The following is a 115343-nucleotide window of genomic DNA, read 5'->3' as shown; positions in this document are numbered from 1 at the left end:
TGCTCTGACAGCAGCTTCGATGGAGCGTGCAAAGTTTGGTGAATCCATGGTTTTGGCAATATTCATAGAGCCTAAATTGCAGCTGATATCTTTACCAATTTCTTGGTAACTTAAATCCTCTTCATACAGGCTAGGGTGATTAACTTGCAGAATTTCTGAGCACAGGTTGCTCATATTAATTCGCCCTGAAATAGGATTGGCTCTATTGGCGGTATCTTCAAATAAAATATATGGGTAGCCCGATTCAAATTGAATTTCAGCTAAAGTTTGGAAAAATTCCCGGGCATTAATTTTGTATTTTTTTATTGCCTTGTTATTCACCATTTCAGCGTATTTTTCAGAGACGCTAATTTCAGACATGGGAACGCCATAAACACGTTGTACATCGTAAGGTGAGAATAAGTACATATCTTCGTTATTTTTGGCTAACTGAAAAGTAATGTCTGGGATCACCACGCCAAGGGATAAGGTTTTTATGCGTATTTTCTCATCTGCATTTTCCCGTTTTGTATCGAGAAAACGCATAATATCAGGGTGATGTGCATGCAAATACACGGCTCCAGCACCTTGACGAGCGCCCAATTGATTCGCGTAGGAAAAGGCGTCTTCCAACATTTTCATCACAGGAACTACACCAGAAGATTGGTTTTCAATCAATTTTATTGGGGCGCCTTGTTCGCGTAAGTTGGTCATCATAAAGGCAACTCCACCACCCCGTTTGGATAGCTGGAGTGCGGAATTAACAGAACGCCCGATGGACTCCATATTGTCTTCTATACGCAATAGAAAACAGGATATTAATTCGCCTCGCTGCTTTTTCCCACAATTGAGAAATGTTGGCGTAGCGGGTTGGAAACGGCCTGTAATAATTTCATCGACATACAATTTAGCCAGTGATTCTGAGCCTTGTGCTAAAGTTAATGCCACCATGCAAACTCGGTCTTCATAGCGTTCTAAATAGCGCTTTCCATCAAAAGTTTTCAGCGTATAGCTGGTGTAGTATTTGAATGCGCCAAGAAAGGTTTGGAAACGAAATTTATGTGCATAGGCTTGCTGAAACAGTGACTTAATAAAGTCAAAACGGTATTGCTGCAATATATCGTTTTCGTAGTAATTTTCTTGAACAAGAAAATCTAATTTTTCTTTTAAATCATGGAAAAATACAGTGTTTTGATTAACATGATGACGGAAATAATGGTGTGCAGCTTCTTTATCTTTATCAAACTGAATATGACCTTCGCTGTTATATAAATTCAGCATGGCATTCAGGGCATGGTAATCAACTTCAGTATTATTTTGTATTGTATCCATCATGAAAAGCTCTCGTTGTGGGCATGTTGCCAGAACGTTTGTAGGCCATCTTTAACCGACTGAACATCTTTTGCAGTACCTAAGAGTTCAAAGCGGTAGAGGTAAGGCACACGGCATTTTTGTGCGACGATATCCCCCGCAATTGCGTAAGCATCGCCAAAGTTGGTATTCCCCGCAGCAATAACACCACGAATGAATAAACGGTTTTCTTCGATATTTAAAAACTGAATCACTTCTTTTGGCACCGCGCCTTTTGTGCCACCGCCACCGTAGGTTGGAAGCAGTAGAACATAAGGTTTTGTGGCAATAGGGCTCATTTCTTGTGGCCCTATTGGGAGGCGCGTTGCAGGCAAGCCCAATTTTTCAACAAACCGATGGCAATTGCCTGAGCGGCTTGAAAAATAGATGAGTGATTCCGTTTTCATGGGATTTCCTATGCGGCAAGAAGGCTTATCATATCAGGGCGAAAACCAGCCCAATGTTTGTCACCCGCAACAACAACTGGCACCTGTTGGTAACCTAATTTTTTAACTAATTCAAGTGCTTGAGTGTCTTTTGTTAAGTCAATTATCTGGTAAGCGATTTGCTTGCGGTCTAAGGCTTGATAGGTGGCATTACATTGAACGCAGTTGGGCTTACTATAAATGGTAATCTTATTCATCATATTCACCTTTTAAATTTCTAAGAGCATCTTGGCATGTGATACTTAAAGACTATATATAGATTGAAAATTTATCAACCACACAATATATAGTGAATAGTGAATATTGAATGATAATTATTCTAATTATCTGCTAGGTTGTTATTTATATTGAAAATAAAAAAAATGGGGCATTCGATGATTCCGTTTGCCACACTAAGAAAAAATAGCATTGCAATGTAGAAATAATTTACTCTATAACTGTATATACAATCAGGTAAATGAATCCTTTTAAGGAGATACTATGTACCATCAATATTTAGCGACACCAGATAAATTTCCTAAGCCGTGGGTCCATATTACGGCGGATGACGAAGGGATCACGAGCCTCTACTTTGTTGATGAAAAAACAGAAAAAGAGAGTAAAAATGAGCATTCCAAACTGTGTGCTAAAGAATTAAAAGAATATTTTAACCACAAAAGAAAAACGTTTACGGTGGCGTTAAACCCCCATGGCACAGAGTTCCAAAAGAAAGTATGGAAGCATCTATGTGGGATCCCTTATGGTGAGCGTTGGAGTTATAAGGATTTAGCGTTGAAGCTAGGTTCTGCCAATTATTGCCGTGCGGTGGGAATGGCAAATTCACGTAATCCCATTTCATTAATCGTGCCCTGTCATCGTGTGCTAGGCCATGATGGTAAGCTAGTGGGATACACGGGGGGATTAGATATTAAAGATTGGCTGCTATTGCATGAGAAGTAAAATCTAAATAATTCGCTATAGGTGACACTATTAGTTGCATTAATTGCTATTGATAAGAATAATTGGCGAAAGTAGAGCGGAAATAACCAATAAATAATATATTTTTATCATTTTAGTTGGTTTTCGTGATCTAGGTTGTAGACAAGTAACTCAGAGATCTGATGTACTGAGCTTGATACAGATGGTGTGTCTATTTTATTTTAAAGGTAATAATTTGATGTCTAAAGTTAAAGGTAACGTTAAGTGGTTCAACGAATCTAAAGGTTTTGGTTTTATCACTCCAGAAGATGGCAGCAAAGATGTTTTTGTTCACTTTTCTGCGATTGCTAGCGAGGGTTTCAAAACCTTAGCGGAAGGCCAGAAAGTTGAATTTGAAATCACTGAAGGTGCTAAAGGCCCATCTGCTGTTAACGTTGTCTCTCTGTAATTTAAACAATTAACAATCAGAAACGAACAGCTGTAAACTCGCTCTAGTTAACTGGAGCGAGTTTTTTTATGGAAAAAATTGAGGAATGATTGGTAATAAAAAACCTGACTCGGTTTCCCAAATCAGGTCTCTAGGTGACTAAATGAATACTTATTTCACTTCTTCGCCTTTAGCTTGCAAGTCAGCATGATAAGAGGAGCGTACAAAAGGCCCACAAGCTGCGTGGGTAAAGCCCATAGCCATCGCTTCTTCTTTCATCTCATCGAACTCTGCAGGGCTTACGTAGCGTTTTACAGGTAAATGGTGACGGCTTGGCTGTAAGTATTGCCCAAGTGTCAGCATAGTTACACCATGGCGACGTAAATCCCGCATAACCTCAATGATTTCAGCATTAGTCTCACCAAGGCCAACCATTAAACCTGATTTTGTTGGGATATCAGGATGAGCTTCTTTGAATTTTTCGAGTAATTTCAGTGACCATTCATAATTTGCACCAGGGCGAACTTGGCGATAAACACGTGGCACGTTTTCAAGGTTGTGGTTAAACACGTCAGGTGGTGTTGCCGTTAAGATTTCTAATGCACGATCCATACGACCACGGAAATCGGGGACTAGGGTTTCGATTTTAATCGATGGGCTTTTCTCGCGAATAGCACTGATACAATCCGCAAAATGTTGTGCGCCACCATCACGTAGATCGTCGCGGTCAACAGAGGTGATCACCACATAACGCAATGCCATGTCTTTGATCGTTTGCGCTAATTTTTCAGGCTCATTTGCATCGGGAGCGTTAGGACGGCCGTGGGCAACATCACAGAATGGACAGCGTCTGGTACAAATAGCCCCTAAGATCATAAAGGTAGCTGTACCATGATTAAAGCATTCAGATAGATTTGGGCAGGAGGCTTCTTCACATACGGAGTGAAGGCCATTTTTGCGCATCGCTGCTTTGATACCTTGTATACGTGTTGAGTCAGCGGGAAGCCGAATTTTCATCCAGTCAGGTTTGCGTAGAATTTCTTCGCGTTCAGTCACCACATTTTTGACAGGGATCAGCGCCATTTTGTCGGCGTCACGATATTTAATTCCGCGTTCTATCTGAATTGGTTTACTCATAATATGACGGTTCCAGTTATCTTTTATGCTGATGGATAAGTTCTAATTCTAAACAAAATACAGGGAGCGCCGTAACTCACCCATTAAAAAATTTTTTAAAAATGTTAAAAAATTATAGCATTATTATTGAACAATATGAAATCCCAGTGTGTCACAGAATTGGCTAATTAGCACAGGCTGAACATCAGATAATGACACTTTGGGGGCGAGATCACAGACTTGAGTCATTCTCAACTCACTGTAACCACACGGGTTTATACGGTTAAACGGCTCAAGATCCATATCAATATTTAATGCTAACCCGTGGAATGAGCAACCTTGGCGAATACGTAATCCAAGAGAGCAAATTTTTTCCCCATTAACATAAACACCAGGGGCATCAGGGCGAGGGTAAGCTTCAATATTAAAATGGGCTAGGGTATTTACCACTGTGTTTTCCAGTGCGGTGACGAGTTCACGCACGCCAATTTTATTACGCTTTAAATCAAGCATGACATACATGACTTGCTGGCCAGGGCCATGATAGGTGACTTGGCCGCCTCTATCGCTTTGAATAACAGGGATATCTCCAGGAGCTAAAACATGTTCAGCTTTCCCTGCTTGCCCCTGAGTGAAAACACGCGGGTGCTCAACAAGCCAAATTTCATCAAGGGTTTTTGCGGTGCGACACTCAGTAAATTGGTGCATGGCATCAGAAACCGTTTGATAAGGTGCATGGCCAAGTTGGCGAATGATGATGCTTCTGTCTGACAAAATTTTGTGTCCAACGGTTCAAATGAGGGCAGTATAACTCCGCAAAAAGTATATCTCCAGTTTGCTTTGTTATTAATTTGTTATTTATCTACCCCATAAAACAAAAAAGCCGAACAGCAGTCACACTATTCGGCTTTTCAGTTAAGCGTTCATTAAAGAACAACTTTCACTAATTCTAATGCACCTAATTCACTATACAAGGTTTCAACTTGTTCAATATGGGTGGCATTAATGGTAATCGACACTGAGTGATAATTACCTTTGCTGCTTGGTTTGACGTCAGGGGCATAATCACCCGGTGCGTGGCGTTGAACCACTTCAATCACTTGATCAACCAGTTCAGGCTGTGCCAAGCCCATTACTTTGTAAGTTAATGGACATGGGAACTCAAGCAGTTCACCTAATTTCGTTTTCATGGGCACTCCTAATTTTTTAAAATTGTGTCGCTGGTTGAAAAAGATTGGCTGGTATCAAACCAGCCAATGAGTTGTCTTCATCCAACAAACATATTGATACTTACTATATGGGGATGACTTATTTTCGTTTCAAGGGTTAGCCGAACCAGCGATGGAATAACAGTTTAATATAGTCGATTAAGCGACTGAAAAAACCACCTTCTTCAACATCTTTCAGCACCGCTAATGGGTGTTGCTCGATAGTTTTGCCATCTAGTTGGAAGCTAATTGTTCCCACTTGCTGGCCCTTTGTTAATGGGGCCTGCAGCTCTGTAGTGGATAATTCATAGCTGGCTTTTAAGTCTTTTAAACGACCACGCGGTATGGTCAGGTAGAGGTCTTCGACAACACCCAGTTTGACCTCGTTTTCATCGCCAAACCAGACGGGGGCACTGGCAAAATCGACCCCTGCTTGCAATGGTTTTACTGTTTCATAGAAACGGAAGCCATAAGTTAATAATTTTTTACTTTCTGCATCACGACCTTTGCTACTTTTGCCGCCCATAACGACAGAAATTAAACGCATGTCACCTTCAGTTGCTGAGGCAACTAGGTTGTACCCTGCAGCATTCGTGTGACCTGTTTTGATCCCATCAACTGCGAGGCTCTTATCCCATAACAAGCCATTACGGTTTGTTTGGCGGATATTATTGAAGGTAAACTCTTTTTCTTTGTAGATAGCATATTCTTCAGGGACGTCACGTACGAGTGCTTGGCCAATCAGAGCCATATCTCGTGCTGAACTATACTGTCCATCGGCATCCAAACCATGAACCGTTTGGAAATGGGTATTTTTCAAGCCCAGCTTATTCACATAGCCATTCATTAGCTGAACGAAATTGGTCTGATCACCCGCGATATGATCCGCCATCGCGACACAGGCATCGTTACCTGATTGCAGGTTAATACCGCGAGTTAACTGAGAAACACTGACGCGATCACCTGGTTTTAAAAACATCAGTGAGGAGCCTTTAAAGACAGGATTTCCAGTTGCCCATGCATCTTCACCTACCGTGACCATGTCATTTGCACCAATTTTACCTGATTTAATCGCTTGACCAATCACGTAGCTCGTCATCATTTTGGTTAAACTAGCAGGATCACGGCGCTGATCTGCATTACTTTCAGCGAGGACTTTTCCTGAATTATAATCAATCAGAATATAAGCTTCTGCATCAATTGGTGGTGCCGCAGGAATTGAGGTATTTGGAAAAGTTTCATTAGCAGTTGCAATATTGGCAGTCAAAAGCAGCAGTGCAGAACCCAGCACTGTGTGACGCACAATACGTGATGGAGCGACATTATTCATGGTTGTACCATTACATCCGAAATTCGGTTAACACAAGGAGGCGCAGTGTAGCAAAAGAGAGTATGAACAAAAAAGCCCCTTTTACATTGCGCCAATCATTTTATTGCATTTTATCTTTTTCATATGTGAAGTGGTGTTATCTCTTTCCTCTTCACATATTTGAAGCCTTAAGGTGCGACAACCATCGAAGCTTGGTTGCGTTCGGACTGCAAACGTCCTTGAACCTCAACAGCTTGCTGCCTTGTAGTAAATGGCCCTAATTGTACGCGGTAAATTCCATTGTAAGGTTGGAGACGACCAGGCACATTAAACTGGGTTTTTAATTCATTTAGCATCGATTGTGCATTGGTTTGGCTGCTAATTGCCCCTGCTTGAACTAGAAAGCCGCGTTCAGGTACCGCTTCCTCACTCGCAGCTTGAGGCGCAGGTGTAGGCGTTGGTGTTTGCAGGCTCATGTCAGGCATGGTGGGCTGCATTGGCTCTTTAGGTTGTTGAACAGGTAGTGTATTTTCTGGCGTTGGTAAATTTTCCATTACAGGTGTGCCCATTGGGCCTGAACCTAATTGTGGACGTCCTGGCAGGGCATAGCTCTGTTTGACAAAGTTGGAGCCAACGGTACCAGCACCAGATAAACTGCCATCTTGTGCAACTGAAATGGCATCAATTTTGATTTTTGTTGTCGGCATTAAATTTAAGCGATCTGCCGTTGCGCGGGAAACTGCAATACTTTTACCAGGGACGTAAGGGCCACGGTCATTAACACGAACGACCATCATACGGCCATTCATCATATTGGTAATGCGAACATAGCTTGGGATTGGTAATGTAGGATGTGCAGCCGTTAATTCAACGGGGTTTACGCGCTCACCAATTGCAGTCATATTGCCAGTTGATTCAGCACCGTAAATTGATGCATAACCCACTTGTGAAAACTGAGCTGGATCGCGAACAATTTGATATTGTTGCCCATTACGGGAATAGTCGGTATTTGCCGTCGGATGATATGGCTCATAATGAGGCTCTGCGCCTAATACATCTTGTGTTGGCACATTAGTGGGCACTTTCGGTGCCTGCTTAACGTCTTCTGTCACACAGCCACTGAGTAGCGCGGCAGTGATGCCAAGCATTATCCATTGTAAACGCATACTAAGCCTCATTTTATAAACTTTTGGATAGAAATTTTCGGTGTGTATGTATCGACATGATAATACCGAACCCAGCCATTAATACAATTAAGGCAGACCCCCCATAACTCACCAAGGGGAGGGGAACGCCAACAACGGGTAATATACCACTTACCATGCCGATATTAACAAATACATAAACAAAAAGGATTAAGATCAAACCGCCAACCATCACTCGGCCAAACGTATTCTGTGCACTCGCGGCGATATACAGCCCACGAATAATCAGCAGTATATAGAGCCCTAAAAGAATAAGAACACCAACCAAACCCAATTCTTCTGCGAGTACAGCAAAAATAAAGTCGGTATGCCTTTCGGGTAAGAACTCCAGTTGAGATTGCGTTCCATGTAACCAACCTTTGCCCATGAGCCCACCAGAGCCAATGGCGATTTTAGATTGAATGATATGGTAGCCAGCGCCTAACGGGTCTGTTTCAGGATCGAGTAGCATCATCACTCGAGCTCTTTGATAACCATGCATCAAGAAGAACCATAACAGCGGAATAAAGGCGGCAAGTGCGATGCCTGCAACGGCGATAAGCCGCCAGCTCATCCCTGCAAGAAAGAGAACAAACAGCCCTGAAGCCGCGACTAAAATAGAGGTTCCAAGATCAGGTTGTGCGGCAACGAGTAGTGTTGGAACAAAAATCAGTACTAAGGCAATCAGCGTATTTTTAAATGAAGGTGGGCATGAATCACGGTTCATATAGCGCGCTACCATCAGAGGAACGGCTATTTTGGCGATTTCAGATGGCTGAAAACGAACAAAGCCTAAATCTAACCAACGTTGAGCCCCTTTACTTATTTGCCCGAACACATCTACAAAAATCAGTAAAATTACGCAAAAAATAAATAAGTGCGGCGCCCAACTTTCATACATCCGAGGTGGAATTTGTGCCATTACAATCATGACAATAAAACCTGTGGCGATTTGCCCAAGTTTTCTTTCCATCATTTCAGGGTCTTGCCCACTAGCGCTCCACATGATAAACGCACTGTAAGCAAGTAATGCAATAATGATCAATAACATAGGTACATCTATGTGCAGACGCGTTGATAATGAATTTTTTCTCTTATCGTCAGTCATAATCTTTATTGCTCATAAAAAAGGTTCTTAAAACACGCATTAGCGATCTTCCCCCACACCAGCTGCTGATGAGACAACTTCAGTTCGGTTATCGCCAAGCAGGACATGGTCAAATATTTGGCGAACAATATCACCAACTGCTGGACCTGCACCGCCGTTTTCTAAAATAATCGCGACAGCAATTGTTGGCTTATCATAAGGTGCATAAGCAATCATTAATTTGTGGTCACGTAAATGTTCTGCCAATTTACTCGCATTATAGGTTTCATAGCTGAAAACCTGTGCTGTTCCTGATTTGGCAGCCACTTTATAGGGGGTACCAATAAAGCTGCGTCGACCCGTACCGTTCGGCGCATTTGCGACACCATACATACCGTGTTTAGCCAGTTCCCAATATCCCGAATGAATGTCGCCAATTTGCTTGGTTTCCTTATCTTCATAAGGCACCATTGCGTTACCTAGTTTCGTGCCATACAGCAGGTGAGGGGTTTTGACTTGGCCATCATTGATTAACGTCATCAATGCTTTAGACATTTGGATTGGCGTTGCTGTCCAGTAGCCTTGTCCTATTCCAACAGGAATTGTATCCCCTTGATACCAGGGTTTTTTATAACGCTTTTGTTTCCATTCTCGGGTTGGCATGATGCCTGAACGTTCTTCCGCAAGGTCAATGCCTGTATATTCTCCGAAACCAAAACGTGTCATCCACGCAGAGAGACGGTCTATCCCCATATCATAAGCGACTTGATAGAAGAAAGTATCCGCTGATTCAACAATAGATTTAACGACATTTAATTTACCGTGCCCCCAACGTTTCCAGTCACGGTAACGTTTTTCTGAGCCAGGAAGTTGCCACCAACCAGGGTCAAAAATGGTGGTATTCGGTGTGATCACTTTTTCGCTTAGGGCAGCAACCGAAATAAATGGTTTTACCGTTGATGCAGGAGGATAGAGCCCCTGAGTGGTGCGGTTAATAAGCGGTCTATCTGGGTTATTTAGCAACGCCTGATAATCTTTGTTCGAGATACCATTAACAAACAAGTTTGAGTCATAACTTGGGTTTGATACCAAAGCCAGTATTTCTCCATTGCGAGGGTCGGTTACGACGACAGCGGCACGGCTGGTGGTTAATAGTTTTTCGATATAAATTTGCAGCTCTAGGTCGATAGTGAGATAAATATCACGCCCTGCTTGAGGTGGTTGCTCGTGTAATTGGCGGATCACGCGACCGCGGCTATTGACCTCGACCTCTTCATAGCCTGTTTTACCGTGCAAGATATCTTCATAAAAGCGTTCAATGCCTAATTTTCCAATATCGTGGCTTGCAGCATAATTTGGCAATACACCTTCTTTATCCAAGCGTTCTACGTCTTTATCGTTAATTTTTGCGACATAGCCAATCACGTGAGTTAATGCGGATCCATAAGGGTAAGAACGGCGCTGGTAGCTTTTGACTTCTAAACCAGGAAAGCGGTATTGATTAACTGCAAAGCGCGCTACTTGTACTTCATTAAGTTGAGTTTTCAGTGCAATAGAGGTAAAACGGCGCGAACGTTTACGCTCTTTTTCAAAGTTGGTGATATCTTCATCGGTTAAATCGACGACATTGCGTAATTTTTCCAGCGTTTCTTTTAAATCATCGACTTTTTCAGGGATGATTTCTAGCTGATAGAATGTGCTGTTAAGCGCAAGTTGTGTTCCACGTCGGTCATAAATAATCCCGCGGCTTGGCGCAATAGGGACTAATTTGATTCGGTTATCATTTGAACGAGTTTGATAATCTTCATGACGAACAATTTGCAGATGATACAAATTGGTGACAAGAATGGCAGTCAAAATAACAATCACGCCAAAGGCAATAAGCGCTCGGCGAATAAATAAGACAGATTCAGCGGTATGGTCGCGAAAAGGGGTGCGTTGTGTTTTCATCCCATTGCCATTTTGAACATATTCAAACCTGACTATTCCCGGTGGTAAGGGTGGTTAGTCGTAATACTCCATGCCCGATAAAGACTTTCGGCAACAAGGACTCGAACTAAAGGGTGCGGTAGCGTAAGTGGTGACAATGACCAACTTTGCTCCGCTGCTTCTTTGCAAGCAGGGGCAAGGCCTTCGGGGCCACCAATCAACAAGCTGACATTTCGACCATCTTGTTTCCATTTATCAAGTTGGACAGCAAGTTTGGGCGTGTCCCAGCGGTCACCTGGAATATCCAGTGTGACAATTCGATTACCTTTCCCTACTGCGGCAAGCATTAACTCGCCTTCTTTTTCCAAAATACGCTTGATATCAGCATTTTTTCCACGTTTTCCTGCTGGAATTTCCGTTAGTTCAAACGGCATATCTTTAGGAAATCGGTGGAGATAATCCATAAAGCCGGTCTGAACCCAGTCCGGCATTTTTGTTCCAACGGCGATGAGCTGTAATTTCAACCTCAGCTCCAGAGTTTTTCTAATTCATACATACGGCGACTTTCATCTTGCATGATGTGAACGATGGCATCGCCAAGATCAACAACAATCCAATCAGAAATTCCTTGCCCTTCAACACCTAACGGCATTAACCCGTTTTTACGGCAAGCATCAATCAACCTGTCAGCAACGGACATTAAATGGCGGCTTGAGGTTCCTGTACAAATGATCATCTGATCGGTAATACTTGATTTCCCTTGAACATCGATAGTGATGATATCTTCGGCTTTCGCATCATCGAGACTTTCGATAATAAATTTTTGGAGTTCAGTTCCTTGCAAAAGGTTCACCTTTTATTCAAACAAACAGAATATGATGTTAAATACTGTTTGTAGTTTATAGACAAATAGTTTGCTGCCAATAAACGAATTAGACTCATTTTCAGCAGAGTCATTTTACCCTAGATTTTAAGAAAAATCGGCTAAATTCTTTTTTATTCATTTTGAAGTGAAATTTATAGGGATATCTGCTCATTTGGGCAAGAAGTTTGTGTTAACTTTACAAAATAACAAAAGAAATTTTACCCTAACAAATATTTTAGAATGGGATGAACAGAGTGCAAATAATTAAGCCCCAAGTTTTTATTTTTGAAGGGATTAATCACCTCCCGATAGAAATACAGGATGACATCGCTCCTATTGTGGAATCCATAACTAATCTATCGAGTGTTTCTTGTACAGTGGGGGCGCTGGGAGTGGTCTGTTCATTATCGAATCTATCCGAATTAGTCGGGTTATTTCCTGCGAATATACCTATTTTAACGGGAGATAAATTGCAAGATATAGACTATTGGGATGCTTTTTTAACGCAATTGTATACCTTGCAACGGCTTGAATATTTGCAACAGCGGTTAACTCATCATGAAATAATTCAATTTCATAGTCGTCATAAATATTTGATTATGGCGTACTCCCCTGTGGGGTATCAATTAACAGGCCGCCTAGTGGCGACTATTCGTAAAGGCAGTAATTTGACGTTATTTTTTAATCAATATAAAGCGTGCTTAATGGAAATATTTGCAACCGTAGCGCCTAAAAATATTCAAGTAAATGCACTTAGCCATATGCAAGGCTATTTTAAACATAAAGCAACGCAAGACGAGAAAAAACGATTGTTGTGGTTAATCAATGATTATCGAGAAGGTCATTTGCCCATTAATCGGCCATTAATGATGATGCAGCAATTGTTACAGCAATATCCCGATGACTATCTTAAGGAACAATATTTCTTTGCGCCATACCCTAACTGTAATGTATTAAGAGAAAGGCCTTATCGTTGGTAAAGACCTTGTTGGTGAATATACTGTAAAACAGCTTCAGGAATTAAATCACGGCAGCTATCACCTGCAATTAATTTTTGGCGTATCTCTGTAGCGGAAATATTAATAAGAGGTGTATCCCCTAAAAAAATATAACCGTGGGGTGTACTGCGCAATTTTTCAGGCTGGGCTGTTTTATGTTGTGAAAGCCACGCTTGCATTTTCGGGTCAGTAAATTGTGTTGCATACCCTGGGCGTGAACAAACCAATAAATGGCAGTTATCTAATATTTTATCCCACCCGTACCAGGTATTAATGGAAAGCAACGAGTCTTGCCCAATAATAAACGCTAAAGGTTGCGTCGAGCCCCTTTCTTGGCGTAACTCTGTCAGTGTTTCAATGGTATAAGATGGCGAATTTTTTTCGAGTTCCCGTGTATCAATAGTAAATAACGGATTACCTTGAATGGCTAATTTTACCATTTCTAATCGTTGGGATGGGCTTGCTTCAGGCTGCGGGCGATGAGGCGGAACGTGGTTTGGTAGCAAAAGAACCTTTTGTAACCCAACTTGCTTTGCGAGTGCTTGAACAGGGCGCAAATGACCATAGTGGATTGGGTCGAATGTTCCGCCAAATAAGGCTTGCAGACCCGTATTCTTTTTTTGAAAAGCGCGCTGATTAACCATGAATAAAATTCTCTGCAAATGATTTGCCACATAGCAACATAGACAGGGATTGAAGATCGGGCCATGCAGAATGGCTAAAGTCTTGTTTAATGTGAATTTCTGCTTGAGTTAATAACATGAGTGCAGATTGTAATTGATGCAAACTTAAACGCTGCAAGGCTTCAGTCATCACGCCACGGCGGTTCTGCCAGACCTTGTGTTGGTCAAATAAGATTTTTAAAGATGTAGTCGCTGATTGGCGTTTTAAGGTGATCAACAGCATTAGTTCTCGTTGGATTGAGCGCAATAAAATAACAGGCTCAACATCTTCATGTTGAAGTTGCTCAAGAATATGCCATGAGCGGCGAGATTTCCCCGCTAATAGGGCATCAACCCAATGAAAAGGGGTGAAATGTGCGGAATCATTCACCGCGCTTTCAACTCGTGGGTAGGTCAATTTGCCATCGGGGTAGAGTAATGAAAGTCGTTCAAGAGCTTGAGCTAACCCCAATAAATTCCCTTCATAACAATAGCAAAGCAATTGGTTCGCTTCAGCTTCGAGGGATAACCGCATATTGTATGCGCGCTTAGACACCCATTGAGGCAAGCGTTGGTATTCAGGCGTTAAACAGCTTACATAAACCGCATCTTGGCTAATAGCTTTAAACCAAGCACTGTTTTCTTGGGCTTTGGTTAACTTATGCCCACGCAGCACCAACAGTAAATCGGCGTGCAATAACTGAGAAAGCTGGTTTAATTTTTCCGCCATTGCCGCATTTGGGCCATTTTCGGGAAGCAGTAAAGTGAGTGTTTGACGGCTGGCGAATAAGCTCAGTGCTTGACACAAGCTAAAAATTTCATCCCAATCCGTGTTTTGCTCAAGGGCGAAAGTAAAATGCTCTTCGAACCCCTGCTCAATAGCAGCTTTACGAATCGCATCCTGACTTTCTTGAAGAAGAAGGGGCTCATTGCCCCAAATTAAATAGCGGCCTCTTAGAGACTCTTGTAACGAAGAGGCCAACTGTTCAGGGTAAATACGCGTCATTATGGTTGCGTGTTAGCTTCAGCGGCTTGAGTTTTTGCTTTTTCAAGTTCAGCTGAGTGAACCAACAGTAACTTGCGAACGATATTGCGTGCCGCCTGCTCTTGCATTTCTTGCTTAACAATCTCTTTTTCCGCATCTTTTGCAAGTGCTTCTAATGGGTTGTCAAAGAAAGTACGTTCTACACGGCTTTGCAGCGGGTATATTGCACCATCTGGCATTAAAACCTGTGCATTCATCGTGAACGTTAATTGTTTCTCAGCAGCTTTACCATCTTGATAAATCGATACTGTTTCAGTGTTTTCACTGGAACTTGTGATTTTCAAAATAGGGACGCTCGCGTTGCCTGTTTCGAGGATCGTCACGTTATTGAGTCGCAATTGTTCCCGAAGGGCACGTGTCAGGTAGCCGTATGGATCGTTCGAACTCAGTTGCAATGTTTTCAATTCTTCAGGAATTTGCGTTGTTCCTTGTAAACGAAAACCGCAACCTGCGGTAACGAGTACCGCAAGACTCAAAAATAAAGTTATTAGATAACGCACCTGGCCTCCTTATCAGCCAACAGCCTAATATCAACCTACAACAAGGTTAAGCAATTTGCCTGGAACATAGATTACTTTGCGTATACTTACCTCTTCAAGATATTTCGACACGCTAGGCTCTTGTTGTGCCATTTCTAAGACAAATTCTTGTGTCGCATCGGCTGGAACGGTAATACGACCACGAACCTTACCATTGACTTGAACGACAACCAACTTAGTGTCATCAATCATGGCTTTTTCATCAGCAACAGGCCATTGTGCGAAATCGATGTCTGTTTGATGGCCCAAAGCTTTCCACATTTCAAAGCAAGCATGTGGAATAATGGGTGACAGCATCAGTGTAATGGCTTCGAGAGACTCTTGGACTAATGCGCGGTCTTGTTCGGTTTCTTGTGGAGCACGAACTAATTTGTTCAAGAACTCCATGATCGCGGCAATTGCGGTGTTAAATGCATAACGGCGACTAAAATCATCAGAGACCTTAGCGATTGTTTTGTGTAGGTCACGGCGTAAGTCTTTTTGCTCTGTTGTTAATGCGCTGATATCTAAAGGAGACGTTGCGCCTTTTTGAGAATGTTCATGCACTAAACGCCAAACACGGCGAACGAAGCGGTTGGCACCTTCAACGCTAGACTCTTGCCATTCAAGGGTTAGCTCAGGCGGTGCTGCGAACATCATGAATAAACGAACCGTATCTGCGCCGTATTTTTCGACCATTAATTGTGGGTCAATACCGTTATTTTTAGACTTAGACATTTTGCTCATACCAGTATAAACCAGTTCATGGCCTTCGTTGTCTACAGCTTTAGTAATACGGTTTTTGTCATCACGCTCAACAATAGCATCAGCAGGGGAAACCCAAACACGTTGTCCATCGCTTCCTGTATAATAGAATGCATCAGCAAGTACCATGCCTTGGCACAGCAGACGTTTTGCAGGTTCATCGGAGTTGACCAGCCCTGCATCACGCATCAATTTGTGGAAGAAACGGAAATACATTAAGTGCATGATGGCGTGTTCGATACCGCCGATATATTGGTCTACAGGTAACCAGTAGTTAGCTGCAGCTGGGTCTAACATACCGTCATCATATTGAGGGCAAGTATAACGTGCGTAGTACCAAGAAGATTCCATAAAGGTATCGAAGGTATCTGTTTCACGTAGTGCAGGTTGACCATTAATGGTCATTTTCGCCCACTCAGGATCTGCTTTAATCGGGCTGGTAATGCCGTTCATTACAACATCTTCAGGCAAAATCACAGGCAGTTGATCTTCTGGAACAGGAACGACAGTGCCGTCTTCCAATGTTGCCATTGGGATTGGCGCGCCCCAGTAACGTTGACGTGAAACACCCCAGTCACGTAAGCGATAGTTGACTTTTCGTTGGCCTGCACCCAGTGCAACAAGTTTGTCTGAAATCGCATTGAAACCAGCCTGATGGTCTAACCCACTGAATTCACCTGAATTAATCAGTGAGTTTTTCTCCGTCATGGCTTCTTGGGATAAATCAGGCTCGTTGCCTTCTGCATCAGCAATGACGGCTTTAATTGGCAGATTGTATTTATGAGCAAACTCCCAGTCACGTTGGTCGTGAGCAGGAACAGCCATAACTGCGCCAGTACCGTATTCCATTAATACAAAGTTTGCGACCCAAATTGGCAGTTTTTCTTGAGTCAATGGATGTACAACGAATAAGCCTGTTGCCATCCCTTTTTTATCCATCGTTGCCATGTCCGCTTCTGCGGTTTTGGTGTTACGGCATTCATCAATAAATTGCGCTAATTCAGGATTATTCGTAGCGGCTTCTTTTGCTAAAGGGTGACCTGCGGCAACGGCAACATAAGTCGCACCCATAAAAGTGTCAGGGCGAGTGGTATAAACCGTTAAGGTTTCATCGCGATCAGCAACATTAAAGGTGATCTCAGTGCCCTCGGAGCGACCGATCCAGTTGCGTTGCATCGTTTTAACTTGTTCAGGCCAATCTTCCAGTTTGTTCAGATCGTTGAGCAACTCTTCTGCGTAGTCAGTAATCTTGATGAACCATTGTGGGATTTCTTTGCGTTCAACTGGGGTATCACAACGCCAGCAGCACCCATCAATGACTTGCTCATTAGCCAGAACGGTTAAGTCATGTGGACACCAGTTGACCGCTGAGGTTTTTTTATACACTAAACCCTTTTCATACAGCTTAGTGAAGAACCATTGTTCCCAACGGTAATATTCAGGGGTACAAGTCGTAACTTCGCGATCCCAATCGTAACCGAAGCCGAGCATTTTAAGCTGGCTTTTCATGTAATCAATGTTGGCATAAGTCCATGGCGCAGGAGCCGTGTTATTTTTAACCGCAGCACCTTCAGCAGGTAGGCCAAACGCATCCCAACCAATTGGTTGGAGAACGTTTTTCCCCAACAAACGTTGGTAACGAGAGATAACGTCACCCATGGTGTAGTTACGTACGTGGCCCATGTGTAGTCGACCAGAAGGGTAAGGTAGCATGGACAGGCAGTAGTATTTTTCTTTGCTGTTGTCTTCAGTCACTTTGAAAGTTGCTTTTTCATCCCAGTGACGCTGTACTTTAGGCTCTATATCTTCTGGACGATATTGTTCTTGCATGGCACCGATAATCCTATGGTGAATAAATGCTACATTTGTAGCGTGAATGTCTTTCTTAATTAAGATCCGCATAGCATAGCGGATCCTCACCGAAAACAACAATAGTTGATTAGCTGAACCTACGGGGGAAGCTGGATATTGCTTTTCGGGGAACGGAGTCAGAATATTTTACTCTGATAACCAAACAACTTAACTAAAAAGTCAGGCAAATGGTAGTGGTTTCTTGAACTATTTCAAATTCAGTAAGTTGTTATTGAATTTTATCCGTGGATAATCGCAATTTAGCGTGAGAATAGATGTTAAATTGTGATTTGAAGAGGAGGGAGCCATATGGCTCCCTGTAAAAAATTAATGCAGAATTTTCGCTAAGAAATCTTTGGCGCGCTCGGATTGTGGGTTAGCAAAGAACTCTTCTTTTTTACTATCCTCAACAATCTTACCTTCATCCATAAAAATCACTCGGTTGGCCACTTTTTTGGCAAAGCCCATTTCGTGCGTGACCACCATCATGGTCATGCCTTCATTGGCGAGTTCCACCATGACATCCAGAACTTCGTTGATCATTTCTGGGTCAAGTGCTGATGTGGGTTCATCGAACAGCATTGCGATTGGGTCCATGCAAAGTGCACGGGCAATGGCTACACGTTGCTGTTGACCACCTGAAAGCTGAGCTGGGAACTTATTTGCATGATTTGCTAAACCAACTCGTTCTAAGAGCTTAAGTCCTTTTGCTTCAGCTTCCTTTTTATCGCGATTTAACACTTTGACTTGCGCCAGTGTTAAGTTTTCAATAATGGATAAATGTGGAAATAATTCAAAATGTTGGAATACCATTCCCACTTTAGAACGCAGTTTTGCAAGGTCTGTTTTTTTGCTATTGACTTGAATATCATTCACAAAAATCTCACCCTGCTGAATAGGTTCTAAGCCATTCACTGTTTTTATTAATGTGGATTTACCCGAGCCAGATGGCCCACATACGACGACAACTTCACCTTTTTTAACTTCAGTTGTGCAGTCTGTGAGCACCTGAAATTGGCCATACCATTTGGATACATTTTTCAGGGTAATCATGAAACAGTCCTTTTCTTAAGATAATTCACTAACATTGAAGCGCCAAAACTGATAATAAAGTACACCAGACCTGCAAACAGTACCATCTCTACCTGCGTGCCATCTCGCTCACCAATATTTGTGGCGGTACGGAAGAAGTCGGTTAAGCTCAGGACATACACAAGGGATGAGTCCTGGAATAACACAATACCTTGCGTTAATAACAGTGGTACCATCGCTTTAAACGCTTGCGGTAACACGACGAGTCTCATGGTTTGCATTTGTGTCATGCCTAGCGCTAACGCAGCAGAGGCTTGTCCACGGGAAATGCTTTGAATACCCGCACGAATGATTTCGGAGTAATAAGCCGCTTCAAAAAGAGAGAAGGCTATCATTGCTGAAATCAAACGAATATCATTTTTTGGTGATAAGCCTAGAACATTTTGTAATAAGCTTGGAACGATTAAATAGAACCATAACAAGACCATAACGAGTGGAATCGAACGGAACGTATTCACGTACAATGCAGCAAACCAGCTAATTGGCTTGAAAGTTGATAAACGCATTACCGCCAATACGGTTCCCCATACAATCCCGACCACAATAGCGGTTAATGTGATTTTAGCCGTTACAATAAAGCCATCAATTAAGAAGGGCATGCTTGGGGCAATTGAGCTCCAATCAAAATCATAAATCATTTTATCGCCCTCCTAATGTGCCAGGTAAGCGAACTTTGCGCTCTAATAGCGTCATCAAAATCATAATGACGACGTTAATACCTACATAAGCTAGTGTAATTGCGGTGAATGATTCCCATGCGTGGGCAGAGTAATCCAATAGTTTGCCCGCTTGCGCCGCCATATCCACTAACCCGATGGTGGAGGCAATGGCGGAGTTTTTTACCAAGTTCAACATTTCTGAGGTCATTGGTGGCAAGATCACGCGATAGGCATTTGGCAATAATACGTAGCGATAGGTTTGTGGCAAGGTTAAGCCCATCGCTAACGCTGCGCTTTTTTGCCCTCTAGGCAGTGATTGTATTGCGGCGCGTACCTGTTCGGTCATACGTGCTGCGGTAAATAATCCTAGGCATAACATTGAAGAAATAAAAAATTGGTAGTTAGGATCTAACTCCATTTTAAACCAATCACCAATTGAGCGCGGAAGCAGCTCAGGGATCACTAAATACCACGTAAAGAATTGCACGATGAGCGGCACGTTACGGAATAATTCCACATAAGCGGTACCTAAAAAGGCTAAAAAACGGTTAGGGACTGTACGTAAAATACCGAAGAATGAACCGACTAAGAATGCGATAATCCATGCGCAAATAGAAAGTGTGACAGTGACTTCTAGGCCAGATATTAACCACCCTAAATAGGTGGTATTCCCAAACGGGGCTTCCTGAAGGAAAATTCCCCAATTCCAATTAATTGACATAATTTTGACTTCCTGTGGGCAATTAGATTGTCCCGAATACTGTGAAGAGTGAGCAAGGCGGGGAACGACCGCCTTGCAACCCTTACTTCCAGTAACACCCTGTTTGTCTTTTTTATTAGTTTAGTGCTTTGTCATTTGGCGCTTTAAACAGTGCTTTCATTTCATCGGACAACGTAAACTTCAGATTCAGATTTTTTGGTGGGATAGGTTGGTTAAACCAACGATCAAAGGATTTTTCAGCTTTGCCTGAGGTTTGTGCAGTTGCGATAGTTTCGTCAACCAGTGCTTTGAATTGCGGGTCGTCTTTACGCAACATACAGCCATAGGCTTCTTCAGTTTGTGGCTTACCAACGATTTCCCAAATTTCAGGTTTTTTCGCTTTCGCACGTTCACCCGCTAGCAGTGCGTCATCCATCATAAAGGCAACGGCACGACCAGATTCTAAAGTACGGAATGAATCACCATGGTCTTTGGCGCTGATAATGCGCATTTTCATGTTTTTTTCGTCATTTAATTGATTTAACAGGATTTCAGACGTTGTACCAGAGGTTACAACAACGTTTTTCCCTGCCAAGTCCGCAAAATCTTTGACGCCAGAATCGTTCTTAGTCAGTAAGCGTGTACCTACCACGAAAATTGTGTTGGAGAACGCTGCTTGTTTTTGTCTTTCTACATTATTGGTGGTTGAGCCACACTCAAAGTCAAAGGTGCCATTTTGTAACAATGGGATACGGTTTTGCGACGTAATTGGGATTAATTTCACTTGCAGATCTGGCATGTTTAGTTTTTTCTTCACTGCATCAACGATTTCGTTTGAGTAATCCTGTGAATAACCAACGACTTTCTGGCTATTGTCATAGTAGGAAAACGGTACAGAAGATTCACGGTGACCAACAACAATGACACCGTTATCTTTGATTTTTTTCAGAGTCCCGTTTAGCTCGTCTGCTTGAACTGCGCAGGTCGCACCTAAAATCATCATTGATAATACAAGCTTACTTATACGCATATTACAGCTCCTTTAGAACATCGGTGTAAACCCGCCATATTTCAAAGGTGACCTATCATGGAACGAGGTTACGCTTGAATGACGTTAGTTTTGTTGTGTTATGTTTGCTGATGTGTCGAGGATTTCGATAACGCCACGATCATCGGCTGTATGTTTTATTATTGTTAAAAAGTAATTAAATTTGTTAATTAATGAAAATGGATTGTTTCAATTTCGGGAGCTATCTCGCATATTATTTGGTGCATTCTTGAATCAGCGCACTAATATGGTGAATAGCGACTAAAAATTGTTTAAAACTGATAATCGCGCACTGTTAGGGTGCAAACTATCGCCACTTTCATTCCTGTATAAGATGTAGCAATTTCTGTGCCGAGTTTTAGATGTAGGTAAGTTTTTGTTTATCGAAAAGGGAAATGTATTTGTAAAGTTAGATGATGCTACTTGTACGGAATGTTTTGCTGTGTAAGATGTAACCTCCATTTAACTTATAGATGGCATAGCGGTTTTAGTCAAAGTTCGATTTCTATCGTTATTATTGCTAAAGTTGTTTAATTGGTGTTATTTCAGGAAGATATACCGAGAAACGCATGAACAGGCATTTAAAATTAGGTAAAGGATTAGTGATATTCGCCTGTCTGATGGTATTGATTTGTATGAATCAGCGCGCCGTCGGAGAGCGTCTATTTGCCAATTTTTTTGTGCCGAACGTTTTAGTTCACGCACAAAGTCATGCTGGGTCTAACCTTACCTATACCGATAAATCTCAATTAGAACAAAGTGATAGCAGTACACATCTTTCTAGTTGTGAGCTTAGTGCTAAATCATTAATCACTTTGCTACCTGCTGTTATCGAACCTTTCTTCTTTATGTTTCTTGCTTTAGCTGCATTAATGGTATTTTGCACTAATCTATTTATATCTAGAGCAAACAATGAAGAAAAACATGCCCCTCCTAGAGTCAGACGGCACTTACAGTTTTGTAATCTTCGGAATTAGCGCACAACGAATTTCAATTCGTTGGTGTAATTTATTCTGGAGGAAACAATGCGTTTTTTAATTAATTCATTTTTGATTTTATTTGCTCTATTTTCGAGCAGCTTACAGGCTGCGGATACGGGGTGGCTGCAACCTGCAAAAACAGGGTGGATGAATGATAACACCCCAATGCATGCACAAGTGCGTTTGCTGAGTTCGACTCAACAGGACGATGGCAAAATTGATATTTTGCTGGATGTGAAACTCGATGATGGTTGGAAGACCTATTGGCGCTCACCGGGAGAAGGGGGCGTCGCACCTGAAATTGTTTGGTCAACACCCGTCGATACAATAGATTGGCAATGGCCCGCGCCTGGGCGTTTTGATGTGGCAGGGGTGTCAACTCAAGGCTATATGGGCGATATTATTTTCCCCATTACAGTCTCTAGCAAAGACAAACTCGATAAATTAACAGGTGTTTTAACGTTATCGACCTGTAGCAATGTCTGTATTTTAACAGATTATCCTTTTGAGCTTGATTTAACTGAGCCAGCCCCCGCTGATTTTACGTGGGCTTTTAACCAAGCCAAAGGGGCCGTGCCACCAACGAGTGGTTTGGTTGAGCAAGCAAAAGCGGGTTTCGCCAATGAAAAATTGGTTATTGAGCTGCAAAAAAATTCAGGTAGTGCATGGATTAAACCAAATATTTTCACTGATGTAGTCGATGGCGCTGTTTTAGGAGTGCCAGTGATTAAAACATCAGGGAATAACCTTACCGCAATCATTGATGTGAGTGATGATTGGGGGGAGGAATCACCAAACTTAACAGGGAAAACCGTATCATTTGTGGTCACCGATGGTGACATTTCCCAGCAAATTAGCAGTGAAGTGACGCCATTTACTGGCACAATTAGCCCAAATGAAGCAGGAAGTGCAATTTCGTTGTGGCAAGTGGTCTTGTTCGCTGTTGTTGGCGGATTAATTCTTAATTTGATGCCATGCGTTCTTCCTGTGCTTGCAATGAAACTCGGCTCCGTATTAATGGTGCCACAGGGTGAACAAAAAACCATTCGTCGCCAATTTTTACTTTCCTCCTCTGGGATCTTAGTTTCTTTCTGGTTACTCGCTCTGTTGATGACACTGTTACGTGTTGGCCAGCAAGCGGTTGGTTGGGGAATTCAATTCCAAAACCCGTGGTTTATTGGTTTTATGGTTCTAGTTACCGCATTGTTTACAGCAAATTTATTCGGTTTATTCGAAATTAACCTCGGCAGTAAAGCGAATACACGTCTTGCGACAGCAGGGGGACAGGGGAATAGTGGGCATTTCTGGCAAGGCGTATTTGCAACGTTATTAGCTACTCCGTGTTCTGCACCATTTTTGGGCACCGCGGTGGCCTTTGCACTCGCCGCGCCAATGAGTGAGTTATGGTTAATTTTCACTGCATTAGGTATTGGGATGAGTTTACCTTGGTTACTGATTTCCGCTTTCCCTGCTATTGCAAAATTACTTCCGAAACCTGGCACATGGATGCTGAAATTACGCGCGGTGCTTGGTTTGATGATGCTAGTGTCTAGCCTTTGGTTAATTAGCTTATTAATTCCCCATTTTGGTGCAACTTACTCCACCGCGATTGCCATGACATTCTTAGTCTTGCTGGTGGTCTTTATTGCTATCAAAAAAGGGATAAAAGCGGCTATTTTCCCCTTAGTGTTATTTACATTGTTTGCGGGCACTTTTATTTGGATGACCCAAGGGCAGCAGGCAGGAAGTCGCTCATTAGTCAAAGATACAGTGAATTGGCAACCTTTAACTGAGCAGGCAATTACCGACGCCCTAGCGCAAAACAAGCGCGTTTTTATTGATGTAACGGCAGAGTGGTGTGTTACCTGCAAGGCAAATAAATACAATGTACTATTAAGAGATGATATTCAGCAGCTATTAGGTGAGCCGGATGTTGTCGCATTACGTGGAGATTGGACTAAACCGTCTCCTGAAATTACTGCATTCTTGCAAAAACGTGGGCAAGTCGCAGTTCCTTTTAATCAGATTTATGGCCCTAACTTGGCCGACGGCGAGGTGCTGTCAACAATACTTGACCGTGAATCGTTAATCTCAGTTATGAATCAGGCCAAAGGAGCCACAAAATGAAAAAAACAATTTTAGCTGTTCTCTTTTCATCTCTCATGATGGGAGCAACAGCCCAAGCCGCCCCATTAACGGCAGACCAAGAAGCGCAAGTGCGTAAATTGGTTCGTGATACGTTAGTTGAAAACCCAGAAATTTTGGAAGAAGCTATTGTCGCACTGCAAGCGAAGCAAGGTGAAAAGCAACAAGCGCAAATGAAAGAAACGCTAAAAGCCGAGCAAAATGCCTTATTTAACGACCCAACAAGCCCGCGCATAGGTAAAAAAGATGCCAAGTTGGTGTTAGTTAACTTTACCGATTTTAACTGCCCATATTGCAAACGTTTTGACCCACAACTGATGGATATCGTGAAAAAATATCCTGATGACGTTGCAGTGGTGATCAAGTATTTACCATTTAAAGGCCAAACATCGTTAGATTCAGCACAATTAACCATGACACTCTGGCAAGAAGACCCGAAAGCATTTGAAGCACTGCATCATAAATTTATGCAAAAGCAAGGCATGCTGTCAGATGCAAATATCAAAGATGCGCTCAAAGCAACGGGTAACGATAAGCTTAAAGCGAGTGAGAAAAGCCGTGAAGGCATTCGTACAAATATGATGTTAGCAGAAAAACTTGGGGTGAACGGAACGCCAGCGACGCTGGTGGGCGATGAGATGATCCCAGGGGCTATTGATGCACAGCAGTTTGAAGAGGTGGTGAAGGAGCAGTTGGCTAAGCTTAAATAGTTCTCCTCGTCATAGTTCGCGCTGTGGCGGCTATCCTCGTCATACTTCGTGCTGTGGCGGTGTTGGCTTCGTTCGGTTACGTGGGTCACATACTTATGTATGCTCCCCACGATAACCTCACTTGCCGCCTAGCCACAACACGAATTATTTAGATGATAGAGACTAAGCCCTAGAAATAATATTTATTTAGAAGAGCATTAATTTCGATTAAATGCTTCGGTTTCCTATACATTAAATTTGAGCTATTTGAAAACTAAGTGGTTAATAACCTTATGAATAGACTGAAAAAGTGGTCTAAAGAAATTATTGTTTTGGCGATTATTTTATTTGTTGCCTTTACGGTGATGGACTTGTGGCGCAAACCACAAACGCTTGCCCCTGTGCTATTGGAACAACACACTTTGGCCAATGGTGAAACGGTTTCGTTGGCAGAATTAAGCAAAGAAAAACCCATATTGGTTTATTTCTGGGCAACATGGTGTGGGGTATGCAACTTAACATCGCCAACGGTATCCGATTTAAGCCAATCAGGCATGCCAATTATCTCGGTTGCCATACGTTCGGGTGAAACACCGCGTTTAATCAAGGGAATGGAAAGCAAGGACTTAACCTTTCCTGTGATCAACGACATTAGCGGGCAGCTTTCCAATGCAGTGGGGGTTAGTGCAACACCAACATTTATGGTGATTGATAACGGTGAATTAGTCAGTTTTACTTCGGGCTGGACCAGTTCTTATGGCTTAAAAATGCGCATGTGGTTGGCCTCATTCTAGTATTTTTATTGTCCCCTTTAGGTTGAAAAAAGGGGATTTTTCTGCCTATAAGTTTAATTTATTGTTGTGGTAAACTCATTTAGAGATATAAATAATAAAATAGGTAAATGGGATGGTTATGTTTAAAAAAGTGGTTGGGTTATTGCTGGGGGCGGTATTAATCGCGGGATGTTCCCCCGATGCAGAAGAGAAAAAGCCCGTTGAACAAACATCAGGAACGACCGCAAGTTCAGAATCAAAACAACGTTATGATGAAATCAAAGCCAATTCAACGGAAGAGAAAATTAATGCGTTTAATGCCAAAGGAGACGATGACCCGACCTTATTACGAGAGGTTTTCTTGACTGAAATGGCAAAAGCATTGCCGATGTTGATTGATGACGTCACATTATTGACGGAAGTCACGGCTAACCAAAATGGCATGTTATTTTACCAGTACACCATCAAGGGGATCCCTGATAATGTTCTGGAAGGAAAGAACTGGCAGCAAAATATGCGTGAAATCTTAGATAAAAACTATTGCGGTAAAGATGTTGGCATGAAAATGCTGCATGAAATGTTCCCTGAAGGGATCACACACAATTACCATAAATCAGATAAATTGGTTTTCACCTACATTGTGACGCCAGCTATTTGTCACTAATCTCCTTTATAGTGCCTGATAAACATTTTTATCAGGCACATCAATACTTAAAACTCTAAATTGCGAATAAAACGGTAATCGGCTGATTGGGGCTTTAAACGGTATAAATTAGCGGGTCGGCCGCGCTCATGGCGCTTTTTCTCTGTATCAATCAATAAATCTGCTTGTTCTAGGCGACGTCTAAAAGACTTATTTTGCAACGGCTTACCAATCAAGACTTCATGCACATGTTGCAATTCTGCTAAGGTGAATTCATCGGGAAGGGCAAATCCTGGCACAATGGAATACAGTGATTTTTGTGTTAAGCGTGCTCTGGCTTGTTGGTAAAGTTCTAGATGATCAAAAGCGAGAGAAAGGTGCTCAATCTCATCAATCGCCACCCATTTGACGGAGTCCACCGTTTCAATATGCGCGTCGCAGGCTTGGTAAGCGATCAATGCGGTATAACACACTGTTACAGACCAACCGCGTGGATCGCGTTGGTGGTTGCCGACGGTACAAAGTTGCTCAATATAAGGGGGGATCACGCCTGTTTTTTCTTTTAGTTTACGTAAAATCGTATCTTCTAAGGTTTGATCATTTTGTTCATCAACAAACCCACCAGGCAAGCCCCATTTTCCTTTTTCGGGAAAATTAGCCCTCTCAACCAGTAATACCTTCAACGTATTTTCATGGTAAGTAAATAAAACGGCATCGACAGTGAGTAAAGGTGATAAGTAATTTTTCCTGTCATAGCTAGCAAGAAACTCTTTCTCATTCATATTGTTACCATTCAAATCTAAAGATGATGTTTAAGGTTAAATCATACACGTAAAAACAGTTATTGTCATTATGACAATTAATGCTTGACTTGTTTATGTCTATAGGACAATAATTAATTAAGGTCATAAAGACAATAATGAGGGTTTCACTATGATGAACTTTAAATATTTCAAAGCAGACTCATCCACTTTTGTTATTCAATCAGTGAATGGAAAGGTGCGTAAGCAGGGTAAAGGGATCAGTTTTTGGTATAACGCAGATAAAACATCGATAGCCGCTTTGCCACTCAATGCTCAAGAGGCGCCGTTTATTTTTAATCTGCAAACGGCTGATTTTCAAAGCTTACGAGTACAGGGGCAAATTTCATTTCAAGTCAAAGAGCCTGAAAAAACGGCCGATGTATTAAATTTTAACTTAACTAAAGATGGGAAGGGCTATTCATCCGAAGACCCATTAAAGATGAGCGACAGGGTAGTTCGAGCAGCACAAACTGTGATCCAAGCAAAAATCCAAAGTACATCTCTACGTGATGCACTATTAATTAGCCGTTCATTAGTCACGTTGGTTTCTCAGCAGTTAGCTGAGCAGTCGGTTATCAATTCATTAGGGATAGACATTCTTGAGGTCTCTATTGCAGCGATTACGCCATCGCCAGAAACCTTGAAAGCACTTGAAGCGCAGGCGAGGGAGTCTATTTTAAAAGAGGCGGATGATGCTATTTACGCAAGGCGCAAATTCTCCGTTGAACAAGAACGCACTATCAAGGAAGCTGAACTAGAAACCGATCTTTCTGTTCAAGCAAAGGAGCAGCAAATCGAAGAGGCTCGGTTAGACAATGAACGTAAATTATTACGTGAGCGGGCTGAAAGTGAACAAGAGGAACTGACCGCACAAGTGAATGCCGAAGAGAAACGCCAAGAATTGGTGGCACTTAGTGTCGGGAACCAACGCATTCAATCCGATGCGGATGCTTATGCCATTGAATCAAAAATGAAAGCTTATAGCCAATTACCCGTGGAGAACTTAAAAGCGTTAGCGCTTGCCAAAATGGGCCCTGAGCAGTTGATGGCAATGGCGTTTGAATCACTGGCTCAAAATGCAGGAAAAATAGGTGAGCTCAATATCTCCCCTGATTTATTCGGTCAATTAATGAAAAAGGGGGCTAAATAATGAAAGGAATTGATGATGCACGTTTTGTTTTGGTTATGCGTAAGACACGCTTACAAGAGCTAATTGAGCGTTTTAATACATGGCCGCAAGCGAAATTCTATTTAGAACATAACCATGTTGAAGTTGATGATTATTTACTTGAGCATGATTTATACCAGCGGCAATTAGTTCAAGCAGAATCAGTACTGAAATCACTAGGTCGATTTCAATTATTAGAAAGAAAATTATTGCCCAGTTACCAATTTTCCAAACAGGATATTGTGGTGGTGATAGGACAAGATGGCTTGGTCGCGAATACGTTAAAATACTTACAAGGGCAGCCTGTGATTGCCATCAATCCAGATCCAAAACGGTGGGATGGTAAGTTATTACCTTTTGAAATAGGTCAGTTAAAGGAGGTCGTGACTCAAACATTAAAAGGGAAAATGGCGCACAAGTCGGTCACTTTTGCTGAGGCGATAACGAACGATGGGCAGTCTTTATTGGCGGTAAATGACTTATTTATTGGCCCGAAAAGCCATACATCAGCGCGGTATCTCCTTAACTGGCAAGGTGAACAAGAGTTTCAGTCGTCGTCAGGGATCATTATTTCGACTGGGCTAGGGTCAACAGGGTGGTTTCAATCTATTTTAGCGGGGGCTCAGGCTATAACAGGCACGAAAAACCATCCACTTGCGAGTGGATTTGCATGGGGAGATAGCAAGTTACAGTTTAGCGTGAGAGAGCCATTCTTAAGTAAAACAACGGGCATAAAGTGGGTGTTTGGAACGATAGAACCTAATAGCCCGTTAGCATTGGAGTCTTTAATGCCTGATAACGGCGTGATTTTTTCAGATGGGATTGAAGAGGATTTTTTGCAATTTAATGCAGGATGCATTGTAACGGTGGGAATTGCTGATATACAGGGGCAACTCATTGCTTAGTTTGATATCACCAGCCTCAATAGATACCTGTCGACTATTGAGGCTGGTTAATAACTCAGTGCTTACGACGTCGGTTCATCGCAAAACCAAGCACACCAAAGATCATGACGGCTCCCCACATTGGGTAGTTGCTCCAGCGTGCATAAGGGGTTAACCCTGTTGTTGGTGTCACTTCTGTAGCCAGTGTGGCAGTTTTGAATTGTGGAAGCATATCTTGAATAGAGCCATCCGCACTGATCACTGCTGTGATACCGTTATTGGTTGAGCGTAACAGTGGACGACCTAACTCCAAGGAACGCATCCGCGCCATTTGGAAGTGCTGCCAAGGGCCTATGGATTTTCCAAACCATGCATCATTTGATACGGTAAGTAAGTAGTCGCTATCTGGTTTAAAGTTATCCCTGACCTGCGTACCTAAAATAATCTCATAACAAATAGCTGCGGTCAGATGAATATTGCCAACGGCTAATTGAGCTTGCTCGTAATCACCACGGCTAAAACCCGACATTGGCAAATTAAAGAATGGAGCGATAGGGCGTAGCAAATCTTCTAAAGGTACATATTCACCAAATGGTACTAAATGGTGTTTGTTATAGCGGTTTTTAGACGGGTATAAATACGGTTTTTTATCCCCTAATACAATGATTGTATTATAGAAAGTATATTCACCATCCATTGGCCTTGCATCCACAATCCCTGTAATTAACTGAGTATTCGACTCCGCTAATAATTGGTCGAGAGATTTAAGCCAGGTCTGGTTATCTAGCTCAACGGAAGGCACTGCTGATTCAGGCCAAATAATCAAAGAGGCTTTACCGATATACGGACGAGATAGCTCCATGTAGGTATCTTTGGTTTTTTGTAAAAAGCTGGCTTCCCACTTCATTGATTGAGGAATATTGCCTTGAACCAGTGCCACTTCCATTTTTTTGCCATCAAGAGGGGTGAACCACTGTACATTTTTGGCAATTAATGGGGCAAAAATCAAAACAGCTGCAACTGTGAGCGCAACAAAGCTGCGACGTAAGATAGCGAGTACTAACAGACCACTGATGCTAAATAATAGCAATGTAATCATTTCCACCCCAAACACAGGGGCGAGTGCTTTCATCGGCCCATCAATTTGGCTATAACCAAATTGTAGCCATGGGAAGCCTGTTAACACCCAACCACGCAGAAACTCAGTGACTTGCCAGAGGGCGGGGGCGGCAAAAACCAAACGCCAAATATTAGCTTTAGGTGCAAATTTAGCCAATAATCCGCCAAATAGCCCCGTATACAGCGAAAGGTAAGCGGCTAATAAAATAACAATAAAGACGTTGACTGGGCCTGGCATTCCGCCGAAATCAGCAATACTGACGTAAACCCAATTGACGCCACTGCCAAATAGGCCAAAGCCCCATGCAAAACCTATTGCAAAAGATTGTTTTGTATTACGTTCTAGAGTGAGTAGCTGGAGAAATAAAATTGAGAGTAGCGCGGCAGGCCAGATGTCAAAAGGCGAAAAAGCCAGTGTTCCACTGGCTCCGAATAATAAAGCCAGCAGTAACCGCAACCACTGGCTTTGATATATAGATGTTGAGTTCATTAAGTCTGTTCTTCTTCCAAAGTAGGAACTGGCGCATCGTCTGGAATTTTCACGTGAAGCAGAAGAATTCGACGACTGTCTGCCATGGCAACTTTAAACTGATAATTATCTATTGTGATTGTTTCACCGCGGGAAGGCAAATGACCAAAGGCCTGCATGACTAACCCACCAACAGTATCTACTTCATCATCACTAAAATGGGTATTGAACGCGTCATTGAAATCTTCAATCTGCGTTAGTGCGCGGACAGAATAAGAATGACGACTCAATTGGCGAATATCGACATCATCTTGATCGTCATATTCGTCTTCAATTTCACCCACAATCAACTCTAAAATATCTTCAATGGTCACAAGACCAGAAACACCACCAAATTCATCGATAACGATAGCCATATGGTAGCGTTGGGAACGGAACTCTTTGAGTAATCGGTCTACTCGTTTACTTTCAGGGACAACAACCGCTTGGCGCAAGACTTTGTCGATACTAAAAGGCTCGGCATCCGTACGCATAAATGGCAGTAAATCTTTTGCCATCAACAGCCCTTCAATGTGGTCTTTGTCTTCGCTGATAACAGGGAAGCGTGAGTGAGCAGAGTCAATAATGACATCCAAGCACTCATCAAGCGTTTGGTTACGTTTTAAGGTAACAATTTGGGAACGCGGGATCATAATGTCGCGCACGCGCTGATCCGCGATATCCATAACCCCTTCAAGCATTTCACGGGTATCAGGATCGATTAAATCGTTTTGTTCAGAGTCGCGAATTAACTCGACTAAATCATCACGATTTTTAGGTTCACCATGGAAAAGGTGATTTAACAGTGCAAAGAACCCTTTCTTAGGGCCAGGGTTATCGCTACTCGAAGAGTTATCGTCGCTCATGGCGGTTAATTTTTTTTTCCTCAAAAAATACTCGTCATACTTCGAACCGCAGCGTTGTTGGCTGCACTTGGCTACCCGAATCACATACTTGTGTATGCTCATCGGGATAGCCTCGCTGGCCGCCTAGCGGCAATCTAGCTGGTTTGTGCTATCTCGTAAAACAAAAAAGTTAGCACGTAAAGTATTTAGAGTGTTGGTTAGTTAGTTAATAAAAATAGCTTACTTCATTCTTTTTTAGCATAAAACCGACGGTTTATCTGCAAAATTACCGTCAGTTTTTTGTAAAATAATGCTTTCTTCGTAAAAGATGCCTAAAAAATTATAGTTAGGTCACTCTTTTTCTGCAAGATAGGGGTCTTCATAACCTAACTCAGCCAAGATTTCGGTTTCTAAGCCTTCCATTTCTTCAGCTTCATCATCTTCAATATGGTCATAACCTAACAGATGCAAGCAGCCGTGAACCACCATATGTGCCCAATGTTCTTCGGCACTTTTTTGTTGTTCAATAGCTTCTTGTTCAACCACTTGGCGACAAATAATTAAATCGCCGAGCAGAGGAAGCTCAATTTCAGGTGGCGCTTCAAAAGGAAAAGATAACACATTAGTGGGTTTATCTTTTCCACGATAAGTGAGGTTGAGATGGTGACTTTCCGCTTCATCGACAATACGGATAGTGACTTCGCTTTCTGCTTGGAACTTTGGTAACACAGCGGCTAACCAGCGCTCGAATAGTGCTTCAGAAGGTAAACCCTCAGGGTTTTCACACGCAACTTGTAAATCGAGAATGATGTCACTCATTTATTGGTTTTCCTGCTTTTCCAGCTCTTTTTGCTGTTCTTTTTCTTCACGTAATTGTTGACGACGCTTGTTATCTTGTTCTTCCCACGCTTCGTAGGCCATAACAACCTTAGCAACGACAGGGTGGCGAACTACGTCTTCACTGTGGAAGAAATTAAAGCTTAAATCATCCACACCAGAGAGCACTTCAATGGCATGGCGTAGACCTGATTTACTGCCGCGCGGTAAGTCGACTTGGGTGATATCACCAGTCACAACCGCTTTGGAGTTAAACCCAATCCGCGTCAAAAACATTTTCATCTGCTCAATGGTAGTGTTTTGACTTTCATCTAAAATAATAAACGCATCATTTAAAGTACGACCACGCATGTATGCCAGCGGGGCAACTTCAATCACATTGCGCTCAATCAGTTTTTCAACCTTTTCAAAACCTAACATCTCAAATAGCGCATCATAAAGCGGACGTAAATATGGGTCGACTTTTTGACTTAAATCCCCAGGTAAGAAGCCTAGTTTTTCACCTGCTTCAACGGCAGGGCGCGTAAGCAAAATGCGGCGAACTTCTTGGCGTTCTAAGGCATCAACTGCAGCAGCTACCGCTAAATAGGTTTTACCCGTCCCCGCAGGGCCAATACCGAAGGTAATATCATGGTCCAAAATATTGGCAATATATTGCGCTTGGTTTGGTGTGCGAGGTTTTATCACGCCACGTTTGGTTTTGATATTCACCGCTTTGCCGTAGTCTGGAACGCTTTCGGCGGATTGTTCTAAAACGCGGCTATCCAAAATGGCTAAGTGAATATTTTCAGGGTCGATATCAGGAATAACACCGCGCACAGGCGCGGTATCGACATACAGTTGACGCAAAATTTTGCTCGCCGCTTGTACATTAAGCGGCTTACCCGATAACTTAAAGCGGTTATCACGGCGGTTAATTTCGATAGCAAGGCGGCGTTCTAGCTGCTTGATATTATCGTCAAATGGCCCGCAGAGGCTCATTAAACGTTGATTATCTGCGGGTTCTAGAAAGATTTCTTGTGTTGCGATTTGCAAATTTTTTGTCTCGGTCACTGAATATCCTATGGTTGTGGCTTAGGGCTGGAAGCTACCAACGCCTAGCTCATCTTCTTTACGGGTGCGTGCAATAACAGATTCTGGTGATTCGTGAACGCGAAGGCCCATTTGATTTTCTGTACGAATGACTTTACCGCGTAATGAGTTGGTATAGACGTCTACAATCTCAACATCCACAAACTTACCGATCATATCTGGCGTGCCTTCAAAGTTTACAACACGGTTATTTTCAGTACGCCCAGAAAGCTCCATAACATTTTTACGGGATGTTCCTTCAACTAAGATACGTTGAACGGTACCCACCATTTGGCGGCTGAAGCTCAATGCTTGCTGATTAATGCGTTGCTGTAATAAGTATAGACGTTGTTTTTTCTCTTCTTCAGTGACATCGTCAGGGAGATCTGCTGCTGGCGTGCCAGGACGCGCGGAATAGACAAAGCTGTAGCTCATGTCAAAATTCACGTCAGCAATCAGTTTCATCGTTCTTTCGAAGTCATCAGTCGTTTCACCAGGGAAACCAACAATAAAGTCAGAGCTGATAAGAATACCAGGACGCGCTTCACGCAGTTTGCGAATAATGGCTTTGTATTCCAGTGCAGTATGAGCACGTTTCATCATGGTGAGAACGCGGTCAGAACCACTTTGCACAGGTAGGTGTAAGAAACTGACTAATTCAGGCGTATCACGGTAAACTTCGATGATATCGTCAGTAAATTCAATTGGGTGGCTAGTGGTAAAGCGAACACGGTCGATACCGTCAATAGCCGCGACTAAACGCAGTAATTCTGCAAATGAGCAAATTTCACCATCAAAGGTTTCACCGCGGTAAGCGTTAACGTTCTGACCTAATAAGTTGACTTCACGTACACCTTGCGCAGCTAACTGTGCAATTTCAAATAAGATATCGTCACAAGGGCGGCTAACTTCTTCACCACGGGTATAAGGTACTACGCAGAAAGTACAGTATTTATTGCAGCCTTCCATAATAGAAACGAATGCCGTTGGGCCTTCAGCACGTGGCTCCGGCAAACGGTCAAACTTCTCAATTTCAGGGAAACTGATGTCAATAACTGGGCTGCGTGTGCCTTGCACTTGGTTGATCATTTCAGGCAGGCGGTGCAATGTCTGAGGGCCAAAGACAATATCAACACTCGGCGCACGTTGGCGGATAAAATCCCCTTCTTGGGATGCAACACAGCCACCGACACCAATAATGATGTCAGGGTTTTTATCTTTAAAAAACTTCCAACGACCAAGCTGATGGAAGACTTTTTCTTGGGCTTTTTCCCGAATTGAGCAGGTATTGAGCAGGAGTAAATCTGCTTCTTCAGCAACTTCAGTTAGTTGATAACCGTGGGTACTTTCTAATAAAGAGACCATTTTGGATGAGTCATACTCATTCATTTGGCAGCCCCACGTTTTAATGTATAACTTTTTATTCGTCGACATGTCGTATATCCGGTGTTTTCGAAGCGGCTAGTGTAATGGACCCCGAAACGCGTTGTAAATCCAAAGTCCTACCCTCTTTTGGGAACTCGTTTGCATTTTGATTAAAGACATCATTGTATGATGGGATAAATGCAAAGATAGCGAGAAATAATATCACTTCACGAAATTTAAGGGCAGGCAATTTGCCTATTGTTTTAAAAATTAGGACGTATTGTATTCATTTGGGGCTTCAGTGACTAGGGGGTGTTTATCTTTGATGGTCAATTTTTATTCGAATTAAAGCCATTTTAGGCAAGGCGAGAGCCTCTCAACGCAGCATCAAATGAGTGAAACGCGCTTTAATCGAACCCGCAGGGCAGCGTTTAAGTACAATAGTTAACGCAAGTAATCGTCAGTCAGCTTGATTAACACGTTTATTCAATGTGTTAATTATTTTTTGACATTTTTTAGCGGTAAAAATCAGCAGAAAAGATAAACAGCCCCTAGAGTTCAAGTGGAGATATTGTCTGCGAGGGCTATAAATTTTCGGTACAATACGGTAATCAATTCATAAATAGTGGCCAATGTGATGAATAAACAAATCGAATCTTATGATGTTGTCGTGGTAGGCGCGGGAATGACAGGCGCAGCGGCGGCATTGGGTTTTGCCCAAGAAGGGATGAAGGTGGCTTTGCTTGAAAAGGCACAACCTGCACCATTTGAGCCACACAGTATCCCAGACGTTCGCATTTCGGCAATTAGCCGCGCCTCAGTCGAATTATTAAAGCAACTCGGTGCATGGCAGCATGTAGAAGCTATGCGCAGTGTGCCTTATCGGCAATTAGAAACATGGGAAGAACCCGACAGCAATGTAGTGTTTGATGCCCAAAGCCTTGGTTTGCCAGAGCTAGGTTTTATGGTTGAAAACCGAGTCTTGCAGCTTGCTTTATGGCAAGAGTGCCAGCAATACAGTAATTTAGAGCTTGTTTGCCCCGCAAAGCTGGTGAATTTATACCAGCCCAAAAACCAAAAAGCGTGGCGATTAGAACTTGATGATAACCGTCTATTAGAAGCAAAATTAGTTGTGGGTGCAGATGGCGCAAATTCCCAAGTGCGTAAAATGGCAGGGATTGGCAGCCGCGGTTGGCAATATCGCCAAGCGTGTATGTTGATTACTGTTCAAACAGAACAACCTCAGCAAGACAAAACGTGGCAGCAATTTTTCCCATCAGGTCCGAGGGCATTTTTACCGTTATACGATAACTGGGCCTCATTGGTCTGGTATGACAGCCCAGCAAAGATCAGGCGTTTACAAAGTATGTCCATGGAACAACTCACAGGTGCGGTTTCGGAAGCGTTCCCTGAGCGTTTGGGCAAGGTGACCGCAATTGCATCAGGGGCTTTCCCCTTAACACGTCACCATGCTAACCGTTATGTTATTGATGGTTTAGCATTGATTGGCGATGCAGCGCACACCATCAACCCGTTAGCTGGGCAGGGGGTTAATTTAGGTTACCGTGATGTAGAGAGCTTGCTGAATGTGGTGAGTTACGCACGTGAATATTTGCAACCTTGGTATTCTGTTGATGTCTTAAAGCGCTATCAGCGTCGCCGTTTGCCTGATAATTTGGTCATGCAAGCAGGAATGGATGTGTTCTATATGGCGTTTAGCGAGAATCTTCCAGGTTTAAAAATGTTGAGAAATCTGGGGTTAATGGCGGCTCAAAGAGCTGGGGAAGCAAAAAAACTTGCCCTGAAATATGCATTAGGGCTGTGAATGATAAGTGCTTTAATGTTCAGAGAAATATCTCACTCTAAACACCCTCATATTTTAGGGTGAGATAATGATTGAATAATAAATAAGGTTATTTTATTTTTTGGATATCAAAAAAAGCTTTTGATTTTATTAAGTATTCTTCTCCTTCGGAAATAACAAAAGTCTCTTGAGATGTAATTACAGTGCTCTTATAACCTGCAGAGGATTTTATTTTGATGGTTTGATTTTTTTTATGTGCATCAGGAATGTATATTTCAGGAGACCAATGACCGTCTTTTAGAAATATAACAATATTATCATATAAGTCGAATGTATTATTGAGCATGTCTTGAGTGATAATTTCTGTATTCTCAAATGATATTTCGTGATATTCAATATTAGTTTCGAGATCGATAATTTTATTACGAAGTGAATTAATATTATCCCAAGTCTCAGGGCTGTAGTTTTTCTCGAGCCCATAATATTCTTGTGGTCTATAGGTCGCATCACCACTTGGTATATCATTATGATATTTTTTATTCATTAATGAATTTGCTTCTGCTAATAAACGAGGCTTGTCCTCATCATCATTGTTTTCCAGTTTTTTTGCGAGAACAGATAGTGTGGGTAAATGGATTGTATGGTTATATTCAGGTAGTTGAGTGTTATGATAGAAGTTCCATGCTTCAAAGATAAGTTTATCATCGCTGACTTTTAATAAATAACCCGTGCCAGATGTGGTGACACCGTTTTCACTTTTAGTAAGGCTAGGGATCTCAATGAGTGTTCCAAAAGGCCGCTGAATGAACTCAATTGTCCCAAAGCCATTGTGAATGTGTCCGCTCAGTAAAATAATTTGGGGATAATCTAAAAAAATCTGTTTTAATTCTTCATCTTGGTTCCCGAAACCACCAAATAAGCCTGCTCGCCAATGTGTTGAGTTAAAGGCTTGATGAGTGAGGACAAAAATAGGTTTATCCGCTACTGCGCCCTCAGGTAATTTTTCTTTTAACCATGCGAGCGAATTAGCGTTCAGCTCCATTTCATCCTTTAGGCCAACGTCAGTGTTTAAACATAAAAAGTGATAGTCTCCAATCCATGCATCTATGCACATCGTACCTTCGTAGCGTGAGACGTGACAATTATCAAGATAGTCGTGATATATCTCAATAAGGTCTGGATCCAATGAACCATCAGAAGCAGCTCCAGTTCTAACATCATGGTTTCCAAGCATGAGTAATAGATTTTGATGGTATTTCGTTGGGAAATTATTCTGGAAGGTTTGCAATGCCTCTTTTCTCTTGACGTGATAGTCACCAATATCTCCTGCCATGAGCAGGGCAGTCGCCCCACAGTTTGCAATATTAATGATTGATTGTCCTAAGACTGTTTTATCTTCAGCGGAATTTTGATGGATGTCACTAATAATACCTATAATCATAGAATATATCCTTTATCTAATTTATACGTATTACTTATTAACTTTTTATTTAAAATAACTCAATTTCACCTTTTATTAGTTTTAAATAATATAAATTTAAATTGTGATTTATCAGGCTTTAATCTTGCATATTGTTTTAAAAAAGTTTTAAAAGTGAGCAATAAAAAAACCTCTCAATCATGAGAGGCTTTTGTTGGATAGATATTAAGTTTTATCAGAAGAAATGTTCAATCCTATTTAGGATTCCCAAGATCAACCGCGATTTTTTCTTTGGTATCAATGCTGTCATCTTCAGTAATCACTGAATCTAACGTTTCATTTTTTGCTGAGAATGCATGAGCCAGTTTTTCGGTATCTAGCTCTTTTTCCCAACGTGCAACCACGATACATGCGCAGGCATTACCGACTAAGTTGGTTAATGCTCGGCACTCTGACATAAAGCGGTCAATACCAAGAATTAAGGCCATACCCGCAACTGGAATACTGGGGACAACCATCAGTGTTGCGGCTAAGGTAATGAAGCCTGCACCTGTTACACCCGCCGCACCTTTTGAGCTGATCATGGCAACGAGCAACAAGGAGATTTGTTCCCAAATCGTGAGCTCGATATTGGTAGCTTGCGCGATAAACAGTGCCGCCATGGTCATATAGATGTTGGTACCGTCAAGGTTGAATGAATAACCAGTTGGGATCACTAAGCCCACAACGGATTTTTCACAGCCTGCGTGCTCCATTTTTCTCATTAAGCTTGGCAGTGCTGCTTCAGAAGAAGAGGTACCTAAAACTAACCAAAGTTCGTCTTTGATGTATTTAATCAGCTCAATGATTGAGAAACCGTTATATTTTGCAACAGCCCCTAATACCAGTAATACAAAGAGTAAAGAGGTGATGTAGAACGTCATTATCAGCATCATTAAGTTGCCGATAGATGAGATCCCATATTTCCCAATGGTAAATGCCATTGCACCGAATGCCCCGATTGGTGCGAGTTTCATTAGCATCGCAACCATTTTGAACACGGGTTCAGAGAAGTTTTGCAGTAACTTAACAATTGGCTCCCCGTGCTTGCCTGTTGCTGCTAATGCTAATCCGAAAATAACGGCAATAAACAGAACCTGAAGAATGTTGCCGTTTACCAGAGGGCTAATCACGGTATCAGGAATGATGTTCATCAAGAAGCCAACAATTGATGACTCGTGTGCTTTGGCGACGTAACCTGCTACTTTTGTGCTATCGAGGGTTGCTGGGTCAATATTTAAGCCATCACCTGGGCGAATGACGTTCGCCACGATGAGACCAATAATGAGCGCAACAGTTGAGAAGGTAATGAAATAAAGCATTGCTTTACCTGCAACGCTACCCACAGCCTTCATGTTTGACATACCTGAGATACCTGTTACCACTGTTAAGAAGATAACTGGCGCGATGATCATTTTAACGATTTTGATGAATGCATCACCAAGCGGTTTTAATGACTCTCCAATGTCTGGGAAAAAGTGGCCTAGCGCAATACCTAAGGCGATGGCTACGATGACCTGAACATATAAGATTTTATATATTGGTTGCTTTATCATGTTTCGCATAAATTTTCTCTGTAAAAATGTTGCGTTTTGGCAATTTATAATTATTAGGTTTAAAACTTTTATTTGAGTTTTTGAGAACTAATTAATGGAACGGAAGATGGGAGTGAGTTTTCCAGTAACTTATTTGTCACCAATCATACCTAACTACAATTCGAGCGCAGGTTACCACTTTCAACAGTTAAATAGAAATGATTAAAGTCACAGATTTAATAGAAAAGTTATGCAAAAGTAAATTTTATGGGCGAAATGTTGCTTAGTTAACATTTAAAACGATTAAGCTACTGGCTAATTAGTATACACGAGATTTAATAAAGTAAAAAACATGAAAAAAGAGTGCGATTCTACTGAAAAAGTGCATAAAAATGCAAATGTTGATACGAAAAATTGGTTTTCAGTAAGAAAAATGGATTTATTATCTAATCTTTTAAATATGATTTAATTTATTAATAAAAATGATAATGAAAATAAGAGAAGTGAAAAGAGATTGTATTAGAAAGATAAGGAAGAAAAAGAAGGAATGGCTGGGGTACCAGGATTCGAACCTGGGGATGCCAGGATCAAAACCTGGTGCCTTACCGCTTGGCGATACCCCAACAACAAAAGAAATGGTAGCTACGACGGGATTCGAACCTGTGACCCCAACATTATGAGTGTTGTGCTCTAACCAACTGAGCTACATAGCCATTGTTTATTTCTTTAAGATGATTTTTTGCAACAAGAGGGGATAGTAGATGGCTGGGGTACCAGGATTCGAACCTGGGAATGCCAGGATCAAAACCTGGTGCCTTACCGCTTGGCGATACCCCATCCGGGAAATTCTACTACTGAATGTTTTAAGATGGCTGGGGTACCAGGATTCGAACCTGGGAATGCCAGGATCAAAACCTGGTGCCTTACCGCTTGGCGATACCCCAATCTTAAATTCAATACTACCGAGAAGGAAAATGGTGCGGGAGACAAGACTTGAACTTGCACACCTTGCGGCGCCAGAACCTAAATCTGGTGCGTCTACCAATTTCGCCACTCCCGCAAATAAATGGTGGCTATGACGGGATTCGAACCTGTGACCCCAACATTATGAGTGTTGTGCTCTAACCAGCTGAGCTACATAGCCATCTTTTTTTTGCTTAACCTTCATCGGCGTTGCGGGGCGCATTATGCTAATTACAGACCCTACAGTCAACAGCTTTTTGCACTATTTTTCAGAAAATGCGTCTGTTTGTTTGTTGAATAATCATTTTGTCGATAAAGCCAGCAAAAAACAACCCTTAATTTGAAAAAAATCCGTTTTTGACTGCTAGTCTGTTCAAAAAATAGTAGAGAGAAATAAAGGTGTTTTTCGACATTTGATTGTCAATGAAAATGAAATTATTTGATAAAATACAAATAGATTTTAAATTGAACAATAGCAGGGTGAAGGGCTAGGGTATTTTTTGATAGAGGGTCTCTCAAAACCAAAAAGCAGGTTTTAACCTGCTTTTATTCGTTCATTGAGTTAATTATCAAATAATTTTTGCAGTAATTCACCATTAAGCATGGCGCGTTTGGTTAAGGCAAATGCGCCAATGGCTGAATTATGAACTAATTGGGAGGTGACAATCGGTAAGTTCTCACGAAAGCCTTTGAGGGCTTGAGTATCAATGCAGCTTTGAATCGCAGGAAGTAAAATTTGCTCGGCCTCAGTAATATCCCCTGCAATAACCACTTTTTCTGGGTTGAACAAGTTAATAGTAATCGCGACTGCCTTACCAATTTGCCGACCAACGTGCTGAATGACCTCGGTGGCCAGTGGGTCATTTTTATTTGCAGCTTGGCAAATAGAGGAAATCGTGCAAGTTTCTGCGGTAAGGGTGCTGGAGTAGCCTTGTTCTAAACGTTGTTTAACGCGCGCTTCAATCGCTTGGTTGGAGGCAATGGTTTCTAAGCAGCCAAAATTACCACAGTGGCATAGTTCACCAAGAGGGTCGACTTGGATGTGGCCAATTTCCCCTAAATTACCACGATGGTTGAGCAATATTTCTTTATTGATCACAAGGCCTGCTCCAGCGCCTCTGTGAATACGCACTAATAAAGAGTCTTCGCAATCCCGGGTAGCGCCAAAATAACTCTCAGCAAGCGCAAGGCTGCGAATATCGTGCCCAACATAACATGTGATATTAAAATGGGCTTGTAGGTTATCTATTAGGTGCCAGTTATCCACTTTGATATGGGGCATATAGAAAATAATGCCCCGATTTGGATTGACTAAACCAGGAAGAATAATTGAAATGGCAATCAACTCTTTGATACGACGATGATTTTGTTCGATAAAATCTTCGAGGGCGGCAATCAATTTTTGCTCGACCGCTTCTTGAGTAGGCTCAGAGATAGGGTAGTGCCCATCCACAATCATTTTTCCGCCTAAGTCGTACAAGGCGATAGTGGCATCATAACGGCCTAAACGGACACCAATGGTGTGGAAGTTTTTGTGTTCAGAAACAATTGAGATAGCACGACGGCCCCCAGTGGAGGCCTGCTGGTCAACTTCTTTAATTAAACCGCGTTCGAGTAGCTGGCGAGTGATCTTCGTGACACTGGCTGGGGCAAGTTGGCTTTGCTCCGCTATTTGAATTCTTGATATCGGACCTTGTTGGTCTATCAAGCTATAGACGACAGCACTATTGAGTTGTTTGACGAGGTCAATATTACCAATTTGCTTTAGCGAGTGGCTTTGATTCATTAGCTAGTTACTCATTTTGTAGACTTCCTTTCCGTTTACGTAAGTCGCGAGAATAGTGAAGTCGTGGTTAAATGCGGTCAAATTCGCAATTTTACCCGGAGCAATCGACCCTAAAGTTTCATCAACTCCGATGGCTCTTGCTGGATAGAGCGTTGCCATTCTAAGTGTTTCATCCAATGCGATACCGACATGTTCTACGCTGTTTCTGACTGCTTCAATCATCGTCAGTGACGAACCGCTGAGTGTGCCATTTTCATCAACACATAATCCATCACGGTAGTATATGGTTTTACCTGCGAAGATAAAATGATCCATTTCACCAGTTTGAGGATCAATACCTGCTGGTGCTGTTGCATCTGTCACTAAAATTAATTTATCACCTTTGAGGTGTTTGCTGTTACGAATATTCGCCCACTGAACGTGTAAGCCATCAGCAATAATACCCGCATACACTTCAGGCGTATCATAAATGGCACCGACTAAACCTGGGCCACGGCCAGAAATATAAGGCATAGCATTAAACAGGTGTGTAGAGAAACGGATACCCGCTTTAAAACCGAGTTTCGCTTCTTCGTACGTGGCATTTGAATGCCCCGCAGAAATCACAATGCCAGCCTCTTTTAATTGGCGAATATAATCGAGGTCGACCATTTCTGGCGCCAATGTAACTTTTGTGATGGCATCAGCATGAGACGCTAAATAATCAATCATTTGTGCTGAAGGCTGGCGAATAAATTCAGGGTTATGTGTCCCTTTTTTGATCACATTAATATATGGGCCTTCTAAATGTAGGCCAAGGGCTTGGTTTTTGTGATCTTTTAAATAATCGGTCATGACGTTAATGCCATGTTTCATTAGATCATCAGAGCAAGTAATTAACGTCGGTAGGTAGCTAGTACAACCTGTGCGTTCATTGGCTTTTTGCATGATATCTAAATTTTTCAATGTGACATTTTCTTTATTGTCATTGAATTGAACACCACCGCAGCCGTTAACTTGCAGATCAATAAAACCAGCAGAGAGAATTGCGCCTTGCAAATCGTGTTGTGGGATATTTGCAGGTATTTCAGAGACAGGGCAAACCTCTTTGATGATTTCACCATCAATGATGACAGCATGGTTATCCAGTCTTTCATGACCTGTATAAATAATGCAATGGGTTAGTGCATACATGGTTTTAAACTCCTGACCTCTGGAAAAATGGGTCACCGACTAGCCGTCGCCAGTCGGGTGATTGATAAATATAATCTTAGTTAAACGTCTCAATAATTTCAGATTCTAGCTGTTTGAAATATTTGAGTGTTTTGACTTTCAATTCGAGTGTTGCAGGCTCATCACAGACAATCAGCGCTTTCGGGTGCATTTGTACACAGCTAACCGTCCACATATGGTTGATGGAACCTTCTACTGCAGCGTGAACTGCATTCGCTTTATTCGCACCTGTTGCCAAGACCATTAACTCTTCTGCATCCATTAATGTGGCAACCCCCACCGTTAACGCAAATTTTGGCACTTGGTTGATATCGTTATCAAAGAAGCGTGAGTTTGCTTGGCGTGTTTCTGGGGTTAACGTTTTGATTCGGGTACGAGAACTCAGTGATGAACCTGGTTCATTGAATGCAATATGGCCATCATTCCCTACGCCACCCATGAACAAATTGATTTTGCCATAAGATTTAATTTTATCTTCATAACGTTGGCATTCCGCATCAACATCTGGGGCATTACCATTGAGCAGGTTGATATTTTCAGCTTGGATATCAATATGGTTGAAGAAATTATCATGCATAAACGTATGGTAGCTTTGTGGATGATTAGCAGGAATGCCAATATATTCATCCATATTAAATGTCACCACATGTTTAAAGCTCACTTTACCTGCTTGATACAAAGCAATCAGCGCTTTATAGGTTGCGAGTGGTGTGCCACCTGTTGGTAAGCCGAGAACGAAAGGGCGTTCAGCGGTTGGGTTGAATGCGTTGATTTTATCGGCGATATACTGTGCGGACCAAGTGCCGACATCATGCGCATTGTTTAATGGGATTAGCCTCATGTTTCAATTACCTCTAATAAGTCTGTGAAATCTTTCATATATATGTGTATCCCTGATGTTATACATTAGATATAGGAATACTCGTTATACTACAAATTTATTACGCGTTGGTGTTGGTATACAGTGCCGTTTTAACGGCTGCACCTGCATTTTAAACGCGCTGAGAATATACAGGTTAATGACGTAAATAAGTTATTTTTAATCATAAAATAAGTTTTCAATAATAGCTACTAATTTAGTCAGATCATGAACGCTTTCGTTGACATTTATCACAAATCGCACCTATTTATTTTGCATCGCGAAACAATTAATTTAGACTATGAAATTGATACTCTCAATAACCTAAATTATGATTTAGGTGTGTGAACAAGAAGATCCCGTAAATGGGGCAAAAATAGGGCGATAAAGGGGGAGTTTGTGAATATTCTTAGCTACTTACAGCGGATTGGTAGGGCACTAATGGTGCCAGTTGCTGTACTACCAGCCGCAGCAATCCTAATGGGGATTGGCTATTGGATTGACCCAGATGGTTGGGGCGCTAATAGTGCAATCGCGGCGTTACTGATTAAATCTGGTGCGGCAATTATTGATAATATGTCCGTGCTATTTGCAATTGGTGTTGCATATGGGATGTCGAAAGATAAGGATGGTGCTGCGGCACTGACTGGTTTTGTCGGCTTCTTAGTGGTGACAACACTGTGTTCTCCTGCATCTTATTCCATGATTATGAATGTTCCTCTGGAAACTGTCCCAGCGGCATTCGGTAAAATTAATAACCAGTTCGTGGGTATTTTAGTTGGGGTACTGTCTGCTGAATTATACAACCGCTACAGTGGTGTTGAGCTGCCAAAAGCGTTGTCATTCTTTAGTGGTCGTCGCCTTGTACCGATTTTAACCTCATTCCTAATGATCATCTTAGCCTTCGTTCTGATGTACGTCTGGCCAGTGGTGTATAACGGTTTAGTGTCTTTCGGTGAAAGCATTAAAGATTTAGGTTCTGTCGGTGCGGGTATTTACGCATTCTTTAACCGTCTGTTAATTCCTGTTGGCTTACACCATGCCCTGAACTCGGTGTTTTGGTTTGATGTTGCGGGTATTAACGATATTCCAAACTTCCTTGGCGGAGCTAAATCTATTGAAGCAGGTCTGGCAACGGTAGGTATTACAGGTCGTTACCAAGCTGGTTTCTTCCCAATTATGATGTTTGGTCTGCCAGGTGCGGCACTCGCTATTTACCACTGTGCACGCCCTGAAAATAAAGCCAAAGTAGCTGGTATCATGATTGCGGGTGCATTTGCGGCATTCTTTACAGGTATCACTGAACCGCTTGAATTCTCATTTATGTTCGTGGCACCAATCCTGTACGTTATTCACGCACTGTTGACCGGTATTTCTGTGTATATCGCGGCGACAATGGAGTGGATTTCAGGTTTCGGCTTCAGTGCCGGCTTAGTGGATATGCTGTTGCAATCGCGTAACCCATTAGCCGTTCAATGGTACATGTTGATTGTTCAAGGCTTAGTCTTCTTCTGTATTTACTACGTGATCTTCCGCTTCATGATCCGCAAATTCAACCTGTTAACTCCAGGCCGTGAAGAAAGCGCGGGTGATGAAACCATCGATGGTTACGATGAAAGCCTCAGCCCTGTCAATACCACGGATAGCGATATCCAAAAAGAAGCACGTCAGTACGTCTCTGCGGTAGGCGGTAGCGATAATATCGTGAATATCGATGCGTGTATCACACGTTTACGTTTAACGGTAAAAGACACTGCGATTGTTAACGATGCGATGACTAAACGTCTTGGTGCTTCAGGTGTTATTCGCTTGAATAAACAAAACGTGCAAGTGATTGTAGGAACGCGCGCTGAGTTGGTTGCTAAAGCAATGACGGAAGTGATTGCGAAAGGGCCGATTGCTGGTACTGCGCCTGTTGCCGCAGCGGAAGAGAAAAAATCAACGGAGCCTGCGAAAGCAAAAGGCAATGCGATTTTATCCCTCGTTGCGCCAGTCAGTGGGCAAGTGTATTCCCTTGATGATGTACCCGATGAAGCGTTCTCTAGCCGCATTGTGGGCGATGGTATTGCCATCAAACCAACCAGCAGCGAAGTGTTAGCTCCAGCATCAGGTACTGTGGTGAAAATTTTCGAAACTAACCATGCATTCTGCCTTGAAACTGAAAATGGCGTAGAGCTCATCGTTCATATGGGTATCGATACCGTTGCGTTGAAAGGTGAAGGTTGCGCGCGTTTAGTGGAAGAAGGTACTGAAGTCACTGCGGGTACACCAATCCTGAAATTAGACTTAGATTTCCTTGAAGCCAATGCTAAATCGATGATCAGCCCAGTTATCATCAGTAATATCGATGATTTCGCAGGTGTCGAGATTTTAGTTGACGGTGAAGTGAAAGCAGGCGAAACCATTATTTATAATGTACTGAAATAATTCAGTTTAATATTATAAATGGGTAAAAGGGTGGCTTAGGCCACCCTTTTTTATTTGGGCAAATAAGGAAAAGATAGTCATATAGGGTATAACAAATAATGATAATCACTATCAATTGAGTTTAGTGCATAGAGAAAATATAATTAATTGTTAGCCTTGTGGGGGGATACGCGAACTATTAAAATCAAAGCGTCTAAAAGTAGTATAAAAAAGTATCTATAAGGAGAACAATATGGGATTAAAAATTCATCTGGTTTGATAAAAAATAGAATAATATGTTGGTGAAGAGTATTCCCTTGACTTAGGGAATGAAGATAGCATTATAGAAGAAACTATTAACCCTGAAGAAAACATTATTAGTAATGGTTGTTTTGATATGGTTTCTGATTGGGTCTATAATCTTCAAAATCATAAAATTGAATTTAGTGAATATGATTACCAAGTTTTATTCGTTTATCGAGATGAATGGTAATTATTTATTTTTATAAATTATTTTTAATTAAATTAAATTAAATTAAATTAAATTAAATTAAATTAAATTTTCTTTCTTTTATACAGATTAATATTTTTCCATAAAGATGAATGAACTATTTAAAATAGTAATGGAAATAAGTAATCAGTAATAAATAATTTATTATTTTAAACAAAGGTAAAAGATTGTGGCAATGTTAGGGGTTTATTCAAAGTAATAACATAAGGAATATGTAATATGACTGAGTTAGTGAAGCACCTACAGATTCATAAGCTAGAAGATATGAATATATACCAAAGCTTAAGCGAAAGTCATAACCCAATGCAGATAGGGCCACCCAGTATAACTATTCATGTAGCACCTAAAGGAAGTCTAATTTACAATGATCTAGGAGAGGATACAGGCAGTACATCTCAATGGGGGCATACCTATATAAGTATTAGAGGAATTAACCCAGTGACACATGATTATGAACAAATTAGCATGGGGCTTAGCCCTGGGGAAGATTGGGGGACATCAAAAGATAATTTGTCTTTTAATGATCATGTTCGCTATAAAAATGCCTCCTCATTGACGATTACATCAAATAATCTACAGTTTTTTAATCATTTTAATAACCTATTTACGGCTATGCATGATTATAAAACAGGAAAAACTCAACCGTCAAACTATAATCCTTTTAGTCTAACAGGGGAAAAAACTTGCGGTAAATTTGTTCAATCAGAGTTAGATAAAGCAGGAATGCAAGGTATTAATATCCCTTATTGGCCTGATGATGCTTATGAGAATTTAGGTAATTTAGCTGATGACTACAAAACGCCGTTGATAATTGACCTATATGGTGATGGTGTACAAACCTTAGTTGATAATCTTGGTATTAGGTTCGATTTTAAAGGGAATGAAACTCAGTCACAGACTGGTTGGGTGCATCCAGACGATGGACTGTTGATATGGGATAAAAATCAAGATGGTATAATTAATTCTGGTAACGAACTTTTTGGTAACAATAGCTTGTTATTTAACAATACAATAGCTTGTTATTTAACAATACATTAGCGAAAGACGGCTTTTCTGCCTTATCTGAATTGGACAGTAATACTGATGGTATTATTAATTCAAGTGATAAGTTATGGTTGGAGTTAAAGATATGGCAAGATAAAAATTCAGATGCCATTAGTCAATTCAATGAATTAACAAGCTTAAGTGATATGGGTATTAACACAATTGAATTGAATACAAAAGAGCTAAATTCTTATGATGAAAATGGCAATTTTCATAAATTAATAGCTAAGGTATGTTGGAATAATAATAAGAAAACTGAAATTGTTGATGTGTTGTTTCACCAGCGAGTTACTGAACCTAATTTACAACAAAACTTTAATCAACTTATTAATAATATAGTGAGTTTTTCGCTTCCTTATAATTATGATGGTATCTCTTTAGTAGCAGGTGCAATAACAAGCTACCCTTATATAGCTTTACTCTCTACCAATGATTTGGGGTGATTTTGTGAGATTGATTTTATGGTTTATCGTTATAGGGGCATTTGTGATGTGTACCCAAACTTGGGGGGGAAATATAAATGCCCCTTTAATTCCAACTGTGAGGGATAGACTATATACCATTAGTTATAATGAAACAGAACTACGTTATGATCCAGAGTTATCTAAACGGATTCCTTACCCTAAAAATCAGCAACAAGTGATTGAGTTATACCATCGGGCATTAAAAACAAACAATGAAGATGATAACTATGTCTTGTTTTCTTTTTTCAGAATTAGTTGCACTGATTTTAATCACCTACATGATGCGAAAAGTGCAAAAGAAGAGTGTGTACTTGCAAATTATTTTTTGAAGAGAGTATTAGAAATTAATCCTAACAATGGGTTAGCTTTGTTATTTACAGGGGTAAATTATCAGCATGGTAATAGAGGTTCGGAAAAAAATATGTCAGAAGCGATTGTATATTACGAACGAGCTTACCACCTTTACGGCAATAAGATTATTGTGGCAGGGAAAAATCTCTCGACAATCTATTTACATGGACTTGGCGGGATCCCTCAGGATTTTAATAAAGCTAAGTACTACTTAGAAATGGTAGCAAGAGACAATCCAAAAGGGCAAGATGCATATTATCTAAAGAATTTTGATACTTATGTTGAACTACTCAAAATATCCAATGAGGGTGATAAATGTAAACAACAGAATCTTAATAGTCGCGTCTGGATAAAAAAATGTAATGATAAAGTAGAAAATCAAATCGAGGCATATTTAAAAAAATATAGAGGAAGTCAGAAAGAAAAAGATGCAATTGGTTAACTTATGTGAGTTTTATTATTCTGATGAAGGCAACCATAAGTAACACGTTAAAAGAATACATTTGTTAATACATTTGGCGAAATCTCAAAGCAGGTTGTCGAATCTGCATAAGCAAGGTGGCTTCCTCATCGATAAGATATTTTCTCAATGACTGATGAGGAATTTTCTGTGGAACTGCTTCTTTGCTTATTTGGGTTTATTTCGGGGATCACAACTGCGTTATTTGGTTTTGGCGGTGGGTTTATCACGGTTCCACTGTTGTATGCGTTAATTACCTTAGTGTGGGGGCCGCAAAGTGATGCAAGCGCAGTGGCGATGCAAGTTGCAGTGGCAACCTCCACTTGCGTGATGATTTTTTCATCAACCCTATCAAGTCGTGCTCATTATTTAAAAGGCAACTTAAGCTGGCCAATTATTAAGCCGTTTATTATTCCGATTTCAATTGGCGGAATACTGGGGGCTATTGTTGCGTTATCGGTAGATAGCGCGTTGATCCGCTGGATATTTATTGGCTATTTAATTATCACGATTTTGGATTGTTTTATTCGCCCTGGTTTTATGCAAACAGGATCGGAAGGCATCAAAGCTTCTCGAGGGGGCATTTTTGCGGATACCCCGATTGGCGTGGTGATTGGTGCCGTTGCGGCATTCTTAGGGGTGGGCGGCAGTGTGATGACTGTTCCATTAATGCGACGCCGTGGTGCGAGTATGATCCAAGCGGCGGCTTTTGCTAACCCATTAACGCTACCGATGGCAATCACAGGGACATTAACTTACTTTTATTTTGCAATTGATAAGCACGTTGACCTTGGGGCGGGTTTCCTTGGCATGATTTACCTCAAAGGTGCGTTGATTCTGATTGCTGCTTCGTGGTTGGGGATCCGGTTTGCTTCATTATTAATGCCTTATCTTAGCGATAAGCGCCATGCACAAAGCTATCCATTACTGCTGTTAGTGGTGTTAACCGTGATGTTATTGGCCTAGAAAGGGCGGGCAAGCAAAGTTCAATAGGCCTATTTTTTGTTGTGAGAACCTCTTTGGTATAGCTTTTATCGGCTAAGTACAATCAAACGGTTGTTTCCTGACGGATTATGGTAGAATATATCTGGTTACTAACCGCTTTTAGCGCGCTTTTGGCATTGAGGAATGATGACAATGAATGAGGCAGATGCTCGCCCAACAAATTTTATCCGTCAGATCATAGATGAAGATCTGGCGAGCGGAAAACACACGTCGGTCCATACCCGTTTTCCACCAGAACCGAATGGCTATTTACACATCGGCCACGCGAAATCAATCTGCTTGAACTTTGGCATTGCAAAGGACTATCAGGGACAGTGCAACTTACGTTTTGACGACACCAACCCTGTTAAAGAAGACGTCGAATACGTTAACTCAATCCAAGAAGACGTCAAATGGTTAGGTTTCGAGTGGACGGGCAATGTTCGCTACTCTTCTGACTATTTTGATACTTTATATCAATACGCTATTGAGCTAATTAAAAAAGGCTTAGCTTACGTTGATGAGCTAAGTGCAGACGAAATTCGTGAATACCGCGGCACATTAAAAGAGCCTGGTAAAAATAGCCCATACCGTGAGCGCTTAATCGAAGACAATCTCGCATTATTTGAAAAAATGCGTGATGGCGGCTTTGAAGAAGGTAAAGCATGCTTACGTGCGAAAATCGACATGGCATCACCATTTATGGTTATGCGTGATCCGGTTTTATATCGTATTAAGTTTGCAGAACATCACCAGTCTGGCAATAAGTGGTGCATTTACCCAATGTATGACTTCACGCATTGTATTTCCGATGCGCTAGAAGGGATCACGCACTCTTTATGTACATTAGAATTCCAAGACAACCGTCGTTTATATGACTGGGTGTTGGATAACATCACGATTGATTGCCATCCGCGTCAGTACGAGTTTTCTCGTCTGAATTTGGAATACACGGTGATGTCTAAGCGTAAGCTGAACCAATTAGTGACAGAAAAACACGTGAACGGCTGGGATGACCCACGTATGTTAACCATTTCAGGTTTACGTCGTCGTGGCTATACCGCTGCGTCAATCCGTGAGTTTTGCCAACGTATTGGTGTGACTAAGCAAGATAATAACGTTGAAATGGCGTCACTAGAGTCGTGTATTCGTGATGATCTGAACGTGTCAGCACCTCGTGCTATGGCGGTGATTGACCCTGTGCGTGTGGTGATTGAAAACATGCCAGCGGGCGAAGAAATTTTAACGGCACCAAATCATCCAAATAACCCTGAAATGGGTACGCGTAAAGTGCCTTTTAGCAATGAAATTTATATTGACCGTGCGGATTTCCGTGAAGAAGCCAATCGTCAATTTAAACGTTTAGTGTTAGGCAAAGAAGTACGCTTACGTAATGCGTATATCATCAAAGCAGAGCGTGTGGAAAAAGATGCTGATGGCAACATCACAACCATTTTCTGTACGTATGATGCAGGCACATTAAATAAAGACCCAGCCGATGGCCGTAAAGTGAAAGGCGTTATTCACTGGGTGAGCGTACAGCACGCACTACCAGCGGAAATTCGCCTATATGACCGTCTGTTTACTGTGCCAAACCCAGGTGCGGAAGATGATTTCTTATCGGTTATCAACCCAGAATCGCTGGTTATTCGTCAAGGCTTTGTTGAGCCGAGCCTGAAAGATGCGGTTGCAGAAAAAGCGTATCAGTTTGAGCGTGAAGGGTATTTCTGTGCAGATAATAAGTTAAGCAGCGCAGATCATTTAGTGTTTAATAGGACAGTGGGATTACGAGATACTTGGGCAAAAATCGAAAACGCTTAATTTGATGTCCCCGTCATACTTTGCACCACAGGGGTGTTGGCTTCATTAAGTTACCCGAGTCACATACTTATGTATGCTCACGGGATAACTTAATTTGCAGCCTACCTGTGGCACAAATTATTTAGGGGACGTGCGGAGTGAAGTATCTCTCGTGACCCGTGCTATTAAGGTCAAATAGAGAAAGACAAAAAAGCCGACATGTTAAATAATGTTGGCTTTTTTATGTTAGTTTACAGACCTACAGACCTACAGACCTACAGACCTACAGACCTATTCGGATTTGCTATCCACTTTTTCTTTTAATAAATCATGTAAATATTGATTGGCGGAGAGCACATTACCTTGGGCGTCTTTAACTTGGTATATCTCGCCTGTAATAGATGATTTTGAAGCCACATTATCAATAAACTGCTCAGTGGTATTTAGGCGTTTTTCTGTTTTACGTAATTTTAAACGTAAATGGGATTCTGCATCGGCCGCGTTGTGTTCTGTGCCGTTGCGGGTAAATGTTAAGTTTTGTTGTTTGCCAAGCTCTGTGAGTAAAGACTCAGTGCGCACTTTTTCTTCTGGGCTCAACGCGAGGGCTTGAGTAGTCACAAAAATACCTAAAAAAAGGACTAAGGCAGATGAAAAACGGTTTGATAGTTGGGTCGTTAATGTTTGCACGAATTTCTCTCCATAGAAAATAATGGGGAAATTATAGCCAGCCAAGGGTTTTAAACTAGCGGAAAGATTCTGATAATTGGGTGTAAAATGACTTACGGCATAAACCGATAGCCAATGCCTGTTTCCGTTAATAAATGAATAGGGCGAGCCGGGTCATTTTCCAGTTTTTGCCGTAAATGCCCCATATAAATCCGCAAGTAATGGTTATGCTCAATATAACTTGGCCCCCACACTTGCAATAATAAATGTCGTTGAGTCAATACCTTACCGCTATTGGCAACTAACTCGCTAAGTAAACGAAACTCGATAGGTGTTAGGTGTAATTCTTCGTTTTGCTTAGTGACAACGCGATTAATAAAATCGACAGTGACATCCCCAAATTGAAATTGTGAGCTTTCTTGACCCACTTTACCAAATCGGCGTAGTGCTACACGAACTCTCGCTAGTAACTCGCTGATACCAAAAGGTTTTGTCAAATAATCATCCGCGCCCGCATCAAGAGCCGCAACTTTTTGTGATTCTTCTTCACGAGCAGACAAAACAATAATGGGAATGCTGCTCCATTTTCGTAAATCACGAATTAAATCAAGGCCATCACCGTCAGGCAGTCCGAGGTCTAAAATCAGTAAATCCGGTTGCCTTGTACCTGCTTCAATCAAACCCCGTTGGCAATTCTCAGCTTCGAAAACTTTCCAGCCTTCCCCCTCCAACGCAAGTCGGACAAAGCGGCGGATTTCTTTTTCATCTTCAATAATCAGAATTTTATGGCTGCTCACAATAAGTTAGTGTCTCCTAAACTTCAGCTTCAATATCAGGGAGTTGCTTTAAAGGTAAAACAAAGTGGAAGCTGGCTCCACCTTTATTATTGTTTTGCGCCCAAATTTCTCCTTCATGTAATTGAATAATAGCACGACAGATAGCAAGCCCAAGGCCAACGCCAGGAATTGCGGATTCTTTTTGAGCTCGGGAGAATTTATCAAAAATTGTTTTTTCTTGCCCATCGGGAATTGCGTTACTGGCATCCCAGATTTCAATATGAATTTTCTGTCCTTCGACTCGAGCATTGATACCTATCGGGGTATCCTCATGGCTATATTTGACAGCATTTTCCAATAAATTAATTAATACCCGTTCAATTAACATGGCATCGCAATATAACAGTAAATCAGCGGGAATGTTAATTTCCAATGGGTGGCTGTGTAGCGTGTAATCTAATGTTCTAACGGCGCTACTGGTTATTTCTTGCAAAGATTCCCACTCAAGGTTGGGTCGAATGCTGCCTGATTGCAAACGTGCCATGTCGAGTAAATTATTCACTAAACGCGAAGTGCTAAGAACTTGTTGGCGCATTTGGTTGACTTGAGCTGTTAGCGGAGAATTTTCTGCTGATAAATTCAGCATCAAGATTTCTGTTTGCCCAAATAAGACGGTTAGGGGCGTTTTTAAATCGTGGGAAAGTGCCGCAAGTAATGAATTACGTAGCTGTTCACGTTCAATATCTAATTTAGCAGATTCGGCTTGTTTTGTCAGCTGTAAGCGTGAAAGAGCGCTGGCGATCAACCCAGTAAAGGTCTGTAACATACGTTGTTGTTCTGGGATCATCAACTGGCGTAAGTTTCGGGGTTCGATGGCTAATACTGCGAGGGTTTGGTCTGCTGTAGTGATCGGTTGTAATTGATAAGGTACACTCGGCAGAGTATCTGTCCCCGCCCCTGCGGGTTGGCACTTATCAAAACTCCATTTTGCGATGGCTTTGTCAATCTGAATGGGGGTGTGCCCATCACATAACAGTGGGTGTAAATCACCATTCTCATCGGGTACTAATAGACAGCTTTTGGCTTGAAAGGCATTATTAAGAAAGTGATAGCCTGTTTTACCAATATCCTCAGTATTGAGTGCTTGCCCTAGTTCTTTTGTCATTTCGTATAAATGACGAGTTCGTTGTTCTCGATAGCGGGCGATTCTCGCTTGGTAGCGCATGCCCGCCGTTAAGTTCCCCACCACAACCCCAACAATCAGCATCACCGTAAAGGTTACTAAGTACTGCATATCCATGATGGCAAGGGAAAAATGAGGTTGGACAAAAAACAGGTCGAAACTAATAACGTTGATGAGTGCAGCAAAGACTGAAGGGCGGCGTCCGTAAAATAGAGCAATCAGTACGACGCCTAATAAATAGAGTGTAACGAGGTTTGCTTTGTCTAACGCGAGTAAAAACGTTCTCGAAAATAAAGTGATAGCGGCGCACATCACAATCGCCATCAAATAACCATTTAAATCGGAACGCCACTTTTCAGAAAACGGCTTTCTTTCAGGTTCTTTATCCCAATCACTTTTTTCTTCGAGGGCGACAATCACTAAATCGAGATCGGGCCCTAATTTTCCTAAGCGGTCGGCAAAGCCAGAGCGGAAATTGAGTTTGGGCCATTTGCGGTGTTTATCGCGGCGTCCAATCAATATCTTGCCTAAATTATGTTCCCGAGCATAACGGAGTATGGCTTTTTCTTCTGAAGAGTCGGATAGGGTAGCAGTTTCTGCCCCTAAATCTTGGGCAAGGCGCAGCGCTTTGAGTACGGCGCGACGTTGAGATTCTGGGAGCTGGTGGAGGGTGGGGGTCTCGACATAAACCGCATGCCACACGCTGCCAAATTTTGCAGCAAGTCGCGCCGCGGCACGTACCAGTTTTTCGTTACCCATATTGTGGCCAATGCACAATAAAAGCCCGTCACGGGTGTGCCAGACGGGGGCCTCCCCTTTGCCATCACGAAACTCTCGCATTTGGTCGTCGACACGGTCGGCGGTACGTCGTAAAGCCAGCTCACGCAGTGCGATTAAATTTCCTTTACGGAAAAAATGCTCAATGGCGCGTTCAGCTTGCCCTGGAATATACACTTTGCCTTCTTTCAGGCGTTGGCGTAAATCGTCAGGGGGCAAGTCGACTAACACCACTTCATTAGCGGCATCAAAAATATGGTCAGGAACCGTTTCGCGAACACGAATACCCGTAATGCTCCCCACAATATCATTCAAGCTTTCAATGTGTTGAACGTTAATGGTGGTGAGCACATCGATGCCTGCATCTAATAACTCTTCAACATCTTGCCAGCGTTTTGGGTGGCGGCTGCCTGTTGGGTTACTAAATGCCAACTCATCCATGAGTATAATGGCAGGGTGTCTCGCAATTGCAGCATCAATATCAAACGCATTTAAACGGCGACCGCGGTGCTGCAATTTTCTGTGTGGTAACACAGAAAGCCCATCCAATAAGGCGGCAGTTTCTTCCCGTTCATGGGTTTCTACTACACCGATAAGGACATCTAACCCTTGTGAGCGTAGGCGTTGAGCCTCTTGTAGCATGGCGTAGGTTTTTCCAACGCCAGCACAGGCGCCGAAAAATATTTTTAATTTACCTCGGCCATCTTCATTGGCTTTTACCAATAAGTCATCAGGGTTTGGGCGAGCGGGTTCCTGATTTTTCATAACTCACCTTATTTAACGTTGGCTATTTATTTGCTGCATGTATTCATCTAGTGCCAAATTCAGTTGTAGCACATTTACAACGGGTTCGCCTAAAAAGGGCAGCAAGGCCGTTTCTGTTTGCGCTGTAATTAATGATTTTACGACCTCTAATGAAACCTGCCTGTTTTTCGCAATGCGTGGGGCTTGGTAAATGGCCGCGTCAACCGAAATATTAGGGTCAAGCCCACTAGCAGAGGCAGTTAATAAGTCCACAGGGATCGCATTTCCAGCTTCAGGATTCTGTGCACGCAGCAGTTTACTACGTTCAGCCATCGTTTGTTGTAACAAGGGATTACTCACCGCAAAGTTACTTCCCCCAGATGCTAACGGATTGTATGGATTTTCCGCGGTGGCGGAAGGGCGACCATGAAAATACCCCTCATTTTGTATATTTTGCCCAATCAGTTTGGAACCGACAATATGCTCATCTTGTGTGACTAAAGAGCCTTTTGCTTGCCATGGGAAAAAGACATTGGCAAGACCTGTGACCAGTAGAGGGTAGGCTATTCCAGTTAAGAGGGTTAGCACCAATAACATGATAATAGACGAACGGATCATGCTCATAATCAAATCCTTAAATACCAAATAAGCTAATAAACATATCGATCAATTTGATCCCCACAAAAGGCACCAACAAGCCACCTAAACCATATAAGCCTAAGTTTCGTTGCAAAAGTGATTGGGAGCTCATTGGGCGATAATTCACGCCTTTAAGTGCCAATGGGATCAAAAAGACAATAATCAGTGCGTTGAAGATTACCGCAGAAAGCAAGGCAGAAGCTGGTGAGTGCAACTGCATGACATTTAATGCGTTCAGTTGTGGCCATGTCACCGCAAAGGCGGCAGGGATGATGGCAAAGTATTTGGCAATATCATTTGCAATACTGAAGGTGGTCAATGAACCGCGAGTCATTAGCATTTGTTTACCAATGTGCACGACTTCAATAAGTTTGGTTGGGTTTGAGTCTAAATCCACCATGTTCCCAGCTTCTTTCGCGGCTTGGGTGCCTGAATTCATGGCAACAGCAACGTCAGCTTGGGCGAGTGCAGGCGCATCGTTTGTCCCGTCACCGGTCATGGCGACCAGCCTTCCTTCTGATTGGTATTGACGGATCAAGGCAAGCTTAGCTTCGGGGGTTGCCTCAGCAAGGAAATCATCGACACCCGCTTCTGCTGCGATGGCAGCGGCAGTTAAGTGGTTATCCCCCGTAATCATCACGGTTTTGATCCCCATGCTGCGCATTTGGGCAAAGCGTTCTTTCATCCCACCTTTGACGATATCTTTGAGCGCAACGACGCCTAAAACAGTTTGGTCATCAACGACAACTAATGGTGTTCCTCCTAAATGGGCGACTTTCTCCACCAATTTATCGGCTTCTTCGGGAAATTTTTGATGATTAGCTTCAACATATCGACGAATAGCATCAGCAGAACCTTTGCGGATCATGCGTTCACCGACGTTAACACCACTCATACGGGTCATTGCGGAAAATGGCACGAAAGTAGCATTCATTCCGTGAATATCTCTTTCACGTAAATTGAATTTCTGTTTGGCGAGAACCACAATACTGCGCCCTTCAGGGGTTTCATCGGCAAGAGAAGAGAGCTGAGCCGCATCAGCCAATTGCTCTTCGGTAACACCCGTTAAAGGTAAAAACTCAGAAGCTTGGCGGTTTCCTAGCGTGATGGTGCCTGTCTTATCGAGCAATAAAACATCAACATCCCCCGCGGCTTCAACAGCTCGCCCGCTGGTGGCGATAACATTCGCACCTAACATGCGGCTCATACCTGCCACACCAATAGAAGAAAGCAGGCCACCAATGGTCGTTGGGATCAAACAGATTAATAATGCAATCAGCACTAATATAGAAACCGCGCTGCCAGCCCCTGCATACTCTGCGGCAAAAACCGTAAATGGATACAAAGTTGCACACACTAATACAAAGATAATGGTGAGTGCAGTTAACAAAATAGTTAAGGCGATTTCATTCGGTGTTTTACGGCGCTGTGCGCCTTCGACCATGGAGATCATGCGGTCTAGGAATGTTTCTCCAGGGTTTACGGTACATTCAACAATTAGCCAGTCGGACAGCACACGTGTTCCGCCTGTCACAGAGGAAAAGTCCCCACCTGATTCGCGGATTACAGGGGCAGATTCCCCAGTGATTGCGCTTTCATCCACAGATGCTCCGCCCTCGATAACTTCCCCATCACATGGAATAGTTTCCCCTGCACGGATCAGCACAATATCCCCTTTGCGCAGGTGATCGGAACTGACAATTTCTTGCGTTGCATCCAATGAGGCAGCGGTAAGGCGTGTAGCATTGCTTTGCTGTTTTACGCCTTTTAAACTTTGGGCTTGGGCCTTACTGCGTCCCTCGGCTAAGGCTTCAGCAAAATTGGCGAACATCACAGTAAACCACAACCATAAGGTGACCATACCGCTAAACCATGCACTTCCTTCAGACAAACCTGCCGCCATCATTGCCCATAATAAGGTGGTGATCAGGCTACCGATGTATACCACAAACATCACAGGATTACGCCATTGGGCTTGCGGCGTGCATTTTTTCACGGCATCAATAATAGACTGTTGGATTAATTTTTTATCAAATAAAGGTGTTTTTTGCTTTTTCATTTTTTTCCCCTGATTATCCCGCAAAACCAATTTGTAGCTGCTCAGCAATTGGACCTAATGCCAATGCAGGGACAAAAGTCAGTGCGCCAATAAGGAGGACAGTAAAGATTAATAAGCCAATAAAAAGTGGGCCAGAGGTCGGCAATGTTGCCTGGCTTTGTGCTTGGGATTTTTTGAGCGCCATCGAACCTGCAATAGCAAGTACGGGCAAGATAACGCCAAAGCGCCCAACAAACATGGCGATAGCAAGTAGCACATTGTAGAACGGGGTGTTGGCACTTAGGCCTGCGAAAGCGCTACCATTATTATTGGCAGCAGATGAAAACGCGTATAACACTTCGCTAAAACCATGGGCGCCTGGGTTTAAAATACCGGCACGGCCTGCATCGGTCATTAAGGCGATGGTTGTACCAAGTAGCACTAAGGTTGGTGTCACTAAAATCGCCAGTGCGACCATTTTCATTTCACGCACTTCAATTTTTTTCCCTAAGTACTCGGGAGTACGGCCAATCATTAGTCCAGCAAGGAAGACAGCGAGTAGAACAAACAGCAACATCCCATACAACCCAGAGCCGACACCGCCAAAAACGACTTCACCAATTTGCATTAACCACATTGGTACCATGCCGCCCATCGCTGTAAAGGAATCATGCATCGCATTGACAGCACCACAGGAGGCAGCGGTTGTGACTACAGCATATAAAGCAGAAGAAAGAATACCAAAACGGCTTTCTTTGCCTTCCATATTGGTACTACTACTGGCGTGTAGTTCACTTAAAAATGGATTGCCAACATACTCCGCTTTAATGACCACAATGGCGGCGATAACAAAAATGATCCCCATGACCCATAACAAGGTATGCCCTTGTTTGTTATCACCGACAGAGCGACCGAAAGCAAAACACAACGCGGTAGGGATTAAGAATATTGCCAACATTTGAACAAAATTACTTAATGCAGTCGGGTTTTCAAACGGATGAGCGGAGTTTGCACCAAAGAAGCCACCGCCATTGGTACCCAGTAATTTAATCGCTTCTTGAGATGCGACAGGGCCCATTGGTAACAGTTGGGTTGTGTTATCTAAATTGTCAACTAAGAGGTAGTCAGAAAAGTTTTGGATCACCCCTTGGCTGACAAAAAATAAAGCAACAACAATGGCGAGAGGGAATAATAAATAGAAGGTGATACGGTAGATATCCACCCATGCATTCCCTAATGTTTTACTGCCATGGCGTGAAAAAGCACGGATCAGGGCAAAAACTACAGCGATACCCGTTGAGGCTGAGAGGAAGTTTTGTACGGTTAAGCCTGCCATTTGGCTTAAATAGCTTAGTGTGCTTTCACCGCTGTAAGATTGCCAGTTGGTGTTTGCTACGAAGCTTATCGCAGTATTGAAGGCTAAATCCCAACTCATACCAGCAAAGTGCTGTGGATTGAGTGGCAAGCTGCCCTGAAACATTAAAATGGCGAATAGCAAAACAAAACCTAGCACATTGAATAAAACAATGGCTAAGGCATATTGTTGCCAGTTCATTTCGGCAGCTGATTTTCCCGGTTGTTTAATACCTGCCAAGCGCCAAAGTAATGATTCACTTGCCATTAAAGGACGAGGAATATCACCATCAATTAGCCGAGCAATACCATTACCTAATGGCTTAGCAGCAATAAGTAAGATCAGCAGGAAGCTGCCAATCAGTAAAAATGCAGTGGTGGCCATATCAGAAATCCTCCGCGTTAAGCAGGGCATAAATCAGATAAACCAGCAGTAGAACAACGAGAACTGCCCCAAAAATGGAAAGTAATGACACAGTATTTTCTCCTTATTATTTCCATGAAATAAGGGTAGAGAGTTCGTTGTAAAGAAGCTGATAAAAAGATAGGGCTAGGTGTAAAAAAAGTATAAAAATACACATTGTTTAATCAGCTAAGTGATGGATAGACACTCTTTAGTAAAATAAGTAATAACACTTAAATTTTAATTTGTTATTTAATTGTTGTCATAATGTTTTTTTTTAACGATTTTTGGTTAAATTTTGTAGTAAAAATACAGAATGATGGGGAATTATTAGTAATATTTTAATTTTAGTGGTCAGATGAGTAGTTTTATTACACAATTTGCGCTATTCTATATTCAGTTAATTAATTCTCGTATTATCTGTTCGGTTTTAGTCGCTCTGTGAAATAGCTGTATTTGGGGAGTTTTTAGAGCAAAGCTGGAATCGACAAATAAAGTGGCAACTGAAGGAGGATATCGATGTCCACATACCGCGAATATTCCCGTAATCAGGTACTTGCACGCCGCACTGCTGCTGTAACGGCAGGCATTATTGCGTTTCCTGTTATGGTTTTTCACCCAAAAAGAGCTAAGTATTACAGTTACTTAAATAAAGTTTGGTCGAAAACAAGCGATAAGCCGGTTTGGCTAGAGCGTTCAGAGACCACACTTGAAAGCCATCGCTAACCTTGCGTCTTAAGTAATTGATAAGAGCCCCTGCAATGACTCGTTGTGGGGGTTTTGTTTTTTATATCCCTATTTTTCTTTTCGAATGATGCACTTCAAATAACACAGAAAAAAAGTATGTTTCCGCTTATGATTATTGATTATCAGTAAATTATATTCAAAATGGCGTTATAGATTCGCTGTGCAGTAAAAAGGACAACATAATGCATAACTTAAGATTAGAAGAAGTCATTAACGATGAGCTCAAGGTCAGTGAGTTTCAAGATTTTGCACCAAATGGGCTGCAAGTTGAAGGACGCCCTCATGTGCATAAAATCATCACAGGAGTGACCGCCTGCCAAGCTTTACTCGATGTCGCCGTTGAGAAAAAAGCGGATGCAGTGATTGTTCACCATGGCTATTTTTGGAAAAATGAGCCTGCCATTATTAAAGGTATGAAAAAGAATAGATTAAAAACATTATTAGCTAATGATATTAATCTTTATGGTTATCACCTTCCTTTAGATGCGCACCATCAATTAGGGAATAATACACAGCTTGCTTACATCATGGGCGTCCAAGTGAATGGCCAAATTGACCCATTAATGCCATTTGGCTTTTTTGACCAACCCATTACTCCAGCAGAATTGACTGAGCGCTTAGAAACGCGTTTAGGCCGCAAAGTCCTTCACTGTGGCGACAACGCAAAAGATGAAATTCGTCAAATTGCATGGTGCACAGGGGGTGGACAAGGCTTTATTCTGCAAGCCGCGGAATTTGGTGTTGATGCTTTTGTGACAGGGGAAGTTTCAGAACAAACGATTCATATTGCAAGGGAAATGGGGATCCATTTCTACAGTGCAGGGCACCACGCTACGGAGCGTTACGGGATCAAAGCGTTAACCAAATGGCTAGTTGATGAGCAGGGGTTGGATGCCGAGTTTGTCGATATCGATAACCCAGCCTAAATTCTCGTCATATTTCGAGCTGTGGCGTTGTTGGCTTCACTCGGCTACTTGGGTCACATACTTGTGTATGCTCCCCAAGCTATCCTCATTTGCCGCCTAGCCACAACTCGAACTATTTAGAGAATTAAATTTTCACCTAATCTTTATTTAAGCTTCGTCATTTTTAAACCGCAGCGGTGTTGGCTGCATTCGGCTACTTAGGTCACATACTTATGTATGCTCCCGTTTTTTCGTCATATTTAGCGCTGTCACGGCGTTAGCTTCATTCAGCCACACGGGGTCACATACTTATGTATGCTCCCCGTGATGACTTCATTTTGCTGCCTTGTTACAGCACCAACTATTTAGAAAAAAGCTAGGCTTAAAAGAAAAACGTATTTTAATTTATAGCCATATTTCGAGCTGCACCTGTGTTGGCTATCCTCATTTGCCGCCTAGCCACAACGCTAACTATTTAGAAAATTATGTGTGTTTAGTAAAACAATAAGTTAACTTGTATAAACTCGATAACGTAGCGATGCAATAACGAGAACCAAACTTGAGATAGCGAGCACTAAACCTAAGTGCTGGCTCCAACCTGCGACCATCAGCCCGATGGCGAGTCCAATATAATAAAGTAATCCTAAAATTGCGCCTGCTGTGCCTTTTCGGTCGCTATAACGGTTTAATGCGTGAGCAAGAATGTTCGGGATTGCAATACCATAGCCAATCACGACGCCAATAACAGGTAAAACAAACCAAATAGAGTTCATAAGAGCAAAAACTGCACAGCTGCTGACCAACGAAATGACACTTGATAGCTTAACAAGTTGCTCAGATGTATGTTTTTTAGCCAATAAATGACGGTTAATCATCGATCCTAAACCTACACCAAGCGCCAATAAAATCCCCGTGAGGCCAAACTGTTGTTGCGTGAGCATTAATTGTTCAAAACTGAAAGGAGCCAGCTGATAATAGCTAAATAAATTAATGTTGAAAAATGCAATCAAGATCACATTTCTCATAATCTCTTTATCCGTAATCATCCGTAAAAATGTCTCAATAAATGGGACTTTGATCACATTTTCTGGGCGTGTTTCAGGTAATCGATATATTGACCACAATAAAAGTACGACAGCTAAAATAGCTAAACCAATAAAAACACCACGATAACCTCCCAAACTGACGAGGCCCGCACCCGATAACATACCTAATGCAGGGCTAATGGCTAATGCGACGCCCATAACTGAAAAAACTCTAGCTAATTCATGGCCTTGATAACTATCACGCATTGCGGTTTGTGTACCAATTGAACCCACAGCGGCACCAAAGGCGGCTAACATCCGTAGCAGTAGTAATAAGTAAAATTGACTGATGAGTAAAGCACCAATTGAGGCAATCCCATAAACCAGTAAACCCGCTAAAATCGTTGGACGGCGGCCAACTGTGTCACAGGTTCTACCCCAAAATACAACGCCCAATGCAAAAGCAAAGAAATAGAGAGAAAGCGTCTGTGAAGCTTGTTCTGCATTGACAGAAAAAGCGCTCGCAATATCCGTCAGTGCAGGGCTGTAGATGGTTTCCACAATTTGTGGGAACATCATTAAGGCCACAGCCAGCCATAATGAAAGAGAGTGTTTCATATTCATTTTCCTACCCTGTGTAATAAAAAATAACGGTTTAAACTTTTAATGGTGGGCAGTTTAGTGGTAATTTTGATGTCTTATTACAATAATAAAGACTATAAATATCAAAAAAGGGACATTTATGGCATGGCTAAATCAAACGGATGAGTTTCAAACACATTGGTATCCAGCCCCTGTTTTAGGGATTGCTGCGCAGATGGGGCAGCACGATTCTGGCACGCATACCCATGAAATGGGCCAGCTTTTGTTTACTCAGCAAGGGTGTATTCGTATATCCCTCGAAAAGCGCCTCTCTTTGCTTCCTCCTGGTAGGGTTGCGTGGATCCCACCACATGTTCGCCATCGCGCACAAATGCGTGCATCAGTGGGGTACCGGTCAATTTATCTCAGTGAAGAATATGCCCAAAAAGTTGGGAATGAAGTGGTCATTTTGAGTATTTCACCGTTGCTAAGGGAGTTATTAGAGCGTATTGCTATCGCACCTTTTGACAGTGATTGGCAAACGGGAAGGTTAGCCAATTTATTACCTGTTTTTATTGATGAGCTACAAGCCGCTACAACTGAACCTACCTTGCTTTCTTTGCCGCAAGATAGGCGCTTGAAACGCCTGGATATCGAGCAATTACCCCCGAATTTGAGCCAACTTGCTCAAATTGCTGGTGCGAGTGAAAAGACAATAACGCGTGTTTTTTTGAAAGAAACAGGCATGACGTATCAGTCATGGCGCCAACAATGGCGGTTTATTAAAGCGATTGAATTATTAGCACAAGAAAAGCCATATCACTTTATTACTCAAGAACTTGGGCTTACCAGTGACAGCGCGTTTATTAGTTTTTTTCGTAAAATGAGCGGAATGACACCAAGAGAGTATCAACAGTAGGACATTTTGCGGTTATACAAACAAAAAAGACCTTGAAAAATCAAGGTCTTGCTTTACGTAGGGATTCGAATTTATCGAAATATTATTTTTTTGCTAATTCAGAGTTGAATTCACGTTTGTCATAACCGGTATACAGCTGGCGAGGGCGTGCAATCTTCAGGCCGTCATCATGCATTTCGTTCCAATGTGCAATCCAACCAATAGTACGCGCAATGGCGAAGATCACAGTGAACATGGAAGATGGAATACCCATTGCTTTCAAGATGATACCTGAGTAGAAGTCAACGTTCGGGTACAGTTTTTTCTCAATGAAGTACGGGTCGTTCAGTGCAATACGCTCCAGCTCCATTGCGACTTCCAGTAAGCTGTCGTTCAAGCCCAGTTCATTTAGAACTTCGTGGCAAGTTTCACGCATTACAGTGGCACGTGGGTCGTGGTTTTTGTAGACGCGGTGACCAAAGCCCATCAGTCGGAAAGAGTCATTTTTGTCTTTCGCACGTTCGATAAACGCAGGAATGTGCTCAACAGTCTGAATTTCTTCCAACATGCGTAAGCAAGCTTCGTTAGCACCACCGTGTGCCGGCCCCCATAGAGACGCGATACCCGCTGCGATACAAGCAAATGGGTTTGCACCCGATGAGCCCGCAGTACGTACGGTTGAAGTTGATGCGTTTTGTTCGTGGTCAGCGTGCAGAATTAAAATGCGATCCATTGCACGTTCAAGAACTGGATTTACTGTATATTCTTCACATGGTGTAGAGAACATCATGTGCAAGAAGTTACCCGCGTATGACAGATCATTACGTGGATAAACAAAAGGTTGGCCTATTGAATATTTATAACACATTGCTGCAACAGTTGGCATTTTGGACAGCAAACGATAAGCCGTAATTTCACGATGGCGAGGGTTATTAACATCTAACGCATCGTGATAGAACGCCGCCAGAGCACCTGTTACACCACATAATACAGCCATTGGATGTGAGTCACGGCGGAAACCATTAAGCATGCGTGTAATTTGCTCATGGATCATGGTATGGCGAGTCACCGTATTTTTAAATACGTCGTATTGTTCTTGAGTCGGTGCTTCACCGTACAGCAGGATATAACAGACTTCGAGGTAAGAGGCTTCAGTTGCGAGCTGGTCGATAGGGAAACCACGGTGCAGTAGAATACCTTTATCACCATCGATATAGGTGATTTTTGATTCACAGGATGCAGTAGAAGTAAAACCAGGGTCGTAGGTAAAGAACCCTTTTGAACCTAAAGTTCGGACATCGATAACGTCTTGACCAATCGTAGGGCTTAAAATATCGAGTTCAATGTCACCCGCACTACCAGTCATTAGCTTAGCTTTGTTATCAGCCATTTACGGTCTCCTTAGCGCTTGATAATCGACACCCAACAACCCAGAAACCCAGCGTTATACTGTGTCTTCGTGCATTGTTCTACCGGTATGCTTTGGAAATCAGCTCGCTATCACATAAAACCTGAAATCTGACGACCGACGACAATGTAATTAGGTTGTTTATGAGTGTGTAGATGTTATGTTTTTTTTGTTGTTTTCCCTACAATATCATTATTTGTGGTAAGAGGAACAACTTTCATAACTTTTGTTATTAATACCCATCATAGTTCAAATTGTGGAGTATCTAACATTGCAACATTTACGTTTTGTTTTTACGGTGAAGTGTCAATCACACCGTTAAGATAATTCTGCCAGACCTATATGTAAGATAAATGTTGAATCATTGTCAAATAACATAAGCACATTTATACAAAATGTTTAAATCGTGATCCTTCTCACTGTTCGGGCTAAATGTCTCCAAACATTTTGTGTGGGAATTGTAATGGCATTGTGAAGACTTTATACTAGCGCCAGGTCTCCGGATTACCCTGTAGTAGGAGTTCCCAGCGTGATCAGCATGCAACTTTATTTAAACATGATGGATTAGAGTTTGTGTTAAGTTGCATTTTGTACCCCTGTCGCTGTCTGATTTCCACCCCAGGTCCGGAGGATGGAAAATAATAAAGAGCTGTGTGGGCAAAATTGTGAAAAAACAAAGACCTGTCAACCTTGATTTGCAGACGATTCACTTCCCGATCACTGCAATATCTTCGATCTTGCACCGTGTCTCTGGCGTCATTACTCTCATCGCAGTTGGTATTCTGCTTTGGTTGTTAGGGACATCTCTCTCCTCTCCAGAAGGTTTTCAATACGCGTCTGAAATAATGACTGGCTTTTTTGCTAAGTTCATTCTTTGGGGCATCCTGACTGCATTGGCTTACCACATTTGTGGTGGTATCCGTCATATGTTAATGGATTTCGGCTGTGTTGATGAAACCCTTGCTGCTGGTAACTCATCTGCAAAAATTACATTTGTTATTACCGTAATTCTGGCAATTCTGGCGGGGATCTTAGTATGGTAAGTAATGCATCAGCTTTAGGCCGTACTGGTATCCAGGACTGGCTGTTAATCCGTGGCTCTGCGATTATCATTGCACTCTACGTACTCTACATTGTTGGTTTTGTTGCAATTAACGACATTACCTATGAAGTCTGGCGCGGTTTCTTTGCCTCCTCTGTGACGAAAGTATTCACTATCCTCACTTTGTTCTCGATTCTTGTGCATGCATGGATTGGCATGTGGCAAGTGCTAACTGACTATGTTAAGCCGCTGGCAATTCGCTTAGTGCTGCAACTGGCTATCATTGTAGGTCTGTTGGCTTATTTAATTTACGGAACAATTGTTGTGTGGGGTGCATAAAATGAATCTGCCAATCAGAGAGTTTGACGCTATCGTTATCGGTGCTGGCGGTGCAGGTATGCGCGCAGCACTTCAAATTTCACAGATGGGCCTATCTTGTGCACTTCTGTCAAAAGTCTTTCCAACCCGTTCTCACACTGTATCCGCGCAAGGTGGTATCACGGTTGCATTAGGTAACACGCACCCTGATAACTGGGAATGGCACATGTACGATACCGTAAAAGGTTCCGATTACATCGGTGACCAAGACGCTATCGAATATATGTGTAAGACAGGCCCAGAAGCTATCCTCGAATTAGAACATATGGGGTTACCTTTCTCGCGCCTTGATGATGGAAGCATCTATCAACGTCCATTTGGTGGCCAGTCTAAAAACTTCGGTGGCGAGCAAGCCGCGCGTACTGCGGCCGCAGCTGACCGTACAGGGCACGCACTATTACATACGCTGTATCAGCAGAACTTAAAAAACCACACCACCATTTTTTCTGAGTGGTATGCCCTTGATTTAGTTAAAAATCAAGATGGCGATATTGTAGGTTGTACTGCAATTTGTATGGAAACAGGCGAGCTCGTTTACTTCAAAGCGAAAGCCACCATTCTGGCAACAGGTGGTGCAGGCCGTATTTACCAATCAACCACCAATGCCCATATCAATACGGGTGATGGTGTGGGGATGGCTGCGCGTGCAGGTGTGCCACTACAAGATATGGAAATGTGGCAATTCCACCCAACGGGTATTGCAGGGGCTGGGGTTCTGGTCACTGAAGGTTGCCGTGGTGAAGGTGGTTACTTGCTGAATAAAGACGGTGAGCGCTTCATGGAGCGTTACGCACCAAACGCGAAAGACCTTGCAGGTCGTGACGTTGTTGCACGTTCAATCATGATTGAAATTCGTGAAGGACGTGGCTGTGATGGTCCTTGGGGGCCACATGCTAAGCTGAAATTGGATCACTTAGGGAAAGAGGTTCTGGAATCACGTTTACCGGGTATCCTTGAATTATCACGTACCTTTGCGCACGTTGACCCAATCAAAGAGCCAATCCCAGTTATTCCAACATGCCACTACATGATGGGCGGTATTCCAACGAAAGTAACTGGCCAAGCGATTCGCTATAATGAAAAAGGCGAAGATGAAGTTATTCCAGGTCTGTTTGCCGTCGGTGAAATTGCCTGTGTATCAGTACATGGCGCTAACCGCTTAGGCGGTAACTCACTGCTTGACTTAGTGGTATTCGGTCGCTCTGCGGGTCTGCACCTGAAAGAATCCATCATGGAACAAGGTTCAATGCGTGATGCTTCTGAGTCTGACATCGATGCAGCAATGACTCGCTTTAATCGTTGGGAAGGTGCACGCACAGGCGAAGATCCAACCGAAATCCGTAAAGCACTGCAAACCTGCATGCAGCATAACTTCTCAGTATTCCGTGAAGGTGATGCAATGGCGAAAGGTTTAGAAGAGCTAAAAGTGATTCGCGAACGCCTGCAAAATGCACGCCTTGATGATACGTCAACGGAGTTTAATACGCAGCGTATCGAATGTTTAGAATTGGATAACCTGATGGAAACCGCTTATGCAACTGCACAAGCAGCAAACTTCCGTACAGAAAGTCGTGGGGCGCATAGCCGCTTTGACTATCCAGAACGTGATGATGCGAATTGGTTATGTCACTCATTATATTTACCGCAATCTGAAACGATGACGCGTCGTGAAGTCAACATGCAACCAAAATTGCGTGAAGCCTTCCCACCGAAAATTCGTACCTACTAATGCGTGGTGTTAATCCAGTTGCGGAGAAATAAACTATGAAATTACAATTTTCGATTTATCGCTACAATCCTGATGTGGACAACGCACCACGTATGCAAGATTACACGCTAGAAGTGCCTGAAGGGCGTGACATGATGTTGCTGGATGCGTTAATCCAAATCAAAGAGCAAGACCCAACATTATCCTTCCGCCGTTCTTGCCGTGAAGGGGTATGTGGTTCTGATGGTCTGAACATGAACGGTAAAAACGGCTTGGCTTGTATCACGCCATTGTCTGCTTTAATTCGTGGTGGGAAGAAAATTGTCATTCGTCCGTTGCCAGGTCTGCCTGTTGTGCGTGACCTGATCATCGACATGACTCAGTTCTACACCCAATACGAAAAAATCCGTCCATATCTGATTAACGATAACAAAAATCCGCCAGCGCGTGAGAATTTACAAACTCCTGCACAACGTGAAAAACTCGATGGTTTATACGAGTGCATCTTGTGTGCATGTTGTTCGACTTCTTGCCCATCTTTCTGGTGGAATCCAGACAAGTTTATTGGTCCAGCAGGCCTATTAGCGGCGTATCGTTTCTTGATTGATAGCCGTGATACTGAAACCGATTCTCGATTAGATGATCTGAACGACGCTTTCAGTGTTTTCCGCTGTCATAGCATCATGAATTGTGTCAATGTATGCCCTAAAGGACTAAATCCAACAAAAGCTATTGGTCATATTAAATCTATGTTGCTAAAACATAGCGCCTAATAGCTAAATTTAACCCGCAGTGCCTTGGTACTGCGGGCTAAAGTGGAAATAGCACGAAATAAAAACATAAGTTAAAAATAAAGCGTAAAGTAAATTCAAGATTTTGATTTAAATAGCGCTTAAGGTCACAAAAGCGCGAAAACCAAATATCCTTAAAGGTCATCAGAAAGTAACATTGTCATCAATAAAACGTAGCATTAAATAAAAACGTTGTAACAACAAAAGCGCAAAAAAGTGAACGTAACAAAAGCAACAGTAAAAAGTAAAAAAAATAGCCAACTGCAAAAGATGAAGAAGACGAAAGCGTAATCTTAGGGGCCTTTAAAAACCGTAGCCAGTTTTTAAAGGTTCCTTAAAAGGGAAACCCTTACTGATAAAGGGCCTCCCAAAGAGAGAACATGCATAAAGCACGTCCAAGAGAACCTTTATCGAGGTCGCTTAAATGCGACGATTAGTTAACCACGGCGAAAACTAAAGCTTATAAAGCTTAAGGGATCACAATGCAGAACGGCGTAATGAAGGACTGGCTGGATTCAAGCTTTCTGGCAGGCGCGAACCAGACATATATAGAACAGCTCTATGAAGATTATCTGACTGACCCTAACTCTGTCGATGCCGAGTGGAAAGCCATTTTTGAGCAACTACCTGGTGCAGCCCTCGGCACTAGCGGTGAGCAATTCCACTCCCAAGCGCGCGATTACTTCCGTCGCTTAGCAAAAGACTCTACACGTTATCACACCTCTGTTAGCGATCCAGCTATCGACGCAAAACAAGTTAAAGTTTTGCAGTTAATTAATGCATTCCGCTTTCGCGGACACCAAAATGCTAACCTTGACCCGTTAGGGCTTTGGAAACGTGAATCTGTTCCAGATTTGGACCCAGCGTTCCATAACTTAACGAAAGAAGATTTCAACGAAACCTTCAACGTCGGTTCTTTTGCTATCGGCAAAGAAACCATGAAACTCAGTGAGCTATATGACAACCTGAAACGCATTTACTGCGGTTCAATCGGTGCGGAATATATGCACATCACGAATACAGAAGAAAAACGTTGGATTCAACAACGCCTTGAGTCTGTTGATGTGTCTAAAATTTTCTCTGCGGATGAGAAAAAACGTTTCCTGTCTGAGTTAACTGCGGCTGAAGGTCTTGAGCGTTACATCGGGGCTAAATTCCCAGGTGCAAAACGTTTCTCATTGGAAGGTGGTGATTCACTGATCCCAATGCTGAAAGACTTAATCCACCACGCTGGCAAACAAGATACTCGCGAAGTTGTTCTGGGTATGGCGCACCGTGGTCGTTTAAACGTACTGGTTAATATCTTAGGTAAAAAACCAGGCGAATTATTTGATGAATTCGCAGGTAAACATAAAGATCATTCAAGTGCGGGCGACGTTAAATATCACCAAGGCTTCTCATCTGACTTTGAAACCGCAGGTTCACGTGTTCACTTAGCGCTGGCGTTTAACCCATCGCATCTTGAAATCGTTAGCCCAGTGGTCATCGGTTCTGTACGTGCTCGCCGTGACCGTTTAGATGAAGGCCGCAGCAACATGGTTCTGCCAATCACCATTCACGGTGACTCCGCAGTTACTGGCCAAGGTGTTGTTCAAGAAACGTTGAACATGTCTCAAGCACGTGGTTATGAAGTGGGCGGTACCATGCGTATCGTCATTAACAACCAAATTGGTTTCACCACTTCAAACCCGAAAGATACCCGTTCGACAGAATACTGTACTGACATCGTGAAGATGGTTCAGGCGCCAATTTTCCACGTGAATGCAGATGACCCAGAGGCGGTTTCATTTGTCACACGTTTAGCGCTGGATTTCCGTAATACCTTTAAACGCGATGTGATGATCGATTTAGTCTGTTATCGCCGTCATGGTCATAACGAAGCCGATGAGCCAAGTGCAACTCAGCCTGTGATGTACCAAAAAATCAAACAGCACCCAACGCCACGAAAAATCTACGCAGACCGCTTAATTGCAGAAAACGTATTGAGTGCTAATGATGTGACGGAAATGGTTAATCTGTACCGCGATGCATTAGATGCAGGCAACTGCGTGGTTGAAGAGTACCGTGAAATGGGTCTGAACTCATACACATGGGCACCATATCTGAACCACGAATGGGATGAATCCTACAAATCAACAGTTGATATCAAACGTTTAACGGATCTGGCTGTTAAAGTCAGTACTATCCCTGAAGGCGTTGTCGCGCAATCTCGTGTTGAGAAAATTTATGCAGATCGTGCAGAAATGGCGAAAGGCGAGAAATTACTCGACTGGGGTGCGGCAGAGACTTTAGCGTATGCAACGTTAGTTGATGAAGGCGTTCCAGTGCGTTTATCGGGTGAAGATGCAGGCCGTGGAACCTTCTTCCATCGTCATGCGGTTATTCACAACCAAACTAACGGTTCTGTCTACGTTCCACTGCAAAACATTCATAACGGCCAAGGCGTATTTAACGTTTGGGATTCTGTTCTGACTGAAAATGCGGTATTGGCATTCGAATATGGCTATGCAACCACTGAACCACGTGCTTTAACCATTTGGGAAGCGCAATTTGGTGACTTCGCGAACTGTGCGCAAGTGGTTATCGACCAATTTATTAGCTCTGGCGAGCAAAAATGGGGTCGTATGTGTGGTCTGGTGATGTTACTGCCTCATGGTTATGAAGGTCAGGGCCCAGAGCACTCATCTGCACGTTTAGAACGTTACTTACAACTGTGTGCTGACCAAAACATGCAAGTGTGTGTGCCGTCAACACCTGCTCAGGTTTATCACATGTTACGCCGCCAAGCCTTACGTGGCATGCGTCGTCCTCTGATTGTGATGTCACCAAAATCCCTGCTGCGTCATCCATTAGCGGTGTCTAGCATGGAAGAACTGGCAAATGGTACATTTGAACCTGTTATCGGTGAAATCGATGAAATCAATCCGAAAAATGTGAAACGCGTCGTTATGTGTTCAGGGAAAGTCTATTACGATCTGTTAGAACAACGTCGTAAAAATGAACAAACTGACGTGGCTATCGTGCGTATTGAGCAGCTGTATCCGTTCCCACACGATGATATCCAAAAAGCGTTGTTGCAATTTAGCCATGTGAAAGACTTTGTATGGTGCCAAGAAGAGCCATTAAACCAAGGTGCTTGGTATTGCAGTCAACATAATTTCCGTGAAGCTATCCCAGCAGGGGCAACTTTACGTTATGCAGGTCGAGCTGCTTCTTCATCTCCAGCAGTTGGCTATACGTCCGTACACCAAGAGCAACAAAAAGCTCTGGTAAATGACGCTTTGAACATTGAATAATTAAAGGATAGAAAATGAGTAGCGTAGAAATTCTTGTTCCCGATCTTCCTGAGTCCGTTGCCGATGCTACGGTTGCCACATGGCATAAAAAACCAGGTGACAGTGTTCAGCGTGATGAAGTCCTGGTTGAGATCGAAACAGATAAAGTGGTACTGGAAGTGCCTGCGAGCGAAGCTGGCGTACTAGAAGCTATCGTTGAAGACGAAGGTGCAACGGTATTATCTAAACAACTGTTAGGTCGTATTCGTTTGGGTGATAGTACTGGTATCCCAGCAGAAGTGAAAGAATCACAAGAAGCAACGCCAGCTCAGCGTCAAACTGCAAGTCTGGAAACCGAAAGCAACGATGCGCTGAGCCCAGCAATTCGTCGCCTAATTGCAGAACATGACCTGAACCCTGCGGATATTAAAGGTACTGGTGTTGGCGGCCGTTTAACGCGCGAAGATGTTGAAAAACACTTAGCAGCAAACAAATCTGTAGCGCCAGCAGCATCTGCACCAGCTGCACCACAGGCTCCTTTGGCACACCGTAGCGAAAAACGTGTTCCAATGACGCGTTTACGTAAACGTATCGCTGAGCGTCTGTTAGAAGCGAAAAACACCACAGCAATGTTGACCACGTTTAACGAAATCAACATGCAACCAATCAAAGACTTACGTAAACAGTATGGCGAAGCGTTCGAAAAACGTCACGGTGTACGTTTAGGCTTTATGTCTTTCTATGTAAAAGCTGCGGTTGAGGCACTGAAACGCTATCCAGAAGTGAACGCTTCTATCGATGGCAGCGATGTGGTTTACCATAACTACTTTGATATCAGCATCGCAGTATCAACGCCTCGTGGCCTGGTTACCCCAGTGCTGCGCGATGTTGATGCAATGAGCATGGCGGATATCGAGAAGAAAATTAAAGAACTGGCTGTTAAAGGTCGTGACGGTAAATTAACTGTTGAAGACTTAAGCGGCGGTAACTTCACTATTACTAATGGTGGCGTATTTGGTTCTCTGATGTCTACACCTATCATTAACCCACCACAGAGCGCAATTTTAGGCATGCATGCCATTAAAGACCGCCCTATGGCTGTAAATGGTAAGGTAGAGATTCTTCCTATGATGTACTTAGCGCTGTCTTATGACCACCGCTTAATCGATGGTAGCGAGTCAGTCGGCTTCTTAGTCGCTATCAAAGATATGCTGGAAGATCCAACTCGTTTACTGCTGGACGTATAGCAACATAACAGGGTAGGGAACAACCTGCCCGGTCTGAAGTAACCGATGCAGCCCGTTCGCGGGTTGCTAAATCAGTAACAATTGCAGGAGGCGAATAAACGCCTCTTCAGACTCAATTATGGATAGAACATCATGAATTTACACGAGTACCAGGCAAAACAGTTGTTTGCACGTTATGGGATGCCTGCACCAACAGGTTATGCCTGTTCATCAGTCGCTGAAACCGTCGATGCTGCGAAAAAAATTGGCAACGGCCCATGGGTAATTAAATGCCAAGTTCACGCAGGTGGACGTGGTAAAGCTGGTGGCGTTAAAGTTACTAGCGACATCAATGAAGTTAAAGCCTTTGCAGAAAACTGGTTAGGTAAAAACTTAGTTACCTATCAAACAGATGCAAACGGCCAGCCAGTTAACCAAATTTTGGTTGAAACGGCGACTGACATTGCGAAAGAATTATATTTAGGTGCGGTTGTTGACCGCAGCACTCGTCGCGTTGTTTTCATGGCATCGACTGAAGGTGGTGTGGAAATTGAGAAAGTTGCTGAAGAAACACCAGAACTGATCCACAAAGCCATTATCGACCCACTGACAGGCCCAATGCCTTTCCAAGGCCGTGAATTAGCGTTCAAATTAGGCTTAACGGGCAAACAAGTTAGCCAATTCGCGAAAATTTTCATGGGTCTGGCGACACTGTTCCTTGAGCGTGATTTAGCATTAGCTGAAATCAACCCTCTGGTTATCAGCACTGCGGGCGATTTAGTGTGTTTAGATGGTAAATTAGGCATCGACAGTAACGCATTATACCGTCAACCTGAAATCCGTGAACTGCGTGACGAATCTCAAGAAGATGCGCGTGAAGCACAAGCGGCTCAGTGGGAACTGAACTACGTTGCACTTGATGGCAATATCGGTTGTATGGTTAACGGTGCAGGCCTCGCAATGGGTACCATGGACATCGTTAAACTGCACGGCGGTGCACCTGCTAACTTCTTAGACGTTGGCGGCGGCGCAACAAAAGAGCGTGTTACTGAAGCATTTAAAATCATCCTTTCTGATGAAAACGTGAAAGCGGTTTTCGTTAACATCTTTGGTGGTATCGTTCGTTGCGACCTGATTGCAGACGGCATCATTGGTGCAGTTGAAGAAGTTGGTGTAAATGTACCAGTAGTTGTGCGTTTAGAAGGTAACAATGCTGAGTTAGGTGCTAAGAAACTGGCAGATAGCGGCTTGAACATTATCGCTGCAAACAGCCTGACTGACGCAGCTAAAAAAGCAGTAGCAGCAGCGGAGGCTAAATAATGTCTATTTTAATCGATAAAAATACCAAAGTAATTTGCCAAGGTTTCACCGGTGGTCAAGGTACATTCCACTCAGAACAAGCAATTGCTTATGGAACACAAATGGTTGGTGGTGTGACTCCAGGTAAGGGCGGCACAACTCACCTTGGTCTGCCAGTATTTAACACTGTGCGTGAAGCCGTTGAAGCAACGGGTGCAACCGCCTCTGTTATCTACGTTCCAGCGCCATTTTGTAAAGATTCTATCTTAGAAGCTATCGATGCAGGCATTAAACTGATCATCACTATCACTGAAGGTATCCCAACGCTGGATATGCTGACTGTAAAAGTGAAATTAGATGAAGCTGGCGTTCGCATGATTGGTCCAAACTGTCCAGGTGTTATCACTCCAGGTCAATGTAAGATTGGTATCCAACCTGGCCACATTCACTTACCAGGTAAAGTTGGTATCGTTTCACGTTCAGGTACACTGACTTATGAAGCAGTTAAACAAACGACAGATGCAGGCTTAGGTCAATCTACTTGTGTTGGTATCGGTGGTGACCCAATCCCAGGTTCTAACTTCATTGATATCCTGAAATTATTCCAAGCTGACCCACAAACTGAAGCGATTGTCATGATCGGCGAAATCGGTGGTAACGCAGAAGAAGAAGCAGCAGCTTATATTAAAGAGCACGTGACTAAACCTGTTGTTGGTTACATCGCTGGTGTGACTGCGCCGAAAGGCAAACGTATGGGTCACGCTGGTGCAATTATTGCTGGCGGTAAAGGCACTGCAGATGAGAAATTTGCTGCATTAGAAGCAGCGGGCGTGAAAACCGTTCGTAGCCTTGCAGACATCGGTGATGCCGTTAAATCATTACTGAACAAGTAAATGACCCGCTAGGAAACTAGCAACTGTAAGAGACAAAAGCCCGTGCTTGTTTTAAGTACGGGTTTTTTTGTGCTTGCTGTGAGGCTAGATACAAAGACTTAACAGAATTTCTGTATCACTTATAAGGTTTTCTAAAAAAGAGTGTCTATACTTAAAAAAATGCACCAGAAAACACACTCATGGCTGCAATGGGGATAAAAAAGTGTGTAGGGTGGCAAACGATACGAGAGTGTTAGCACTTTATGCAAAAAATAGCGAAATTGCGACACATCAATTTTATAACTTTTAGGGGGAATGAATTATCTGAATATAGGAATTTAGTTGAGTTAGATTCGCATATTAATAAAATTCATAATAACTTTAAAATAAGATACTATTACAAATTAAATATTCTTTTTTAGAGACCTTAATACAAAGATTATATTTTTTTGTTAATCTTTGGAAAAATTAAGTACATTTATATCAATACCAATAACAGCGTATTAACAAGTAAATAACTATTAATTGACTGAGACTCAGAACAATTAACAATGCGAAAAAAATTGACGTAAATCAATTCATTGGAGCTAGCTTTATTTTGTTAAATTGCTTAAATTGGTGCTCGATCAAATACTCGATTTTCTATTAAAGGGTATAATTATTGATGTAAATTCAGAATTCAAATCTGAGTCACGTAAAAGAAGTTTATTGTGTGTGAAGATAGGCGTACTATTATTATAGTAACGTTCGTTCTTTTAATTTTGTTAATTATTTGTTGTTTTGAGGCATTTTTTGCTGGTAGTTAAGAGGCTTTCTAAAAACATAATTTGGAAGCTGGGTTGCCGCAAGTCGGTGTCTTCCTGCTAGGAGCAAGGAGTCAAGATGTTTGATATTGTCGAACTGTCACGATTACAGTTTGCCTTAACTGCGATGTATCACTTCCTGTTCGTACCATTAACGCTCGGTATGGCGTTTTTGCTTGCGATCATGGAAACGGTATATGTGCTGTCTGGCAAGCAAATTTATAAAGATATGACTAAGTTCTGGGGTAAGTTATTTGGTATTAACTTTGCTCTGGGTGTTGCAACGGGTCTGACCATGGAGTTCCAATTTGGTACTAACTGGTCTTACTACGCGCACTATGTTGGAGATATCTTCGGTGCACCTCTTGCAATCGAAGGTCTGATGGCGTTCTTCCTAGAATCAACGTTTGTCGGTTTATTCTTCTTTGGTTGGGATCGTTTAAGCAAAAAACAACACCTAGCTGTAACATGGTTAGTTGCTTTAGGTTCTAACTTCTCTGCTTTGTGGATCTTAGTTGCGAATGGTTGGATGCAAAACCCAATCGCCGCTGATTTCAACTTCGAAACAATGCGTATGGAAATGGTTAGCTTCTCTGAGCTAGTCTTAAACCCAGTTGCGCAGGTTAAGTTCGTCCACACAGTTGCTGCGGGTTATTGTACCGGTGCAATGTTTATCCTTGGTATTAGCTCTTACTACCTGCTTAAAGGTCGTGATGTTGCTTTTGCTAAACGTTCTTTTGCAATTGCTGCAAGTTTTGGTATTGCTGCCGTTCTGTCTGTTATCGTTCTTGGTGATGAATCAGGTTACGAAATGGGTGACGTTCAAAAAACCAAACTAGCTGCTGTTGAAGCAGAGTGGGAAACCCATGCTCCACCAGCTGCGTTTAACTTAATCGCTTGGCCAGATACTGAGAAGCAAGAAAACAAATTTGCTATCTCGATTCCTTGGGCGATGGGTATCATTGCAACTCGTTCTATTGATACGCCTGTATTAGGCCTGAAAGACCTGATGAAACAGCATGAAGTTCGTATCCGTAACGGTATGGTTGCATATGGTCAGTTACAAGAGCTTTTAGCGGGTAACAAAGATCCTGATTTGCGTGCAGCATTCGAAGCAAGCAAAAAAGATCTGGGTTACGGTCTTCTGTTAAAACAATATGCACCAAATGTTGTTGATGCGACAGAAGCGCAGATTCAAAAAGCAGTTAAAGACAGTATCCCGAACGTCGGTCCTCTGTTCTGGGCATTCCGTATCATGGTTGGTGTCGGCTTCCTGTTACTGTTAATCATCAGCTGGGCATTCCTGTCAGTCGTTCGCAACCGTATTGGTCAAAGCAAACTGCTGTTACGTATCGCCTTGATCGGTATTCCATTACCATGGATTGCAATTGAAGCAGGTTGGTTCGTTGCAGAATATGGTCGTCAGCCATGGGCAATTGGTGAAGTGTTACCTGTTTCGGTCGCACACTCTAATTTGACAACTCATGACCTGATCTTCTCTATGGTACTGATCTGTGGTCTGTACACACTGTTCTTAATTGCTGAAATGTTCTTAATGTTCAAATTCGCTCGTAAAGGGCCTAGCAGCCTAAAAACCGGTCGTTATCACTTTGAACAGAAAAACACTTCTGCACACGACGTTCAGTAAATAGGAGCCACTTATGTTTGATTATGAAGTTCTTCGGTTTGTGTGGTGGATCCTTATCGGTGTATTACTGATTGGATTTGCTGTCACGGATGGCTTTGACATGGGCGTTGGCTTCTTATTACCTATCTTAGGTAAAACAGATACTGAACGCCGTATCATGATTAATGCCGTTGCACCGCACTGGGATGGTAACCAAGTTTGGTTAATCACAGCGGGTGGTGCGATGTTTGCTGCATGGCCACAAGTCTATGCTGCATCATTCTCTGGTTTCTATATCGCCATGATTTTGGTCTTAGCGGCATTGTTCTTCCGTCCGGTTGGTTTCGACTACCGTTCAAAACTGGAGAACCCAAAATGGCGTAACATGTGGGACTGGGGTCTGTTTATTGGTGGTTTCGTTCCACCATTAGTTATCGGTGTTGCGTTTGGTAACCTGTTACTGGGTGTTCCACTGCAAATCGATAGCCAACAGTACCTGACTTATACTGGTAACCTGTTTGGTCTGCTGAACCCATATGGCCTGTTAGCCGGTGTAGTCGGTTTAATGATGATTGTTACCCAAGGTGCAACTTATCTGCAAATGCGTACTACTGGCGAACTATACTTACGTGTTCGTAAAGCAACTTATATCTGTGCGTTAGTCACTCTGCTTGCGTTTGCTGGTGCGGGTGTCTGGTTAGTGATGGCGATTGATGGTTATGTTGTAACTTCAACTATTGATACACTTGGTGTTTCTAACCCACTGAACAAAACAGTCGAAGTAGTTTCAGGTGCATGGTTGACTAACTTCAACACCTATCCAATCCTGTGGGCTCTGCCTGGACTAGGTCTGGCTCTGCCATTACTGACGATGTTATTCAGTAAAGCGGACAAAAATGGTTGGGCGTTTGTCAGTTCTTCATTAACCATCGCTTGTATCATTTTAACTTGTGGTGTAGCAATGTTCCCATTCATCATGCCTTCAAGCATCATGCCAAATGCAAGCTTGACCATGTGGGATGCGACTTCTAGCTTGTTCACTCTGCAAGTGATGACTGTGGTTGCTATTATCTTTGTTCCAATCGTACTGGCATACACCGCATGGTGTTACTACAAAATGTTTGGTCGTCTGGACAAAAACTTCATCGAAGGCAACAAGCACTCACTGTATTAAGGAGCATAACTATGTGGTATTTCGCCTGGATCCTCGGCACGCTGTTAGCTTGTAGTTTTGCAGTGATTGCAGCATTAGCGTTAGAGCACTCTGAAGACTCTAAAGCCGCTAAAGATGGTGAGTAAGTAAATGCTGGTGGATAAAACCTATCAGCTATTGGATAAGGGGCCGATAAGGGCCCTTATCCTTATTTTAGCTTTAGTGACAGCTGGTGCGGTAATGTGGGACCCAACTATGTTCGCAGCCAAAACCAGTTCTTTCCAAATATGGCAAGGCTTGTTATTAATTTGGGCAACCTGTACAGCGATGATTTTTGGGGTGGGTTTTAAACCTCAAAAAGTTATCTTTCGTGCCGTTTTTCACCCATTGCCAGCCGCCATCATTCTTATCTGGGGACTTTTTCAAGTCTTTAGATAATTCTAATTGCTAATTGTGGGTCAATGGACCCATAATTATTTTTGATATCTTTACTTTCAAAGTGATTCCAAACTGACACTGTCTTGCGTATAGTGGCACCGTTAATGAATTTAACCTAAGACGGAGTGGTTGATATGTTATTTCGCTGGCCTGTTCGCGTGTATTATGAAGATACAGATGCGGGCGGTGTGGTTTATCACGCGCGCTATTTAGCTTTTTTTGAGCGAGCAAGAACAGAAATGTTGCGAAATAAAGGGATCAATCAGCAAAGTATGCTTACTGAGAACCTTGGCTTTGTTGTGCGTAGCATGACAATTGATTTTGTGAAGGGCGCTCGGTTGGATGATATGTTGGAAGTTGAGACGCAAATCGTTGAAATGAAACGCGCCTCATTAACCTTTCATCAAAGGTTAGTTGATTCGCAAGGTAACCTGCTTTGTGGGGCTAATGCCCTAATTGCTTGTGTGGACACATCAAAAATGAAGCCTACAGCGCTTCCTAAGTCTATTGTCGCGGAGTTTAAACAGTGACTGACATGAATATCCTGGATTTATTCCTAAAAGCGAGCCTTTTGGTTCAGCTTATTATGTTCGTTTTGATCGGTTTTTCTATTGCATCATGGGCGATCATCATTCAAAGAACCAAAATTTTAAATGCCGCTAGCCGTGAAGCAGAGGCATTCGAGGATAAGTTCTGGTCAGGAATCGAGCTATCGCGCTTATATAAAGAAAGCCAAGCGCGTCGTGATGAACTCAGTGGCGCAGAACAAATTTTCCACTCGGGCTTTAAAGAGTTTGTTCGTTTACATCAAGCGAATATTCATGCACCTGATGCCGTGGTTACAGGGGCTTCCCGTGCAATGCGTATTTCAATGAATCGTGAATTAGAATCCGTAGAGGCACATATCCCATTCTTAGGTACCGTCGGGTCTATTAGCCCATATATTGGTTTATTTGGTACGGTTTGGGGGATCATGCATGCATTTATCGCATTAGGTGCGGTTAAACAAGCGACATTGCAAATGGTTGCACCTGGTATTGCAGAAGCGCTGATCGCGACAGCAATTGGTCTGTTTGCCGCAATACCAGCGGTGATGGCGTATAACCGTTTAAACCAGCGTGTCAACAAGTTAGAACAAAGCTACGATAACTTTATGGAAGAATTTTTAGCCATCTTGCATCGTCAAGCCTTCTCTGCTGATAAGAAATAATACGGGGAGATAAGCGAATGGCGCGCACAAGTCGCAGACGTGAGCTGAAATCCGAAATTAACATTGTTCCATTGCTGGACGTATTATTGGTACTTTTGCTGATCTTTATGGCAACTGCACCAATTATTTCTCAAAGCGTGGAAGTTGAATTGCCGGATGCAACTGATACACAAACCGTATCATCAAGTGATAACCCACCGATTATTTTAGAAGTATCGGGAGTGGGGCAATACAATATGCGCCTTGATGGCGAGGTGTTAGAATTGCTTCCACCAGAACAGATTGCAGCTGAAGCTAAAGCTCAATTAGCGAAAAATCCCAAAGCGATTTTCTTAATTGGGGGGGCAAAAGAAGTGCCTTATGAAGAAGTGATTAAAGCATTGAACATTTTGCACAGCGCAGGGATTAAATCTGTCGGCTTGATGACTCAGCCTATCTAGGCTGGGTTGTTGTGGGTTTGAATAAGTCACACATCTTTTTTTGGATACCAGAGTGGGAAAGACAAAAGAGAAAAAAGATAACTTAAACCGGTCACTTGTGATGTCAGTGGTTCTGCACGTCCTGTTGATTGGTTTGATCGTTATAGGCTCTTTAGTTTCCGTCGTCAAACTTGGTGGTGGCGGAGAAGAAGGGACTGTCATCGATGCGGTGATGGTCGACCCTGGCGTGGTTGTTGAGCAGTATGAAGAAATGCAAAAACAACAAAACATGGCCAGACAAGCGGCTAAAGAGCGCAAAGAACAAGAGCAGAAACAAGACGCTGAGCTAAGAGAACAGCAAGAGAAGGAACAAAAACGCCTTCAAAAACTGGAAGAAGAGCGGATTAAAACTGAACGTGATACAGCTGAGCAACAAAAACAAGCTGAGGAACAACAGAAAAAAGCGTTAGATGCCGCGAAGAAAGCGAAGGAAGAGCAGAAAATTGCGGAAGAAGCGGCTGCAAAAGCAAAAGCAGAGAAAGAAAAATTAATTAAAGAGCAAGCGGCAGAAAAAGCCAAAGCCGAAGCTCAAGCGCAAAAAGAAGCCGAAGCTGCTAAAGCTAAAGCTGAAAAAGAAGCCAAAGAAAAAGCTGAAAAAGAAGCCAAAGAAAAAGCCGAAAAAGAGGCCAAAGTAAAAGCCGATAAAGAAGCGAAAGCCAAGGCAGATAAAGAAGCGAAAGAAAAAGCAGACAAAGAAGCCAAAGCAAAAGCCGCGAAAGCCAAAGCAGAAGCTGCCAAGAATGCCGCTTCAGTTGATGATTTACTCGGTGATTTAACCGCATCAGGCCCAAGCAAAAAAGGTGGCCAAGCCGCTGCTGGAAGTGGTGGTGGTAAAAAATCTGGCGCCTCTAATGCAGATGTAGACAGTTATGCAGGGAAAGTCAAAGCGGCGATTCAAAGTAAGTTCTATGATTCGGATACGTTTCGTGGGCGGACTTGTGAGCTACAATTGAAACTTGCTCCAGATGGATTATTGGTGAGTATTACGCCAAAGAATAGCCCGACCAATGATGCAGCGTTATGTGATGCGGCAATTAGAGCAGCGAAACTTGCGACAATGCCAAAACCACCTAGCCGTGAGGTCTATGATACATTTAATAAAGCAGGTAGCACTGTTGTGTTTAAACCTTGATTTTCAATAACTCAGATCTATCTGTATTGAAAATTTTATGGCAATAGCATAAATAGTTTGCGTGGTATCTAGTTTTGTTATTATACCTTTGTTAAAATTCAGCGAATTATTGCGGTGGTAAATAATACGCAATAAGGGAGATAAGAATGAAGCAGGCTTTTAAAGTAGTTTTAGGGTTCCTAATGCTATGGGCGACAGTGGCTCAGGCTGAAATACGTATTGAGATCACTGAAGGTGTAAACTCAGCTCAACCAATTGGTGTGGTACCTTTTAAATGGTCTGGTGCAGGTGCGCCACCACAAGAAGTTGGCCAAATCGTAGGTGCTGATTTACGTAATAGCGGGAAATTTAACCCGATTGAGCCAAGCCGTATGCCTCAACAACCCGGCACTGCATCGGAAGTCATTCCGGATGCATGGACTGCATTAGGGATTAATGCGGTGGTTGTGGGCCAAGTACAGCCAGCAGCAGATGGTAGTTTTGTGGTTAGCTATCAGTTAGTGGATGTTGCTGCTAACCCAGGTGCTGTATTATCTCAAAACCAATTTAAAGTCACTAAAGAGTGGTTGCGTTATGCAGCGCACACTGCAAGTGATGAAGTCTTTGAGAAACTGACAGGCATTCGTGGCGCATTCCGTACACGTATTGCATATGTTGTTGTGAACAAAGGCGGTCAGTATCCATATGAATTACGAGTTTCTGATTATGACGGTTTTAACCAATTCACGGTTCACCGTTCACCAGAACCTTTAATGTCGCCAGCTTGGTCACCAGATGGTGAAAAACTGGCGTATGTAACTTTTGAAAGCGGTAGTTCAGCACTTGTCATTCAAACTTTGTCTTCAGGGGCAGTTCGTCAGGTTGCATCTTTCCCACGTCATAATGGGGCACCTGCATTCTCTCCTGATGGGACAAAATTGGCATTTGCACTGTCTAAAACAGGCAGCCTGAATTTATATGTTATGGACTTAGCAAGTGGGCAAATTCGTCAGGTAACCGATGGTCGCAGTAATAATACTGAGCCAAGTTGGATGCCAGATAGCCAAACTTTGGTCTATACTTCAGATCAGGCGGGACGCCCGCAGATTTATAAAATGAATATTAATGGTGGCAGCCCGACACGTGTCTCTTGGGAAGGAACACAAAATCAGGATGCTGACGTTAGCCCGGATGGTACTTTCTTAGTGATGGTCAGCTCCGGCGGCGGTCAGCAACATGTCGCCAAACAAGATCTGGCAACGAATAACGTTGAGTTTTTAACGAAAACGTTCCTAGATGAAACGCCGAGTATCGCACCTAACGGCACTATGGTAATTTATAGCTCCTCTCAAGGCTTGGGGACTATATTGCAGCTAGTTTCGACCGACGGGCGTTTCAAAGCGCGTCTTCCGGCGACTGATGGACAGGTTAAATTCCCTGCCTGGTCTCCGTATCTGTGATGCATAATAATAATGTGTGGCAAAAAATATTAAGGATCAAAACGATGCAACTGAATAAAGTGCTTAAAGGGCTGATGATCGCGTTACCAATCATGGCAGTCGCAGCTTGTAGCTCTAACAAAAACAATGACCAAGATGGCGTAGATACTTCTACTAACCAAACTAACACTGGTCTGTCTGCGGAAGAGCTGGCACGTCAGCAAATGGAACAGCTGCAACAAAACAACACTGTTTACTTTGGTTTTGACAAATACAACGTATCTCCAGAATACGCTGATATGTTAGATGCACACGCAGCATTCCTGCGTAGCAACCCATCTGTACGTGTTGTTGTTGAAGGTCATGCGGATGAGCGTGGTACTCCAGAATACAACATCGCACTGGGCGAGCGTCGTGCTAATGCAGTTAAAATGTACCTGCAAAGCAAAGGTGTTTCTGGTGACCAAGTTTCACTGGTTTCTTACGGTAAAGAAAAACCAGCTGTGTTAGGTCATACTGAAGCAGACTACGCGAAAAACCGTCGTGCAGTCATTGCATACTAATAGATAAGCGAAATTATCTATTATGAACAGTAACTTCAGACACTTACTAGTCGGTCTGTCGTTATTGGTTGGCGTAGCGGCCCCTTGGGCCGCTATTGCCCAAGCGCCAATCAACAATGTCGGATCTGGTTCTCCAGGTGACCGTCTATCCCAACTTGAGACTGCAGTATCTTCTCAAGGTCAAATTCTGTATCAAATTCAACAGCAACTCGCTGATAACCAACGTGATATCGATATGTTACGTGGTCAGATTCAAGAAAGTGAATACAAATTGAATCAAGTCATTGAGCGCCAAAAAGATTTGTACATGCAATTAGACAATGCGGGTGGCGGCAATTCAGCTAACTCAGGTGATGCGCCAGATACAAGTTCAGCAAATACATCATCTTCCTCAAATACGCCAGCGGCAACAGCCAACACGGGTGGAAATGAGAAAGATGATTACAATGCTGCGGTTAAGCTCGCAATGGAAAGCAAATCAAAAGCTCAAATTGATGATGCTATCGGTGCATTACAAGGCTTTGTTAAAGCCTACCCTAAGTCAGGATATCAATCTAACGCCAACTATTGGTTGGGGCAGTTAAACTACAATAAAGGTAGCAAGGACGACGCTGCATTCTACTTTGCCACTGTAGTGAAGCAATATCCAAAATCCCAAAAAAGCAGTGAAGCTTTATATAAAGTTGGGCTGATCATGCAAGACAAGGGACAAAAAGATAAAGCGAAAGCTGTTTACCAACAGGTATTGAAACAATATCCAAACAGTGCGGGCTCTAAATTAGCTGAAAAAAAGCTAAGCGCACTTTAATTCCTAGCCCCGAAGCGATATTGCCGAATATTTCGGGGTTATCAGTATGATAAATGTGCATTCAATCTTTTTATGCAAAAAAATCATTGCACCCTCGTCAGAAATCAGTAATATAAGCCGCCGTTGATACGAGAATACGGTTAACCGAAAATCTCGCAAGACAGTAAGAAATTTAGTTTTAAATGAACCGTTAACTCAGTCGGTAGATTGATTGAGTGTTATAAAATGGGTCGTTAGCTCAGTCGGTAGATTGATTGAGTTTTACAAGATGGTTGCAGGTTCAACCCGAAGGGTAAGAAACGGCGACTAGTTAGAAAAGATTTACAAGATGGGTCGTTAGCTCAGTCGGTAGAGCAGTTGACTTTTAATCAATTGGTCGCAGGTTCGAATCCTGCACGACCCACCATCTCAAGCAGTAAGCAGTTTAAAATTTAAAGTTGTTCAGATGGGTCGTTAGCTCAGTCGGTAGAGCAGTTGACTTTTAATCAATTGGTCGCAGGTTCGAATCCTGCACGACCCACCATCTAAAGCAGTAAGCAATTTAAAATTTAAAGTTGTTCAGATGGGTCGTTAGCTCAGTCGGTAGAGCAGTTGACTTTTAATCAATTGGTCGCAGGTTCGAATCCTGCACGACCCACCATCTCAAGCAGTAAGCAATTTAAAATTTAAAGTTGTTCAGATGGGTCGTTAGCTCAGTCGGTAGAGCAGTTGACTTTTAATCAATTGGTCGCAGGTTCGAATCCTGCACGACCCACCATCTCAAGCCACACATCGCAGTATCCAATGCATAATCCAGTCAATACTCAATCGGTTAGCCATACCTCGACAAGCTGGTTACAGGTTCAGGCCGAAGGCTAAATCCGAAGGATTTAAATCCTGCACGACCCACCATCTCAAGCCACGCATCGCAGTATCCAATACATAATCCAGTCAATACTCAATCGGTTAGCCATACCTCGACAAGCTGGTTGCAGGTTCAGGCCGAAGGCTAAATCCGAAGGATTTAAATCCTGCACGACCCACCATCTCAAGCCACACATCGCAGTATCCAATGCATAATCCAGTCAATACTCAATCGGTTGTCATACCTCGACAAGCTGGTTGCAGGTATAGAAAATACTGACCTAATCAAAAACACCGCATTCCCTTGCTATGCTTTACTTAAAATGACTACTTTTCTGGTAATAATCCGTTGTCCAATAAAAAACCAATCACTAACTCTTGCATTTTCTCAGCCATATCATGCATATCGTCATAACCCTGTAATTTCGCTAGACTTACACTAACTTCAGCAAAACAACGCATTAAACACTGTAATGATAACGCCGCTTTCTCTGCTGTACTGCAATTAAAAATGATTTCTAGCGCTTGAACATATTTCAATGGCATCCATTCATGGTACTTACGGCCTTTATACCAAACATGCTCACCTTGGATAGAAACCAGATGCTCAATCAGCGTCAGAAAATACTGTTTCATATCTGCGCTTCGTGACCACGCCACCCATAACTCATCACGTGTTAATGCAATTGCTACTTGGTGAGCTTCATGCCAAAAATCGGTAACAGTCTCAGCAAATTCACTGGAGCTCAAGAGGACGGGTATTAAAGAGGTTGAATTGGCACTTTCAGGTAGACCATCAGTGATCCCCGTTTTATCTAATAAAACAGCAAAGCCCCGTGAAAATGTGGCGTCTAACCCCTCAAGCTTCATTTTTTCTAGGCGTTCAGGTTCCGCGAAAGTAAAATCCACTTTGCGGCCTTGTTCATAGATAACTAAGCAGGTTGGCCAATCAGGGGCATCATCTTCCAAGTTAAGTAAATGAAGCGCAGCGAGTGGTTTGCCAAAGTTATCAATCCAATGCTTTTGTTGAAAGAGTTCTGTCACGCCATGGCCGATTAATTCGATATCAATGTCGGAATAACTGTCGATATCTTGTTCCCGACCTCGCGAACCTGTTAATACCACGACTTCAATTCTCGGGTCGAGTAGTGAAATAGAAATTATTTTATTTATTAACGATGCAGGTGATTCCATAGCTGGCCTATTCAATATCACAGGAAGCGCTAAGATACCGATAAAACGTAACAAAAGCGAAGTTTCAAGCGAAAAAAGAGTAGAAAAGCGAAAAGAATGTCTGAAAATACACATTAATAAGTAAAATGGATGGAGACTTCTTAAACAAAGTGGAGTATCTTGTTTAGTATATAAAACAAAATTGCTTTATTTTTCGATTTTAAACTTAATTAAAGTCATAAAATCGTTTTATGCTAAACAGAGGCAAGAAATGAGCGTGTTTATCGATTTTGAACAGTCAGTTTACCCATTCCCACCGAAACCCGCGATATTAAGCTCGGATGAAAAAGCGTTTTATCGTGAGCAGATTAAATCATTGCTGATTGAAAAAAATGCCGTTATCGTTGCACACTACTATACCGATCCTGAAATTCAAGCATTGGCAGAAGAAACTGGTGGGTGCGTCGCAGACTCGTTAGAAATGGCACGTTTTGGCGCTAAACATTCTGCATCAACATTAGTGGTTGCTGGCGTAAAATTTATGGGTGAAACCGCCAAAATACTCAGCCCAGAAAAAAACGTTTTGATGCCAACATTGGACGCTCAATGCTCCCTTGATCTTGGTTGTCCAGAAGACGAATTTATTCGCTTTTGTGATGCTCATCCAGATAGAACCGTGGTGGTATACGCTAATACGTCAGCTGCGGTAAAAGCCCGTGCAGATTGGGTTGTAACCTCCAGTATTGCCGTTGAGTTAATAGAGCACCTTGACAGCTTAGGTGAAAAAATTATTTGGGCACCCGATCGCCATCTTGGACGATATGTACAGCAGCAAACTGGTGCAGATATTCTGTGCTGGGAAGGCGCGTGTATTGTGCATGATGAATTTAAAACACAGTCCTTGGAAAAAATGAAAGCGCTTTATCCTGAAGCTGCCGTGTTGGTTCACCCTGAATCTCCTCAAGCCATTGTTGATCTTGCCGATGCAGTCGGTTCCACAAGTCAATTAATTAAAGCAGCACAAAATTTACCTAATCCATCCATGATTGTGGCAACGGATAAAGGGATTTTTTATAAAATGCAGCAGGCTTGCCCAGAAAAAGCTTTATATATTGCGCCAACCGCTGGAGAGGGGGCAACATGTCGAACATGTGCACATTGTCCTTGGATGGCGATGAATGGCTTAAAAGCGATTGCAGAGGCACTAGAAGGAAATTCTCAGAGCCATCAAATACATGTTAGTGATGATTTACGTAAAAAAGCGTTATTACCGCTGAATAAAATGCTAAATTTTGCACAGAGTCTAAAATAACCAGCATAATTAAAATGCAATACTGAGCAATATAATATTGACTAACATTTAAAAGGATTTCGGGATGGATTTTTTTAGTACAGCCAATACGTTAGTACAAATTCCTCTATGGGGTTCCGTGTATGATTTATCGTATATTGAGGCCGTCGGGACAATAGCGGGTTTACTTTGCATCTTACTGGCAAGTTTAGAGAAAACGATTAATTATCTGTTTGGTTTAATTAACGTTTCTCTATTTGCTGTCATTTTCTTTCAGATTCAATTGTATGCGAATTTACTTTTACAGATATTTTTCTTTGTCGCTAATATTTATGGTTGGTATGCATGGAGCCGCGTGAACAGCTCCCAGCAAGCGGAATTAAAGATCCGCTGGTTAAGCCTACCAAAAGCCTCTGTCACCTTAGTGCTTTCGGTATTAGCGGTTCTTTATCTGACTTTTAATATTGATGTGGTATTTGGTGTGCTTGCGACTTGGGCGGTTGAGCTCTTGAATATGCTTGGTGCTAATTTGGCGATGCCAACCATAGAGCCTGATGCATTCCCGTTCTGGGATTCGACAATGACCATTCTTTCTGTAGTTGCAATGATCTTAATGACGCGTAAGTACGTTGAAAACTGGTTACTCTGGGTGATCATTAATGTGATAAGCATTGTAATTTTCTTTATCCAAGGGGTATATGCGATGTCGTTGGAATACCTTATTTTACTGGGTATAGCCTTAAATGGCTCCCGACTTTGGATAAAATCAGCAAAAGATAATGGTTCATCGCCTTTATCTCGTCTATAACCTGAAAAAAAACAGAAAACGGCTAAAGTAATATCCTCGTTATTTAGCCGTTTTACTTATTTTTAACGCTGTAAAATGTGAATTTAGCCTACTTATTGTGCTGAATATTCATATTTCTCCTCATTTTATAATCAGCCGTAGATAAATCCCTTGTTTCTGAGTGCGCTAGGCTGTTTACAGATGTTCGCTGAACGGTTAGATTAAAAATTCGATGCCGATTATCTTTTAAGTTATCAATTCATCTTTTAAGTGCAGTGAGCGAGCTCATAGGTTTATTTTGTGCTCTAGCTTGGGATAAATTAGGTATGCAAATCAACAACAGTAAAAAATAATAAACATTGGATATACAGGTATGAACTATCAGAACGATGACGTCAGAATTAAACAAATAAAAGAATTATTACCCCCTATTGCTCTGCTTGAAAAATTTCCAGCAACCGATAAAGCTGCGTTTACCGTTCATGAAGCACGCCTTGCTATTCATAATATTTTAGCGGGTAAAGATGACCGCCTTGTGGTGGTGATTGGCCCATGCTCGATTCATGACACGAAAGCTGCACTAGAGTACGCAGAGCGTTTAGGTCAGTTGCGTGAAGAACTAAAAGGCTCGTTAGAAATCGTCATGCGTGTATATTTTGAAAAACCACGTACCACGGTTGGTTGGAAAGGCTTAATTAATGACCCTCGTATGGATCATAGCTTTGATATTAACGAAGGCTTACGTATTGCGCGTGAATTGTTATTAACGATTAATAACCAAGGGTTGCCCACTGCAGGGGAGTTTCTGGATGTGATTAGCCCACAATATGTTGCAGATTTAATGAGTTGGGGGGCAATTGGTGCACGTACCACCGAATCGCAAATTCACCGTGAATTAGCTTCAGGTCTTTCTTGCCCTGTTGGTTTTAAAAATGGGACAGACGGCACGATTAAAATCGCTATCGATGCGATTAACTCTGCCCGTTCAGCCCACTGTTTCTTGTCTGTGACTAAATGGGGTCATTCAGCCATTGTCAACACAGGGGGGAACCCAGACTGCCATATCATCTTACGTGGTGGTAAAGAGCCAAATTACAGCGCTAAACACGTTAAAGAAGTGCGAGAAGGCTTAGAAAAAGCAGGTTTAGTGCCGAGCATTATGATTGACTTCAGCCATGCCAATAGTTGTAAAAAATTCGAAAAACAGATGGAAGTCGCGGCGGATGTCAGCGAACAAATTAGCAATGGTGATCGTTCAATCACCGGTATTATGATTGAAAGTAACCTTGTTGAAGGTAATCAAGACTTAGAGTCAGGCGAACCACTCGTTTATGGTAAAAGTGTCACTGATGCGTGTATTGGTTGGGGAGATACTGAAAAAGTATTACGTCAATTATCAGATGCAGTGATAGCGCGTCGAAATAAATAAGTTATTCAATAAGATTAAATAAAAACCTATTCATATTATTAGAATAGGTTTTTTATTATTTATTCATAAAATCTCTTAGTTTACTTATTTATCATTATCATCATTTTTTATTTTTACATTATAATAAAACTAAATTTGTTGTTTTTAGTTTTATGGCGTATTTTTATTTTTCGCTAGATGGCTTTTAAAATGTAAATTTAAAAGGGCTTTAAAATGAGATATAATAAATATAGTAATGTTAACTATAAAATAAATACAATGAGAATGGCGACCGATTTGCATTCGAAAGTGCTTGGGCTAATTGATAAGTATAATAAATATAAAAAAGAAATAGTTTTAAATAGTAGTAAGCTTAGAGATGTGCTGATTGAAAAAACGGATACTTATTATGGTATTGAGCATGAAAGTATTATCCTTATGTTAATGTATCAAAATGAATTGAACTCTTTTGTCCCAACGTTGCAAGAACAAATGGAAGCGTTAGATGTGTTATTAGTTCAAATTGAAGCATATCAGAAATCACCTAATGATATTAAAGCATTTGAAAAATTTATCTCAGATAAAAAAGATAGATTAAAAAATACACTAAAACTAGCACCGAAATTTAATCTGGATGATATCGCTGATCTCAATGGAATAGAACATGGATTTCAGTCAATATTTCAAGATTTAAATGAGAGTGGCTATGAATTAAATAATAAAATAAGCCAAACTAAAGAGAACATTGATGATTTATATCATCAAGCGTACTTTTATAAAAACAATAAAATCTATGATGGTTATAATTATATTCGAGAGTTTAAAGGTAATGAAGAGTATATAAAATATCTCGAGGGTGAAATTGTTAATCTTAATAATTATTTAGAAAATAAAGAACTAGATGAAGGTAATATTAGTGATATAAAGGCTGAAATTGAAGACTATAAAGAATACAGTAAGAGTCTATTAAAAGAAAATAACGAACTTAAAGTTTATTTTGAACAAGCAGGCATTAGCCTACAAGATAAAAACGTAAATATTTTAAATTTATTTGAACTTACAAAAAATGATGTTTCAGAACAATTAACGATCTCTCTTGCAGGGTTTAAGGTTCTAGATACTCATGCTATTAATGATGCTGCAATAAAAGTAGGGCTCATTAAGCCATTTATACCTATGGTGCCTCAAGTTAATTAAGTGAATCACGGCCAGCTTGTTCGCAGGCCGTGATTTTTTGTTTTCTATTGATTTTTGGGGAGCTTTTCGAGAAATGCTTTTAAATTAGCTTGTTCTTCAGGTGTTGCATTTGCCGGTGTCGCGGTTAATTGCAATGGTCCCTCTGAGGTTTGAACATCAAAGAACACTTTCCCTTTTTCACCTTTCACATAAGTAACGTTTTTTAGTGGAATGCGATAACAATGTGCAAAAATATTTGGGCGAATATAAAACTGCGCGTCTTTAATAGCTAAATAGAGGTTATCACTTGCTTTTTTACCAAAGTAACCAAGGAAAATGGTTAGAACAAATAAAAACATCCCCAAACTTTGGCTCAATAAAATAAAGGCAATGCTGATGATTCCAAGGGAAATTACAACAATGCGGTTATTACGTTTATTAAATTCAACCTTCTCAGTAAAGCCGACATTAAGGCTGGTATCAAATGGCTCTAATTGACGATAACGCCAGCGTGTGGCCGAAAAAATCATTCCCATGGCAAATACAATTGTGATTGGCATTAAGGCAACGCTACTGAGAATCGCTAAAACGATAGAAAGTTTAGGCTTATAGGCCAGTACCATCATGCTAATGATTTGGATTGGAAAGCTGACGCAAGCAATGATCATCAACGTTTTCATTAATTCATGGTTGGCGGCACCATTGGAGCCATCAATGACCAATTCACCTGCATTGATCATATACAGAAGTGAACCTAAAATGCTGGCGCTAAGCACAAGGCCAACCCAAACATAGATATTAAATTTATTCATTTCGTTGTTTTATCAACCTTTCAAAAAATTTTCCCTATGATAGTCGGTTATTTGAATTTCTAACACCTTGAGTTGGTAATTTTTGTAGGAAAGAGAACAAAGGATAATAAAAAAGGGCTAAGCTTGCGCTTAACCCTTTCTCGGTAATATAAAGTGAATACTTACTTCGCTTTACCTTGGTTCGCTACCGCAGCTTGTTTTGCTGCGATTTCGTCTTGGTTACCTAAGTAGTAACGTTTGATTGGTTTCATGTTTTCATCGAACTCATAAACCATAGGTACAGCAGTTGGGATGTTCAGGTTCAGAATTTCATCTTCACCCATGTTATCCAAGTATTTCACCAGTGCACGCAGTGAGTTACCGTGCGCAGCAATAATCACTTTCTCACCACTTGCAACGCGTGGCTTAATTACTTCTTCCCAATAAGGAACAACACGTTCGATAGTGGTTGCTAAGCTTTCTGTTACAGGCAATTCGCTCTCTGACAGTTTTGCATAGCGTGGATCGTGACCTGGGTAACGCTCATCATCTTTAGTCAGATCTGGTGGAGTGATGGCGAAGCCACGGCGCCACAGTTTAACTTGCTCGTCACCGTATTTTGCCGCAGTTTCTGATTTGTCTAAACCTTGCAGAGCACCGTAGTGGCGCTCATTCAGTTTCCAGCTTTTTTCAACTGGCAGCCATTGCTGTTCAACTTGATCAAGAATGTTCCACAGAGTATGGATAGCGCGTTTCAGCACAGAAGTGTAAGCAAAATCAAAGACAAAGCCTTCATCTTTTAGTAATTGGCCCGCAACTTTTGCTTCTTCGCGGCCTTTATCAGATAACTCAACATCCGTCCAACCTGTGAAGCGGTTTTCTTTGTTCCACTCACTTTCACCGTGTCTTACTAAAACCAGTTTAGTTACAGCCATAGCTAAAACTCCTATCAGTACATTCTAATTAGAAATGAATTGTTGCTGACCTACATTATAGGGATAGTCAACTTGAACGCCAGTGCAACTTGTTTTTTATCCCTATCAATGTGAAAAACAAATACGACACAATAGCGATATTTGTTTTTATGGTTAATTAATTTGTCGATACAGTAAATTTAACTCGAATTGAATCGATACAGCAAGCGATAAAATCACTGTTTACATATTCTCATGATGGATATCAAGCAAAGCATCTTGCGGCTTTATGAAAAGCTATCAGCAACTTGGTTTATTTGCCAAATTGCTGACCCTTTTTAGCGACAGATAACCTCTTCAATATTGTAGCGATATTTCCCGTTCTCAGGGACAAAAGTTAACCGGTGAGTTATACAGGATGGCGCATCTTCTTGATGGTGGGTAACAAATAGCAACTGGGTGTTGCCTTGCTTGAGCATGACATCAATAAAGCGCAAAACAAGTAACCTATTCAGGCCATCAAGCCCTTGAAGGGGCTCATCTAAAATGAGCATCGCTGGATGTTTGACAAGTGCCCGAGCGATTAACACTAATCGTTGTTGACCCCAAGAAAGGCTATGGAAAGGTTGCTGCGCAGTTTGGGTAGAAAATCCTAGCAGTGCTAACCATTCATACGCTAATTGTATCTGGCGATCCGATGGTGTTTGGTATAAACCGATGGAATCGTGGAAACCCGAAATAATCACATTCAGCACACTGGTGGCGACACGATATTCTTGATGAATACTGTTACTCACATAACCGATATGGCGCTTAATGTCCCAAATGGTTTCTCCGCTGCCGCGGCGGCGGCCAAATAAAGTTAAATCATTGCTATAGCCTTGTGGATGATCGCCTGTGATTAAGCTTAATAAGGTGGATTTCCCTGCGCCATTTTCACCAATAATTTGCCAGTGTTCACCAGGGTTAACATGCCAAGTTAATCCATGCAAAATGGGCTTGTCGTTATAACTGATGACACCATTATTTAAAATGATACGTGGGGTTGTATCATCCAGTTTTTCATCGTTTGTTGGGTCTTCTGTATCTGGAATGGAAAGCTGCTTAATTTTTTCACTGTGTTGTAACTGGTTAATTAGGGTGTTAGCAAGCACTGACTCTCTATCACCAGACAGCGTTAATTTACAATCCGCTACCACACCCATATTTTCAATATAATCGGGAAGTTCATCAAAGCGGTTTAATACTAAAACTAACGTTAGGCCTTTTTCAGACAAACTGTAGAGTAGTTCGCTCAAGTTGCTACGTGAATAGACATCTAAGCCATCAAAGGGCTCATCTAAAATCAGTAGATCAGGATTACCCATTAATGTCTGGCATAACAGAACTTTACGTGTTTCCCCTGTAGAAAGATATTTAAAACGACGAGAAAGTAAGTCACGGATGCCAAATCGTGCGGCGAGTTCTAAGCAATATTCATTGTCTTTATGGTTAAATTGAATGATTTCAGCAGCGGTATAACCAGTATCTTCCTCATCATCACTGAGCAGGTCGGTATTATTACGTTGCCACTCTTCACTAATGATTTTTTGCAGTTGTTCAAACGAAAGGCGAACAGGGGCGTTAAAGGTATTTTTGACAACACCAGAAAGTGGTTTGAGCTCGTTGGAAAGAACGCGAGCCAGTGATGATTTACCACTGCCGTTAGAACCAATAAATGCCCAGCTTTCACCTTTATTAATATTGAGTTGTGGAATATCAAGCGTTTGTGTTTCACTGAGCTTAAAGCTGCTATGTTGTATTGTTATTGCGCTCATCAAGCTTCCTTATCATGAATATTTACCTTGTTATCTAACAGAAATAATCAGGATTGAGAATAAAGTCAACAATTGAGCGAGGAAGGCGAAAGAAAAAGGTGAATGCTTACTTACTTTTTCAAGCAAGTAAGCCGATTTATTTAGCAAAGGGTAGCGACAATCACTTGGTCTGCATTGAAAAGCGCAGTGATCGTATCGTTAACTTGTAAAGATTGCGCATCAACGTCACTATTTGACAGGGTTGAACAGAGTGTTTCACCACCTGTTAGTGTGACAATCACTTCGCTATTATCTTTACCACGTTCTAGTGTAGTGATTTTGCCTTCAAGACGGTTATCAAACTCGGTTTGGTTTGGTTGTTTGCTGAGCTTAACCCAAGGCGCTTTAATTAATGCGAGCACTTCTTTGCCTTCGACTAACCCTAAACGGTTAGCACTTTGCTCAGTCAGTGCAGCATTGATCACTGTACTGTTATCCGCTAAACGGATTTGAACGTGTTGTTGGACATGTGTATGGTCGCGAGCAATTAATGTACCGAAAAACTGGTTACGTGCACTCGTTTGCAGTGAAAAGCGCGAAATTGCCGCAAGTAGACTATCAAGGGGTAAATTATCCTCTTTGAGAACATCAAAGGCTTTTTGCTGGATTTGTGCTAATAAATCATACAGTTGAAGCAGTCTTTCGCCGTAATGTGTTAATGTGGTGCCACCACCACCTTTTCCTCCAGTTGCGCGATCAACCAGAATATCATCGGTGAGTTGGTTCATCTCATTGATGGCATCCCAAGCACTTTTATAACTAATACCTGCAAGTTTAGCGCCTTGGCTGATAGAACCGGTCGCTTTAATTTGTTTGAGTAGTGCGATACGGCGTGGATCAGCGAATAAGCTGCCCTGCAATTTAAGTGTGAGTAAGATTTCTGCCTGCATATTTTTCTCCCTTCCAGCTAGGTTGGTGGTGACAGAGTTAAAAAGCACGTTTAGTATGTCGTTAGTATAATATTTTGTCTAAAATAGTCTGCATTATAACGTGATTATGCGTTATTATTTTGATTTGATTTATAATCATTGTATTTATAATAGATGTATTGAGAGTCGAATTTTCCCTCGTCAGCGTATCTTGTAGGCTGGTGGGTACAGTATCACTGAAGAGGCTTTTTTATGTTAGAACTCATTAAAAGTTTAGGTTTTGCTCTGATGATGGTTCCCGTTGTGATGTTTTTAATCATGGGCTTGATTTATGGCTTAGGCGCATTCTTTAACTTACTGTCTAAAGCGCACGTACCACATCATCATAATACTGAGAACAAGTAACGCGTAGCGAGTACAGTTCGAATTGATCATAGACCCCTTGATTGTCAATGCAATCAGGGGGTTTTTTATTTTTATGAACAATGTAGTTAAACCCAGCTTGTCAGCGATTTTTCCAATTAATAAATTGTGTAATTGTTCGGGGGAAATATGCTTTGAAGCAGATTGAGTTATCAGCATTATCGTTTCTTCTATTCGTTTGGGATCTCGATGATTCACAAATTCACCGTAAAAATTAAAATTTGAATTAAAAGTGCCGATAAAATATCAAGTGGCATATGTTTACTCCGATATAAAAACGATGGAGTGACAAGCGCGAAGAACTCACCTTTTTTTAACGTGCTACGATAAGGTGCAGCAAAATTGCATCATTTCTTGAGCCAGCACACTTTTATACGTAGTTTAACTTTAAGTTATCGCTGTGTCCTGATATATATAGCGTGTTGACTAATACTATGGTGGATTAAAATGAAAAAAGGTTTGGTATCTCTTCTTGCTGGTGCAACATTAACGTTAACAATGGCAAGCAACAGCTTTGCCGCTGATAAAATTACCGTTTTCGCTGCTGCCTCTTTAACTAACGCGCTGAATGAAATCTCAGAACAATACAAAAAAGAATCCAATGTAGAAGTGGTGGCATCTTATGCCTCGTCTTCCACATTAGCACGACAAATTGAACAAGGCGCGCCAGCGAATCTGTTTATTTCTGCTGACCAACAGTGGATGGATTACGCTATCGATAAACAATTAATGGTCGAAAATACACGCTATACCTTATTAGGTAATGAGCTAGTATTAATCGCTCCAAAAGATTCAAAAATCGATAAAGTCGAAATTAATAAGCAAACAGATTGGAAAAAACTGTTAGATGGCGGCCGGTTAGCGGTGGGTGACCCTGACCACGTGCCAGTTGGTATCTATGCTAAAGAAGCATTAGGTAACTTAGGGGCATGGGAAACGGTTAGTCCATTATTAGCGCGTACCAATAACGTCCGCAGTGGTATGGCACTGGTTGAACGCCAAGAAGCACCTTTAGGTATTGTGTATGGCTCTGATGCTGTCGCAAGCCAAAAAGTGAAAGTTGTGGGTATTTTCCCAGCAGATTCTCATAAACCTGTTGAATATCCAATGGCTATTGTTAAAGATCAAGATAATAAAGCGACTCGTGACTACTACGAATACTTGAAAACCCCTGCGGCTTCTGAAGTGTTCAAACGTTACGGTTTTGATCCACGCACTAAATAACGATTAAGAGAGTGTAGTGTTGCAGATGTTAAGTCCTTATGAATGGGAAGCAATTTACCTGAGCCTCAAAGTATCCAGTGTCGCTGTTATCCTCAGCTTACCCCTCGGTATTTTAACGGCTTGGGTATTGGTTCGCTGTAATTTTCCGGGTAAAACACTGCTCGATAGTATTATCCATCTACCACTGGTGCTGCCACCCGTGGTAGTGGGCTATTTATTATTGATCAGCATGGGAAAACGCGGTTTTATTGGTGAATGGCTGTATAACTGGTTTGGTTTTAGCTTCACATTTAGTTGGCGAGGTGCAGCACTTGCATCTGCAGTGGTGGCCTTCCCCTTAATGGTGCGGGCGATTCGCTTGGCCCTAGAAGCGGTAGACCGAAAACTCGAACAGGCCGCGAGAACACTAGGGGCAACGCCTTTACGCGTCTTTTTTACGATCACGATCCCTCTTTCTTTACCGGGTATTATCGTGGGTACGGTGCTGGCTTTCGCTCGTTCTTTGGGGGAGTTTGGTGCCACTATTACCTTCGTATCCAATATACCAGGTGAAACCCAAACTATTCCCCTTGCCATGTATACGCTGATTGAAACGCCTGGCGCGGAAGTTGATGCTGCCCGTTTGTGTATTATTGCTATCGTTTTAGCTTTGATTTCATTATTAATTTCAGAATGGCTAACCCGTTGGGGTAAAAAACGTTTGGGGGTAGCGTAAGATGTTAGAACTCGACTTTTTCCAAAAGTTAGGGGATTTGCAATTAGACGTTAATACCCAGCTACCGACTGAAAGTATTACTGCCGTTTTTGGATTATCGGGGGCAGGTAAGACCTCTTTAATTAACGTGATTGGTGGGCTAACGAAGCCTAACAAAGGGCGTATTGTGTTAAATGGCCGCACGTTAGTGGATATCGAAAAGAAAATTTGTTTGCCTCCAGAGCAGCGTCATATTGGCTATGTGTTCCAAGATGCTCGGTTATTTCCGCATTATCGCGTCAAAAATAATTTGCGTTATGGCATGGCCTCAACAATGAAATCACGTTTTGACGACATTGTTGAGTTATTGGGTATTGAACAACTCCTGAATCGCTATCCGATAACGTTGTCGGGTGGGGAAAAACAGCGTGTTGCTATTGGCCGTGCATTGTTAACGGCACCTGAAATTTTATTGATGGACGAGCCGTTGGCTTCTTTAGACTTACCACGCAAACGCGAGTTATTGCCTTATTTAGAAAAGCTGTCTCAAGACGTTAAAATTCCCATTCTGTATGTAAGCCATAGTTTAGATGAAATCTTGCGCTTGGCGGATAAAGTGATTGTAATGGCAGACGGAAAAGTTAAAGCGTTTGGGCCACTTGAAGAAGTATGGGCGAGCAGTGCGTTGCGTCCTTGGCTACAAAAAGAAACATTAAGTAGTGTCATCAGTGCGACAGTCCACAGCCAGCATCCAGATTACGATATGACAGCAGTAGTTGTCGGTGGTCAAAAGTTATGGATCTCGCGGGTTGATAGCCATCAAGGTGCAGAATTACGTATTCGTGTCGATGCTTCTGATGTTTCATTGGTGCTAGAAAAACCGTCAATCAGCAGTATTCGTAATATCCTTTCTGCAGAAGTGGTTGAATGGATTGAAGATGGCGAGCAAATTGATGTGAAACTGGATTTAGGCGATGAGCACTATTTGTGGGCTCGTATTACGCGCTGGGCTCGTGATGAGCTGTCAATTCGTAAAGGTCGCAAGGTGTATGCGCAGGTTAAGGCTGTGTCGCTGTCGCGTCATTTATAATTACTCGTCGCCCTTGGCGCTGTGGCGTTGTTGGCTTCAATCGCTAATCTTAGTCACATACTTATGTATGCTCCTAAGACTTAGCTCATTTGCCGCCTAGCCACAACACCAATGACTTAGAGTAATGGATATTGTCCTTGGCGCCGTGGCGTTGTTGGCTTCAATCAGCCAATCAAGTCACATGCTTATGTATGCTCCTCAATCCTCGTCATATTTCGCACCACAGCGTTGTTGCTGCACTCAGCTACCCTAGTCACATACTTATGTATGTGACTAGGGTAGCTTCATTTGCCGTCTAGCTGTAGCGCGAACTATTTAGAGGATTAGTGTAAAGTTTTAATAGAAAACAGAAAACAGAAAACAGAAAACAGAAAACAGAAAAAGGAAAGCTGGGCTTTCCTTTCAATTGATAAGTAAAAATGGGTTACAGAACGTATTTACGGATCACTTCAGCGATACCAGGTTCAGTATTTTCGCGAGTGACCAGTTTGGCTTGCTGTTTGATTTCATCGACGGCGTTGCCCATTGCGACGCCGAGGCCTGCAGTAGTAAGCATGCTTAAATCATTGAAATTATCACCAAAAGCGACAACATTTTCCATTGTCATACCTTGGGATTCAACCCACTCTTTTAAACGTTGGCCTTTACTATTCCCTTTACGACCCACATCCACCTGATCCATCCAAGACCATTCACAATCTAAGCCAAAATCATTTTCGATTTCGTTGACGACTTGGTGTAACTGCTCTTTATTTTGTGAACTAACCGCAAATTTCCAAATAGAATCATAGTTATGCATCACATCCGCATAGTCTTCAACAAACTCAATGGTTGGACGTTGTGCGGCGGGTAATGAATCAGCCCAACTTAATGTGCGCGTAATACCTTCAGTTTTTGCGTTATATAACATCGCGTTATCTACATACATTAAATGTTGGATATCGGTTCCGCGTAACTTATCAATCATTTGAGTGACTGAATCGAGGGTCATTGGGTTTGATTTGAGAACTTTTTTCCCGAGATAGTCATAAAGGTAAGTACCGTTACAGCAAATAGCCGGAGTATCCAGGTCAAGGGCTTGGTAAAAAGGGTGAATAGCGACATGGTGACGACCGGTCACGATGATCACTTTAACACCTTGGCGACGGGCTTCTTGTAGGACAGCTAACGATTCAGGCAGGATCTTCTTTTGATGATCAAGCAGTGTTCCATCGAGATCGAGCGCAATAACGCGGTATGACATAAACGGCTCCACGTGATTTTAGAAGTGACCTATAGTCGAACTATAGGAATGAGGTTATTTTATCATCATAGCTGATAATAGTAACGAACTGAACCGTTTTAGTTTAACGATGCCGGTTTAAGGTAATAGCGGCATTGGCGTTAATTACTCACAGTAATTTAAAAAATATAAGGTATAGTGGCCTAATACATTTAGGTTATCGATGCGGCTTAGCATTTTGTCATGAATTAAGGAGTTCAGATGGAACAGGTTGTTTATATTGCGAGTCCCGAAAGTCAGCAAATTCACGTGTGGTCAATGAATGAAGTGGGGGAGTTGACGCTTCTGCAAACTGTGAAAACACCAGGACAGGTACAACCAATGGTGTTAAGCCATGATAAAAAACACCTGTATATTGGTGTGCGCCCAAATTTTCGCGTCGTAACCTATGAGATTGAAACGAAAGGCACGTTACGCTTAAAAGCAGAAACATCAGTCCCCGGTACACCTGTACACTTATCCCTTGATAATACAGGTAAATACTTGTTTGTGCCTTCCTATCATCAACACAATTTATCTGTGTTGTCTATAAATCAAGATGGTGTACCGGGTCAAGTGATCCAAGTGATCCAAGTGATTGAAGGCTTGCGTAATCCTCATTCATCTCATGTCGATGCAGATAATCAGCAACTTTGGGTGCCTTGTTTAGGGGAAGATCATATCCGCTTGTTTGATCTGAGTGAGAATGGGTATTTAAGGGAAGCAACAGCTGACCAAATTACAACAGCGCCAAATTCAGGCCCCCGCCATTTGGCATTCCATCCAACGGAGAAAGTTATTTACTGCGTAAATGAACTGGATTCAACCATTGGTGTTTACCGTAAGTTCACCCGTTATCGCACAATGCAAACATTGGCAAACTTCCCAGCAGGTAATGAAAGCCAACGTTGGGCAGCCGATATTCATGTGACGCCAAATGGTCGCCATTTATATGTCAGTGAGCGTTCAGAAAGCTACATTAGCCACTATATTATTTCTGATGATGGCTGCGAACTTACGTTAGAGGCGCGTTACCCAACCGAGGTACACCCAAGGGGCTTTAATATCGATGCAACAGGGCGTTTTTTAATCTCCAGTGGGCAAAAATCCGACCATATTTCAGTGTCAGAGATTGACCCGATAACCGGAAAATTGACGCAAATAGGCAGGTATCAAGTAGGTAAAGGCCCTATGTGGGTACTGTCTTTCATCCTTTAATCTCCGTCATACTTCGAGCTATAGCGGTGTTGGCTTCACGCGGGTACCCTAGTCACATACTTATGTATGCTCCTAGGGATACCCTTGTTTGCCGCCTTGCTATAACTCAAATTATTTAGGAGATTATCTGTTTAAAAATCTGTTTAAAAAACAAAATATTAAATGTATTTTATTGATTACCTAAGACTTTGGCCATGGTATCGGTGACTTTAGTGAGTTGCTCAGGGGTGATGATATACGGTGGCATAATATAAACTAACTTGCCAAATGGACGTACCCATACGCCATTTTCCACAAACACCTTTTGTAAAGTGGCAGTATTTACAGGCTGTTTCATTTCAATCACGCCAATAGCACCAAGAACTCGTACGTCAGCAACCGCAGGGTGAGATGCTAAAGGCATGAGTTCGGTTTTTAATTGTTGTTCAATATTGGCAATCGTTTGTTGCCAAGGGCTATTCAGCAACAGGGTTAGACTTGCATCGGCGACAGCACAGGCTAGGGGGTTACCCATAAAGGTCGGGCCATGCATAAAACAACCCGCTTCACCGTTGCTAATTGTTTCTGCGACGTGGCGTGTTGTAAGCGTCGCTGAGAGCGTCATATAACCGCCTGTTAATGCTTTACCTAAGCACATAATATCTGGTGATATATTGGCGTGATGACAGGCAAACAGCTTTCCTGTACGCCCAAAACCTGTAGCGATTTCATCTGCAATGAGCAAGATCCCATATTCATCACATAACTGGCGCACACCTTTCAAATACTCAGGGTGATAGATACGCATTCCCCCCGCGCCTTGTACGATCGGTTCTAAGATGATCGCTGCAATTTCACGATGATTTTTAGTTAATTCACGAATTAAAGGCTCAAGATCACTTGGCTCCCATTCATCATGAAAACCACATTGTGGGGCATCCACAAAGATATGCGGTGGCAAATAGCCTTTGTACAGGCCATGCATAGAGTTATCTGGGTCACAGACCGCCATCGCACCAAAGGTATCTCCATGATATCCATGGCGTAATGTTAAAATTCGTTGACGTTTATTGCCTCGAGCTTGCCAATATTGCAGTGCCATTTTCAGTGCGACTTCGACGGCAACAGACCCTGAATCGGCCAAAAATACACACTCTAGTGGAGCAGGTGTCATGGCGACTAACTGCCTGCATAAATTCACTGCGGGTGGGTGGGTTATTCCGCCGAACATCACATGAGACATCTGATTTAATTGGTTTATCGCTGCTTGGTTGAGTTCAGGATGGTTATAGCCATGAATTGCTGACCACCACGAGGCCATCCCGTCAATCAATTTTTTTCCATCTGCCATTTCGAGCTCAACCCCATGTGCTGCAACGATTGGATAGGCTGGGATAGGGTGACTCATTGAGGTGTAAGGGTGCCAAATGTGTTGGCTATCAAAAGCAATATCGTGACTATTCATCATTATCCATCGTAAACTTTTTTAGATCATTTTAGTTGACATGATAACCACAATATTTAAACTGGCAACAATTTTTTCAACTGGAGTGTCTCCATGAATACATTAAAACAGTGGACAATAAAACAAGCTAATGAACTGTTTTCAATGCCTTTTTTTGAGTTGTTATTTCAAGCGCAACAAATACATCGCCAACATTTTGACCCGCAGCAAGTACAAGTCAGTACCTTGCTGTCTATCAAAACAGGCGCGTGCCCCGAAGATTGCAAATATTGTGCACAGAGCGCCCGTTATAAAACAGGTTTAGAAACAGAACGTTTGATGGAAGTTCAGCAAGTGCTTGAATCAGCAAAAAAAGCTAAGCAAGCAGGGTCTACGCGTTTTTGTATGGGAGCCGCATGGCGCAATCCAAAAGAGCGTGATATGCCTTATCTTGAAATGATGGTAAAAGAGGTGAAATCCCTAGGGATGGAAACCTGCATGACCTTAGGCATGATTGATAACTCCCAAGCCCAGCGCCTCGCTGAGGCGGGTTTAGACTATTACAATCATAACCTTGATACATCCCCTGAATATTACGGCAATATTATCACGACGAGAACTTACCAAGACCGTTTGGATACTTTGGGCAATGTTCGAAATGCAGGGATAAAAGTGTGCTCAGGCGGTATTTTAGGCTTAGGTGAAAAAATCAGCGACCGTGCCGCTTTGTTGGTGCAATTAGCCAATTTACCAAAACCACCAGAAAGCGTACCAATTAATATGCTAATGAAAGTGGAAGGCACGCCAATGGCAGACAATGAAGATGTCGATGCCTTTGATTTTATTCGTACTATTGCAGTGGCTCGTATCATGATGCCGACGTCCTATGTACGTTTATCGGCGGGTCGCGAGTATATGAATGAGCAAACTCAAGCGCTCTGCTTTATGGCGGGGGCAAACTCAGTTTTCTATGGTTGTAAGTTACTCACCACTCCTAACCCAGATGAAAACAAAGACTTAGCGCTGTTTAGAAAACTGGATATTAACCCAGAGCGCATTGATACGGATGAAGGGGATAACCAGCAAGCTGCGAAATTGGCAGAAACATTGTTAACCGCTGATAACGCACAGTTTTATAATGCAGCAGTATGATGAGCTGGCAAACTTTCCTACAAGACCAGATCGAACAGCGCAAACGTGCGTCGATCTGGCGTCAACGCCAATGTATTGAAAGATCTGATGGTAGAGAGCTCTACCAAAATGGCGAAAAATACCTAAATTTTTCGTCTAATGACTATTTAGGGTTATCTCATCACCCTGAGATTATTGCTGCATGGCAACGTGGTGCAGATATCTATGGGATTGGGAGTGGCGGTTCAGGGCATATTACGGGGTACACTCAAGCTCATGCTGCACTTGAAAGTGAACTGGCACAGTGGCTGGGGTACTCAAAAGCACTGTTGTTTATTTCGGGGTTTGCAGCAAACCAGGCGGTGATCACTGCGCTAATGACAGCAAATGACCGCATATTAGCCGATAAACTCAGCCATGCATCTATTATAGAAGCCTCAATGCATTCAGGGGCTAAATTAAGACGATTTTACCATAACAATACATCCTCTCTTGAAAATTTAATTAATAAGCCTGCTTCAGGGAAAACCCTCGTGATCAGCGAGGGGGTTTTTAGTATGGATGGGGATAGTGCCCCACTGGCGACCTTGCAAGATATCACAAGAAAACACGATGCATGGTTTATGGTTGACGATGCCCATGGTATTGGCGTTTGTGGTGAACAAGGGCGCGGAAGTTGTTCGGCTTATGGCATTAAACCTGAAATTTTGGTGGTGACATTTGGTAAAGCGTTTGGTTTAAGTGGAGCTGCCGTGCTTTGTGATGATCAAACTGCGGATTTCTTGGTTCAATCAGCACGCCATTTAATTTACAGCACGTCGATGCCACCCGCGCAGGCGGTTGCATTATTAGAAGCGGTTAAACAGATTAAATTGGCAGATAAACTGCGTGAAACTCTTCAGCAGAATATTGAATACTTAAGGAAAAATGCCAACTTTGAACAAATGGAATTAGCTGACTCAACCACAGCCATCCAACCTTTAATCATTGGTGATAATGAGACATGTCAACGTGCAGCAGCATTTTTACGCCAAAAAGGAATTTGGGTTCAAGGGATCCGCCCACCAACCGTTCCACCAGGCAGTGCAAGGTTGAGGATCACGTTGAGTGCAGCACATCAACAAAACGATCTTGATAAGTTATTGGAGGCTTTAGATGACTTCGATCATTTGTCATGACAAACAAAAAATTGCGGCGGCATTTGGCCGAGCCGCGACAAGATACGATGCTATCGCTAGCTATCAGCAGACAGCAGGAGAGCAACTGCTCAAAAAATTGAAATCGACCCTCGTTGCAGCGCAGGTTAACAGGCCTTTACGGGTATTAGATGCGGGTTGTGGTACGGGTTTTTTTAGTCAAAAGCTGAAACATCAAGGCCATACAGTCACTGCATTGGACTTATCTTCAGGCATGTTAGATGTCGCCAAAAGTAAGAATGCAGCAGATGAATATTTGTGTGCTGATATAGAGTCTATCCCGACTCATTCAGCGCAGTTTGATGTGGTTTTTTCCAATTTATCCATTCAATGGTGTGAAAACTTACATGGTGCATTGAGTGAGCTATACAGAGTGACAAAGCGTGGTGGCGTGATTGTTTTTACGACGCTCGCAGAGCATTCGCTTAATGAATTATCCAAAGCTTGGCAATTGCTTGATGAATATTCTCATGTGAACACTTTTTTGAGTCAACAAGCTATCACCTTGAGTTGTCAAACATGGCGCCATGATCTGTCTTTTCAAAAAGATACATTGTATTTCCCTGATTTAATTAGTCTATTGAATTCACTTAAAGGAATTGGAGCTACCTATTTGACCGAGGGGCGTCAAACAGGGCTAATGACTCGTAAGCGCCTTCAGCAGTTAGCTTTAGCTTATCCGATGGCTTATCAAGGGCTACCGTTAACTTATCAAACCGTATTTGGAGTCATCTATCGTGACTAAAACTTATTTTGTAACAGGAACGGACACCGAGGTTGGAAAAACCGTGGCAAGTTGCGCTTTATTGCAAGCCGCTAATGCGCAAAGGTTTAACACTGTCGGTTATAAACCTGTTGCCTCAGGGAGTGAACAAACACCAGAAGGGCTGCGCAATAACGATGCTTTATTACTGCAAGCGAATAGCCGAGTGAAATTGCCATATTCATCAGTAAATCCCATTGTTTTTGAAGCCCCGACTTCACCGCATATCATCAGTGAAAAAGAGGGAGAGCCTATTGATTTTTCGGTTATTAATCAAGGGTTGTTAGAGGTTCAGGAGAAAGGGGACTGGGTGTTGGTTGAAGGGGCTGGCGGGTGGTATACCCCATTAACCACCGAAAAAACCTATGCGGATTGGGTCATTGAACAGCAACTTCCCGTTATTTTAGTGGTGGGCGTGAAATTGGGTTGCATTAATCACGCATTATTAACGTTAGAGGCGATTAATACCGCTGGGTTATCCGTTGTCGGCTGGATTGCCAATGAAATTGAACCCGCAGGTGTTTATCAAGCTGAATATCTTGCAACACTCAAACGTATGATTAACTCACCTTGTTTAGGGATCTTACCTTATCAGCCCCAACTTAATGAATCCTCGTTAGGTCAATATTTGGATCTTACGTTATTGTGAAATAAATAAAGGGCTTAACATTGTTATTTTAGGCCCATTTTCCCCTCTAAAAAATGATCAATTGTTAAATGCTTTGTTGATCTTGTTTAACGTTCTTAACCTATTTTTTGTCAAGTTTTACCGTAGAAATAGTCTGATGATCGAACTAAAACAGATAAAATCTCTTTTTTTAAACGGATACTACGTAAAAATTTTTTCATATAACTGCCATCATTTTGTCATTTATTCAATGTTTAACAAATTTTACTCATGACGAGAAAGCATGAGCCCTAAGGGCTTCAAGAGTTATCCACCATTTCTGTGGATAACCTTGTGTATTAACATTATAAAACAACTTCTATGCTAGGCGGCAAGCGGCTTTGCCTTTATTTGATGTGATTCTGGACTTTGATATAATTTTATTTAAATACAATAGGTTAAATAAAATCAAGACTTCAATGTATATTTGCGATAGGGCAATAAAAACCAATAGCATAAAATATAACGTTTTCCAAAGGTCAAGCATTATTTTGGGGATAACATTTTTATAAACTCATTGGAACTCAGATAAACAAAATATTAAATTCAGGACTTGAAGCTGTTTTTTTATCCAGTATTATAGCAAAAGAGACACGTTATGAGGCGGTAATATGAGTAAGGATTTTAAGCTGTATTCTGATTTTCAGCCAGCGGGGGACCAACCTGAAGCAATTCGTCAATTACGCGAAGGGCTGCAAGATGGCTTAGCACATCAAACCTTATTAGGGGTTACGGGGTCAGGGAAAACATTTACGATAGCCAATGTTATCGCAAAAGAAAATCGCCCAACCATGTTGATGGCTCATAATAAAACCTTGGCGGCGCAGCTTTACAGTGAAATGAAAGCATTCTTCCCTGATAACGCAGTAGAGTACTTTGTTTCTTACTATGATTATTACCAGCCTGAAGCCTATGTGCCTAGCTCTGACACATTTATCGAAAAAGATGCCTCTGTAAACGAACACATAGAGCAAATGCGTTTATCAGCCACTAAGGCTTTACTTGAACGCCGTGATGTCATTGTAGTGGCTTCTGTCTCCGCAATATACGGGTTAGGCGATCCAGATAGCTACTTAAAAATGATGCTGCACCTCACCGATGGCATGATCATTGACCAACGCTCTATTTTAAGGCGCTTAGCTGACCTACAATATAGCCGTAACGACCAAGCTTTTACCCGTGGTACTTTTCGCGTTCGCGGGGAAGTGATTGATATTTTCCCTGCGGAATCTGACGAATACGCGTTACGTGTCGAGCTGTTTGATGATGAAGTTGAACGTCTATCTCTCTTTGACCCATTGACGGGGCAAATCCAACACCGTGTGCCTCGCTTTACGGTTTACCCAAAAACACATTACGTCACACCAAGGGAACGTATTTTGGAAGCGATGGAGCATATCAAAGAAGAGCTGGTGGATAGGCGAAAAGTGTTGTTAGAAAACCACAAGCTGGTGGAAGAGCAGCGTATTACTCAGCGCACTCAGTTTGATTTAGAAATGATGAATGAACTGGGTTACTGCTCAGGGATTGAAAACTATTCACGTTATTTATCGGGTCGTGCTCCAGGTGAGCCACCTCCGACATTGTTTGATTATTTACCAGCGGATGGCCTACTGGTGGTGGATGAATCTCACGTGACCATTCCTCAAATTGGGGCGATGTACAAAGGTGACCGTTCCCGTAAAGAGACCTTAGTTGAATATGGTTTCCGTTTGCCTTCGGCATTGGATAACCGACCAATGCGTTTTGAAGAGTTTGAAGCTTTAGCTCCGCAATCTATTTACGTATCTGCAACTCCTGGTAAATATGAGCTGGAAAAATCGGGCAATGAAGTTATTGAGCAAGTGGTTAGGCCGACAGGCTTACTGGATCCGATTATTGAAGTGCGCCCTGTGACCACGCAAGTAGATGATTTATTATCTGAAATCCGTATTCGTGTGCAGAAAAATGAGCGTGTATTAGTCACCACGTTGACCAAACGAATGGCGGAAGATTTAACAGAATATCTGGAAGAACATGGGGAGCGTGTTCGCTACCTTCACTCAGACATTGATACGGTTGAACGGGTAGAAATTATTCGTGACTTACGATTGGGTGAGTTTGATGTACTTGTTGGGATCAACTTGTTAAGGGAAGGCCTCGATATGCCAGAGGTTTCTTTAGTGGCTATTTTAGATGCAGACAAAGAAGGTTTTCTGCGTTCAGAGCGCTCCTTGATCCAGACAATTGGCCGTGCAGCACGTAACTTAAATGGTAAGGCAATCCTTTACGGCGACCGAATCACCAATTCGATGGAAAAAGCGATAGCAGAAACCGAACGCCGCCGTGCAAAACAAATGGCCTTCAATGAAGAACATGGCATCGTACCGCAAGGGTTAAACAAGAAAATTGGCGATATCCTGCAAATAGGTCACAAAGTTGGCGGGAAAGGCAAAGGGCGCTCAAAAGATAATGCCAAGAACGAGACGTCAATTGATATACAAGGTATGTCGACGAAAGAGTTGGAGCAACGTATTTCACAACTTGAGGCACAAATGTATAAGCACGCACAGGACTTGGAGTTTGAAGCGGCAGCGCGTGTGCGTGATGAGTTGCAAGAGATACGGTCTCAGTTTATCGCTAATTCCTAATCTTCGTCATCCTCGTCATATTTCGCGCTGTAGCGTTGTTGGCTGCATTCGTCTATCCAAGTCACATACTTGTGTATGCTCCTTGGAATAGACTCTTTTGCCGCCTAGCCACAACGCGAACTATTTAGAGGATAACTTTTCATTTTATTTCATTGTGTTGGGGAGTAGGGGCAATCACTCGAGTCACATACTTGTGTGTGCTCCCCGAGATGCTTTCACTTGCCGCCTACCCACAACGCAAATTATTTTGAAGATAAATTTTTATTTCATTGTGTTGGGGAGTAGGGGCAATCACTCAGGTCACACACTTGTGTATGCTCCCCGAGATGCTTTCACTTGCCGCCTACCCATAACGCAAATTATTTTGAAGATAAGTTTTTATTTCATTGTGTTGGGAGTAGGGGCAATCACTCGGGTCACAAACTTATGTATGCTCCCCGAGATGCTTTCACTTGCCGCCTACCCACAACGTAAATTATTTTGAAAATCAATAGGATTGGTATAGAAATATCTTTAAAATAGAGAAAAAAAATTGGCTTGAGTAGCATTCCACTTCTGGGAGACAAAGGTGGAATAAATAAGGAAATTACAACAGCGGGATAGTTTCTTCGATGGCTTGTAGGAGCAGCTTTCTATCGTGGCGATAAGGGATATCATCCGCTTCGAGGACGCGCTGGATAATCTTACGGTCACTGCTAATATCACTGATTTGTGTGCGTGGGCCAAGGATCAATGCATCAATCTTTTTGCAGCCAATATAGTTTTCCATCATCTGCAATTTTTCAGGTAAAGCCAGATTAGCGGCTGAGGAGCCCACTTCCTTACCTAAATTACCAATATAAATCATTGGGGATTTGCATTCACGCAAGGCGGTGGCAATCTCGTCCAAGAGTAATAATGGCATTAAACTGGTGAAGAAACTACCAGGACCAATGATAATCAAATCCGCTTGGTGAATCGCGTCTAACGCTTCACGTGTGGCCTTAACGCGAGGGTATAAGCGTAACTCTTTCGGAATTTCGCGCAGGGCATCCACATTGACCTCGCCATAGACCTCATTACCCATCTCATCAATCGCCATTAAATCAACAGGGGATTCTGACATTGGAATGAGTTGCGCATCCACTTTGAGCATATTGCGAATTAAATTAATGGCCTCGAGTGGCCTAACACTCAGGTGATCTAATGATTTCAGCATTAGGTTACCTAAGTTGTGGCCAGAGAGTTCTCCATTACCGCCGAAACGGTATTCAAACATTGCTGAAGCAATCGATGGTTCAGTGATTAACTGATTCAAACAGTTCCGCATATCGCCCCAAGCAATCCCGCCTTCGGAACGACGAATTCGACCTGTAGACCCGCCATTATCTGTGGTGGTCACAATTCCAGTTAGGCGGGGGCCTAAAGAGGAAAGGGAAGACATTACGCGACCTAGCCCATGCCCGCCGCCAAGGGCAACAACATGTTTCAGGCTCGCCAGACTACTATTTGGCATAGTGTTCCTATATCAATCAGTCAATATTCGGCAAATAAACAGTTACTATTTAGGTTTTTTTATCTGTGGTTTTGCAGTGTTTACAGAGCCGAACGTATTAAAAATGAAATCTAAAATAAATTGGGCGTTAATCTACCATAAAACATCATTGTTCGCTGAGTTACTGTGATAAAAAACAATAAAAGGCAATATTCCGGATTTACCTTAACCTCTTAGCAAAAAAACACTGGAATGTTTCCATTTTGAACATTTACCTATATAGTGTAAATAATTCTCATTTTCATTATTTGTGTTATGGCTCAATATGTCTGATTCTGAGTTGCAACGCTTGTTTGCACGCCATTCTTCCTCATTATGTCGCTACCTCAATATGTACCTTAAAGACCATAATTTGAGTATGGATATTGTGCAGGAAAGTTTTGTGCGGATGGCTGAACTGATGAAGCACTCGACGATTCAAGATTTTGACGCTTATCTTTATCGGGTTGCGAAAAACCTGATGATTGACCACTTTAGGGAACAAAAAGCACGCCCTTCAATGGTTATCAGTGATGAACAATGGCAAGAAATACCTGCACAAGTAAAAAGCCTTGAAGCAACAGCAATTAGGGAGCAGCAACTGAGCCAGATACAAGCCATTATTCAAACATTGCCCGAGAGAACACAGGCTATTTTTCGTTTGCACCGAGAAGAGGGATTGACTCAAACCGAAGTGGCTCAATTGTTGAATATTTCGCTCAGCACTGTTGAAAAGCATTTAGCCAATGCATTGGCTGTTCTGATTCATCAATGGAAGGATTAATCATGAAATCAACAACATCTCCATCTGAAATCGAAAACACCGCGGCGATGTGGGTCGTCAAAACGACTCAAAGAGAGTTGAATGAACAAGAAAATAGTGAGTTTCAGCATTGGGTGAATGCATCGAAAGAGCATGCCAATGCCTATTATCGTGCAAGGCAAATTTGGGCGTTAACTTCCTATAATCAACAGCCTAGAAAAATAGAGAAACCGATTAAAGCGGCAAAAAGTTTTGTGAAAGTTTCCGTCGCAGCCAGTATTTTAGTGTGTGGTTTGGTGACTTTGCTTTGGTGGAGTGAAAATCAAGAACAGATTGATTACCAAGCCAGAATTGGAGAAGTTCAACACATCACATTGCCCGATGGTAGCCAAGTCGACCTCGATAGTGGAGCGCAATTACAGCTAGCTTTTGACGGGCAATATCGACAAGTCAATTTGCTCCAAGGACGCGCCTATTTCTCTGTTGCACCTATCGCTGGTAGTGAATTGCGTCCTTTTCAAGTTAAGGCGAAAAATGGTGTAACTCAAGCGCTGGGAACTGAGTTTGTCATTGATAATGAAGGGGATAATGTTGGTGTGAGTGTCTATCAGCACAGCGTTAAAATATCGTTATTGTCAGGACAAGAATTGACGGTGAAAGCAGGCAGCTTTACGCAATACCAGCAGCAAATTTTACCCACAATACCACTTGCCAACCAGACGCCAGAAGGGTGGCGTGAAGGCCAGATTATTTTTCAACAGCAAACGCTTTCTGAGATTACCGCTGAAATTAATCGTTACTATAAAAAGCGAATTATTATTTTAGCCAGCGACAATAAGGAGAAACTAAGCGGCGTATTGCAAATTAACACACTAGAAAGTGGGCTTAAGCACCTTGTGTCATCAAGAGGGCTGATGGTTTATGAAGTGCCATTCTTCACATTAATTTACTGATCGATAATGAAATTATTATTTTTCACAAATATTTAAATTATTTTTTACGGGTTTCCTTCATTTCCACGTCTTAATCTAAGTGATTATGATTTTTATTACCATTATCATTTTAGGGATGGGAAATGACTCAAAAAAAGCACCAATATAAAAAAGCCACACTCTGTGTTTACCTTGTATTAGGGGCACTACCTGCATATTCATTATTTAATATTGCTCATGCCAATCAACCAATAACTGAAGCCCAACAGAAAATTTCATTTTCGATTGGAGCAGGAGCGCTTGAGAACGCATTGTTG

The 115343-nt window shown here is 42.2% G+C and carries 104 protein-coding genes, 10 tRNA genes and 1 pseudogene (2 of these 115 running past the window's edge); 61 read left to right on the top strand and 54 right to left on the bottom strand.

Translation table 11 applies throughout. The features are described 5' to 3' along the window. The 3 genes in view from nrdE to nrdH are tightly spaced (at most 8 nt apart) and all read right to left on the bottom strand, a layout consistent with a single transcriptional unit that may run on beyond the window. On the bottom strand, positions 1–1311 hold the 5' portion of the coding sequence (gene nrdE / locus KDJ85_RS12495) for a class 1b ribonucleoside-diphosphate reductase subunit alpha (RefSeq protein WP_225819958.1). It extends 822 nt beyond the left edge of the window; only the first 1311 of its 2133 coding nucleotides appear in the window; the start codon lies at positions 1309–1311; its stop codon lies beyond the left edge, outside the window. Next, positions 1311–1736 carry a class Ib ribonucleoside-diphosphate reductase assembly flavoprotein NrdI gene (gene nrdI, locus KDJ85_RS12490; protein WP_225819929.1) on the bottom strand — a complete coding sequence of 142 codons (426 nt, stop codon included), beginning with the start codon at positions 1734–1736 and terminating at the stop codon, positions 1311–1313. Before nrdI ends, nrdE begins: the two co-directional genes overlap by 1 nt. 8 nt (positions 1737–1744) lie before the next feature. Continuing rightward, positions 1745–1972 carry a glutaredoxin-like protein NrdH gene (gene nrdH / locus KDJ85_RS12485; protein ID WP_225819928.1) on the bottom strand — a complete coding sequence of 76 codons (228 nt, stop codon included), beginning with the start codon at positions 1970–1972 and terminating at the stop codon, positions 1745–1747. 283 nt (positions 1973–2255) lie between these two features. Between nrdH and KDJ85_RS12480 the strand changes: the two genes are divergently transcribed. Further along, a complete protein-coding gene (locus KDJ85_RS12480; protein ID WP_206085252.1) occupies positions 2256–2714 on the top strand; it encodes a methylated-DNA--[protein]-cysteine S-methyltransferase in 459 nt (152 codons plus the stop codon). Between the two features lie 217 nt (positions 2715–2931). Beyond that, positions 2932–3141, top strand: a complete 210-nt coding sequence (cspE, locus tag KDJ85_RS12475; protein WP_014657708.1) for a transcription antiterminator/RNA stability regulator CspE — start codon at positions 2932–2934, stop codon at positions 3139–3141. Positions 3142–3291: 150 nt separating this feature from the next. Here the strand turns inward: cspE and lipA are convergent, their stop codons facing one another. The 9 genes from lipA to rsfS form a co-directional block, all read right to left on the bottom strand. Next, positions 3292–4257: a lipoyl synthase gene (gene lipA / locus KDJ85_RS12470; protein WP_206085254.1), complete on the bottom strand. Its 966-nt coding sequence runs from the start codon at positions 4255–4257 to the stop codon at positions 3292–3294. Positions 4258–4380: 123 nt separating this feature from the next. Continuing rightward, the gene (lipB, locus tag KDJ85_RS12465) at positions 4381–4944 is read right to left on the bottom strand and encodes a lipoyl(octanoyl) transferase LipB (RefSeq protein ID WP_263974620.1); all 564 of its coding nucleotides are present in this window, start codon (positions 4942–4944) and stop codon (positions 4381–4383) included. Positions 4945–5162: 218 nt separating this feature from the next. Further along, positions 5163–5426 (bottom strand): DUF493 family protein YbeD, encoded by a 264-nt coding sequence (ybeD, locus tag KDJ85_RS12460; protein WP_047756149.1) that lies wholly within the window; start codon positions 5424–5426, stop codon positions 5163–5165. Between the two features lie 136 nt (positions 5427–5562). Further along, entirely contained in the window at positions 5563–6774 is a 1212-nt protein-coding gene (gene dacA, locus KDJ85_RS12455) for a D-alanyl-D-alanine carboxypeptidase DacA (RefSeq protein ID WP_206085256.1), read from the bottom strand. Between the two features lie 167 nt (positions 6775–6941). Next, on the bottom strand, positions 6942–7919 hold the full coding sequence (gene rlpA / locus KDJ85_RS12450; RefSeq protein WP_225819926.1) for an endolytic peptidoglycan transglycosylase RlpA: 978 nt from the start codon (positions 7917–7919) through the stop codon (positions 6942–6944). A gap of 13 nt (positions 7920–7932) precedes the next feature. Further along, positions 7933–9045, bottom strand: a complete 1113-nt coding sequence (mrdB, locus tag KDJ85_RS12445; protein WP_225819925.1) for a peptidoglycan glycosyltransferase MrdB — start codon at positions 9043–9045, stop codon at positions 7933–7935. A gap of 39 nt (positions 9046–9084) precedes the next feature. Continuing rightward, positions 9085–10974 carry a peptidoglycan DD-transpeptidase MrdA gene (gene mrdA, locus KDJ85_RS12440; RefSeq protein WP_225819924.1) on the bottom strand — a complete coding sequence of 630 codons (1890 nt, stop codon included), beginning with the start codon at positions 10972–10974 and terminating at the stop codon, positions 9085–9087. Positions 10975–11006: 32 nt separating this feature from the next. Next, positions 11007–11477, bottom strand: coding sequence for a 23S rRNA (pseudouridine(1915)-N(3))-methyltransferase RlmH (gene rlmH, locus KDJ85_RS12435; protein WP_206085260.1), 471 nt, complete (start codon positions 11475–11477; stop codon positions 11007–11009). Positions 11478–11479: 2 nt separating this feature from the next. Continuing rightward, a complete protein-coding gene (rsfS, locus tag KDJ85_RS12430) occupies positions 11480–11806 on the bottom strand; it encodes a ribosome silencing factor (protein ID WP_206085261.1) in 327 nt (108 codons plus the stop codon). A 266-nt stretch (positions 11807–12072) separates the two neighbouring features. On the opposite strand from rsfS, the gene KDJ85_RS12425 reads away from it, so the two are divergent. Then, positions 12073–12798 (top strand): DUF1722 domain-containing protein, encoded by a 726-nt coding sequence (locus KDJ85_RS12425; protein WP_225819923.1) that lies wholly within the window; start codon positions 12073–12075, stop codon positions 12796–12798. Here KDJ85_RS12425 and nadD read toward each other — a convergent pair. The 8 genes from nadD to KDJ85_RS12385 all read right to left on the bottom strand — a co-directional run bounded on the left by nadD (position 12786) and on the right by KDJ85_RS12385 (position 21111). Further along, the gene (gene nadD, locus KDJ85_RS12420) at positions 12786–13460 is read right to left on the bottom strand and encodes a nicotinate-nucleotide adenylyltransferase (protein ID WP_225819922.1); all 675 of its coding nucleotides are present in this window, start codon (positions 13458–13460) and stop codon (positions 12786–12788) included. The genes KDJ85_RS12425 and nadD overlap by 13 nt on opposite strands. Then, positions 13453–14484: a DNA polymerase III subunit delta gene (gene holA / locus KDJ85_RS12415; RefSeq protein WP_225819921.1), complete on the bottom strand. Its 1032-nt coding sequence runs from the start codon at positions 14482–14484 to the stop codon at positions 13453–13455. The genes nadD and holA overlap by 8 nt, the downstream gene beginning before the upstream one ends. Then, positions 14484–15023 carry an LPS assembly lipoprotein LptE gene (lptE, locus tag KDJ85_RS12410; protein ID WP_225819920.1) on the bottom strand — a complete coding sequence of 180 codons (540 nt, stop codon included), beginning with the start codon at positions 15021–15023 and terminating at the stop codon, positions 14484–14486. The genes holA and lptE overlap by 1 nt, the downstream gene beginning before the upstream one ends. A gap of 30 nt (positions 15024–15053) precedes the next feature. Then, positions 15054–17636 (bottom strand): leucine--tRNA ligase, encoded by a 2583-nt coding sequence (gene leuS, locus KDJ85_RS12405; protein ID WP_225819919.1) that lies wholly within the window; start codon positions 17634–17636, stop codon positions 15054–15056. A gap of 348 nt (positions 17637–17984) precedes the next feature. Continuing rightward, positions 17985–18710: an amino acid ABC transporter ATP-binding protein gene (locus KDJ85_RS12400; RefSeq protein ID WP_225819918.1), complete on the bottom strand. Its 726-nt coding sequence runs from the start codon at positions 18708–18710 to the stop codon at positions 17985–17987. After that, positions 18707–19384: a glutamate/aspartate ABC transporter permease GltK gene (gene gltK / locus KDJ85_RS12395; RefSeq protein WP_225819957.1), complete on the bottom strand. Its 678-nt coding sequence runs from the start codon at positions 19382–19384 to the stop codon at positions 18707–18709. Before gltK ends, KDJ85_RS12400 begins: the two co-directional genes overlap by 4 nt. 4 nt (positions 19385–19388) lie before the next feature. Further along, on the bottom strand, positions 19389–20129 hold the full coding sequence (locus KDJ85_RS12390; RefSeq protein WP_219244330.1) for an amino acid ABC transporter permease: 741 nt from the start codon (positions 20127–20129) through the stop codon (positions 19389–19391). A gap of 115 nt (positions 20130–20244) precedes the next feature. Further along, positions 20245–21111 carry a glutamate/aspartate ABC transporter substrate-binding protein gene (locus tag KDJ85_RS12385; RefSeq protein ID WP_377210632.1) on the bottom strand — a complete coding sequence of 289 codons (867 nt, stop codon included), beginning with the start codon at positions 21109–21111 and terminating at the stop codon, positions 20245–20247. Between the two features lie 614 nt (positions 21112–21725). Here KDJ85_RS12385 and KDJ85_RS12380 point away from each other — a divergent pair. The 5 genes from KDJ85_RS12380 (at position 21726) to KDJ85_RS12360 (ending at position 26407) form a co-directional block, all read left to right on the top strand. Continuing rightward, a complete protein-coding gene (locus tag KDJ85_RS12380; protein ID WP_206085270.1) occupies positions 21726–22133 on the top strand; it encodes a metal resistance protein in 408 nt (135 codons plus the stop codon). A 48-nt stretch (positions 22134–22181) separates the two neighbouring features. After that, on the top strand, positions 22182–24263 hold the full coding sequence (locus tag KDJ85_RS12375; protein WP_225819916.1) for a protein-disulfide reductase DsbD family protein: 2082 nt from the start codon (positions 22182–22184) through the stop codon (positions 24261–24263). Then, the gene (locus tag KDJ85_RS12370; RefSeq protein ID WP_225819915.1) at positions 24260–24991 is read left to right on the top strand and encodes a DsbA family protein; all 732 of its coding nucleotides are present in this window, start codon (positions 24260–24262) and stop codon (positions 24989–24991) included. Before KDJ85_RS12375 ends, KDJ85_RS12370 begins: the two co-directional genes overlap by 4 nt. A 272-nt stretch (positions 24992–25263) precedes the next feature. After that, the gene (locus KDJ85_RS12365) at positions 25264–25764 is read left to right on the top strand and encodes a protein disulfide oxidoreductase (RefSeq protein WP_225819914.1); all 501 of its coding nucleotides are present in this window, start codon (positions 25264–25266) and stop codon (positions 25762–25764) included. A gap of 118 nt (positions 25765–25882) precedes the next feature. Beyond that, positions 25883–26407 carry a protein K gene (locus KDJ85_RS12360; protein WP_225819913.1) on the top strand — a complete coding sequence of 175 codons (525 nt, stop codon included), beginning with the start codon at positions 25883–25885 and terminating at the stop codon, positions 26405–26407. 47 nt (positions 26408–26454) lie between these two features. Here KDJ85_RS12360 and KDJ85_RS12355 read toward each other — a convergent pair whose 3' ends face one another. Continuing rightward, entirely contained in the window at positions 26455–27168 is a 714-nt protein-coding gene (locus KDJ85_RS12355; RefSeq protein ID WP_225819912.1) for an NUDIX hydrolase, read from the bottom strand. Positions 27169–27319: 151 nt separating this feature from the next. Between KDJ85_RS12355 and KDJ85_RS12350 the strand changes: the two genes are divergently transcribed. Continuing rightward, a complete protein-coding gene (locus tag KDJ85_RS12350) occupies positions 27320–28339 on the top strand; it encodes an SPFH domain-containing protein (protein ID WP_225819911.1) in 1020 nt (339 codons plus the stop codon). Continuing rightward, on the top strand, positions 28339–29262 hold the full coding sequence (locus KDJ85_RS12345; protein WP_225819910.1) for a diacylglycerol kinase catalytic domain-containing protein: 924 nt from the start codon (positions 28339–28341) through the stop codon (positions 29260–29262). The genes KDJ85_RS12350 and KDJ85_RS12345 overlap by 1 nt, the downstream gene beginning before the upstream one ends. Before the next feature lie 55 nt (positions 29263–29317). Here the strand turns inward: KDJ85_RS12345 and lnt are convergent, their stop codons facing one another. From lnt to miaB, 5 genes are all read right to left on the bottom strand, one after another. Then, positions 29318–30850, bottom strand: coding sequence for an apolipoprotein N-acyltransferase (gene lnt, locus KDJ85_RS12340; RefSeq protein WP_225819909.1), 1533 nt, complete (start codon positions 30848–30850; stop codon positions 29318–29320). After that, the gene (gene corC, locus KDJ85_RS12335) at positions 30850–31734 is read right to left on the bottom strand and encodes a CNNM family magnesium/cobalt transport protein CorC (RefSeq protein ID WP_225819956.1); all 885 of its coding nucleotides are present in this window, start codon (positions 31732–31734) and stop codon (positions 30850–30852) included. The genes lnt and corC overlap by 1 nt, the downstream gene beginning before the upstream one ends. 330 nt (positions 31735–32064) lie before the next feature. Beyond that, the gene (ybeY, locus tag KDJ85_RS12330; protein ID WP_047756277.1) at positions 32065–32532 is read right to left on the bottom strand and encodes an rRNA maturation RNase YbeY; all 468 of its coding nucleotides are present in this window, start codon (positions 32530–32532) and stop codon (positions 32065–32067) included. Beyond that, on the bottom strand, positions 32533–33531 hold the full coding sequence (locus tag KDJ85_RS12325; RefSeq protein ID WP_377210633.1) for a PhoH family protein: 999 nt from the start codon (positions 33529–33531) through the stop codon (positions 32533–32535). 93 nt (positions 33532–33624) lie between these two features. Continuing rightward, positions 33625–35055, bottom strand: a complete 1431-nt coding sequence (gene miaB, locus KDJ85_RS12320) for a tRNA (N6-isopentenyl adenosine(37)-C2)-methylthiotransferase MiaB (protein ID WP_225819907.1) — start codon at positions 35053–35055, stop codon at positions 33625–33627. A gap of 568 nt (positions 35056–35623) precedes the next feature. Between miaB and ubiF the strand changes: the two genes are divergently transcribed. Next, on the top strand, positions 35624–36811 hold the full coding sequence (gene ubiF, locus KDJ85_RS12315) for a 3-demethoxyubiquinol 3-hydroxylase (RefSeq protein WP_225819906.1): 1188 nt from the start codon (positions 35624–35626) through the stop codon (positions 36809–36811). Positions 36812–36899: 88 nt separating this feature from the next. Here the strand turns inward: ubiF and KDJ85_RS12310 are convergent, their stop codons facing one another. The 11 genes from KDJ85_RS12310 to nagB all read right to left on the bottom strand — a co-directional run bounded on the left by KDJ85_RS12310 (position 36900) and on the right by nagB (position 44586). Beyond that, complete coding sequence (locus KDJ85_RS12310) at positions 36900–38231, bottom strand: metallophosphoesterase family protein (RefSeq protein WP_225819905.1); 1332 nt, start codon at positions 38229–38231, stop codon at positions 36900–36902. Between the two features lie 233 nt (positions 38232–38464). Continuing rightward, positions 38465–39814: a dicarboxylate/amino acid:cation symporter gene (locus KDJ85_RS12305; protein ID WP_275967693.1), complete on the bottom strand. Its 1350-nt coding sequence runs from the start codon at positions 39812–39814 to the stop codon at positions 38465–38467. Between the two features lie 518 nt (positions 39815–40332). Then, positions 40333–40407 (bottom strand) — tRNA-Gln (locus KDJ85_RS12300). 13 nt (positions 40408–40420) lie between these two features. Next, positions 40421–40497: transfer RNA gene (locus tag KDJ85_RS12295), tRNA-Met, on the bottom strand. A 49-nt stretch (positions 40498–40546) separates the two neighbouring features. Continuing rightward, positions 40547–40621, bottom strand: a tRNA-Gln gene (locus KDJ85_RS12290). A gap of 32 nt (positions 40622–40653) precedes the next feature. After that, positions 40654–40728 (bottom strand) — tRNA-Gln (locus KDJ85_RS12285). 31 nt (positions 40729–40759) lie between these two features. Continuing rightward, positions 40760–40844, bottom strand: a tRNA-Leu gene (locus KDJ85_RS12280). Between the two features lie 7 nt (positions 40845–40851). Further along, positions 40852–40928, bottom strand: a tRNA-Met gene (locus tag KDJ85_RS12275). Positions 40929–41309: 381 nt separating this feature from the next. Next, positions 41310–42533 (bottom strand): DNA-binding transcriptional regulator NagC, encoded by a 1224-nt coding sequence (gene nagC / locus KDJ85_RS12270; protein ID WP_225819904.1) that lies wholly within the window; start codon positions 42531–42533, stop codon positions 41310–41312. 3 nt (positions 42534–42536) lie between these two features. Beyond that, the gene (gene nagA / locus KDJ85_RS12265) at positions 42537–43706 is read right to left on the bottom strand and encodes an N-acetylglucosamine-6-phosphate deacetylase (RefSeq protein WP_225819903.1); all 1170 of its coding nucleotides are present in this window, start codon (positions 43704–43706) and stop codon (positions 42537–42539) included. A 76-nt stretch (positions 43707–43782) separates the two neighbouring features. Further along, complete coding sequence (gene nagB, locus KDJ85_RS12260; RefSeq protein WP_225819902.1) at positions 43783–44586, bottom strand: glucosamine-6-phosphate deaminase; 804 nt, start codon at positions 44584–44586, stop codon at positions 43783–43785. 417 nt (positions 44587–45003) lie between these two features. Between nagB and nagE the strand changes: the two genes are divergently transcribed. The 7 genes and pseudogenes from nagE (at position 45004) to glnS (ending at position 52645) form a co-directional block, all read left to right on the top strand. Then, on the top strand, positions 45004–47031 hold the full coding sequence (nagE, locus tag KDJ85_RS12255) for an N-acetylglucosamine-specific PTS transporter subunit IIBC (RefSeq protein ID WP_225819901.1): 2028 nt from the start codon (positions 45004–45006) through the stop codon (positions 47029–47031). Between the two features lie 286 nt (positions 47032–47317). Continuing rightward, positions 47318–47503: pseudogene (locus KDJ85_RS12250) on the top strand (colicin E3-like toxin immunity protein); the annotation flags it as partial. 237 nt (positions 47504–47740) lie between these two features. After that, positions 47741–48559 (top strand): hypothetical protein, encoded by an 819-nt coding sequence (locus KDJ85_RS12245; protein WP_225819900.1) that lies wholly within the window; start codon positions 47741–47743, stop codon positions 48557–48559. Further along, positions 48538–49008, top strand: a complete 471-nt coding sequence (locus KDJ85_RS12240; protein WP_225819899.1) for a hypothetical protein — start codon at positions 48538–48540, stop codon at positions 49006–49008. The genes KDJ85_RS12245 and KDJ85_RS12240 overlap by 22 nt, the downstream gene beginning before the upstream one ends. Positions 49009–49054: 46 nt before the next feature. Beyond that, positions 49055–49822 carry an SEL1-like repeat protein gene (locus tag KDJ85_RS12235; protein WP_225819898.1) on the top strand — a complete coding sequence of 256 codons (768 nt, stop codon included), beginning with the start codon at positions 49055–49057 and terminating at the stop codon, positions 49820–49822. Positions 49823–49990: 168 nt separating this feature from the next. After that, the gene (locus tag KDJ85_RS12230; protein WP_225819897.1) at positions 49991–50806 is read left to right on the top strand and encodes a sulfite exporter TauE/SafE family protein; all 816 of its coding nucleotides are present in this window, start codon (positions 49991–49993) and stop codon (positions 50804–50806) included. 171 nt (positions 50807–50977) lie between these two features. After that, entirely contained in the window at positions 50978–52645 is a 1668-nt protein-coding gene (gene glnS, locus KDJ85_RS12225) for a glutamine--tRNA ligase (protein WP_225819896.1), read from the top strand. Positions 52646–52915: 270 nt separating this feature from the next. Here glnS and KDJ85_RS12220 read toward each other — a convergent pair whose 3' ends face one another. The 7 genes from KDJ85_RS12220 to kdpF all read right to left on the bottom strand — a co-directional run bounded on the left by KDJ85_RS12220 (position 52916) and on the right by kdpF (position 61276). Further along, positions 52916–53311: a DUF5329 family protein gene (locus tag KDJ85_RS12220; protein WP_225819895.1), complete on the bottom strand. Its 396-nt coding sequence runs from the start codon at positions 53309–53311 to the stop codon at positions 52916–52918. 92 nt (positions 53312–53403) lie between these two features. Continuing rightward, positions 53404–54087, bottom strand: a complete 684-nt coding sequence (gene kdpE, locus KDJ85_RS12215) for a two-component system response regulator KdpE (protein WP_225819894.1) — start codon at positions 54085–54087, stop codon at positions 53404–53406. Between the two features lie 16 nt (positions 54088–54103). Beyond that, the gene (kdpD, locus tag KDJ85_RS12210) at positions 54104–56791 is read right to left on the bottom strand and encodes a two-component system sensor histidine kinase KdpD (protein ID WP_225819893.1); all 2688 of its coding nucleotides are present in this window, start codon (positions 56789–56791) and stop codon (positions 54104–54106) included. Between the two features lie 12 nt (positions 56792–56803). Beyond that, positions 56804–57394, bottom strand: a complete 591-nt coding sequence (kdpC, locus tag KDJ85_RS12205; protein ID WP_225819892.1) for a potassium-transporting ATPase subunit KdpC — start codon at positions 57392–57394, stop codon at positions 56804–56806. Positions 57395–57404: 10 nt separating this feature from the next. Next, positions 57405–59468: a potassium-transporting ATPase subunit KdpB gene (gene kdpB, locus KDJ85_RS12200; RefSeq protein ID WP_225819891.1), complete on the bottom strand. Its 2064-nt coding sequence runs from the start codon at positions 59466–59468 to the stop codon at positions 57405–57407. Positions 59469–59481: 13 nt separating this feature from the next. Next, positions 59482–61185 carry a potassium-transporting ATPase subunit KdpA gene (gene kdpA, locus KDJ85_RS12195; RefSeq protein WP_225819890.1) on the bottom strand — a complete coding sequence of 568 codons (1704 nt, stop codon included), beginning with the start codon at positions 61183–61185 and terminating at the stop codon, positions 59482–59484. Position 61186: 1 nt separating this feature from the next. Then, positions 61187–61276 (bottom strand): K(+)-transporting ATPase subunit F, encoded by a 90-nt coding sequence (gene kdpF, locus KDJ85_RS19275; protein WP_206085296.1) that lies wholly within the window; start codon positions 61274–61276, stop codon positions 61187–61189. 446 nt (positions 61277–61722) lie between these two features. Here kdpF and KDJ85_RS12185 point away from each other — a divergent pair, with 446 nt between their 5' ends. Next, positions 61723–61929: a YbfA family protein gene (locus KDJ85_RS12185; protein ID WP_047756317.1), complete on the top strand. Its 207-nt coding sequence runs from the start codon at positions 61723–61725 to the stop codon at positions 61927–61929. 203 nt (positions 61930–62132) lie between these two features. Beyond that, a complete protein-coding gene (locus KDJ85_RS12180; RefSeq protein ID WP_225819889.1) occupies positions 62133–62876 on the top strand; it encodes a type 2 GTP cyclohydrolase I in 744 nt (247 codons plus the stop codon). A gap of 488 nt (positions 62877–63364) precedes the next feature. Here the strand turns inward: KDJ85_RS12180 and KDJ85_RS12175 are convergent, their stop codons facing one another. Then, complete coding sequence (locus KDJ85_RS12175; protein WP_225819953.1) at positions 63365–64498, bottom strand: multidrug effflux MFS transporter; 1134 nt, start codon at positions 64496–64498, stop codon at positions 63365–63367. A gap of 124 nt (positions 64499–64622) precedes the next feature. On the opposite strand from KDJ85_RS12175, the gene KDJ85_RS12170 reads away from it, so the two are divergent. Further along, positions 64623–65381, top strand: coding sequence for an AraC family transcriptional regulator (locus KDJ85_RS12170; RefSeq protein ID WP_225819888.1), 759 nt, complete (start codon positions 64623–64625; stop codon positions 65379–65381). 82 nt (positions 65382–65463) lie between these two features. On the opposite strand, the gene KDJ85_RS12165 is transcribed toward KDJ85_RS12170, so the two are convergent. Next, positions 65464–66750, bottom strand: a complete 1287-nt coding sequence (locus KDJ85_RS12165) for a citrate synthase (RefSeq protein WP_206085299.1) — start codon at positions 66748–66750, stop codon at positions 65464–65466. A gap of 671 nt (positions 66751–67421) precedes the next feature. Between KDJ85_RS12165 and sdhC the strand changes: the two genes are divergently transcribed. The 23 genes from sdhC (at position 67422) to KDJ85_RS12050 (ending at position 87747) form a co-directional block, all read left to right on the top strand. Further along, positions 67422–67811 carry a succinate dehydrogenase cytochrome b556 subunit gene (gene sdhC / locus KDJ85_RS12160; RefSeq protein WP_004909059.1) on the top strand — a complete coding sequence of 130 codons (390 nt, stop codon included), beginning with the start codon at positions 67422–67424 and terminating at the stop codon, positions 67809–67811. Beyond that, complete coding sequence (gene sdhD, locus KDJ85_RS12155; protein ID WP_047756338.1) at positions 67805–68149, top strand: succinate dehydrogenase membrane anchor subunit; 345 nt, start codon at positions 67805–67807, stop codon at positions 68147–68149. Before sdhC ends, sdhD begins: the two co-directional genes overlap by 7 nt. A gap of 1 nt (position 68150) precedes the next feature. Then, complete coding sequence (gene sdhA, locus KDJ85_RS12150) at positions 68151–69917, top strand: succinate dehydrogenase flavoprotein subunit (RefSeq protein WP_047756339.1); 1767 nt, start codon at positions 68151–68153, stop codon at positions 69915–69917. A 35-nt stretch (positions 69918–69952) separates the two neighbouring features. After that, positions 69953–70669 (top strand): succinate dehydrogenase iron-sulfur subunit, encoded by a 717-nt coding sequence (locus KDJ85_RS12145; RefSeq protein ID WP_004256824.1) that lies wholly within the window; start codon positions 69953–69955, stop codon positions 70667–70669. Between the two features lie 500 nt (positions 70670–71169). Continuing rightward, positions 71170–73983 (top strand): 2-oxoglutarate dehydrogenase E1 component, encoded by a 2814-nt coding sequence (sucA, locus tag KDJ85_RS12140; RefSeq protein ID WP_225819887.1) that lies wholly within the window; start codon positions 71170–71172, stop codon positions 73981–73983. A 14-nt stretch (positions 73984–73997) separates the two neighbouring features. Beyond that, a complete protein-coding gene (gene odhB / locus KDJ85_RS12135) occupies positions 73998–75209 on the top strand; it encodes a 2-oxoglutarate dehydrogenase complex dihydrolipoyllysine-residue succinyltransferase (RefSeq protein WP_225819886.1) in 1212 nt (403 codons plus the stop codon). Between the two features lie 132 nt (positions 75210–75341). Next, complete coding sequence (sucC, locus tag KDJ85_RS12130) at positions 75342–76508, top strand: ADP-forming succinate--CoA ligase subunit beta (RefSeq protein WP_206085302.1); 1167 nt, start codon at positions 75342–75344, stop codon at positions 76506–76508. Then, entirely contained in the window at positions 76508–77380 is an 873-nt protein-coding gene (sucD, locus tag KDJ85_RS12125) for a succinate--CoA ligase subunit alpha (protein ID WP_206085303.1), read from the top strand. Before sucC ends, sucD begins: the two co-directional genes overlap by 1 nt. Before the next feature lie 861 nt (positions 77381–78241). Then, positions 78242–79810, top strand: a complete 1569-nt coding sequence (gene cydA / locus KDJ85_RS12120; protein WP_206085304.1) for a cytochrome ubiquinol oxidase subunit I — start codon at positions 78242–78244, stop codon at positions 79808–79810. A gap of 13 nt (positions 79811–79823) precedes the next feature. Then, entirely contained in the window at positions 79824–80963 is a 1140-nt protein-coding gene (cydB, locus tag KDJ85_RS12115) for a cytochrome d ubiquinol oxidase subunit II (RefSeq protein WP_225819885.1), read from the top strand. Between the two features lie 11 nt (positions 80964–80974). Beyond that, on the top strand, positions 80975–81088 hold the full coding sequence (cydX, locus tag KDJ85_RS12110) for a cytochrome bd-I oxidase subunit CydX (protein ID WP_004909083.1): 114 nt from the start codon (positions 80975–80977) through the stop codon (positions 81086–81088). Between the two features lie 4 nt (positions 81089–81092). After that, positions 81093–81380: a cyd operon protein YbgE gene (gene ybgE / locus KDJ85_RS12105; RefSeq protein ID WP_206085306.1), complete on the top strand. Its 288-nt coding sequence runs from the start codon at positions 81093–81095 to the stop codon at positions 81378–81380. A gap of 125 nt (positions 81381–81505) precedes the next feature. Continuing rightward, positions 81506–81910 carry a tol-pal system-associated acyl-CoA thioesterase gene (gene ybgC / locus KDJ85_RS12100; protein WP_219244294.1) on the top strand — a complete coding sequence of 135 codons (405 nt, stop codon included), beginning with the start codon at positions 81506–81508 and terminating at the stop codon, positions 81908–81910. Then, on the top strand, positions 81907–82590 hold the full coding sequence (gene tolQ / locus KDJ85_RS12095; protein WP_206085308.1) for a Tol-Pal system protein TolQ: 684 nt from the start codon (positions 81907–81909) through the stop codon (positions 82588–82590). The genes ybgC and tolQ overlap by 4 nt, the downstream gene beginning before the upstream one ends. A 17-nt stretch (positions 82591–82607) precedes the next feature. Continuing rightward, entirely contained in the window at positions 82608–83030 is a 423-nt protein-coding gene (gene tolR / locus KDJ85_RS12090; RefSeq protein WP_047756399.1) for a colicin uptake protein TolR, read from the top strand. A 52-nt stretch (positions 83031–83082) separates the two neighbouring features. After that, positions 83083–84201: a cell envelope integrity protein TolA gene (gene tolA / locus KDJ85_RS12085; RefSeq protein WP_206085309.1), complete on the top strand. Its 1119-nt coding sequence runs from the start codon at positions 83083–83085 to the stop codon at positions 84199–84201. A 146-nt stretch (positions 84202–84347) separates the two neighbouring features. Then, positions 84348–85640, top strand: coding sequence for a Tol-Pal system beta propeller repeat protein TolB (gene tolB / locus KDJ85_RS12080; protein WP_206085310.1), 1293 nt, complete (start codon positions 84348–84350; stop codon positions 85638–85640). 44 nt (positions 85641–85684) lie between these two features. Next, a complete protein-coding gene (gene pal / locus KDJ85_RS12075; RefSeq protein WP_047756402.1) occupies positions 85685–86182 on the top strand; it encodes a peptidoglycan-associated lipoprotein Pal in 498 nt (165 codons plus the stop codon). 22 nt (positions 86183–86204) lie between these two features. Continuing rightward, a complete protein-coding gene (cpoB, locus tag KDJ85_RS12070; RefSeq protein ID WP_225819884.1) occupies positions 86205–86990 on the top strand; it encodes a cell division protein CpoB in 786 nt (261 codons plus the stop codon). 330 nt (positions 86991–87320) lie between these two features. Then, positions 87321–87396 (top strand) — tRNA-Lys (locus KDJ85_RS12065). Positions 87397–87437: 41 nt separating this feature from the next. After that, positions 87438–87513, top strand: a tRNA-Lys gene (locus tag KDJ85_RS12060). A 41-nt stretch (positions 87514–87554) separates the two neighbouring features. Continuing rightward, positions 87555–87630 (top strand) — tRNA-Lys (locus KDJ85_RS12055). A gap of 41 nt (positions 87631–87671) precedes the next feature. Then, positions 87672–87747, top strand: a tRNA-Lys gene (locus tag KDJ85_RS12050). 413 nt (positions 87748–88160) lie between these two features. Here KDJ85_RS12050 and KDJ85_RS12045 read toward each other — a convergent pair. Next, positions 88161–89027, bottom strand: a complete 867-nt coding sequence (locus KDJ85_RS12045; RefSeq protein ID WP_225819883.1) for an aminoglycoside 6-adenylyltransferase — start codon at positions 89025–89027, stop codon at positions 88161–88163. A gap of 250 nt (positions 89028–89277) precedes the next feature. On the opposite strand from KDJ85_RS12045, the gene nadA reads away from it, so the two are divergent. The 4 genes from nadA to KDJ85_RS12025 all read left to right on the top strand — a co-directional run bounded on the left by nadA (position 89278) and on the right by KDJ85_RS12025 (position 93689). After that, positions 89278–90318, top strand: coding sequence for a quinolinate synthase NadA (nadA, locus tag KDJ85_RS12040; RefSeq protein ID WP_225819882.1), 1041 nt, complete (start codon positions 89278–89280; stop codon positions 90316–90318). Between the two features lie 64 nt (positions 90319–90382). Continuing rightward, positions 90383–91105 (top strand): nicotinamide riboside transporter PnuC, encoded by a 723-nt coding sequence (pnuC, locus tag KDJ85_RS12035; protein ID WP_225819881.1) that lies wholly within the window; start codon positions 90383–90385, stop codon positions 91103–91105. Between the two features lie 352 nt (positions 91106–91457). After that, complete coding sequence (aroG, locus tag KDJ85_RS12030; RefSeq protein ID WP_225819880.1) at positions 91458–92513, top strand: 3-deoxy-7-phosphoheptulonate synthase AroG; 1056 nt, start codon at positions 91458–91460, stop codon at positions 92511–92513. 213 nt (positions 92514–92726) lie between these two features. Then, complete coding sequence (locus tag KDJ85_RS12025) at positions 92727–93689, top strand: hypothetical protein (protein WP_225819879.1); 963 nt, start codon at positions 92727–92729, stop codon at positions 93687–93689. 44 nt (positions 93690–93733) lie between these two features. Here the strand turns inward: KDJ85_RS12025 and KDJ85_RS12020 are convergent, their stop codons facing one another. The 4 genes from KDJ85_RS12020 to modE all read right to left on the bottom strand — a co-directional run bounded on the left by KDJ85_RS12020 (position 93734) and on the right by modE (position 98119). Next, on the bottom strand, positions 93734–94480 hold the full coding sequence (locus KDJ85_RS12020; RefSeq protein ID WP_225819878.1) for a hypothetical protein: 747 nt from the start codon (positions 94478–94480) through the stop codon (positions 93734–93736). Between the two features lie 161 nt (positions 94481–94641). Beyond that, positions 94642–95394, bottom strand: coding sequence for a 2,3-diphosphoglycerate-dependent phosphoglycerate mutase (gene gpmA / locus KDJ85_RS12015; RefSeq protein ID WP_225819877.1), 753 nt, complete (start codon positions 95392–95394; stop codon positions 94642–94644). Between the two features lie 317 nt (positions 95395–95711). After that, positions 95712–97190: a molybdate ABC transporter ATP-binding protein ModF gene (gene modF / locus KDJ85_RS12010; RefSeq protein ID WP_225819876.1), complete on the bottom strand. Its 1479-nt coding sequence runs from the start codon at positions 97188–97190 to the stop codon at positions 95712–95714. A 140-nt stretch (positions 97191–97330) separates the two neighbouring features. Next, a complete protein-coding gene (gene modE / locus KDJ85_RS12005) occupies positions 97331–98119 on the bottom strand; it encodes a molybdenum-dependent transcriptional regulator (RefSeq protein ID WP_225819875.1) in 789 nt (262 codons plus the stop codon). A 231-nt stretch (positions 98120–98350) separates the two neighbouring features. Here modE and KDJ85_RS12000 point away from each other — a divergent pair, with 231 nt between their 5' ends. From KDJ85_RS12000 to modC, 4 genes are all read left to right on the top strand, one after another. Beyond that, complete coding sequence (locus tag KDJ85_RS12000; RefSeq protein ID WP_004256731.1) at positions 98351–98503, top strand: AcrZ family multidrug efflux pump-associated protein; 153 nt, start codon at positions 98351–98353, stop codon at positions 98501–98503. 465 nt (positions 98504–98968) lie between these two features. Beyond that, the gene (gene modA / locus KDJ85_RS11995) at positions 98969–99745 is read left to right on the top strand and encodes a molybdate ABC transporter substrate-binding protein (RefSeq protein WP_377210610.1); all 777 of its coding nucleotides are present in this window, start codon (positions 98969–98971) and stop codon (positions 99743–99745) included. Between the two features lie 25 nt (positions 99746–99770). After that, positions 99771–100460 carry a molybdate ABC transporter permease subunit gene (gene modB / locus KDJ85_RS11990; protein ID WP_206085323.1) on the top strand — a complete coding sequence of 230 codons (690 nt, stop codon included), beginning with the start codon at positions 99771–99773 and terminating at the stop codon, positions 100458–100460. A gap of 1 nt (position 100461) precedes the next feature. Beyond that, entirely contained in the window at positions 100462–101529 is a 1068-nt protein-coding gene (gene modC / locus KDJ85_RS11985) for a molybdenum ABC transporter ATP-binding protein ModC (protein ID WP_225819874.1), read from the top strand. Between the two features lie 424 nt (positions 101530–101953). Here modC and KDJ85_RS11980 read toward each other — a convergent pair whose 3' ends face one another. Then, on the bottom strand, positions 101954–102772 hold the full coding sequence (locus tag KDJ85_RS11980) for a pyridoxal phosphatase (protein WP_225819873.1): 819 nt from the start codon (positions 102770–102772) through the stop codon (positions 101954–101956). Between the two features lie 240 nt (positions 102773–103012). Here KDJ85_RS11980 and pgl point away from each other — a divergent pair, with 240 nt between their 5' ends. Continuing rightward, positions 103013–104008, top strand: coding sequence for a 6-phosphogluconolactonase (gene pgl / locus KDJ85_RS11975; RefSeq protein WP_225819872.1), 996 nt, complete (start codon positions 103013–103015; stop codon positions 104006–104008). Positions 104009–104177: 169 nt separating this feature from the next. Here pgl and bioA read toward each other — a convergent pair whose 3' ends face one another. Then, complete coding sequence (gene bioA, locus KDJ85_RS11970; RefSeq protein ID WP_225819951.1) at positions 104178–105452, bottom strand: adenosylmethionine--8-amino-7-oxononanoate transaminase; 1275 nt, start codon at positions 105450–105452, stop codon at positions 104178–104180. Between the two features lie 93 nt (positions 105453–105545). Between bioA and bioB the strand changes: the two genes are divergently transcribed. The 5 genes from bioB to uvrB all read left to right on the top strand — a co-directional run bounded on the left by bioB (position 105546) and on the right by uvrB (position 111818). Then, entirely contained in the window at positions 105546–106583 is a 1038-nt protein-coding gene (gene bioB / locus KDJ85_RS11965; RefSeq protein ID WP_225819871.1) for a biotin synthase BioB, read from the top strand. Beyond that, positions 106583–107740 (top strand): 8-amino-7-oxononanoate synthase, encoded by a 1158-nt coding sequence (bioF, locus tag KDJ85_RS11960; RefSeq protein WP_225819950.1) that lies wholly within the window; start codon positions 106583–106585, stop codon positions 107738–107740. Before bioB ends, bioF begins: the two co-directional genes overlap by 1 nt. Continuing rightward, complete coding sequence (gene bioC / locus KDJ85_RS11955; RefSeq protein WP_225819870.1) at positions 107718–108503, top strand: malonyl-ACP O-methyltransferase BioC; 786 nt, start codon at positions 107718–107720, stop codon at positions 108501–108503. The genes bioF and bioC overlap by 23 nt, the downstream gene beginning before the upstream one ends. Beyond that, positions 108496–109170, top strand: coding sequence for a dethiobiotin synthase (bioD, locus tag KDJ85_RS11950; protein ID WP_225819869.1), 675 nt, complete (start codon positions 108496–108498; stop codon positions 109168–109170). Before bioC ends, bioD begins: the two co-directional genes overlap by 8 nt. A gap of 629 nt (positions 109171–109799) precedes the next feature. Further along, positions 109800–111818 carry an excinuclease ABC subunit UvrB gene (gene uvrB / locus KDJ85_RS11945; protein WP_225819868.1) on the top strand — a complete coding sequence of 673 codons (2019 nt, stop codon included), beginning with the start codon at positions 109800–109802 and terminating at the stop codon, positions 111816–111818. A gap of 586 nt (positions 111819–112404) precedes the next feature. Here uvrB and KDJ85_RS11940 read toward each other — a convergent pair. Then, positions 112405–113313, bottom strand: a complete 909-nt coding sequence (locus KDJ85_RS11940; protein ID WP_225819867.1) for a gluconeogenesis factor YvcK family protein — start codon at positions 113311–113313, stop codon at positions 112405–112407. A 304-nt stretch (positions 113314–113617) separates the two neighbouring features. Here KDJ85_RS11940 and KDJ85_RS11935 point away from each other — a divergent pair, with 304 nt between their 5' ends. From KDJ85_RS11935 to KDJ85_RS11925, 3 genes are all read left to right on the top strand, one after another. Beyond that, a complete protein-coding gene (locus KDJ85_RS11935) occupies positions 113618–114115 on the top strand; it encodes an RNA polymerase sigma factor (RefSeq protein WP_225819866.1) in 498 nt (165 codons plus the stop codon). Between the two features lie 2 nt (positions 114116–114117). After that, on the top strand, positions 114118–115047 hold the full coding sequence (locus tag KDJ85_RS11930) for a FecR family protein (protein ID WP_225819865.1): 930 nt from the start codon (positions 114118–114120) through the stop codon (positions 115045–115047). Between the two features lie 122 nt (positions 115048–115169). Next, on the top strand, positions 115170–115343 hold the start of the coding sequence (locus KDJ85_RS11925) for a TonB-dependent hemoglobin/transferrin/lactoferrin family receptor (RefSeq protein WP_225819864.1). It continues 2496 nt past the right edge of the window; the window shows 174 of its 2670 coding nt (coding positions 1–174); it begins with the start codon at positions 115170–115172; the stop codon falls past the right edge of the window.

Origin of the sequence: Providencia vermicola (genome assembly GCF_020381325.1) — a bacterium.
Taxonomy (GTDB): Bacteria; Pseudomonadota; Gammaproteobacteria; order Enterobacterales; family Enterobacteriaceae; genus Providencia; species Providencia vermicola.
The sequence above is the reverse complement of the archived record's forward strand: the minus strand, read 5'-3'. Positions and strand labels throughout refer to the sequence as shown.

Bases quoted from the DNA above. Each gene is read 5' to 3' on its own strand.
- nrdI (WP_225819929.1), bottom strand. From the start codon at position 1,736: ATGAAAACGGAATCACTCATCTATTTTTCAAGCCGCTCAGGCAATTGC.
- nrdH (WP_225819928.1), bottom strand. From the start codon at position 1,972: ATGAATAAGATTACCATTTATAGTAAGCCCAACTGCGTTCAATGTAAT.
- KDJ85_RS12480 (WP_206085252.1), top strand. From the start codon at position 2,256: ATGTACCATCAATATTTAGCGACACCAGATAAATTTCCTAAGCCGTGG.
- cspE (WP_014657708.1), top strand. From the start codon at position 2,932: ATGTCTAAAGTTAAAGGTAACGTTAAGTGGTTCAACGAATCTAAAGGT.
- lipA (WP_206085254.1), bottom strand. From the start codon at position 4,257: ATGAGTAAACCAATTCAGATAGAACGCGGAATTAAATATCGTGACGCC.
- lipB (WP_263974620.1), bottom strand. From the start codon at position 4,944: ATGCACCAATTTACTGAGTGTCGCACCGCAAAAACCCTTGATGAAATT.
- ybeD (WP_047756149.1), bottom strand. From the start codon at position 5,426: ATGAAAACGAAATTAGGTGAACTGCTTGAGTTCCCATGTCCATTAACT.
- dacA (WP_206085256.1), bottom strand. From the start codon at position 6,774: ATGAATAATGTCGCTCCATCACGTATTGTGCGTCACACAGTGCTGGGT.
- rlpA (WP_225819926.1), bottom strand. From the start codon at position 7,919: ATGCGTTTACAATGGATAATGCTTGGCATCACTGCCGCGCTACTCAGT.
- mrdB (WP_225819925.1), bottom strand. From the start codon at position 9,045: ATGACTGACGATAAGAGAAAAAATTCATTATCAACGCGTCTGCACATA.
- mrdA (WP_225819924.1), bottom strand. From the start codon at position 10,974: ATGAAAACACAACGCACCCCTTTTCGCGACCATACCGCTGAATCTGTC.
- nadD (WP_225819922.1), bottom strand. From the start codon at position 13,460: ATGGTTAATCAGCGCGCTTTTCAAAAAAAGAATACGGGTCTGCAAGCC.
- holA (WP_225819921.1), bottom strand. From the start codon at position 14,484: ATGACGCGTATTTACCCTGAACAGTTGGCCTCTTCGTTACAAGAGTCT.
- leuS (WP_225819919.1), bottom strand. From the start codon at position 17,636: ATGCAAGAACAATATCGTCCAGAAGATATAGAGCCTAAAGTACAGCGT.
- KDJ85_RS12400 (WP_225819918.1), bottom strand. From the start codon at position 18,710: ATGATTACCCTGAAAAATGTATCCAAATGGTATGGCCAATTTCAGGTG.
- KDJ85_RS12390 (WP_219244330.1), bottom strand. From the start codon at position 20,129: ATGTCAATTAATTGGAATTGGGGAATTTTCCTTCAGGAAGCCCCGTTT.
- KDJ85_RS12385 (WP_377210632.1), bottom strand. From the start codon at position 21,111: ATGATGATTTTAGGTGCGACCTGCGCAGTTCAAGCAGACGAGCTAAAC.
- KDJ85_RS12380 (WP_206085270.1), top strand. From the start codon at position 21,726: ATGAACAGGCATTTAAAATTAGGTAAAGGATTAGTGATATTCGCCTGT.
- KDJ85_RS12375 (WP_225819916.1), top strand. From the start codon at position 22,182: ATGCGTTTTTTAATTAATTCATTTTTGATTTTATTTGCTCTATTTTCG.
- KDJ85_RS12370 (WP_225819915.1), top strand. From the start codon at position 24,260: ATGAAAAAAACAATTTTAGCTGTTCTCTTTTCATCTCTCATGATGGGA.
- KDJ85_RS12365 (WP_225819914.1), top strand. From the start codon at position 25,264: ATGAATAGACTGAAAAAGTGGTCTAAAGAAATTATTGTTTTGGCGATT.
- KDJ85_RS12360 (WP_225819913.1), top strand. From the start codon at position 25,883: ATGTTTAAAAAAGTGGTTGGGTTATTGCTGGGGGCGGTATTAATCGCG.
- KDJ85_RS12355 (WP_225819912.1), bottom strand. From the start codon at position 27,168: ATGAATGAGAAAGAGTTTCTTGCTAGCTATGACAGGAAAAATTACTTA.
- KDJ85_RS12350 (WP_225819911.1), top strand. From the start codon at position 27,320: ATGATGAACTTTAAATATTTCAAAGCAGACTCATCCACTTTTGTTATT.
- KDJ85_RS12345 (WP_225819910.1), top strand. From the start codon at position 28,339: ATGAAAGGAATTGATGATGCACGTTTTGTTTTGGTTATGCGTAAGACA.
- lnt (WP_225819909.1), bottom strand. From the start codon at position 30,850: ATGAACTCAACATCTATATATCAAAGCCAGTGGTTGCGGTTACTGCTG.
- corC (WP_225819956.1), bottom strand. From the start codon at position 31,734: ATGAGCGACGATAACTCTTCGAGTAGCGATAACCCTGGCCCTAAGAAA.
- ybeY (WP_047756277.1), bottom strand. From the start codon at position 32,532: ATGAGTGACATCATTCTCGATTTACAAGTTGCGTGTGAAAACCCTGAG.
- KDJ85_RS12325 (WP_377210633.1), bottom strand. From the start codon at position 33,531: ATGAGCCTCTGCGGGCCATTTGACGATAATATCAAGCAGCTAGAACGC.
- miaB (WP_225819907.1), bottom strand. From the start codon at position 35,055: ATGTCGACGAATAAAAAGTTATACATTAAAACGTGGGGCTGCCAAATG.
- ubiF (WP_225819906.1), top strand. From the start codon at position 35,624: ATGAATAAACAAATCGAATCTTATGATGTTGTCGTGGTAGGCGCGGGA.
- KDJ85_RS12310 (WP_225819905.1), bottom strand. From the start codon at position 38,231: ATGATTATAGGTATTATTAGTGACATCCATCAAAATTCCGCTGAAGAT.
- KDJ85_RS12305 (WP_275967693.1), bottom strand. From the start codon at position 39,814: ATGCGAAACATGATAAAGCAACCAATATATAAAATCTTATATGTTCAG.
- nagC (WP_225819904.1), bottom strand. From the start codon at position 42,533: ATGAATCAAAGCCACTCGCTAAAGCAAATTGGTAATATTGACCTCGTC.
- nagA (WP_225819903.1), bottom strand. From the start codon at position 43,706: ATGTATGCACTAACCCATTGCATTATTTATACAGGTCATGAAAGACTG.
- nagB (WP_225819902.1), bottom strand. From the start codon at position 44,586: ATGAGGCTAATCCCATTAAACAATGCGCATGATGTCGGCACTTGGTCC.
- KDJ85_RS12245 (WP_225819900.1), top strand. From the start codon at position 47,741: ATGACTGAGTTAGTGAAGCACCTACAGATTCATAAGCTAGAAGATATG.
- KDJ85_RS12235 (WP_225819898.1), top strand. From the start codon at position 49,055: ATGTGTACCCAAACTTGGGGGGGAAATATAAATGCCCCTTTAATTCCA.
- glnS (WP_225819896.1), top strand. From the start codon at position 50,978: ATGAATGAGGCAGATGCTCGCCCAACAAATTTTATCCGTCAGATCATA.
- kdpD (WP_225819893.1), bottom strand. From the start codon at position 56,791: ATGAAAAATCAGGAACCCGCTCGCCCAAACCCTGATGACTTATTGGTA.
- kdpC (WP_225819892.1), bottom strand. From the start codon at position 57,394: ATGAGCATGATCCGTTCGTCTATTATCATGTTATTGGTGCTAACCCTC.
- kdpB (WP_225819891.1), bottom strand. From the start codon at position 59,468: ATGAAAAAGCAAAAAACACCTTTATTTGATAAAAAATTAATCCAACAG.
- kdpA (WP_225819890.1), bottom strand. From the start codon at position 61,185: ATGGCCACCACTGCATTTTTACTGATTGGCAGCTTCCTGCTGATCTTA.
- KDJ85_RS12185 (WP_047756317.1), top strand. From the start codon at position 61,723: ATGTCCACATACCGCGAATATTCCCGTAATCAGGTACTTGCACGCCGC.
- KDJ85_RS12180 (WP_225819889.1), top strand. From the start codon at position 62,133: ATGCATAACTTAAGATTAGAAGAAGTCATTAACGATGAGCTCAAGGTC.
- KDJ85_RS12175 (WP_225819953.1), bottom strand. From the start codon at position 64,498: ATGAAACACTCTCTTTCATTATGGCTGGCTGTGGCCTTAATGATGTTC.
- KDJ85_RS12170 (WP_225819888.1), top strand. From the start codon at position 64,623: ATGGCATGGCTAAATCAAACGGATGAGTTTCAAACACATTGGTATCCA.
- KDJ85_RS12165 (WP_206085299.1), bottom strand. From the start codon at position 66,750: ATGGCTGATAACAAAGCTAAGCTAATGACTGGTAGTGCGGGTGACATT.
- sdhD (WP_047756338.1), top strand. From the start codon at position 67,805: ATGGTAAGTAATGCATCAGCTTTAGGCCGTACTGGTATCCAGGACTGG.
- sdhA (WP_047756339.1), top strand. From the start codon at position 68,151: ATGAATCTGCCAATCAGAGAGTTTGACGCTATCGTTATCGGTGCTGGC.
- KDJ85_RS12145 (WP_004256824.1), top strand. From the start codon at position 69,953: ATGAAATTACAATTTTCGATTTATCGCTACAATCCTGATGTGGACAAC.
- sucA (WP_225819887.1), top strand. From the start codon at position 71,170: ATGCAGAACGGCGTAATGAAGGACTGGCTGGATTCAAGCTTTCTGGCA.
- odhB (WP_225819886.1), top strand. From the start codon at position 73,998: ATGAGTAGCGTAGAAATTCTTGTTCCCGATCTTCCTGAGTCCGTTGCC.
- sucC (WP_206085302.1), top strand. From the start codon at position 75,342: ATGAATTTACACGAGTACCAGGCAAAACAGTTGTTTGCACGTTATGGG.
- sucD (WP_206085303.1), top strand. From the start codon at position 76,508: ATGTCTATTTTAATCGATAAAAATACCAAAGTAATTTGCCAAGGTTTC.
- cydA (WP_206085304.1), top strand. From the start codon at position 78,242: ATGTTTGATATTGTCGAACTGTCACGATTACAGTTTGCCTTAACTGCG.
- cydB (WP_225819885.1), top strand. From the start codon at position 79,824: ATGTTTGATTATGAAGTTCTTCGGTTTGTGTGGTGGATCCTTATCGGT.
- cydX (WP_004909083.1), top strand. From the start codon at position 80,975: ATGTGGTATTTCGCCTGGATCCTCGGCACGCTGTTAGCTTGTAGTTTT.
- ybgE (WP_206085306.1), top strand. From the start codon at position 81,093: ATGCTGGTGGATAAAACCTATCAGCTATTGGATAAGGGGCCGATAAGG.
- tolR (WP_047756399.1), top strand. From the start codon at position 82,608: ATGGCGCGCACAAGTCGCAGACGTGAGCTGAAATCCGAAATTAACATT.
- tolB (WP_206085310.1), top strand. From the start codon at position 84,348: ATGAAGCAGGCTTTTAAAGTAGTTTTAGGGTTCCTAATGCTATGGGCG.
- pal (WP_047756402.1), top strand. From the start codon at position 85,685: ATGCAACTGAATAAAGTGCTTAAAGGGCTGATGATCGCGTTACCAATC.
- cpoB (WP_225819884.1), top strand. From the start codon at position 86,205: ATGAACAGTAACTTCAGACACTTACTAGTCGGTCTGTCGTTATTGGTT.
- KDJ85_RS12045 (WP_225819883.1), bottom strand. From the start codon at position 89,027: ATGGAATCACCTGCATCGTTAATAAATAAAATAATTTCTATTTCACTA.
- nadA (WP_225819882.1), top strand. From the start codon at position 89,278: ATGAGCGTGTTTATCGATTTTGAACAGTCAGTTTACCCATTCCCACCG.
- pnuC (WP_225819881.1), top strand. From the start codon at position 90,383: ATGGATTTTTTTAGTACAGCCAATACGTTAGTACAAATTCCTCTATGG.
- aroG (WP_225819880.1), top strand. From the start codon at position 91,458: ATGAACTATCAGAACGATGACGTCAGAATTAAACAAATAAAAGAATTA.
- KDJ85_RS12025 (WP_225819879.1), top strand. From the start codon at position 92,727: ATGAGATATAATAAATATAGTAATGTTAACTATAAAATAAATACAATG.
- KDJ85_RS12020 (WP_225819878.1), bottom strand. From the start codon at position 94,480: ATGAATAAATTTAATATCTATGTTTGGGTTGGCCTTGTGCTTAGCGCC.
- gpmA (WP_225819877.1), bottom strand. From the start codon at position 95,394: ATGGCTGTAACTAAACTGGTTTTAGTAAGACACGGTGAAAGTGAGTGG.
- modF (WP_225819876.1), bottom strand. From the start codon at position 97,190: ATGAGCGCAATAACAATACAACATAGCAGCTTTAAGCTCAGTGAAACA.
- modE (WP_225819875.1), bottom strand. From the start codon at position 98,119: ATGCAGGCAGAAATCTTACTCACACTTAAATTGCAGGGCAGCTTATTC.
- KDJ85_RS12000 (WP_004256731.1), top strand. From the start codon at position 98,351: ATGTTAGAACTCATTAAAAGTTTAGGTTTTGCTCTGATGATGGTTCCC.
- modA (WP_377210610.1), top strand. From the start codon at position 98,969: ATGAAAAAAGGTTTGGTATCTCTTCTTGCTGGTGCAACATTAACGTTA.
- modB (WP_206085323.1), top strand. From the start codon at position 99,771: ATGTTAAGTCCTTATGAATGGGAAGCAATTTACCTGAGCCTCAAAGTA.
- modC (WP_225819874.1), top strand. From the start codon at position 100,462: ATGTTAGAACTCGACTTTTTCCAAAAGTTAGGGGATTTGCAATTAGAC.
- KDJ85_RS11980 (WP_225819873.1), bottom strand. From the start codon at position 102,772: ATGTCATACCGCGTTATTGCGCTCGATCTCGATGGAACACTGCTTGAT.
- pgl (WP_225819872.1), top strand. From the start codon at position 103,013: ATGGAACAGGTTGTTTATATTGCGAGTCCCGAAAGTCAGCAAATTCAC.
- bioA (WP_225819951.1), bottom strand. From the start codon at position 105,452: ATGAATAGTCACGATATTGCTTTTGATAGCCAACACATTTGGCACCCT.
- bioB (WP_225819871.1), top strand. From the start codon at position 105,546: ATGAATACATTAAAACAGTGGACAATAAAACAAGCTAATGAACTGTTT.
- bioF (WP_225819950.1), top strand. From the start codon at position 106,583: ATGAGCTGGCAAACTTTCCTACAAGACCAGATCGAACAGCGCAAACGT.
- bioC (WP_225819870.1), top strand. From the start codon at position 107,718: ATGACTTCGATCATTTGTCATGACAAACAAAAAATTGCGGCGGCATTT.
- uvrB (WP_225819868.1), top strand. From the start codon at position 109,800: ATGAGTAAGGATTTTAAGCTGTATTCTGATTTTCAGCCAGCGGGGGAC.
- KDJ85_RS11940 (WP_225819867.1), bottom strand. From the start codon at position 113,313: ATGCCAAATAGTAGTCTGGCGAGCCTGAAACATGTTGTTGCCCTTGGC.
- KDJ85_RS11935 (WP_225819866.1), top strand. From the start codon at position 113,618: ATGTCTGATTCTGAGTTGCAACGCTTGTTTGCACGCCATTCTTCCTCA.
- KDJ85_RS11930 (WP_225819865.1), top strand. From the start codon at position 114,118: ATGAAATCAACAACATCTCCATCTGAAATCGAAAACACCGCGGCGATG.